Raw genomic sequence first — 115343 nt, forward strand, 5'->3', positions numbered from 1 at the left:
TGGGATTCCTCAGGTGCCGTTTGTTCCGGTACTGGAAAATCAATGGAAAGAAAATCCAAAGCATATCTTTGAGCAATGTGAAGGCTCTTTGATTTATCCAATGTATATCAAGCCGGCGAACATGGGCTCAAGTGTTGGAATCAGTAAAGCGGAAAACAGAGCAGAGCTTCAGTATGGATTGAAGGAAGCCTATAAATACGATTCAAGAGTAATCGTTGAGCAAGGCATCGAGGCAAGAGAAATTGAGGTAGCGATCCTTGGGAATGAAGATGTTCGAACGACTTCAGCAGGTGAAATCGTCAAGGATGTTGAATTCTATGACTATAATTCGAAATATATCGACAACAAAATCACAATGCAGATTCCTGCGGAAATTCCTGCAGAGGTACATCAAGAGGCACAACGCTATGCGAAAAAGGCCTATATGGTTTTAGACGGCAGCGGATTGAGCCGTTGTGATTTCTTCTTAACAAGTAAAAACGAACTGTTTCTTAATGAGTTGAATACAATGCCTGGCTTCACACAGTTCAGTATGTACCCATTACTTTGGGAGAACATGGGACTGAAGTACAGTGATCTGATCGAGGAATTGATCCAACTGGCTTTGAACCGATACAAGCAGCGTCGACATATGACAGAGGATTGACTGAGTCCGTCGATCGGTTGGCATAAATTTTAAAATACTGTTGATTAGGAAATGACGGCCGGGACATTTTTTCGTAGATAGATGTCTCGGCTTTTTGCTGTTTTATACGCAATGATGAGGAAAAAGCAATAATCTGAGTCAATAGACAATTGGAGGAAGAACGCAGTGAAATTAAGTTTTTGGGAAATCGCTGAAGCGGTACAAGCTGAAAATAACTGGAAACAGTGGGAAGATTTTTTTGTGACAGGAGTAGAGTTCGACAGTCGAATCATTAAATCGGGCAACCTATTTGTTCCTTTGGCTGGGAATGCTGACGGACACCGATTTGTAAGGAAAGCGCAGGAAAATGGCGCAGCCGCTGCTTTTTGGGGCAGCATAGAAGAAGCACCAAAGGACTTGCCGATTTTGCAGGTAAAAGACACGTTGACAGCGATGCAGCAGCTTTCTGTCTATTATCTGAAAAAGATGGCACCCTCTGTTATCGGCATCACCGGAAGTAACGGAAAAACGACAACGAAGGACATGGTGGATGCTGTTTTAGCACAAAAGTTTCGAACATATAAAACACAAGGAAACTATAACAATGACATCGGCTTGCCGTATACGATCCTACATATGCCGGAGGATACAGAAAAAGTCATCCTTGAAATGGGGATGGACCATGCCGGAGAGATTTCTTTCCTATCTAAGTTAGCCCAACCGGATGTAGCTGCTATCACAATGATTGGTGAGGCACATATTGAATATCTGGGATCAAGGCAAGGGATTGCGGCTGCAAAGATGGAGATCGTTGATGGACTGAAATCAGATGGTCTGTTGCTGGTTCCCAACGAAGAACCATTGCTGGAACCGATGATAAAAGAACGAAGCCAGACAATCAAAACCTTTGGCTGGAATTCAGACGCTGTCTATCAGGGAACAGTCAGCGAAGCTGGAAAAGAGTATACAGATTTCACGATTACCGGATTTAAGGAACCGTTTCGAATCCCTGTGCCAGGATCATATAATGTGACAAATGCACTGGTTGCTGTCGGGATTGGTCAATGGTTTGGTCTCTCTGAAAAGGAGATTGCCAAAGGGCTGGCTGAGCTGGTGGTAACAAAGAATCGTACGGAATGGCTGAAGGCTGCCAATGGAGCGGATATCCTAAGTGATGTCTATAATGCCAATCCAACGGCTATGAAACTGGTTTTGGATAACTTTAGAGTGATGGCAGGCAATGGAAAACGTCTTGCTGTTTTAGGCGATATGCTAGAGCTTGGACCAGAATCAAAAGACATGCATCGCTCTGTAGGGGAATTTTTGAATCCACAGGAAATTTCAGAGGTTTTCCTGTATGGTGAAGAAATGCGCAGTCTGTATGATGACCTGAAGGAAAGGTATAAAGAGCATGCCCATCATTATAAAAAAGAGGAAAAAGCTCAGCTGATTCAGGCCTTGCAGGAAGAGTTTGCACCTCAGGATATGGTTGTATTGAAAGGGAGCAATGGGATGGGCTTAGCCGAAGTTGTTGCCGCTCTGCAAACTGAAAGTTGATTTTCATAAAACTTGCTGAAAAGCTCAATTCGTGCTAAAATGAGCTGTTGTCAGAAGATTTGAATAAAAATAGGTGGCGGGAAATACCCCCCAAGTATTTATATAAAACTTGAACAGCTGAACGATTCCGTTTGGCTTTTCTGTTGTCAATCTTCATACGATTGGATTTTTCGATAGAGTTGATAAGATAGTTTGATAAAAGAGTATATCTCTATTTCACATAGAGTGAAGCAGACCCTCAAGGTTCGGTGGTCCGTTTCATTCAACGGAACAAACTCCGCGGCTGGATTTATTGACTTGTTGAAATGTTTAGAAATTGGGGCAGAAGCTCCCGAACAATAAGATATTAGGAGGATCACATTGAAATTTAGCGAACTTGGATTATCATCAACATTACTATCTGCTATTGAACGATCAGGCTTTGAAGAAGCAACACCGATTCAGGGAGAAACAATCCCTTTGGCTTTAGAGGGAAAAGACGTTATTGGACAAGCACAAACAGGAACAGGTAAAACAGCAGCATTCGGTCTGCCGATGCTGGAAAAAATCGATACTGCTAATCGTGTACTGCAAGGCTTGGTCATTGCACCAACAAGAGAACTTGCTATTCAAACACAAGAAGAACTTTACCGTCTTGGTAAAGATAAAAAAATTCGTGTACAAGCTGTATACGGAGGCGCGGATATTGGTCGCCAAATCAGAGGCTTGAAGGACCATCCACATATCGTCGTGGGAACACCGGGTCGACTGTTGGATCATATCAACCGCCGTACATTGAAATTGGGTACTGTGGAAACATTAGTATTAGATGAAGCAGACGAAATGCTGAACATGGGCTTCCTGGAGGATATTGAAAAAATTATTTCTCAAGTTCCTTCTGAGCGTCAAACATTACTGTTCTCAGCAACAATGCCTCCGGCAATCAAGAACATCGGTGTTAAGTTCATGAAAGACCCGCAACACGTTAAAATCAAAGCAAAAGAAATGACTGCTGACTTGATCGACCAGTATTACGTTCGTTCAAAGGACTATGAAAAATTCGATATCATGACTCGATTATTGGATTTCCAGACGCCTGAATTGACGATTGTTTTCGGTCGTACAAAGCGTAGAGTAGACGAGCTTGCACGTGGACTAGAAGCGCGCGGCTATAAAGCTGAAGGAATCCATGGTGATTTGTCTCAGCAAAAACGAATGAGCGTTCTGCGTTCATTCAAAAATGGGAATCTGGATATTTTAGTAGCGACAGACGTTGCTGCCAGAGGACTGGATATTTCCGGTGTTACCCATGTGTACAACTATGATATTCCTCAAGATCCTGAAAGCTATGTTCACCGTATCGGTAGAACCGGCCGTGCAGGTAAAGGCGGTATGTCTGTTACTTTTGTTACACCAAGCGAAATGGGTTACCTTCACGTGATTGAATCACTGACTAAGAAAAGAATGTCTCCATTGAAGCCGCCAACCGCAAAAGAAGCATTCCATGGAAAATTGGGTGCTGCATTAGAATCAGTTGGCGATAAACTGGCAGAAAATGGTTTGGATAAATATCTTGATTCAGCTGATGCGTTACTTGAGAAGTATTCTTCTCAAGATCTGGCTGCTTTGCTTCTTAAGACGATCTCAAATGATCCGGAAGATGCAGTACCAGTAAAAATCACGCCTGAACGTCCATTGCCTTCACCGAAAAGCGGCGGCTTCAATAAGAACAAGCGTCACAGCGGAGGCGGCGGAAACCGTCAACGTAAAGACGGTCGTTCATACCGAGGTAAAAATAATAAGAGCAATAACGGTAACGGCAATAGCAATGGCGGCGGCAACGGCGGCAGCTATAACAAAGGGAAGAAGAACTACTCTTCCAAACGTGGAAATGATAAGGGTCGTGGCTTTGTCATTCGCGAAAAAGGAAACAACTAAACAACATCTACTATTTCAGACTGCGGGTATAGCCTTAACTGGCTGCTATCGGCAGTCTGATTTTTTTATTCCTTCTTTTCTGATTTTTCTTAAGGGTTCTTGTAGGAAAAATGCTTTTTTTTTGATAGAATGTAGTTAATTTATTGATTTGGAGTGCAGGACAGATTATGATTAAAGGGATTGGCATAGATATTGTTGAGCTTTCAAGAATTGAAAAAATCATTCAGAACCGTTCTTCTTTTGTTAAAAGAGTTCTGACAGAAAATGAATTGGAGATTTTCAATCAACTTTCCCTGCGCCGACAGATCGAGTTTCTTGGCGGACGTTTCTGCTGCAAAGAAGCTTTTTCAAAAGCATGGGGCACAGGTATTTCCGGTGTTGGTTTTCAGGAAATAGAGATTTTACGAGATGAGAACGGCGCACCTGTCGTTACAAAATCTCCGCATCCGGGGAAAGTGTTTGTTTCGATCTCCCACACAGATACATTGGCGATCGCGCAGATTACTTTAGAGGAATAGGAATACAGATTAAGCACGGGATGGGGGATATATGATGGTCAGCGGCATTCACCGGCCTACAAAAATAATCGTTGATACACAGGCAATTACAGAAAATGTATCTCAAGAAGTTGCAAGGCTTCCAAAAGATAGAGAACTTTTCGCTGTAGTTAAAGCGAATGGGTACGGGCATGGAGCTGTTGAGGCAGCATACAGTGCACGTAGAGGAGGCGCAACGGGGTTCTGTGTCGCTTTATTGGATGAAGGCATAGAATTAAGAGAAGCCGGTATTACGGAGCCTATTTTGATTTTAGGTGTAGTAGAAGCAATGTACATAGAGTTATTGTTGGAATATGAGTTATCAGTAACAGCAGCGACACAAGAATGGCTTGAGGAAGCACAGGAGATATTAATGGGGATATCTGCTGAAAAGCAGTTGAAAATACATATAAAAGTAGATACCGGAATGGGACGCATTGGTTTTCTCTCTATTGAAGAAACGCTTATTGCTGTAAAAACGGTTCAAGAAGCTCCCATGATGGTATTCGAAGGAATATTCACACATTTCTCAACAGCGGATGAAATCGATCCAGCTTATTTTATGAAGCAGGAAACTTTTTTCAACGAGATCATCGAACGTTTGCCGCAGCGGCCGCGCTATATTCACAGTGAGAACAGCGCTGCAGCATTGTGGCATCCGGAAAGTCCCGGGAATATGATTCGCTTTGGTATAGCGATGTATGGTTTGAATCCTTCCGGAAGGACGATTTCTGAGACCTATCCATTGAAACCTGCATTGGAGCTGAAAACAGCGTTGATCCAAGTGAAGGAGCTTCCTCAAGGCTCAGGGATAGGCTATGGCAAGACATATGTCGTTGCTTCACCGAAGGAATGGATAGGAACATTGCCGATCGGCTACGCTGACGGCTGGCTGAGACATATGCAGGGGTTTTATGTTTTAGTTAATGGTGAGAAATGTGAAATTATCGGAAGAGTCTGCATGGATCAGTGTATGATTCGATTGCCGGGATATGTACCCAACGGCACAGAGGTTACCTTGGTTGGAAAAAACGGTGGAGAAGTGATCACCCTGCAGATGGTGGCGGATCAACTTTCGACGATTCATTATGAAGTAGCCTGCACATTTTCACAACGGATACACAGAGAATATAAATAGGGAGGATTACCATGGTCAAACGCGGAGATATCTATTTTGCAGACCTCTCTCCTGTTGTTGGTTCAGAGCAAGGCGGTATTCGACCGGTCTTGGTTATACAGAATAATTTGGGGAATCATTTCAGCCCGACAATCATTGTTGCGGCTGTCACAGCTAAGATGGCTAAACCGAAATTACCTACACATATCGGAATCAATTCAGGGGAGACGGGAATCGAAAGAGACTCAGTGATTTTATTGGAACAGATACGAACAATTGACAAAGCCAGGCTGAAAGAAAAAGTTTGTCACCTGGGAATGGATGTAATGACAGATGTAGACCGAGCTTTAGGAATCAGCATAGGGATACTTGAAGCGGAAGAAGCAGTGGATACATATCAGATATAATGGTTTTGACATTTAAGAAATGGATCGACCAATGGCTATACATAGTGAGGAACGCTGAAGGACAATTTTTCTAAAATTATCCTCTTCGGGAATCTTGATAACGCGGCTTTTTTGAACAGTTACTAGCGAATAGAAAAAAAAGTTGGCAAGAATAAAGTGTAATGTTACAATGGATTATGTATAATTGGGTAGAAAATAGATAACTTCACACAAATGATTAGTGTTTTTATTATGTTATAAAGGGGTTTTTTATTTGGTCATAATCATTATAGGCATCTTAGTCATCGCCATGCTGGCCTTTTTCAGCTACGAACTGGTTAAAAGAATTAACCTTGATCGGCTGCCGGCAGACAACACAAAGATGCAGAGAAAAATCAATGTATACAGGCAGCAGGAAAATAGCCGCCTGATCGTTTCCATCATCGTTGCACTAATTCTCATTTCATTGTTTTTATTAGGGATTCTTTATCAACAGTACACATTGGATCAAGATAATGAATCATTGAAAGCGGAAGTGGAAACGCTTGGAGGCAGCAAGAGTGCTACAGTTGAAGAATACACGGAAAACAGCTTGAAATTAGCTGATTTTTCGTGGGGAAAAATCGTGGAAAGTCAAGATGCTGCAGCTTTAAAGAATTATGAGCTGCAGCTTTCCAGAGAATGGCAGCCTTTTTTTGGTGAAGTAAGTGTGACGATCGTCAGAAGTCAGAACACGAATTCACTGACGATTTCTGTATTTTCTTCTTCTCTGGCTTATTCCGGGTTTACTACAGCGGAAAAAAATGTAGAGAAATTTGTGACAGAGTTGAGCAGTGTGCCGGAAGTCGCTGTGCTGGATTTCAATTTTACATATCGTGATAAGACAAACACGTTGACGAAAGAGTCAATGGTTTACTCGAAGGACGCTCAAGATGAAGGGCTAAAAAAAGTAGAACTTAAGTAAGTGATCGAAATAATAAATTTTTTAGAGAATTTTAAGATGGGGTGTAGAACAAATGGCAAAGAGACGGTTAATTAAAAAGATTAACGAAGTTTCTGATGAAGAATTGGCACAGGATGTGTTGAATTCGGAAAGCAGTACAGAGACTGTTGGAAGTTCTGCTGTTTTGAATGAACAGCTTGAAAAACAGGAGCAGGAGATTAGACATCTAAGAGAACTGCTTGAAGAGTACCGTCTGCAGGAAGAAGATTATGAGAAAGAAAGAGATGAAAATTTCAAACTATCTCAGCAAAATAAGCAGCTGGCACTTAAGGTTGAAAGCCATCAGGATGAGATGGAAGCCTTGGCAGACAAGAACGATGAGCTGGAAACACTATTGAATCAGCGTGAAGCTGAAATCGATGAACTGAAGAGCGAACAAAGCGTATCTTCTTCAGCGGAAGCTGAAACCCTGAAACAGCAAATTCAAGAGTTGCAGGAAGAAAATTCTGAAGCACAAAGACAAATCAGTAATCTGGAAGCTGAGCTTTTAGTGAAAAACCAAGAGCTGACAACGAAGATTTCAGAAAAAGAGCAGGAAATTTCACAACTGCAAACGCAACTATCATCTCGTGGGGCAGTGACGGAAAAACAAGAAGCATTGGAGACGGTGAAAATGGAATTAGAAGAATTAAATAGAAAACTTCAAACTCGTGAAGAAGAAAATCAGGCTCTTACCCAAAAAATTGCCGATCTTCAACAGAAACTGACTCAATTGGAAGATGAAAATAAACAACTGGGCAACAGAGCTGCATCTCTGACAACAGACACATCTGTTGCTGGTGCAAGCGAACATGTACAAGAATTGAAGAAAGAATTGGAATCTGTTATTAGAGAAAAGAGTGAAGTTGAAAGCACTCTTGGACGAATTCAAGCAGTAAACGATAAGCTTTCTGTTCAGAAGGATGTTTTTGAAGCTGAGCTTGCAACATTAAGAGACAGCTATAAACTGAAAGAAGCTGAGCTGGAATCAGTTAAATCTGATCTGGGCGCACTGCAAAGCGGATCTGCAACTGGTGAAGTGAAGGGCGAACAGCTGGCTGAACTTTTACAAGCGAAACAGCAAATCAACGATTTACTGTTGAAGAACCAATCATTACAGGAAGATGCACTTAAATCTCAACAAGAGATCGGTGAAGTAATGGTTTCTGCTAAGAAGGAAGCAAATAGAATCATCAGCGAAGCACAGGTAGAAGCGAAGCATATGATCAACTCGGCTGAGTTGGAAATGCTGAATATCGGTAATCGTGCGAAAAACATTTCAAATGAAGTGGAAGAATCTAAGAATGAAGTTATGACTATCTATCGTGAATTGGAAGAAAGATTGAACAAGCTTTCTCGATTAGATAAAAATGGAAACTAAGAGCCAGTGAGGAGTGATTCGATATGAAAAAGAATAAACTGAAGATAACTGCTGCATTGTTCTTTTTTAGTGGAATCCTTGGACTGTCTACTTACTTGATGAATACGACGGCAATTGAAGGGTCGACACCTGAAACAAGTGCTGTATCCAGTGAAGAAAATAAGGATGCAGTAGTTACTACAAGCAGTACAAGTGTTGAGTCAACTACAGACGCTGCTGCGGAGAGCACTCCGCCAGTAGAGGAGCAGCCGGCTGCATCAGAAGAACAGCAGCCTGTTTCGGAAGAGGAACGGCCAACAGAAATCTATACTGTTCAGCAGGGTCAGAACCTTTGGGAAATTGCTCAGACAACAGAGATGTCTCTACAGGATTTGATGAATATCAATCAGTTAAGCAATAGCGCCGTCTTTACTGGGCAGGAATTGCTTGTAGAAAAATAGACACGAGTTACACAAAAGTATAAAAGAGTTTTCAGTTTGGTCAACAAAAGCTGAAAACTCTTTTAGTTTTTAGCTGTTTATATGGTAAATTAGACAGCATTTTGTTATCCTTAAAAAGATAAGAGTGTAAATTGAGGTGCAACATGGATGAGTTTGTAGAAAACCTGAAAAGAATGAAACGTGAAGGGGATTCCCAAGCAGGAAAACGCCCAATGACGAATAAAAGAAAAAAAATAGATCTCGCTGGTCAAACTAAAAAGACTGAAGAGAAGAGAAAACTAAAAAGAAAACCTGAGAGTGAGCTTAAACAGCGTCCAGAGGCTCAGGAAGCACCTGAAAGACCTCGGGTGATCGAGAATAAGGTTAAGAAGAAAAAGCCTGTAGAAAGAAAAACAGGGCCTAAAAAGAAAAGACGAAAATTGAGCCCCGAGGAAATCGAGCGTCGCAGAAAGAAGAGACAAAAGGAACAGATACTGGAAATCATAAAATTTGTTCTGCCGGTTGTTATCATGGCTGCGATAGTCTTTGTTTTCATTTTCAAAACATCTCCCCACATGGTCGATGGAGATTCAATGAATCCGACTTTGATCAATGGCGACAAAGTGATCGTAACACGTACTAAGCAGCCTGAACGCTATGACATCATTACGTTCGATCCTCCTGTTGACAGCGACTTTCAATATGTGAAGCGTGTAATCGGGATGCCAGGGGATGCGGTGTGGGTCAACGGTACAGATCTTTTCATCAATGAGGGCGGAAATATGCCTGAGAATATTGAAGAAACTGCAGCTAATAATCTGCCTGACGGTACAATCAAGGTGACGCTCTCCTCCAAAGCGCTAGAGCAGATGGAGCAGATTGATAAGATTCCTGAAAACTGCTACTTTGTTTTAGGGGACAATCGGACGAATTCAACAGACAGCCGTGACTTTGGACTTGTCGGGAGCAGTTCGATCGAAGGGATCGTTTCTTTCCGTTACGGCCCATTAAGTTCTATTGGTTGGATCAGCTAAAAATAATTTTTTGAAACAGAAATAATTTATAGTTGTGTTAACTCCTTCGATAGAATTTTAATAAAAATTGTAAAAAACAAAAAACATTGTATAAAGGACAGTGACTTAAGGCCTTTATACAATGTTTTTTTATTTTTTTGTGATTTCTTTCAATTAGTAAAAATAAGATAAAGACGCTATTTCTGGCAACAATTCTCAGTAAATTACGATTTCACTTAGAAAATAGAGAACTTTAAGAAGTTTTCTTTGCTATAATGAATTTGTCAAGATAGATGCCTAAATTATTTATTGAGCAGCTGTAAAATCAATTGCTCAACTTCATTCATATCATAATTATTACCAATATCAGAAAATACATAAGTGATTTTCTGCTTTTCAGAGATATGCTCACTATAAATGTTGGACAGTAATATATCATAGTAGCTATCCTCTTGGTACAGCTCTGCTTTGATTGGGTATTTATGCCCCAACACGTTATCCAGATGTTGAATAACCAGTTCACCGATAAAAGGATTCAGGGAATGATAGACACCAATCACGATTTTTTCCTCATTCAATTCGGCGATATGATTCAGGATGATCGTGTAGTTGATTTCTGTGAATCTGTTTTCAAAACGATCCTTGTCTTCACTGGAATCGAATTTTTCGGAAGCGAGTTCCATGATTTCGTGCACTTCATTTCCGGAAAACGGATGACGCTGTGCATGGATGATCGATTCAATGGTCCAGTTGTCAAAAGGCAGGATGAATCCGTCGAAATAGTAGAGTCTTGAGTGAAGCTGGAAAAGCAAGTTCTCAATATAAGCTAGTCTTGAAGAAGAAGCGTAGCTGGATAAATATCCTTGCTGCTTCAAATATTTTAAGATTACTTTGTTCATATAATTAAGATATGAACTATTTTCTCTCTGTGCTTCAGCTAAGCGGAAAGCAAAAGCTGAGTTAGGAGAAAAATTATTCATTGAACAAAAGAAGTCATAAAACATATATGCTTCATAAATAGAGTATGGACGATCGATTTTTTTCATATATGTATGGAAAGATAGATTGATTTCTTCAAATAAAGGACGATCCGGATAATCATAATTCGGACTGATAACTGGATTGAACTCTGTAGTCATTCGACGTAAAGATATTTTCATCCATAGCTTTATTTGAAAGACTTCAGTAGGATCAAAGGTCACACTTAATGATTCCTTCAATGTATCTACGAATCCAAGATATTGATTTGAAGTCTCTTTTTCCAACTCTGCCTTGTCTTCAAAAAGGAACCAGAAAAAGTTAAAGAAGAAATAACGAATCTGTTTCTCCTCACCAACCAGTTTTCCTCTCTTGATTTGTAAGCGAAATTCCTTCAACAGCTCGTTCAGTTCAGTTACCTTTCTATAATAGGTTGCAGAGCTGATGGCATAGGTTAGTTGGAAATAATCGCAGCTTACTTCATTTTTTTGGAAAAGCTGATTGACCATCTGAAATTTTATGGATTTATCAAGAAAAAGAAGGACTACTTTCTTCAAAGGAAATCCGAGTTCTTTTCTTAAATAAAGATTATCCCCTTCAGCTGTGATCTTTACTTTGTCAGCAATGCCGTTTTCATCAAGAAATTGGCGCAAAAAAGAAAGATACTCATTTAGAGTAGGTAAGCTTATTTGGAACGCTTCAATTAGTTTACTTTTAGTTGACTGACCTTGATTGTTATATAAGAACAATAGAATATCATTCATATAGTCATAGGGCTTTTCTAAAAAATCTCGTTTTAGCATGATAGACACCTCACTTTAAGGATACTTGATTCATGATAAAATGGCAATATTAATCTGAGAAAAGAATATTATTTAAAACTGCCGATTTCCTTTTTCATAGAAGTTATATATAATAGAACCAATGGGTGTTTCAGACTCTGGTATTAATGGAGTTTACCTGAAGGGAGAATGGAATTTTGAAAGTAATAATAATTGGAGCTTCTCATGGCGGTCTTCAGGCGGCCTTGACTATAAAGAGATTAGACCCGAAAATCAAAATAGTCCTGATAGAGAAAAGAGATAATATCAGCTTTGTCTCTAGTGGTATTATTATAAAACTGAATGAGATGGTGGACGAACTGGATGACGTTCGCTATACGTCTGCAGAAGAGCTGCAGAGTCTTGGAATAGATATTTATTTAGAAACTGCAGTGACAGCAATTGACCCGGAACGTAGGGAAGTAAGCTATGAGTTGTCGACAGGAGAGCGATCTGTCGAAGGTTATGATAAGTTGATCCTCGCAACCGGCTCCAATCAATTCTCTTTGAACCTAACTTTACCAAATAATGATCGAATTTCCTATTTTAAGAGTTATACAAGCTCTTTAGAAGCGTTACATAAGTTAGAAGAAGCAAAAAGCATATCGATCGTAGGCGGAGGATACATTGGCGTGGAGCTTTGTGATGCGCTGAAGGACAAAGGAAAAGAGATTCATTTGATTGAAAGTGCGGATACGATATTATTCCGCTATATAGATAAGGAGCTTTCAGAAATCCTCGAAAAAGAGATGATGGAAGCTGGTATCCAGCTTCATCTGAATGAGACGGTATTGAATTTCAAAAATACAGAAGAGCTTCCTTTTGTAAGTGAAACTACAACAGAAGAAATCGAGAATGAGTATGTCGTGATTGCGGTCAATGCCCGTCCTGATACCAAGCTTGTTCAGGATTTTCTGGATTTGAATTCTAATGGTACGATTCGTGTGAATGAGCATATGCAGACCAGTGATCCAAATATCTATGCATTGGGTGATGTTGTGTCTTATCCAGTTCATAACAGCTTCCGTCATTCATTTATTCCATTAGTGAATAATGTTGTCCGGAGTGCTACTGTGGCGGCGATGAACGTCGTAGGTAATCCGATGAGCTATACAACGACACAAAAAACAACAGCAACGCATGTTTTCGGCCACTACATTGTCAGTACCGGACTAACGGAAGCAGAAGCGGTTTTTGAGGGAATTGATGTAGAAAGTATCTTTTTGAAAATACCTTATCAACTTCCATATTTGAAATTACAGGAAGATGTCTATATTAAGCTGGTGTTTTCTAAAGGAGAGAATTATCTGATTGGTGGTCAAATCATGTCTACCAAAGATGTTACTCAGATCATCAATACGTTATCGTTGGCGATCGAGAAGGAAGTAACCTTGAATGAGCTGGTAACAATGGATTTCTACTTCAATCCAACGCTGAATAAGCCAATGGGAATCATTAGCCAGGCTGCCTATGAATTTATGATCAGAAAGTACAAGAAATAATAAATAGAGATACAAAAAACTTGAAGCATCCTTCCAGAATAGGAAGGATGCTTCAAGTTTTTTTATGTTTTTTTTAAAAGCTTTCGGTATTGGTCAGGAATAAATCAAATTATTATCACTTATGGCTGATTCATCTTATAATAAGGAAAATGTTACAAGGAGGAATTACTTATGAAAAAACAGGAACAGCTTTTCACTGATTATATGATGGATGAAACTTTGGAAGAGCATAAAGAGGAAATGAAAACAGTTCTTCAGGAAATGACTCAAAGAAAGCATAGAGGCGAGCTGGATAAAGCATATTTAGCCGGAATCATGCCGCGACTTTTTTCGTATTTAAATCCCGATAAGGTGGCAGAAGCAAAAGGAGTCATTGAGACATTCTCAAAATAACGGCAGTTGTCCATGTGGAGAAATAGAAGAGAACCATCTTAAGAAGAAACAGCTGTATAAGATAGCATCTCTTGCGTCGTCGTGAGGGACAGCGGTACTTTGGTGGAAAGAACTGTCATTGTCTGGCTTGTGGTGCAGCAATAGCTCCCTGAGTAAACAAACAGTCAAAAAAGCCGGAGCTGTCTGCCCCTCAGTTTTTTCATGTAGATAAAACTTTAGAGATTCTTTAAAACAACAGGTCTGATTTACGACAAATCAAAAAGGTTGTCTAAAAATCAGGTTATCGACGAGCATTCAAGCTGTTGCAGTAAAAGAAGATGTGCTAAAGTAAGTCCGTTATAAGGAGCAGGTGAGAATATGAGACATTTGAAAAACACGTTTACATTATTTATTTTGGACTGGAAACGAATTTGGAAGAATCCGATTGCGGCGTTATTGATTGTAGCATTGATGATTATTCCTTCTTTATATGCATGGTTCAACATCAAGGCATTATGGGACCCCTATGCCAATACAGGCGAGCTGCCGATTGCAGTCTATAGCGATGATCAGTCTGTATCTTTTCAAGGGAAAACAATCAGTATCGGTGATGAGGTTCTGACGAACCTTCATGAGAACAAGCAGCTTGGCTGGAAATTCGTTGATTCGAAAAAGGAATTGGATGAAGGCGTGAAATCCGGGAAATATTATGCAGGTATTTATTTGCCTAAAAATTTTTCAAAGGACTTATTGAGCTTTACTACCGGAGAGATAAAAAAGCCGGAAATCATCTATTCTGTCAATGAAAAAATCAATGCAATTGCACCGAAAATTACAGATAAGGGTGCTACCTCCTTGCAGTCAGAGATTTCCTCTCAGTTTATCAGTACAGCCAGCAGTACCTTGATCAAGGTGTTCAACGAAATTGGCTATGACATCGATTCTAACCTAGTCAGTATCAACAAGGTCAAAAATCTGATCCTGTCAACAGATGAAAATATAGATACGATCGATTCCTATGTGCAAGAGGTCGTTGAGCTGCATGACAAGATGCCGGAGATCAAAAGCAAGCTGGCAAAGGCTGACGAATTTGTCGATTATATTCCTCAAATCGATGCGTTGGCTGGAAAAGTCACTGAGCTGAATGATAAGATGCCGACAATCAAGGAACAGGCAAAGGTCATCCTGACTTTGCAGGAAAAAATACCGGAAATTCAAAGTGCCGGGGATCAGCTGGCGATGATCGATGAGGATTTTGCGTCTGTGGAACAGGTAATGAATGATGGAATCGAGGAAGCTAAGCAAGGACTGACGATCATTCAGACTGTTCAGAAATCATTGCCGGATATTCAAAAGCTGGGCGAACAAGCTGATCAGTTGGGGACTCTTACTTTGGATGGGGCAACGAAGCTTCAAACAGCGCTGCCGAGCATCTCCAGCAGCGTCAAGGTTACATTAGAGTCAGTTAAAACAATCAGCTCGAATGTTTCAGCGATCACCAGCCAAATAGAACAGATGCTGGTCGACAATGAGTTGACGCCGGAGGAACGAACATCACTGAAGCAGCTGCTTACACAATTTTCAACAAGCCTGGGTGGTCAAACAACGGCTATCCAACAGTTGACAGAGCTGCTGACCAATATTCAGCAATCTGCCGGTAATCAGAATCTTCAAGGAATCATTGATCAGTTAAACAGTATCAGTACACTGATTCAAGGGATAAAGAGTCGAGTAGATGCGATAGATGTAGATACGATTTCTACGACGGAGCTTCAGACGATCTTAAGTGAAATCACTACTACAGCGAATAGCATAGCTGCAACAGCGGAAAGCATCGATACTGATCAGATCACAGCGACAGTCAATAGCTTGCTGACAAGCGTGATCGATACGATCACAACGGCAAAAGGTGTGTTGTCACAAGCACAGCAGATCGATTTTACCTCACTGTTAGCTAAAACTGAAAATACCGTTTCAACGGCAATCGGCATTCTTGAAAAATATCAGGGGCAAATGCCGGCGATCAAGCAGGAGGTTCATGATGCTAATATATTGTTGAATGACAACATGGACACCATCGTAAATGGCATCAATAAAGGTGCAGATCTGTACAACAACGATCTGCCTGTTGTAGAAGAGAAGCTGGGACTGGCGGCAGATTTCATCAAAAATGATTACCCCGGCATAAAATCAGATATTACCGATACCTTGTCCATGGTCGATCAAAAGCTTCCTCAGGTAGAAGCGGTTCTGAATCAAGCGAACGATCTGATCAAGAATGACTGGCCGAATATCAAAGCAGGCCTTCATAAAGCGGCTGATGCGATTCGAAAAGGAGAAAGTGAAGTCGATCTGGGTGAGGTCATCAAGCTGTTGAAGCTGGATGCCACATCAGAGAGTGAATTCTTCACTGAACCTGTAGAGGTAAAAGAAAATCAAATTTATCCAATCGCTAATAATGGTTCTGCCAGCACGCCGTTCTATACAGCATTATGTCTGTGGGTTGGAGCAGTTCTATTTTCAAGTATTGCGACAACGGATTATTACTTGGAAGGAAAAGACAAGAAGCGTTATTCTAAGAGAGAAACGTTTTCTGCACGTATGCTTACCTTTATCGTTATGGGGTTGGCACAAGCATTGATTGTTACACTGGGAAATTACTTTTTGCTTGGTGTGGATGTTAAAGACCCCGTATTCAGTGTCTTATTCGCCTTGCTGATTGCATTGAGCTTTATGACACTGGTCTATGTCCTTGTGGCACTCTTTGGAAATGTCGGGAAAGGGATCGCCATCATTATCCTCGTTCTGTCCATTTCAGGAGGTGGCGGGAATTATCCAATTCAAGTTTCCGGAAAGTTCTTCCAATTGATCAACCCCTTCCTGCCGTTTACACATGCAGTTAATCTATTGAGGGAGTCAGCAGGCGGGATCTACTGGCCGAATGCTTGGAAGGCAATCATCATTCTGACAGTCTTAATGATTGTTGTCGGGATTTTAGGTACGATATTCTATCCGATTCTTGAACCTAAAATGAAGAAGCTTGCGGAAATATCCCATAAGAGCCATATTTTCCATTAGAATAATGAAGCAGACAGTGTACCGAAGTCGAAGGACCGGTGCACTGTTTTTTTATAGTAAAAAAACTAGGCAGTCCTAAGATTAATGAAATGGTAGACTAAGACTAAAGCATTCGGTTTTTCTAAACAGTAAGAAGATGGTAAAAAAAGCAGAATATCGTGTGCAAATCGAAGGGAATTGCGGTATATTTTTAAAATACTCTAAAAAAAGTTGGGATGGCTATGATAAAAGGAATGCTTGATAAAGTTGAAAAAAAATACGGAGGAGGAAAAGATCCTCGAACGAGTTTTGGGATATTTGCCGGTGTTATGGGGCTTGTCTCAAACCTTCTTTTAGTAATTGGGAAATTCTCTATCGGTTTTCTCTCTGGAAGTGTGTCGATCATGGCCGATGCAATCAATAACCTGTCGGATACGATTTCTTCTGTGTTGACCTTGGTGGGTTTCTATATTGCCGGGAAGCCAGCAGACAGAGAACACCCTTATGGACATGAACGTTTTGAATATATCAGCGGGATGTTTGTTTCCTTGATGATCACATTTGTCGGTTTCCAATTTCTCCTTACCTCTATCGATCGTATTAGGCAACCGCAAAGCATCAGTTTTTCTTGGGTCACATTGATTGTGTTGCTTCTGTCAGTCTTTTTGAAGATATGGCAAGGAGGTGTCTATCGTGATATTGCGAAGAAAATTGATTCTGATACACTTGTCGCGGCTTCAAAGGACAGCTTGAATGATGTGTATACAACGATTGCTGTTCTGGTATCGACTGCTATTGAAGGGATTACAGGCCTTCGTCTGGATGGGTATATCGGCGGAGCGATTGCGGTATACATTATTTATAGTGGGATTCAGCTGCTTTGGGGCTTTATCAATGAACTGATGGGAATCCGACCGGATCAGGAAGAAATCGATAAGATGAAAGAGTTTCTCTCTTCCTTTGATGAAATCGTTGGCTACCATGATCTTTTGATCCATCAATATGGACCGAATAAGATTTTTGCTTCTGTGCATATTGAGGTAGATGATCGCTGGGACTTGAACAAAGCTCATCAGGTAATCGATCAAATCGAGGAAGTATTCAAAAATAGACTGGGTGTAGAGCTGGTTTGTCACGTCGATCCGGTAAATCTGCACGATGAGCAGCAGCAGTTTGTCTATCTACAGCTCAAAAAGATCATCACTGCAATTGACCCGATTTTGAAAGCACATGATATTCGTTTTGTGTCGCATAATGAAGAAAATGTGTTATATTTTGATTTAGTAGTGCCAAGTAAATATAAAATGACTGATGAAGACATATTGAAAGTTATACAAGAAAATATAAATAAATCCGTTGGTTCATGCCTTTTAAACGTTACATTTGACCATAATTATTTATTGTAAAAGAACGGTAGTTCTCTTTTTCTCAAATAATTTCTTTTTCTTAAAAAAATCTGATAAATAAATAAGATATTTCCATGTTATTCTTAACGTTAAGGAGTTGAGAGAGATGGATTTAGCATTTTTAGCAATCATGTATTTTTTTGTCGTTGTTATCATCGTGTTGAGTTTTCTATTGGTGAAGGAAAAGCAATTGATGTATCGACTATTGGACGAACGGGATATCTTACAGGAAGACCTTCAAGCATTGAGGATAGAGAAAGTTCGTTTGAACCATGACCCATACATGGAGGAAGAGGAAATGGATCATCTGACGGATGATGAACCAGAGTACGAAGTAGAATTCCAGCAGGAAATCGAGGAAAGACCACAAACTAGAAAGCATCTTGAATCAGTTTTTGCTGAGAATGGCTCTGTAGAGCGGAGACAATCTAAAGAGCGAATGATTGATAAAGAGAATTTAGATAGAACACCAGTAAGAGAGAAACAGCCTAGAGACATGGAAGAGGAAGAGCCTTTTATTGTCTTGAATAATCGAACACTGTCACGATATGAAGATGAACTGTTTCGAAGAGAAGAGTAGCAAATGATTCAACAATGAAAAGAACCTTTATAAGAGTAAATTACTCTTATAAAGGTTCTTTTGTTTTTTTTCTTTGAATTTATTCAATGCCATACCATTTTAGGAAAAAAGAATTGATCTTTTCATCAGTTAATTGATGTGTCGCTGAAAGTGAAGCTGCTTTAGCTGTATGGTAGTCGATTTGCTCTGTTATGAATCGATCGATTGCCGGTATTTTCGGCTCAAGATCCATTTCTTCCCCTGATCGTTTCTTTTTCAGCAGCTTGGCTATTTCCATGAGAAATTCCTCGGATAATTGAGGCTGCTTCAGTAGTGTGTCAAAATCGACTGGCGGTACTTGGTCATAATAACCGATCCAGCGACAAGCTAACAGCGGGCGTAAAACATAGAAGTATTTTTTTATCTTGACCTGATCCCCTTGCAGGTACTCTCTGTAGTTTCCTGTTGCCATATGCAGGTAGTGATAAACTAAGCTTTTGCTGTTATGCGCCTGTTCCGAAAGTTTTTTAAGCTCCTGTAGAAAATCTTCATCCGCATAATAGATAATTGGTGAGTGAAGCCATTCCAGCAAGGAAGGATTGCATTTTTTCAGAAGGAGTAAGGTTTTATCCAAATCCCAGCCACTGATATCCAGCTGATCTGAAATTGGATATTCTAAGGTATCTTTTGTTTTTTGCAGTTGTAAGTACCAGTTCTTCGGACGTGTATAAATAAAACGAACATCATAATCGCTGTCCTTGGAGGGAAAGCCCCATGCCCGACTGCCGGATTCTACTGCATAAAGGATACGAATGTTTTCCATTTTTTCGATCCGTAGTAGTTCTTGAACGATTGTTTCCTTCATGATGCTGCCTCCTTCATAAGAGTAATTGATTTGCAAGACTGTGATGCGGTCCTTCAGGTGTGCATCACAGCCTCAAAATGCTTGTGTCACTTATGTTACAGTGTTCGAAAGACCTCTGACTGCTATTGAATTTTAGTAGACAGTCAATAGGTATCTATATAATAAAACGTATTTTTGTATGATTGTTTATAAACGTGGGTCCAAATCCTTTTCTTTTTCGAATTCATAGATCATACCAGCAAGAATATCCATATACTCAGAATTTTCTTCGGAAATATCTGTACTCGAAATTTTTAACAGTTCATCAGCCAGTTTAGCTTCTTTGATGGAAGCAGCCAGCTTTCCTTTGATTTTTTTGTCTGAAATCAGCTTGTTATAGCGTTTTTCAGACAAATAATCATAGCCATAGATCAGCGTCAGGTAATCTTTGTTTCGAACCTTCATAAATGGAGCGATTTTGCTGTTATCAATAGTCTCCGGTTTGATGACGATTCCTTCCATTTGATTTTCCACAGTGATCGTTTTGAAATAGCTGTTGGCTCTCTCTAATGCATCTTTTTGTGTCAAATCCAATAATAGATACGGATCATCTGATAAGAAGGGATATAATGCGGATGTTTTCATTTCAGGGATTTCCTGATGGCCATCCTTATACGAGATTTTAAGCAAGTTGAAGGGCTTGTAAGTCAGCTCTCCTTCATAACCATAAAGCTCGATCTGCTTGTTATAAACAGCTAGATATTCTGCTTGATCACTTAATTTGACCTGATGCTTTTCTGTTTCTGTCAATAATGAAAATTGTCTTGCCGGATAGCTTCCATAAGTAGCTGACAAGGTCTTCTTATCCTTATGATGACGATCCTGTTGATAATTCGTTTGTGTCATTTTTTGAAGAGCTTCTTGATAGACTCGTTCAAATCCGCTGCTGTTAAGAAGCGCTAACTCTTTTTCAATACCTAAAGCGATTGGCTGGTATTCTTTTTCAATCAAACCTTGTCCCAATGCACTCCACGGCATCAGTTCTCCGTCCAGCATCAACATATCAATTGCTTGTTCGCTCATGTAGGATTCAAACTTGTGCAGCAGTTGTTGGTAAACAGGCTGCAGGTCCAAGCGTTGGATGATATACCCGTTTCTGGAAACTGCAAAGCATTGTTCCAAATCAGAAAACAGGTAGATGTTACAACGAGAGCCCATATATTTAGGCTGTAGAACAACACTGTTCACACCGTTCTCTTTAAAATAGGAGAGTCCCTTTTCCAAGGATTCCAGATCATGGGTCTCATTGTCTGCAGCAGAAGGTGACATTGTTCCGGATAAATATTGAATCCGATGTCTGGCCATGTAACGTAGGCGACGTTGTTTATCTTCAGGCAGTGACTGCCAAGAAGGCTTTTTGGGAGCTGAAAATAATAAGGGCAGCTTCTCTGTTTGACCTTCTCCATCTGACGTTGGAACAGAATAAAGCATGGTTTTATATGGTAGGACTTTGACTGCAGTCAGTCTGTTACCGGAAGCAGCCCCTGTATCGATACTGCGCTTGTTCTTGATACGGAATGGTTCTTCACAAGCAACGTGTCCGAAGATATGAAGGGGAAGATTGAAGTAGCTTTCCTCTTCTAAAAATGCCAGCTGCGGCTCGATCTCTGCTTCCCGGTTCAACCTGAAGTTCCGTTGTCTTCTTTTAGACGCAGTATCTAATTTTCCCAGATATTTTTGTTTACATGGTGCATGAGTCACGATAAAAGATTGCTGATCTCCTCCGATCCTACGATAAAAGGGCTTCGATTGTTCTACCAATGTGAAAAACTTTTGCTTTAGCTCTTCGTCTGCTTGGAGGACTGGAACAGAATCGAAATAGTTGTTCAATGTGTGCGAATCAACGCCTTTGATTTCTCCCTTTAAATAATGATAAACAAAATGCTCGTGGTTACCGGTCGTCAGCAGGAAGTGGTCTTGATTCGTATAGAGAAATTCGATGATCGCTCTGGTTTGTTTTCCTTTATCGATCCAGTCTCCATTTAAAATCAACTTACCCACGTACTCGTTGATAGTCATTTGTCCATCAGTAACCGTATGCCCCAAACGTGTTAATAGTGCTTGAAGAGTATGCAGACACTCATGAATATCTCCGACAACCGTATAATCGTTTTCCGGAGGAAGGATGCAAGAAAGGTATTCTTCTTTATCTGTGACCTCGATTTCAATGTCGGAAAAATCCTTTTTGGGAATCCGGTGAATGGCGCGATAGTTCTCTTTTGATAAGGCAGGAAGAACCTCTCGTTTCAAACGCTGGATATGATTGCTGATCAAACGGCGTGAACGCTCACTGGCATAATAGTCATCGCGGTCTTTGTAATCAAAAACGACTGCTTCGATCCCATAATTCTGAACTTTAGCGATTTCAAGGATTTCTTGTCGAAATTCCGGAGCTAAGCCTGTTGTATCCACAATCACAAATTCTGCTGATACAGGATAGGTTGTGACAAATTCCAGCTTTTTGCGTAAGTAAGGGAAGGCAACATTACTGGCTTCCAGCATGACTTGATCGTATTTATCGTAAGCATGCCCCAAGATTTCCTGACGAAGATCATCAGAGGAAATGTATTGAACATTGCTGTAAAAGTTGTTTTTTTGATCTTGAAAGCCCAACTGTTTCATCAAGATATCTTTGGAAAATGTGGTTTTCCCACATTCTGTTGGACCAATCAATAGAAAAATCGTATGTGTTTTCGTTTGAATAAGCATGAATCATGCCTCCGTTTCTTTTCTAATAATGCGAGCACCTTGAGTAGTAGGAATCCCGTCAACCTTGTCGCCGATTGCCAGAAACTCAAGAGAATACAGTTCTTGATCAACGATAGCTGACAGCCACTCTTGAAATTCCGATTGGGTCATTTCCCAACAATGATCTTCATGGCGCTTCTTATCGTCAGTCAAGCTATAGTATGGGTTGAACTCTTTGTTTGGTGTTGAAAGGACAACTTGATGAACCGTCTTTTCTAGTACAGCTTGGATCAATACTGCTGCTTCTTCTTTTGGCATATGCTCAATCACTTCCATCAGGAGTACATCGATCGGTTCAGTGATGTTCAATTTCTCCCAGTTTGCGATCGATGGATAGAAGGAAACATTTTCCAGTTCACGTTTCTCTGCTTTTTTCTGTGCAATCTCGAGAACCTCAGGATCGATATCTACTGCATAATAAGGCAGAGCACCTAGCTGCTTACTGAAGGATGCGATATAGAAGCCTTCTCCACAACCGATATCTAAAATCGGATAATTGAAATCCAAAAGAGACTCTGCCAGATTTCTTCGCTGCAAGCCTGTTCCGCCAAAGCTGAACTCGATGGTGTAGCGATCTGTCGCAGCAGCTTCTTCAATAAATTGCTTAAAATAATTTCTGCGACTCAAAAAATTACGTACAAACAGATTTCTGATGTAAAATGGTGCGTCTACTGCATTCAAGGACTGTACATATTTCTGGATCAGTGTTTCAGATTCATCCAAAAACTCTTTCGCAAACAAGGCTTGAAAAAGCAGGAACAGCTGTGCTGCGTGAAACAGATCATGAAGTGTACGTGTCGTTTGAATTACAAGACGACCGTGACCAGGAGTCAGCTCTTCATAATCGAATTGGATATCTGGAAACTGCCGCTGAAAGAATACCAGAAAATGCTCTCGCTTGATTGCAATGAAGGGCAGCTCCAATGTGTGCTCAAACCCTTCCTTGTCCTGCTCTTGAGGTTTCAATGGATGACCGTAAAACTCTGTGATCAGTGAAAGGTAGACTAATGGTGCCTGATACTGAGAAGCGTTCAGATAGTGAAATTCTTCTTCTCTATTTGGTCGAAAGGACAATGAGGTCGTCCCTTGATCTGTAAAATAAGCTAGATAGCTCTGAGCTCCGTCATACCAGCCGTAGCCCATCCCTTTTCTGATTCGTCTCAATTGGATACCGCTGGCTGGGTTTTTATAAAGTATATAAGACAGCTCCGGATTCGCTGATGTTAGTTTGATAATTGCCATGATAGGACCTCCTGTAAGTTTGTACCTTAATCATAACGGAGTTGGGAGGAACTATCTTTTAAAAAAGGTTGCGCAGTAGCAGTCCACTTGTTTAAAATAGATGAAAAGGAGCGGGTTGAAGGATGGCGAAGAAATTTCAGGAGTTGGTCAAGAAATTTGATACAATTCGTAAATATACAAGGGATTTTTATGTGTATGGCTTTAAAGAACGAGATGAATTTTCCTATGGCAGTCAGAGGGGATACGACAACGAGCGTCGGAGGATCGAAAGCTATCTGTCTGAATGGATCGAAACCGATATCGTCTATGGAAAGAAAAGAGTCCGATTGGAAATCGATCCTCATAAAAACAGCAGTAATCCATTAGCGCAGGTCTGGCATTCAAAGTCGTTCACAAAAAACGACGTGTTCCTGCATTTTGTCCTTCTGGATATCTTTGCAGATGGAGAACAGCGAACCATACAAGAGGTGGTGGACGTCATTGATGAGGTCTATTTGATTCATTTTTTAGATGGTTATCTTCTGGACTCCTTAACGGTTAGAAAAAAAATCAAGGAATACACAGAGTTGGGGATTTTTAATGAAACCAAGAACGGCAGAGAATGTCTATACGCTCAAGTTCCGGCTTTGGAGCTTGAAGAAGATGTTTATCAGGCAATCGATTTTTATAAAGAGATATTTCCGGTAGGTATTCTAGGTGAATACTTGCTGAGAGGGCAAGAAAAACAAGAATCCCTATTCCAGTTCAAGCATGTTTTTCCAGTTCAGGTATTAGATAGTCAGGTAGTTTTGGAGCTGTTGGAGGCTATTCGAACACGTAAAGAAGTTTCATTTGAAACGGACAGGCATCAGTTTGAGCGATTTATCCCAGTGAAGATCTGCTCCAGCTGTGAATCCGGACGCCAGTACCTAATTGGTCAAGTGGCAGGCAAGCGGCACCTTTATTCGATTCGAATCAATTTCATCACGAAGGTGCAAATTGGGGAAGCAACAGCACAGTTTGAAGTAGTCAATGAAAAATTTTTGAAACAAAAGCGACTGACCTGGAATGCGGCATTTACTTCTAGAAAGACACAGAAGCTGAAGGTCTATCTGGCAATTGATGAGAAAAAGGAACGCTATTTGATTCGCAGACTGGAGAAGGAGAAGCGGATGGGAACGGTTGAGCACACGGGAGAGAATGAGTATTCATTTTCGATTGCTGTGGTGGATATGGTTGCTTTGAATCCATTCTTACGTACCTTTTTTGGGCGTATCAAGCGTATCCAATGCAGCAACCGCAACTGGGAACAGCAATTTTGGAAAGATTATCAGCAGATGTATCAGCTGTACGATGGAGGTGAGCAGAATGAATCCACTCTTTCATGAGATTTATGGAAAATATTTTCGACTGATTTCAACATTGATGCATTCTGACAGCCACAGTGAGGAAGCAATCAGAATGATACTGGAAAAGGAGGGCTATGGAGAAACAGCCTTCAGTCTTTTGCCTTCTCTGGTGTCGGAAGAGGAGAATTGGCATCTATTCACGAAAGCAGATGGGGACTATCATCGAATCCTTCAGCATGCATCAAAGCAGCCAATCACACAAATAGAAAAGCGCTGGTTGAAAACGATGTTAGAGGATCAGCGTATTCATAATTTTCTGGAACCGGATCGTGTTTCAGCGCTTCAAGAAGCATTAGTCGATGTGGAAAGCTTGTTTTCTTCTGAAATGATTGATTATTTTGATCAGTTTCAGGAAGGCGATCCTTATGAGGAACCAATTTATACAGAAAATGCGAAGTGCTTATTGCAGGCGATTCAATCTATGGAATTGGTCACGATCCAGTACCAGACTTTGGATCGTCAGGAAGGGTCACAGCATATTGTATTCCCTGAAAAGTTGGAATACTCTCAGAAAAATGATAAGTTCCGACTGAGAGGGAAGAGAAAAACACGCTCTGAAAGTTGGGAATCAGTGGTTTTTAACCTTTCTGAAATCAAAGGCGTGGAGCGGATGGGCATAATCGAACCAATGCAGAAAGCGACGAAAGCGAAGGACAAGCAGATCGTCTGTCTGTTGAAGGATGACCGAGATACGTTGGAAAGAGCAATGTTTCACTTTTCCAACTACCGTAAAATCACACAGAAGACGGAGCAGGAGAGAGAATATCAGCTGACGATTTATTATCCTTCACAGGATGAAACCGAGCTGCTGATCAACATTCTATCGTTTGGGCCCTTTCTGCAGGTGATTGAGCCGGATTCGTTTATTCGGCAGATCAAGTATCGATTAAAACGCCAGAAAGAATTGTATTTTCCAACAGAGCTGGAAGCGAAGAAATCCACTGAGTAAATCAATAGTTAAAAAGTGTAGACTTTCTAAGGCAAGAACTCACACAGATTTCTCCTATGTCTATTACTGTGGAGCATGGATGAGCGCTCATCATCATGCTTCTTTTTTGTTTTTAAAAGATAGAAAATAGGAGATAAAAAAGTCCTGTTTTATCTAAATGCGAACATATCCGACTTAATGCGACACAAAATGTCGGAAGTTTTATTTTGTTTTGGATTACACTAATGATGGTGGTGAAGAAATGAGTTGGATAGAAAAGTTGAATCAGGCAATCGATTATATCGAAGTAAACCTGGACAGTGAAATATCTTATCAGGAGATTTCAAGAATCGTCGGATGTTCGATCTATAACTTTCAACGAATTTTTTCATATGTGGCCGGCCGCCCATTATCTGAATATATTAGAAACCGACGCTTGACGATGGCTGCTTATGAAGTAATGAATACAAAATGTCGACTGATCGATATTGCGATGAAATACGGATATGTTTCACAGGATTCTTTTGCCAGGGCATTCAAAAACTTTCATGGAATTGTGCCTTCCAAGGTAAGAAGGCATACTGTACAGCTTAGGTCCTGTCCGAAACTTCGTTTTCAGATCAAGATCAACGGGGAGAAGTATATGAATTATAAAATCGAACACTGGCCGGCATTTAAAATCATGGGCTATCGTTATGCTATATGGGAACAGGAGTCGGTTCAAACGATTTCGGATGTTTGGGAGAATATCTGGGAAAGTGGGCAGATCGACCAGCTGATGGAATTGATTCAGAATCTGGAGCATCGGCCGGCAGGACTTCTCGGGGTAACGACAGATTTGTCAAAAGGAGCATTTGAATACATGGTAGGTGTCATGAAGCACGTGGCAGTTGAGCCGACAGATTTTCTTGATGTAAAGGAAATCGAAATTCCTGCTGCAACCTGGGCAGTTTTTGATGGAAATGAAAAAATCCCCGGGACGACCGAACACATATACCAACGGACCTACTCAGAATGGTTGCTGGGTTCAGGCTATCAGCTGAATCCGCTGCCGGTCATCGAATGTTATCTACAGGATAACAGGAAAGAAATCTGGATAGCTGTAAAGACGGGAAACACAGAGATGAAGGAGTGACCGTTGGACACCGCAATGGGGAAGGATATAACTTTGTGCTTAAATCTGCCCAGAATAAAATACCCGTGTTTTGGCATCATTTCTGATGATCGCCAAAACACGGGTATTTAGGTTTCTAGTTTATCATGAAGAATGTTTACTTGCCGGATCAAGTCGATGTTCGATCATCCCTAATATCCAGTCAGTGAAGATGGCCATCAGGGCTGTCGGCAAAGCGCCAACCAAAATGATCGAGGTTCCGTCTGTTGCGTTGGTTCCCCGTATGATGATATCCCCTAAACCACCAGCACCAACGAAGGCACCGATCGCAGTGATCCCGATAGCAACTACTAAGGCGTTACGAATACCAGCCATGATAACAGAGACGGATAATGGAAGCTCGACCATATAGAGTCGTTGAAGCTTGGTCATTCCCATCCCTTTGCCGACATCCAGAATGTTATTATCTACCTGACGCATTCCTGTGTAGGTATTTTTAATAATTGGAAGCAGTGAATAGAGAAAAACTGTAACGATAACCGTGTTGACTCCTAAGCCGAGACCAAGCATCAAGATGGACAGCATAGCCAATGATGGAACAGTTTGGATCAGATTGGCAATACTGATGACCCAGCCCGCCAACTTATAGCGACGAGAGATGAAGATTCCGATAGGGATACCAATGATAGCTGCAAAAAGTACACCATAAACGGAGATCAGGAAGTGTCGAACTACTTGACTGAAGACATAACTGCCGTTTTGGCTAAAGTAGTAAAAGAACTGCTCAATAAGGTTCATGTTCTGCAGATTTTCCATTAGTTGTCACCTCCGTCAGCTTCAAAATAGTGATTATCCTTCAAGAATTTTTCAGCAACGATTGCCGGTTCCATCAAATCATTATCTGCTTGATAGTTTAATTCCTGCATTTTTTCTGTAGTTATTTTTCCAGATAGTTTGCTCAGGATATCTTTTAAGTCGGGATTCTCCTTCAAAATGGCGTCTGTTGCTACGATGCTGGCGTCATAGGGCGGGAAGAATTTGCGGTCATCTTCCAGCATGACCAGATCATAACTGCCAATTCGTCCATCTGTAGAATAGCCAAGCACGACATCCATTTTCCCGGCAGCTACAGCATCATAAACCAGACCGATCTGCATAGGAAAGACTCGTTTGAAGTCAAAGCCATATTCTTCAGTAAAACCTTTATATCCGTCACCCTGACGGTCGATCCAAGAAGTATCTGCACCGGCAGTCAGCTGATCTGCAACATCTTTCAAGTCGCTGATGGTTTTCAGGTTGTACTTTTCAGCAGTTTCCTTTGTGACCATGAAAGCGTATGTGTTAGCGAAGCCGTAAGAAGGGAACCAGGTTTGCTGAAAGCGAGTCTGAAATTCCTTTTCGACGATATCGAATGCTTTGGCAGGGTCCTTTTCAGGTGGAAGCTGCAGTGTTCCTGTTAAGTCTGTTCCTGTATAACGAGCGGCTGAAATACTGGTGTCGCCATTGATCATAGACTGATGAATGACAGTTGTCGTTGCTAGATTATTGATGATAACAGCATCTTTATCTGTGTAATGCTCGATCATTCCTTTTACAACATTTGCAAGGATCTGGATCTCGGAGGTTGAACCTCCGGCAATACTGATTGTATTTTTATCATTTCCGCTTGCAAGTCCCGGTAACGAGCAGCTGCTCAGCAAGACTGTTGCCGCAAGAAGAGATACGCTTAATAAAATTGTTTTTAATTTTTTCATTCTGATTCACCTCGTAAAGCTATTGGAGTCAACTTTTTCTCCAGTAGTCCCAGCAGCAGATCAGCAGATAATGCAATCAATGCTACCGGAATCGTTCCGCCGAAAATCAAGTCGGCACGATAGAGATTCAATCCGCTGAAAATGAAATCTCCTAAACCGCCGGCACCAATGTAAGAAGCTAAGGTAGCCCAAGCAACAACATAAACTGCTGCGAGACGAATACCGGACATGATCGTAGGAATCGCAATTGGCAGCTCAACCATGAAAATCGATTGTGTATTTGTCATGCCCATCCCTTTGGCTGCATCCTTATAATCCGGATCAACACCCTTTATACCGATATAGGTATTCCGTAAAATCGGCAGGAGAGAATAGATGAACAGTGCGACGATGGCAGGAAATCTGCCGACACCAAAAATTGGGATCATCAAAGCCAGTAACGCTAAGGATGGAACGGTTTGTAAAGCGCTTGTCAGGCCAATAACGATTGAAGCAGTTCGCTTAGTTCGAGTCAATAGGATACCTAGAGGCACTGCAAATAGGATACCCAGCCCCAAAGATACCGCAGAGATAAAAATATGTTCACCGGTTCTGGCGATCAACTCGCCGCCCTTTTCCATTAAGAACTGATTCATGCTTCTACACCTCCATTTGAGGTGCGTTGCTGTTTTCCTCAGCTGTATTTTCAGAAGCAATCGTAGCCAGTTCTTCCTCACCCCAGATAACATCATAAACAATGTCAACAAGAGAGGCTCTAGTCAAGATACCGACAACCTTTTGCTTGCTGTCAACAACAGGTACATATTTTAGACCACGCTTCAAAATTCGTTGTAACGTATCTCGTAATAAAGAAGATTCTTTTACGAAAAAGACATCTTTATTTAAGATATCGCTGACGCTGGTTGCTTTTGTTCGCTGTCTATCCAATGTTTCTACATCGATAAAGCCCTTTAGAACACCTAAAGCATCAACAACCAATAAGGTATCGACTCGCTTTTCTCGCATGACTTTGATTGCATCGGATAAAGATTTTTCAGGGGTAATGGTAATGACGTTGCGTGACATCACTTCGCCAACTGTTGTGGTGTTGGATTTTGCTTGAATCAGGCGATCTTCACCAATCAGCTCTTCAACAAAATCATTTGCGGGTGCATTCAGAATGTTGTCAGGTGTATCGAATTGAACAACCTTCCCTTCGCTCATGATGACGATTCGATTGGACAGTTTTAATGCTTCATCCATATCGTGAGTAACGAAAATGATTGTTTTACCCAAGCGTTCCTGCAGATCCTTGATTAGGTCCTGTAACGAATCTCTGGTGATTGGGTCTAAGGCACCAAAAGGCTCATCCATCAAAATGATGTCCTGATCTGCTGCCAACGCACGAACGACACCAATCCGCTGCTGCTGTCCGCCGGATAACTCATGAGGATAACGATCCAGCATTTCTCTTGGCAATTCAACCAAATCGATCATTTTTTCGGCAATTTTATTGCGATGCTCCTGATCGACCTTAAGCAGCTTAGGTACAATAGTAATATTCTCTCTGATGGTCATATGGGGCATCAAGCCGATATTTTGAATCACATAACCGATTTTTCTACGCAGCTCCACCGGATTTATTGTTTGAATATCTTCCCCATTGATCATTATTTTGCCTTTGGTTGGATCAGTCATTCGATTGATCATACGCATGGAAGTAGTTTTTCCACTTCCGCTCGTTCCGATAAAGCAAATGAATTCACCCTTCTCAAAAGATAAATTGATATCTTCGACGGCTACTTTTCCGCCCTTGTAAATCTTGTACACATGTTGAAATTCAATCAATATACTCACCTCTAACTTCTAATAGTCCTCAATAATAGTATGCTTCAAATAAATTGTAAAAACAAATGAGAAGGCTTCAGTTTTGGCGATAATACAGCTTTTTTCAATAAATGAAATAAAAAAATCCGGAGATAAAATTTGCTGGATTCTCTCAAAATTTTCTTCCGTAAATGATTTTCAAATTGATTTTCAGAAAAAATATTTTGACTTAAAAGAATGGAAAAAGAAACCTCCTAGAAAGGCGATAAGCTTGGTGCTTTCAGCGTGTCAGAAAAAGTTTGAAAATACAAAAATTTTTCCTATTTAGATGAGCTTTTTTTTACAGAGAATGAGCAGGGAAGAATCAGGAAAAAAATTCTGGAAAAAAGTATTTTTGCTTAAAAATTGACGATTTTTTGAAAAGTTTTTAAAACGGAGGTTTTTTGTAGGGTCGCTTTTCCTTTGTAAGAGATAAAAAAGCAAACAGCTCCTCATTTTTTGAGCGTCGACTGTTTGCCTTTTGAGAAAAAAATAGTGATACATTTTATGATGTGGATGCAGCATTAAGTGTTAGGCTGATTAGCAGTTATGCGGATACGTTGGAACTGTTTATTTTTCTTCATAGATGTTTTTCTCTATCTCAGCTCGCTGGTTTGCTAAAAATGGTGGTAGGGCAAGTTGTTCGCCGAGTCTTTCCAGTGGTTCGTCGATGGTGAAGCCGGGAGAGACTGTAGCAAATTCCACCCGATTCCCCCCTGGTTCTCGAATATATAGACTTTTGAAATAGCCTCGGTTGACAATTTTCTCGATCTGCCAGTCTTGCATCTTGGCTTTTTCATAGAGGACATCTAATGCCTCATCGTCAGCAATCGCAAACGCAACATGGTCCATACTGCCGCGGCCCATTCGCATGTTCTTCTGGTTTGCTGATGGAAGGATATCAATGAAATCTGTTTGATTCAGAGCAATCCTATGGTTGTGAGCCTTCCAATCAAGTAGGCGCCCAAAGAAATCTATGGTCTGCTGCGGTTCCGATACATGAAACTCAGTCGATAGTAGACCGAGGATTTGCTTACTGCTGGGGATATTGTTGTCAACAGGTTGCTGTTCTTCCGACGGCTCCTGGGCAACTTCAACAAGGTGAATTTCCACTTGATCTTTATCAAAGAAGTGCAGCTCATTTGGCTTTTCTGTGTAGGCAACAGCTGCTTTGGATAATCTATTTTTCCAGAAGGAAAGACTGCCCATTGGGATTTTCAAACCAATCGTGTTTAAAAAATGATCATTATCATATCTGTTCCCCAGTAAAGGAACAATAAAAAAGGTAATTACAGAGCCGGGAGCACCATAGTAGTTGCCGTAGTAATCGTGAATCATGCGATGATTCTCTTGGTTGACGGTGTGCTTTACATGGCGTAGTCCTAAGAGGTCAATATAGAAAGCTCGATTTTCGTCACTGTGACGTGTGAGCAGAGAAACGTGATGGATAAAGGGTGTCATATAAATACCTCCTTAAGATTTTTAACTTACTAAAAATAAGTATAAGCTCTTTTCGATTGATTGCCAAGAAACTTGTTCCATTTTGTACCCTTCGAAGGCTGGATTATTCTCGATAGGTACTTTTCATACGGCGAAAGAATGGGTATAGTTGAATGAGTGCTTTTAGATTAGATGAAAATGAAATGTTTTCAACAAATTATGGAATTGTTGGTTTGTTTGTGTGGATTATTGCATTAGAGATGATGGCTATGAGATTGTCTATAAAAAGACAGGAAACATGAATTGATCATAAGTAGCTATCTACTCTTTTTTGCTTAAGAGAAATTTATATAGAAGAAATTTTATGAGAAGCAGGAATAGGCTATAGATGATCCACTATGAAAGTCATGATGCCGGATCAGCTGACTACAATCTGAACAGGAAGTTTTTGCTTTTGTTTTAGAGGCTTAAAAATGTTAGAATAACCAAGGATAAGAGATAGAGAGTGAGGATAAATATATGTTTAGTACAGAGGATTTTGATTTTGATTTGCCGGAAGAGCTGATTGCTCAGACGCCGCTTGCGGATCGAACAGCATCACGTTTGCTTGTATTGGATCGTGAGACTGGTGAAATAGAGGATAAGCATTTCAGCGAAATCATTGATGAGCTTAATGAAGGAGATGCGTTGGTCATGAACGACACGCGTGTACTTCCTGCACGTTTATATGGAGAGAAGCCTGACACTGGCGGACATTTAGAGGTTCTTCTGCTGACGAATACAGAAGGGGATACATGGGAGACCTTGATCAAACCAGCAAAGCGGGCGAAGGTAGGGACGCAGATCAGCTTTGGAGACGGACGCCTGAGCGCAACTGTTATCAAGGAGCTGGAGCATGGTGGTCGAATCATCACTTTTGATTATGAAGGGATTTTTCTGGAGATCATTGAGTCGCTGGGGGAAATGCCGTTACCACCATATATAAAAGAGCGTCTGGATGATCCTGATCGTTACCAGACTGTGTATGCCAAAGAAAATGGTTCGGCTGCCGCTCCGACAGCAGGACTTCACTTTACACAGGAGCTGTTGGAAAAGATTCAGGCGAAGGGGGTTCAACTGGTTTATTTGACTCTTCACGTCGGGTTAGGGACATTCCGTCCAGTTTCAGTAGAGAATATTGCTGAACACGAGATGCATAGTGAGTTCTATCGATTGACGGAGGAAGCTGCGGAGACGTTGACGAATGTACGAGCAGCCGGTGGAAAGATTGTTGCTGTTGGGACGACATCGATTCGGACCTTGGAGACAATTGGCACGAAATTTGATGGAGAGATCAAGGCAGACAGCGGTTGGACAAATATTTTTATCACACCTGGTTATGAATTCAAAATCGTACAAGCTTTTTCAACGAACTTCCACTTGCCGAAATCTACTTTAGTGATGCTGGTAAGTGCATTTGCAGGTAGAAATTTGACGTTGGCTGCTTATCAGCATGCAATCAATGAAAAGTATCGGTTCTTTAGCTTTGGCGATGCCATGTTTGTTAAATAAGGATAGATAAACGAATAAAAGAAACATCCCCCATTCCATTTCAAAGGATTGCGGCATAGACATGCCGCAGTCCTTTTTTGCCTGTCTTTAATTTTATTTCTAAAGTAAATGAATGGAAATTTAATTTTATTGAAAACGTATATTTAACTTTTGGTATGAAGTATAATAGCATTGGATGGCATTCTATTTTTCTTGTGGAATTACTTGAAATAGAAGCGATGTGATTGAAATTAGGAGTGGGATTTAGTTGGAAAATATTACCTACAGTTATGCTGCGCCGCTGAGAAAGAGGATCGACTGCTGGCAAAAACTATACTCGGCAACTGAGGATCATCATTATTTTGAGCGGCTGAAGGAACGTAAATCTCTATTAACTTTAGACGATTATGGAACATTCCTTGAACTGAGTGGTTTAGATGAAGAACAAATGGATATCGGACTTTCTTCCTTAAATGAAGAAAAGGCAATGCTTCTGCTTGATGGAGTTGAGAAGGAAGCATGGTTTTTGCTGCATAAACAGCTGTTCACTGAAGAACAGCCTATGAAGGATGGCGCCCTCGAGACTGCTCTTCGGTTCCACATCAAGTATTATCATGAGCAGATGGCTCAAAGTGTGGAAAAATATAAAGGACAGCTGTCGATCACAGCCGCCGCTTTATCAGCTGCTGTTGAGCAATTTGAAAAAGAGCTGTTTATGCTGGCGCGTAAGACACTTGCCTGGGATGTCCATCAGGTTGTTGAAGCCTGTCAGTTTACAGGATTGACAAAGGAAGAAGAATTTGAGCATTACATTAATGAGTATTTGGGGACAAAAGAAAGTGTGTATAATTTTTTCAGTGCCTATCCGGTTTTGGCAAAGCTATTAGCCGCTCGTCTGCAGTTTGCTTGTGAGAACTTCGAAGCATTTATTGCTGGCGTCGTGTGCAGTGCTGAATCGCTGGCAAAGCAGTTTAAGATCACTTTACCATTAACGATCGATCAGCTTAACTTCGGGCAAGGGGATAGTCATGCCAAGGGGAAATCAGTGATTCAATTTCGGCTGAATGGTCAGAAGCTGGTCTTTAAATTTAAAAGTCTTGTCATTGGAGATCGCTTCAACCAATTGCTGGATTGTTTAGAGGAAACTATTCCAATCGCTGATTTTTACAAAATCAGACGGATATCTAAGGAATCTTACGCCATTGAGGAGCATATTAACTATACTGCCTGTGTGGATGAGAAAGAAATTGAGGTCTTCTATTCACGATATGGACAGCTTCTGGCAGTTGCTTATTGGCTGGGAGCAACCGATCTGCATATGGAAAATATCATTGCCTGCGGGGCTTATCCAGTACTGATCGATGTTGAAACAATCATTCGCCCGACATTTTTGTTTGAGGGAAGAAAGAAAACAGATCAGCAAATGATTGAAAATGCCTCTATATTAGTCAGTGGTTTGGTGCCGCAAAAATATAGTAGTAGTCAATCAGTCAATATTGATGCTTTATCAGGACAAAGACAAAAATTACCTTATAAAATCCGGCAGCTTCAGCAGACCAGTTCCAGTGATATTGCCTTTGAATGGGTGGATGGGCATATGGAAGGTGCTCAGAACATTCCTCTTTTAAACGATGAGGTGGTTGATTATAGGAACTATCGTCAGCAAATCATTGATGGGTTCAATAGGCTAAACAGTGAAATGCTGGCACAAAAAGAGCTGACTGTCAGACATGCAGAGATGCTGTTTTCCGACATTGAGGTACGAGTGATTTATCGAGATACGCAGGATTATGCTGATTATCTTATGTTTGCGTCGCATCCTGAATGTATGTCTAATTATGTTGAACGGGAGCGTGTGATCGCCAATTTGTGGCGAACCGATGTTGTACCGAAGAAGCTGATTACTGAAGAAATCGATGCAATGCTAGTAAATGATATTCCATTTTTTACCATCAATTCTTCTGAAACCGTAATCCGCACTGAAGCTGGCTTGAGGATCGAAGGAGCTGCAAAAAGTCCTCTTGAAACAATGCTTCAACATATGAATGCAATCAATGAGAATTCGATTCGATATTCTCTGCTTCTGCTGAAGGAGAGTCTTCAACTGCTAAGCTACAAAGTCCGACCATTTTTCATTACAGAAAGAAACCATCACATTCAGTCAGGGGTTCTGCAAAAAGCCGCTGATATTGGAGATTTGGTGGTGGAAAAGCTTTTATGGGGGGAAGAAGAGCAGCGTGTTTTGTGGATGAAGGTGAGCTTGAAGGATGAAGCAGTACCTGCAGCTTGTTATCCGGGTACTAATTTGTATGATGGACTTGGCGGTATCTATCTGTTCTTGATGACACTCAATCATTTTGTACCGAAACAAGCCTACCAATGTATGATCGATCAGCTGGAAAAGCAGATTTTCAATAGTAGAGAAGATGCGAAGGTTCAAGGTCTCTTTACAGGGCTGGGCATGAGACTATTGCTGGATTTTTTTGCTGCAGAACTGCTTAACGATAAGAAGTATGAAGGTCGCTTGTATGGAAATCTGTTGACGCTTGCTGAAAGAGAGCTGCCCGAAAATGGTGAATGGATTTATGGTAGTGCAGGTATATGTGCTCTTTTATGTGAAATCTATCGTGTCTATTCTTATCCGATTGCCAAAGAGCTTGTAACACGCTATGCGGATGAATTTGTTCTTGAAAAGGATTTAGACAGCAGCTTTGCTCATGGGTATGCCGGCATATTATATAGTATGGAAAGGGCAAATGAGCTTCTGAAAGATGACCGTTTGCTTAATAAAATAGGTCAATGCAAATTTATGCTGTTGAGCAGCTATACAAATGAAGTAATGCACAATCATTCTTGGTGTAGAGGGATAACGGGGTTGAAGAGTGTTATGACTATAGACGGCAAACAAAGTGATTTAGCGGCACCTGAAAATCCTGATTCGGATGACTGTATCTGCCATGGACGCTCAAGTGTACTGCTGGGAGAAAAGCTGTTAAACAGCGTACTTCAGCAAAATAACACTGTATTTCTAAGCTCGGATGAGGAGCAGCTGCCATTGGATCTCTTTACTGGCATCTCTGGAATCGGCTATCAATTACTGATTGATAGCCTTGACTTAAAGGTTAGATCAATTTTATTTTTGAGTAAATCTATAACAAGATGAAAAAACTACTTTACTTTCGATGAGGAAAGAATTATAATCTACTTGTGAACTACCGAATAAGGGAACAAGAGGAGGAGTTTTTTAGAATGAGAGAACTATCGATTGAAAAAATGGAAGCGAAAACAGACGAAAAGAGAATGGATAGAGTAGTGGGGGCAGGGTTTGAAAGAGATACTGTGCAGGAGTCAAAAAGAGCAGATGAAACCAAATCTGATTTCTTTTATGGTTGGTCAAGAATTATTTGTTTATTCTAGTAAAGCGATAATATAACATCATATGAGCCGAAGTCTATAGACTTCGGCTTTTTCTATAGCATTTAAAGATTGGAAGGAACGCCTAGACAATCAAAAGCTCAACTGCGAGCTCTTTCTTTCTCCGTGTACGAAAGCTGGAGCAGGAGCTGAGTTTTTCCGGTGACACTTCTGGTTATTTTTTAACATGTTTTTATATGGGACATTTGCAGCAAGGCTTCTTATGACAACTAAAAACCCCGAAGTCGGGGAGACTTCGGGGTTAAACTTTTTAAATTACTTTTTTTAATGAAGTAATCATTAAAGCTTCTGTAGCAGAGACAATCAACATGATAAAGTTCATCATCCAAGAATAAGCAGTAGAGCTATGAGTAGCTACCTCATAGAACACGATATTGAATGTGAACAGTGCAACGACAGTTACGATAAAAGCCGTAAAGCTGGCAGTTGCTAAAATTTTTCTGCCGCGTTCATCTTTGCCTTCTTTACTGAAAAAGAAGTAGATGGAGTAGACGAAAAATACAAGTGATAGCGCTCCTACTAATAAGCTAGACCAATGATTCACAGGTAGGTTATCGAAAAAATTTGTTAAAGAATCTGTCATGAATGTTTTTTCCTTCCGCTAGTTTGGATATTTATTCTGATTCTTCTTGTGGTTGGTCTGTCAATCTTTTGAAAGTAAAAATCTTTTCAATTGGAACTTCAAAGACCTCAGCGATATCGTGAGCAAGTAATAGAGAAGGGTTGTATCTATTACGCTCAAGCTGGATAATTGTCTGTCTTGATACGCCTACTTTATCAGCTAATTCCTGTTGGGTCATACGCTTCATAGCTCTGTAGACGTGGATGGAACTCTCAAAAGATGAGTTCTTCTTTTTAGGCAATGCAAATCCCTCCAATGCTCGAATTTGTGGTCAAATAATAGAAAGTGCATAGTCAATATACCATATCTTTGTTTTTCTTACAAATAAAACATAGCAAAAAGCCAAGCTTCTCGAATAGCTTGGCTTAAATAAATGGAAGGTTTCAGTTATATTGATTTTTTATCCCTAAAATGTGTTGATCGTTTCTTTAGTTTAACACAAATCTGTTTCTTTTCTAGTTAAATGTTCGTGAGGTACTCGAACACCAAGTTCATTTTGATAAATAGACATACTTTTTCGTGTAATGCACATGTTCTCTTTTTTACTTCAATATCTGTAAATGTAATAAAGTTGAATAGTTTACTTCCAACAAACTTAACTTGATTGTACTGTATTTATTGAAACTCGAGAATATTGTTCAATATAACTGAGTTGCCACCTTCCTTTCATCTATATAATAGCATAAAAAGAAAGCGTTTTCAACGTTGCTGCCAAAAAGAATCCATACTTATTTTGAATAGTAAAAGTTGAAAAACTTCGTTCAGGCATAGATGATTCGTCAAGCATTATTATTGAAGGAATAAAAAAATTCATGTTATAGTGAATGTAAAGCACATCTATTTAAATAGGAAGAAACTAATGGGAGGGATAGGATGGATAGTTATCGAAAATCCATAAAAGAAGTTTTTAAAGAGACTGCCGCTGATGAAAACAACGGCTTGTCACAAAAAGAAGTACAGGAGCGTCTGGCAAAATACGGGGCGAACAAATTTAAGGAAATAAAAAAGGAATCGACCCTGAAAAAATTTATTTATAGTCTAAAAGATTTTACTACAATCATCTTATTGATTGCTGCAGCAATCTCATTTTATACTGCTGTAGTCACAGAACATGGAGACTATTTCGAAGGAATTCTGATCATTGCAATTGTTATCATCAATTCTGTATTAACGATTGTTCAAGAAGGCAACGCTGAAAAATCATTGGATGCGTTAAAGGATATGAACAAGCAGACAAGCTCAGTATTGAGAGATGGAAAAATTGAAGAAGTCGATGCGGAGGAAGTTGTTGTTGGCGATATTCTGGTGTTGGAATCAGGATCAATGATCACAGCTGATGCTCGATTGATTGAAACTTCTCAGATGAGAGTGGAGGAATCTGCGTTAACAGGAGAAAGTGAGCCTGTAGAGAAGGATGCGGCATACATAGCTGACGATGAAGAGGCGCTTGGAGATCAAATCAATATGGTCTTTAAGGGATGTACTGTCTCAAATGGTCGGGGAAGAGCAATTGTCACTGCAACTGGAATGGATACAGAAATGGGGAAAATAGCCGGTCTTTTGGGTGATCATGAGGCTGGAAAAACACCGTTACAGATACGCTTGAATCAGTTAGGAAAACGTATCAGTATCCTTGCTCTGGTGGCAGCTGCTCTAGTCTTTATTATTGGTGAACTGCAAGGGGAGCCGATGCTTGATATGTTCATGACGGCGGTCTCGCTGGCTGTAGCCGCAGTTCCTGAAACATTGACAGTGATTGTTACATTGACTCTGGCATACGGCGTACAAAAAATGGCGAAGAAGCATGCAATCATCCGCCAACTGCCTGCAGTGGAAACGTTGGGAACAGCAAATGTCATCTGTTCTGATAAGACAGGGACTTTAACACAAAACAAGATGAGAGTCCGTCGTGTCTGGTCTCGCGGAGACGAGGTCACAGATACGGAGGATGCAATGACAGACGAAGCCATGGAAGTATTGAAGATGGCAACGCTGTGTACTGATGTCACTGTTGAGAAAGAAAACGATGAGCTGATCATCAAAGGGAACCCTACTGAGGCGGCAATCGTTCGTGCAGTGGAGGAAAATTACCATACAAAAGAGGAGCTGGAAGAAAAATACCCTCGAATTGCTGAGCTGCCTTTTGATTCTGATCGAAAAATGATGACAACTGTTCATCAAATGGGGAAGAAGTATATTTCCATTACAAAAGGCGCCTTCGATGTTTTGTATCCAAAATTCCGATATGGAGATGTCGATCAGGCAGCGATCGTCAACGATCGTTTTGGTAAACGTGCGCTTCGTGTTATTGCTGTAGGGTTTGCGGTGTATGATGAGGAGCCGCAGGATATTTCTTCTGAAGCATTGGAGAAAAATCTACGTTTGTCCGGCTTAGTCGGAATGATCGATCCCCCTAGACCGGAAAGTAAAGGGGCTATCGAAAAAGCCCGAAAAGCAGGAATCAAAACAGTTATGATCACAGGGGACCATGTTGTGACTGCTGGAGCAATCGCTAAGGAGCTGGGAATCCTAACCAGTAAGGATGAAGCGATGACTGGCGGAGAGCTGCGCAAGCTGAGTGATGAAGAGCTTGATGCTCGTGTGAAGGATCTGTCGGTCTATGCTCGTGTAACACCTGAAGACAAAATCCGGATCGTCAAATCGTGGCAGCGTACAGGTGCTGTCGTGGCCATGACCGGAGACGGTGTGAACGATGCACCTGCATTAAAGGCCAGCGATGTTGGCTGTGCCATGGGAATCACAGGAACAGACGTTGCACAGGGCGCCTCTGATATGATTTTGACAGATGACAACTTTGCGACAATCGTTGATGCGGTGGCGCAAGGGCGGACAGTTTATAGAAACATTCGAAAGGCAATCAATTTTCTTCTGAGCTGTAACGTATCTGAGATTTTCATCGTAGTCATTGCGATGCTTCTTGGTTGGGGCGCACCATTTACTGCGGTTCAGCTGTTGTTTGTCAATGTTGTGGCTGATGGGCTTCCAGGTTTTGCATTAGGAAGAGAACCAGCTGAAAAGGACATCATGAGTGAAGCGCCAATCCCAAGAAACGAAGGGATCTTTGCAAGAGGTCTTTGGAAAAAGATTGGGATCAACGCATTTGTATTTACAATCGTTACCTTGCTGGGCTTCTACCTAGGTGCCTATGTTGATGGTGTTTCTCATTGGGTCAGTGCCAGCCTTGATGTTGGTCAAACTGTCGCATTTTTAGTTCTGGCATATTCTTCAATCCTGCATGTGTTCAATGTCAGAAGTACTCAATCTATTTTTAGAGTTCGATTATCATCTAACAAGTCGCTGTTTGAAATGGCGATACTCGCTATTGTGATCACAACCGTGATTGCTTTGGTTCCCTTCACTCAGGAGCTGTTCTATCTGGTTCCTATTGGTCTGACACATTGGGCATTGGCAATAGGTCTGTCGATCGTTCCTATTTTTGTCAATGAAATGATCAAGTTCCATTATTCGGATGATGAGGAAGAAGAGGCATAAACGAATAATCGATGCTAAGCGTTAGATAAAACGTATCAACAAAAGAAAAACTTAAGATCAGACTTTTCGACGAGACTCGAGAAAGTCTGATCTTTTTTGATAGAAACGAAAGAGAAAAAGACCATTCTGAGTGTCTGTTTTTACTTGAAAGCCTGATTTTTCATGAAAATTGAAAATAAGTCATGAAAATTCTATTTTTTAAAGATATAAGTTGCCAAATACAGGGAAGAGTATTATAGTGGGTAGCAAATGATTCTACACCGTTTTTCAACCAATAATCAATGGGAAGAAAAAAGTAGGATCAAGTACTGCCAAGACGGCAACAGCCAGTCAACTGAAGCAATGATCGAGGCGTACGCAACAAGCTGAAGCATAGATGGATACAGCAATTATTTTCAGCTTGAAACATGGATAAATATCGAGACAGAAACCTTGTGTAGACTTGAAGCAAAAGAGAGACTTAAATGAAAATCGTACTTTTTGTTCATTCGTGGAATGTGGAAGCAATGCATCCCGGTATTCCTGTCCTAGCGTTGAAGACTGTAGGGAAGAAGGCAGTTTGATACCCATAGGTGCAGTGAGTGAAGGGTGTATGTTTTGTTTCCCATTCATTGTTTTTGAGAAAAGATAAAGCAAGGGAATATCCGTTTCGACAGGTTTGATTTTGTTGTAGGAGGAGAGTATAGTGACAAAGCAGTTTAAAGCGTCACAGAATCACCGTAAGTTGACTGCTGCGGGTGTATTGGTGGCTATGGGGGTTGTTTACGGGGATATCGGAACAAGTCCATTGTATGTAATGAAGGCCATTGTTGGTGATAATGGCGGTATTTCACAAGTGTCTGAGAATTTTATCATCGGGGCGGTGTCCCTGATTTTCTGGACGTTGACGATTCTGACAACTGTAAAATATGTAATGATCGCATTAAATGCGGATAACCATGGTGAAGGCGGGATTTTCTCACTTTATACATTGGTAAGGAAAAGCGGGAAGTACCTGATCATCCCGGCAATGATCGGAGGCGCGGCATTACTGGCCGATGGTGTGCTTACACCTGCCGTAACTGTTACGACAGCGATTGAAGGACTTAGGGGAATCCCATTATTTTTCGATAAATTTGGGATGGATCAAAATATTATTGTCTGGATCACATTGTTCATTATCCTGATCCTGTTTTCTGTGCAGCGATTTGGGACGGATGCGGTTGGGAAAGCCTTTGGACCTATAATGTTCCTTTGGTTCAGCTTCTTGGGGCTCATGGGCCTGATCAATTTCAGTCAGGATTGGACAGTGATTCGTGCGTTGAATCCATATTATGCAATTGAGCTGTTGTTCAGCTCTGAGAATCATCTGGGGATATTTATTCTGGGGAATGTTTTTCTGGCAACGACTGGTGCAGAGGCGTTGTACTCAGACTTAGGGCATGTCGGGAAGAAAAATATTCGATTCAGCTGGCCATATGTAAAAATCTGTCTATTACTGAATTATCTTGGACAAGCTGCCTGGATATTGAAGTCACAGGGAGATCCTGCAATTGCTAAAATAGAATCGTTGAATCCGTTCTTTCAAATGATTCCGGAATCATTCACACTGTTTAGTGTTGTTTTCGCAACGTTAGCAGCTGTGATTGCTTCTCAGGCATTGATTTCCGGTTCATTCACACTTGTTTCAGAGGCAATCAAGCTGAAGCTTTTACCTAGAATGAAAATCATTTATCCTGGAACGAATATCGGGCAGATGTATATTCCGACGTTGAATCTGATACTATGGTTAGCTTGCTCTGCAGTGGTTATCGGCTTTAGGACATCAACACATATGGAGGCTGCATATGGGCTGTCTATTACTGTTACGATGCTGATGACAACGATCCTGCTGATGTTCTTCTTGAAGCAGCGAGGATTACCGAATGCGTTTGTATACTTGATCACACTGTTTTTTGCAAGTATCGAAACGATTTTCTTTATTTCAAGTATTGCGAAATTCTTCCACGGAGGCTATGTGGCAGTTGGGATCGCATTGGCAATTTTAGCGATCATGACGATTTGGGAATGGGGTAATATCATCAAAGAGAAGACGTCAGATACAGTGCCAATTCGAAATTACATCGACCAGCTGCGAATGCTTCGTGAGGATCAGGGGATTTCCTACTATCAGACAAATGTTGTCTTTATGACACCTGATTTGATCAGTGATGAGATTGGGCGAGCCGTGATGTATTCGATTTTGGACAAGCGCCCGAAACGAGCGAAGGTTTATTGGTTCGTCAATGTAGAGGTAACAGATGAGCCGTTTACAAAGGAATATTCCGTAGATATGCTGGGGACTGATTTTGTGGTACAGGTACAGCTGTATCTGGGCTTCCGGGTAGCTCAGGAAGTAAATGTTTACCTGCGTCAGATTGTCCATGACCTAATGAAGCAAGGGCGATTGCCGAAACAGCCGCAGAAATACACAATCACACCGGGACGTGAAGTCGGTGATTTCCAATTTATCCTGATTCGTGAGGAATTGTCAAAGGTGACGGAGCTGAGGAAATGGGACCGCCAGATCATGCAGCTGAAGCTTGCTATCAAGAAGCTGACGATTTTGCCGGAAAACTGGTTTGGTCTGGAATACAGTGATGTAAAATATGAGTCTGTACCATTGATCATCGGGAATACAAGAAAGACACACTTGATCGAACGTAATCGAGAAGAACTCGAATAACGGTAGCCTATTTATCGCTAAATAATAGAACTGAACTATATAATCAAAAGGGGAACTTAAGAAGGGCATCAATTCTTAAGTTCTTTTTGTGTTTTTTGTTTTGAGTCGCCAGAACAGGTTTTTATCAGTATAATAGAAAAAGAATATTAGGAAACGATTTATTTTATACAGGACAGGCGGGACAAAGATGGGTAGAAGAAACAACAGATATTTGAAATTCAGTGTAGCAGCTATTATTGTACTGTTGTTGTCTTTTTTCTATTATGAGAATAATCAGAGAAGGCTTGCAAAAACGATGGAGGATAATGCATATCCGGAAACTAGCGAGACAAGGATCATTGCTACTGCTGATACACAGGAAAATGAATCAACGACCGCTGTGACAGAATCAACTGAGGCAACAGCAGAATCAACAACACCTTCTACGAAAGATGCGACAAAGAATGCTGCGGAGAATTTATCTCCTCAAACAATGAAGGAACCTATGAAAGTCAATGGAATTATTATTGTAAACAAACGATACCCGCTGCCGGAATCTTACGCACCGGGAGAGAATAAGGAAGCACTGAGTGCATTTAAAAAAATGAATGAAGAAATGAGAGCTTTAGGTCTGGATATTACTTCAGAATACAGCGGTTATCGAAGCTATGAGGATCAAGCAGCACTGTACCAAAACTATGTGGCAGATGATGGGAAATCTGAAGCAGAGCAGTATTCATCACGTCCGGGGTATTCAGAGCATCAGACTGGGCTGGCTTTTGACTTTATCAATACAGCAGGAGAACTTGTCAGCTCAAAGACAGAGGCTGACTGGATTGCAGCAAATGCTCATAGGTACGGCTTTATCGTTCGCTACAAAGAAGGGCAAGAAGCAATCACAGGATATATGGCTGAGACGTGGCATGTTCGGTATGTAGGAAAAACGGATGCTGAAAAAATCTATAAGCAAAAGGTCACGCTGGAGGAATACTTAGGTGTTGAAGGTGGAGATTATAGTAGTGAGGAACAATAGGTATGTATGATATAACTGAAATTACCGATAAAATGGCTGGCAACCAAAAGGTCAATTACGATCGTGTGCTAAAGAAGATGATTGATGAGTGGATGCGGATAGAGATTCGGCCAACGATCCTACTCCATAGCTGCTGCGCTCCTTGCAGTACCTACACATTAGAGTATTTGACCGAGTATGCAGAGGTCACGATTTATTTCGCTAATTCCAACATTCATCCACGGACGGAATATGAACGAAGAGCTTGGGCTCAGAAAAAATTTGTAGAGGATTTTAATGAGAAAACCGGCAAGCAGGTTGGTTTTCTGGAGGCTCCCTATGAACCAAATGAATTTATTCGAGTTGTTCGAGAGGATGGTTTAACGGAGGAACCGGAAGGTGGGAAACGCTGCAGCTCCTGCTTTCAGATGAGACTGGATATTGTTGCGGAAAAGGCTCAGGAGCTAGGGTACGATTATTTTGGCAGTGCATTGACCTTATCACCGAAGAAAAACAGTCAGCTAATCAATGAGATTGGCATTGATATCCAAAAATTTTACAAGACGAATTATCTCCCAGGGGATTTTAAGAAGAATAATGGATACAAGCGTTCAATCGAGATGTGCAGAGAATACGATGTCTATCGTCAATGCTATTGCGGCTGTTTGTTTGCTGCACAAAAGCAAGGGATCGATTTGAAGCAAGTCAATAAGGAAGCTGAGAGCTTTTTAGCGAATAGAGTAAAGTAGCCCTTCATGTGCTGACTAAAGAGGGAATACCCTCTTGTGCCGGTAAAAGGAATCCAGATACAGGGTTCATGAATCGGAACAGGTTTGTTTGTTGAAACGGCTTCAAAATGGTCAGGTGCGAAGAGCGATTGTCCTTCTCTTGACTAGAGCATAGCTGGAAAAAAGGAAGGATGTTAGAAAATGAAAATTGCTTTGATTGCCCATGACCGAAAAAAGGACTTAATGGTAAAAATGACTTTGGCGTATCTGCCGATTTTAGAAAAGCATGAGCTGTTCGCAACAGGAACGACAGGCTTAAGGGTTGCTGAAGCAACAGGGCTTTCTGTCCATCGTTTTAAATCAGGTCCGCTTGGTGGGGACCAACAGATCGGTGCGATGATCTCAGAGGATAAGATAGATATGGTGATTTTTCTGCGTGATCCCTTGGCTTCACAGCCTCATGAGCCGGATGTGAATGCATTGATTCGTCTTAGCGATGTCTATGAGATTCCCTTGGCAACGAACATTGGTACCGCAGAGATTCTTCTGCGTGGGCTAGAAGCTGGTTTTGCTGATTTTAGACAGGTTGTGCATGAAACAGATAACCGCCCGATTTCTCTATAGAGAAATCGGTTTTTTCGTTTCAGGGGGTGAAAAAGAGAGAATTGTCAGAATAAAGTGCTTATTGCAGTCACAAGCTGATTGCCTTTGAGGAAAGTCTATGCTATAGTCCTTTTAGGCTTTGTCGCCTAAAAATAAATACAGAGTAGAAAATAAAGCGTTAAGTGCTGTGGGGATGGGATGTCGCCCTGTGGACGAAGGATAAAATCCGCGGTTTTATTTTCGCATTCGCTGCATTGACTTGTAGCAGCTCTTAAAGGAGATGCTAGGAATGAAAAAAAGAGTTTTAGAAACACGGAAGCTGACTGTATTGGCATTACTGATCGCAGTGATCGTTGTCTTTACACGTTTCTTTTCTTACGAAACACAGTTTCTCAGAATCAGCTTTACTTTTATACCGGAATCCTTGATGGGACTCCTATTTGGTCCTTTTTGGACAGGGATCGGAAGCGCCATTGCAGATGGTGTCGGGGTGATTCTCTTTCCGAAAACCGGTGCCTACTTCCCGGGATTTACGCTTAATGCGTTTATTACCGGTGCGATCTATGGCTTTTTCTATTATAAGAAGGAGCTGACATGGTTCAGAGTCATTATGGCGACGTTCCTTGTTACCGTTATCGTTCATCTGTTCCTGACACCATTATGGTTGGGCTTGATGTACGGTGTGGATCTGAAGATTGTTGCATGGTGGATACCACGTATCGTTAAAAGTGCAATATTCTTCCCAATTCAGGTAGTGGTTACCTACTATATGGGAACGAAGCTGCCGTACAAGCAATTGTTGAGTAAATTAACACCACTTCATAATAAATAGAAAAAGGAACCTTCCGCCATCCCCGGAAGGTTCCTTTTTTTTCGCGGCAGCCGTATGCGCCACAAGAAGGATTACATGCTTACTGTTGAAACTGAGCTTCGTAGAGCGTCCGATAATAGCCGTTTGGAATGGCAAGCAGTGACTGATGACTACCGATTTCTACGATCTTTCCTTGCTCCATTACCAGGATTTTATCCGCATTTTTGATTGTTGATAACCGATGAGCAATAACAAAGCTGGTGCGCCCTTTCATGATCTCTAAAAAGGCAGATTGGATATGCTTTTCAGTTAACGTATCAACTGAGCTGGTTGCTTCATCAAGGATCAACATGGGCGGATTACTGATCATGGTTCGAGCGATGGTCAGCAGCTGCCGTTGTCCTTCGGATATTTTGATCCCCTGACTGCCAATCTCAGTGTCCAATCCTTTAGGCAAACGCTGGATGAATTCCGCAGTGTGGGTTTTTCTCAATGCTTCATAGATTTCTGTGTCTGCTGCTTCGCTGTTTCCATAGACTAAATTCTCTCGGATCGTTCCATCGAATAGCCAAGTATCTTGAAGCACCATTCCAAAGCTTTTTCTGAGACTATCTCTTGTGATTTCATTGATGGGATGTTCATCAACATAGATTACACCCTTATCCACATCATAGAAGCGCATCAGCAGATTGACCAGAGTTGATTTTCCAGCACCAGTTTTCCCAACGATAGCAATCGTCTCACCGGCATTGACTTTCAGTGTAAAGTCCTCAATCAACGGCTTTGTAGAAACATAGGAAAAGGAAACCCGATCAAAGGTCACTTCGCCTGAAATCTCGTTGAGGATCAATGCATGTTCTGCATCCGGTGTTTCAGGCTGCTGTTCAAGGATTTCAAAGGTTCTGTCAATCCCAGCCAATGCTGTCTGAATTTGAGTGATCATTCCAGATAGCTCAATAAAGGGCTTCGTAAACTGAGCGGAATAGATGGTGAAGCTGGAGATGACCCCAACTGTCACAGCCGTGTTGCCATTTAAGATCAATAGCCCACCGACCAACCCAATCGCAACATAAGATAGATGATCGATAAATCGTGACAAAGGATTTGTCAAAGAGGAAGAAAACTGAGCTTTCTGCCCCTCTACATATAATTCGTGATTCATTGTTTCGAATTGCTGTTGAACAACATGTTCCCGTTGGAAAGCCTTGACGATTTTTTGATTGCCGATCATCTCTGAAACAAAGCCCGAAATTGTTCCGACGATTTTCTGCTGTGCTGCAAAGTTTTTCTGCGAGGCAGAAGCCACCAGCCAGTTAACAAGAAAGATGATCGGTGTAGTGATCAAGACCACGATAGTCAAGGTAAAGCTGAGGCGAATCATGAATATGAAAGCAATGATCACTACCGCAGCTCCTGCAAACAGTTGGTTGAATACAACCGTTCCGGCACTGGATATATTATCCATATCGTTTGTAAAACGACTGATGATGTCTCCGTGAGAATGACGATCATAATAATTTAGCGACAGCTGATTCAGCTTGGCGAAGGTATCCTTTCGCAGCTGTGCGACAGAAAGATAGGAGATCCTATTTCCCAGCAGCTGAAGCAGCCATTGACTGATGACAGTTATAAGCAGAATACCTGCAAGAAGACCGAGAATGCCATAGAGACGTGTGAAATCTACCTGATCTGCTTGAACCATCGTATCGACTGCTTTTCCCATCGCATAGGTCATCCAAACAGTAGCCAGACCGCTAGTGACACCCAGCAGCAGGGACAAGATCAATTCCAACCGATAATGCAGCAGGTAAGGAAGGAATTTCTTAAATGAACGAGTCGTTGGTTTATTCATCATTGTCAGCCTCCTGTGAGAGAACAATTTCTTGATACTGTGGAGAGCTCTTCAATAACTGTTCATGTGTACCTAAACCAACAGTTTTTCCTTCATCCAGAACAAGTATTTGCTGGGCATGACGGATGGAGCTGATTCGTTGTGAGATAACGATCAGGGTTGTTTTTTCCAAGCGTGTATTCAGTGCTGCTCGCAAATTCAAATCTGTTTGATAATCAAGAGCACTTAATGAATCGTCTAAAACCAGGATATCCGGCTTAGCAATCAATGCACGTGCGATCGTCAGACGTTGTTTTTGTCCGCCTGAAAAGTTTTTCCCACCTTCATAGATTGGTGTGTCCAAGCCTTGTTCCAGCTGTTCCACAAATTCTCTACACTGGGCAATGTCTAAGGCTTCCCAACAATCCTTGTCCTTCGCATCTTCTTTCCCCCACTGAAGGTTCTCACGAATCGTACCAGTAAAAAGTATCGGAGTTTGAGGTACCATAGCGATTTTTCGACGCAGCTGATCCAACGGCCAGTTGCGAACATCTTGACCATCAATAGTGATGATGCCTTCTGAGGTATCATAGAATCGAGGTATCAGTTGTGTTAAGGTACTTTTTCCACTGCCTGTAGCTCCCGTGATTCCCAGCATGGTACCATTGGGGATTTGCAGCGTGATATTCTTTAAAGCAAGTCCGGCATCTGGTTGATACCGAAATGAGACGGCATCAAAAAGGACGCCTGTATGCTCAACAGCAGCAGAGTCGAAGGCAGCATCACTTTTCGTGTCGATACTTGGCGTAACAGCCAAAACCTCGTTGACCCTTGAAGCGGAAGCTGATGCGCGAGTAAAAATCAGTACGAGATTGGAAACGACGATCAGTGCCAGCAGCATCTGATTCATATAATTGATCAGTGCCAACACTTCTCCCTGTTGTAGAGACCCCAGAGAAACCTTCCAGCCGCTGATATAGAGTAGGAAGATGATTCCGGCGTTCATGATCAATGTCGTTGCCGGTGTCAGAAAAGCGGAAATTCTTGAAACACGCAAGTAAACATCTGCTAAGTCATCTGTTGTTTTGTCCACTTGTTTGATTTCTGTTTCTTTTCTGGCAAATGCCCGAATCACCCGAACCCCACTCAAATTCTGACTTAGTTGTAAGTTCAGCTTGTCGATCATTCCTTGAATTTTTTTATATAGCGGAACAGTGATTTTGATGATGATGAATAAAATCAGACAAAATACAGGCAGCAGTAAGAGAAACAAGAGTCCTGCCTGAGTATCGATATAAAAGGCCATGAACACTGAACCAATGCTCAAGAAGGGTGCCCGAATCACTAAACGAATCAGCATCGCCAGTGCGAGCTGCAGCTGGTTGATGTCGTTTGTTGTTCGTGTGATCAATGTATCTGTACCGAAATCGTTCAGTTCGGCGTGAGACAGTGAATTGATCTTTTTGATCAGCTGATTTCTCAGCTCAGTACCGAAGCCTTGAGAAGCGATCGAAGAATAGTATTGGCAGATCATCACGCAAATCAGACCGATCACAGACATAAGAACCATCAAGCCTGCCATCTTTATGACATAGTCCTTGTCGTTTTCTTGAATGCCGTTATCTACCAGTCGAGCCATCATTAAAGGAAGAACTAGTTCGAAGCAAGCCTCTAAGAATTTAAAGAATGGACCAAGAATGATTTGTTTTTTGTATTTTTTTGCATAGATCAATAAATGAAACATCTTTTTCCCCCTTATCTGTTCTATTGTATCTCAATCCCTCCGGCAATTAAAGTTGCTCGCTTTTTTCGTCACTTATTTGCTACAATGGATAGGAGTCTTAAGAAAGGAATAGCCTGCCTTTATAAAAAATTGAAGGACAGCAGATCATGTTTGAAGAGAGAAAATCAAAATAAATATCAGGTACCGCAGTGTAAAGAAGGGATCGTGGAAAGTGTGGATCAATTATCAGAACTTATTTTGCTATTTTTTATTTATTCGTTCATCGGGTGGGTATGGGAAACGATATATTGCTCAATCAAAGCTGGAAGGTTTGTATACAGAGGATTTTTAACAGGCCCCTATTGTCCGATTTATGGATTCGGTATTCTGGGTGTACTGTATTTCTTAGAGCCTTTCAAAAATAATCTGGTTTTACTCTATCTGTTTTCAGCTGTTTTGGTCAGCGTATTGGAATATGTAACCAGCTATATATTGGAAAAGCTGTTTCATGCCTCGTGGTGGGACTACAAGGATGTGCCGTTGAATTTGAATGGTCGAATCGCATTGCCGATTTCAGCATTCTGGGGAATTGCCTGTGTGTTGATCGTCCGAGTGATCCATCCGCGGATACAACTGCTTTCAGATTATTTAATTGCCCAATTCCATTGGGTACTGCCCGCTTTATTTACAGGGATACTTTTAGTGGACCTAGTTTATACTGTGACTAATATGCAGGCATTCAAACGTATGACAGAGGAAGTCAACGAGCTGTTCGAAACACGAGCAAAGGAATTGTCGGAAAGTGTTGCTGAAAAAGGCGAATCTCTGAAGGCAGAATGGGCGGAGTGGAAGCAGACGCTGGAGCAGGAAATCGGAGAGCGAACAGCCAAGCAGCAGGCTTTTATTGACGAGCTCAAAGAGAACAGCGCAGTCAGCCAACGACTTCAACGCTTGAATTTCAGCCAACGACGCTGGATCAAAAACTATCCTAAGCTGACACTTAGAGGGATGGAAAATCCGGAAACAGTCAAACGCCTGTTTACTTCCTTTAAAAAGAAAAAGTAATAAACTGTAACAGTTACAAAAATGTGTGTTATTACGCATAAAGCACCAGATGACCGAATAAATTCTTCCTATATGATCTGGATTTTTTTCAAATAGATACAGATCAATATTACAGCTATTCTTAAGTTTTCTTTAAATTGTAATAATTTGTAACGTGACTGAAACAAAATAAACTCTTAAGATTAGTATAATAAATAGAGTTAGGATTTATTATAGGAAAGGTGTTGGATTCAGTGGGAATTAAAAAGCTGATGCCTGTATTATCGGCAATCATCTTATTAAATCTGGCCTTCCCTTCTGTTATTGCTCATGCAGAATCATTGGATTCTCTGGAAAGTGAAGAACAACAAGCGACAGAAATGGGACAAATTCTTAATCAAAATATTGATACAGCATTGACTGAAGTAAATGAAAAATATGCTGAGATTGAAAAGTTAAAGGAAGAGATTGCCAGTGCAGAAGAGACGATTGAAAGCTCTGAAGCTGAGATTATCGTAACAGAGGAAAATATCGATCGTCGTAAAAATGCGATTGGTGATCGAATGAAATCGATCCAATTGAATGGGGAAACTCGTACGTGGCAGGTTCTGCTTGAAGCTGAGAGCTTATCAGACTTCTTCAACAGAGCATATGCAATGACAGTATTGCAAAATGCCGAGAAAGAAAAGATCGAAAGCCTTGCTGCTGAGAAGGAAAAACTGAACGAGCTTCAGGAAACCGTACAAACAAAGCAGGCAGAGCTTCAAGTAAATCAGGAAAAATTGCAGGAAGAAGCACAATCTATGGATATCGAAGTCGCTTCTTTGAAACAGGAGCTTGCGAACAACGAAGAATCACTGCAGCTGATTGCGAATAAAAAAATTGCTGAACAAGATCGTTTAGAAGAAGAAGCACAGGCCGCTGCAAAAGCAGAGCAAGAGCGCCTGAGCTCGGAAGTTGCACAAGCAGCAGAAGGTTCTTCTGAATCACAGACATCAGAACCGGCTGTTGAGCCATCTGATCCTGGTACTGCTGAAAACAATGGAGGCAGTGCAGAGGCTGGTCAAGTGATGTATATGGAATCTACCGCTTATTCACTGAATGAGCCTGGTTCAGGATATATCACAGCGATTGGAATCGACCTGCGTGTTCAAAGCAACGTGATAGCCGTTGACCCAAGTGTTATCCCTCTAGGTAAACTAGTAGAAGTAGAAGGATATGGATATGCAGTAGCCGGAGATACTGGTGGTGCAATCAAAGGGCACATCATTGATGTTCATTTCAATTCAGTTGAACAGTGTCGTCAATGGGGACGCCGTCACAACGTAAGAGTCGTTGTACAATAATATGAAAAGTCGAGACAGGATTTCCTGTCTCGTTTTTTATTCTCTGGTTTATTGTTGTTTGAAACATGGAGAAAGTTTCCTAATTAAAAAAACATTTAAAGAATTGCTTTATTGGCATAAAATGGAAGAAAGTAAATAAATGAGGCGATAGATGTGATCATTGGTATAGAAGTTGTTCTTTTATTGATAATTGTGACATACGGTGGTAATTTCCTTCTCTACACTTTCTTTAAAAAGAAGCGGGAGATTCAAGGGATGGAGAAGCTGGCTATTATTTTTGGCATCAATATGCTCATTTTACTGTTGGATAGCGCACTCATCGTTATGGCTGTTTTGATTGAAAAAGGTGCCGCGTCTTAAGGCGAATTAAAATTAGTAAGTGGAGCTGGAAAAATGTTTAAAATAGGTGAATTTTCAAAATTATCTCAAGTATCCGTTCGAATGCTCAGATATTATGATGAGCAGGGGTTATTGCTGCCGGCAGCAGTAGATCGAGAAAGCGGCTATCGCTTTTATCATGTCAGTCAGCTGGCAAAGCTGCAAAAAATCATTTTATTGAAGAATTTGAAATTTTCTACAGTAGAAATCAAGGAACTGGTTGAGGAAGAGCTGACAGAGGAGTACTTTCAGCAGCAGCTTAAAAAGAAGTATCGACAAATTGAGCAGGAAATCATGGAGGAGCAGCAACGCTTGCTGCAGCTGGCGAAAACAATCGAACAAATAGAGAAACCGATGGAAGCAAATCATCAGGTCATTTTTCGCGCATTGCCGAAAGAAGCAATCGTCAGTCTGCGAAAGGTGATCCCTTCCTACTATCATGAAGGCCCGTTATGGCAGGAGTTCATGGAGCTTCTGGAACAGGAGGAGCTGGACTATCTTAAGCAGGCACCAGATAACTTTACTGTATTTCATGATGAATGTTATCTGGAAGAAGGCGTGGATATTGAAATTTGTTTAAAATTGAAAGCAGCAACACAGGTACAGGAACCGCTGACTAGTTATGAGATGGAGCGAATCCCTCTAGTTGCATCAATATTTGTTGTGGGATCATATGACAATATTCAAGGTGCTTACCATTATTTCGCTGAATGGCTGGCAGAGAATGAAGAATATGAGATGGAGAAACCGACAAGACAAGTGAGTCATCGCGGACCGGACACAGAAACAGATCCGGAAAACTATTTAACAGAAATTCAGATACCAATCAAAAAAATATCCTGATTCGTTCATTATATTCGTGTATATTTTGCTATCAGAAGAAGGATGGCACGAAAAACACTTTTACTGGTATTCGAATAAGTAGAGAAAATAAGATGTCTACAAACAAAAGATAATCATCAAACGATATGTTTCATCAATTTCAAAATAAAGCTGTCACAAAAATTTTTCGTCGATTTTTGTGACAGCCTTGTTTTATTTCAGCATTTTAAGCAGGAATTATCTACCAATGATTTCTTGCTTTTCATAAAATCGATTTCTAGAGCATTCAGTGTTAGCAAATTATTTCCAATACCCCAGATTTTTAGAGGATTCCTTTGCTGCTTGCTTCAGTAACGGTATCAGCTCATTGATTCTCTTCGTAGTAAAACGAGTGGTGGCACCGACTAAGGAAAGTGAGGCAACAACTGTTCCTGTATAATCCCGAACTGGTACAGCAATCGAAGAAACGTTTTCTGTTAGCTCATCTTTACTATAGGAGAACCCTGATGCACGAATCGCTTCCAGTTCTTCCTTCAGTTTAAATGGGTTAGTGATTGTATCTGCTGTATAGGCGGTTAAGTTATTTTCAATGATCTTATCCCAAAAAGAGGTTTCCTGATAAGCCAGAAGCAGTTTGCCGGAACTGGTTGCATGGGCCGGATTGCGTCTGCCTAAATGTGTTTTCATTTTCGTATGGATGGCGGATTCATCTTTTTGAATATATACGATTTCCATTCCATCGAGAATAGCGATATGCCCACTTTCATTGGTTCGAACAACGAGCTGACTCAAGGCAGGAGCTAACTCTTGCTGAATATGCATAGCGCTTAATGTAATTCCTGCAAGGCTGAGTATGGCTAAGCCGAGCATATATGATTGATCGTCGCTGCTCTTGCGGACAAAGCCTTCACTTGCAAGTGTAGCAAGGGTTCGACTAACAGTGCTTTTAGACAGTTCTGTCATTTTACTGATCTCAGTAACACGAAGCTTATTTTTTTCAGGAGAAAAGCATTTCAGTATGGTTAAAGCATTTTTCACGGATTGCAACTCTTGGGACATGATTCCAACCTCCTTGTTCCTCTATGCGGAACATTATAGTGAATAAACAATAAATGAAAGCGCTAACTATATTGGTATTATAAAACAATTTTGAGGAAAATCAAGAACTGTTCCGTATACAGGGAAAGTTGAATTGTTGTTTTATTCAGGAGATCCTATAATGAAAAAAAAGAAGAGCTGAAATAAAAAGCTCTTTATTCAACAAATGCTATCACTGACTATTTAACAGCAAAATGAAGGGAGGAGATTCAATGACAGCAGAGGCGTATAGATTAGCTGAACACTTATCTCAAGCTTTTAATAACAATGGTAGTGTTCCACTGACCGAGCTTGTTCCGGATTTGACCGTACAGCAAGCCTATCAAGTTCAGCTTGCAACGATCGAGAATGAGTTGAAGAAGGGAAAAGTGATCACAGGGAAAAAAATTGGTCTGACTTCAGCAGCTATGCAGCAATCGTTAGGTGTTGATGAACCGGATTACGGTCATTTACTTGATTCAATGGAAATTCCAAATAATGGAAAAGTTCCCAAAGAACTGGTTTTGCAGCCGCGAGTGGAGGGAGAGATTGCCTTTATATTGAAGGATGATCTAAAAGGACCGAATGTTACAAGCTTTGATGTAATTCAGGCAACAGATTATATTGTTCCAGCTATTGAAATCGTAGACAGCAGGATCAAAAACTGGAAGCTGACACTACCGGATACAGTAGGAGACAATGCTTCATCCGGACTGTATGTATTAGGAGATAAAAAATTTTCTTTGACAGATATAGACTTGAGATTGATTGGAATGGCACTTTATAAGAATAGTGATCTTCAAAATACAGGGACAGGAGCAGCTTGTCTGGATAATCCGATAAATGCAGTTGTCTGGCTGGCAAACAAATTATCCGACTATGGCATTTCACTTAAGAAGGGCGAAGTTATCCTATCTGGGGCGTTGTCGGCAGCTATTCCAGCGGAACAGGGAGATTCTTTTGAGATGAAGCTTAATCAAATGGGGAGTGTAAAGGTCAGCTTTTAAAAAGGAGGAAGCTACGTGGCAAAATTGAAAGCAGGAATTATTGGTTCGGGAAATATTGGAAGCGATCTCATGATGAAACTGCTTCGTTCTGAGATGCTCGAACCAACTGTCATGATTGGCATAGATGACCAATCAGAAGGAATGAAGCGGGCAAGAGAGAAAGGGTTAAGAACTTTTTCCAGAGGAATTGACCAATGGGCGCAGGAAGCACCGGAAACAGCAGATATCCTATTCGATGCAACTTCAGCAAACGCTCATCTTCATAACGATCAGGTAGCAAAAGAGCTTGGGAAAATCATGCTGGATTTAACGCCGGCAGCCATAGGTCCCTTTGTGATCCCACCTGTGAATTTGACAGAACATATCAATGAAAGAAATGTCAATATGGTCACTTGCGGTGGACAGGCGACCGTTCCAATCGTAGCAGTGATCAATCGTGTGCAGCAGGTTGAGTATGGAGAAATCATTGCAACGATTTCAAGTAAAAGTGCCGGTCCCGGAACCAGAGCGAATATCGATGAATTCACTGAAACAACCAGTAAAGCAATCGAAACAATCGGCGGTGCCGAAAAAGGACGAGCAATCATTATTTTGAATCCAGCTGATCCACCTATCCTGATGCGTGATACAGTTCGTGTGCTAGTCAAGGAAGAGGCAAAACAGAAAGAAATACTCACAGCTATTCAAGAAATGGTTCGTTCCGTACAGGAGTATGTACCAGGCTACCATTTAAGAACAGAGCCAATCATTGAAGGTCATGAAATCACTGTTTTTATTGAAGTTGAAGGAGCTGGAGATTTTCTTCCTAATTATGCTGGGAATCTTGATATCATGACGTCGGCAGCTACTCGGGTAGCGGAAGAAATCGCGCGAAATAGCCGATAGGAGGAGGGGAAAACATGTTTGATGATTTAGATGTTGTAATCACTGAAGTCGCCTTACGTGATGGTAGTCATGCGGTTAGTCATAGTTTTACTGAAGAACAGGTTCGTAATGTAGTTGGCGCGCTGGATAAGGCAAGAGTTCCTTATATCGAGGTTTCCCATGGTGACGGACTTGGGGGAAGTACTTTGCAGTATGGTCTTTCAAAGGTTGATGAATTCAAATTGATTCAAGCAGCTGTTGAAACAGCGGAGTTTTCAAAAATTGCTGTTTTACTATTACCGGGGATTGGTACTGTTCATGAATTGAGGAGAGCTAGGGAGCTAGGGGCATCTCTCGTAAGAGTGGCGACTCATGTAACCGAGGCAGATGTTTCTGCTCAACATATTCACGAAGCAAGGAAAATGGGCTTAACCACTTTTGGTTTCTTAATGATGTCTCATATGGCACCAATCGAAAAATTAGTTGAACAAGCTAAGTTGATGGAAAGCTATGGTGCAGAAGCTGTATATATGACTGATTCTGCAGGTGCTTTGTTACCTGATCAGGTTTACGAACGAATCACTGCGTTAAAAGAAGCATTGAATGTCGAAGTGGGCTTCCATGCACACAATAATTTGGGATTGGCGATGGGGAATACACTGGAAGCAATCCGAGCAGGTGCGACTCGTATCGATGGAAGCATTCGATCATTAGGTGCCGGAGCAGGCAATACTCAGACAGAGGTCTTGGCTGCTGTATTGGAAAAGAAAGGGATTCGTACAGGGATCGATCTATATAATATTATGGATGCGGCAGAAGATGTTGTGGCACCATTATTGAAGAGCCCGCAAGAGATCACCAAAGATAGTCTAACAATGGGGTATGCAGGTGTTTATTCCAGTTTTCAGCTTCATGCAAAACGAGCAGGAGAAAAATATGACGTTGATCCACGAGACATCCTGATCGAGCTAGGAAAACAAAAGGTAGTTGGCGGACAGGAGGATATGATCCTTGATGTCGCAAAAAGGATGGCTGAATAAATAATAGAGAAAGAAGGGACACTCTTGGAGGAAAAGAAACGGAAAGAACTGGCTGTTTATGTACTAAACGCACAGGATGAGCATACGGAAATCAGGAAAATAACTGAGCAGCTATGTCCGGAGTTAACCATGAGTGAAGCATACAGGGTTCAGGAAGTTTTGATCAGTCAACGACTGAAGCGAGGCGAGCGAATCATTGGTCCGAAGATGGGACTGACCAGTAAAGCAAAACTTCAGCAGATGGCTGTTACTGAGCCCATCTATGGGTATGTTTTTGATACGATGCTGATTGAAGATGGCGGAGCGATGAAGATGGATAGCTATATTCATCCGAAGGTCGAGCCTGAAATTGGTTTTGTTTTGAAAAAGGAACTAAGGGGACCCGGCATAACAAAAGAAGCTGTTTTAGAAGCAACTGACTATCTATTTCCTGCAATTGAAGTGATTGACAGCCGCTATATGGACTTTCGATTTACGATGCCTGATGTTGTTGCGGATAACTGTTCTGCTGCAGGGGCTGTTCTGGGAACACATACTACAAAAGTCGGCAGTATGGATCTAGAAACGATTGGTGTAGTTTTGGAAATCAATGGAGAGGTACAGGCAGTTGGTGCTGGTGCAGCGGTTCTTGAGCATCCGGCAGAAGCAGTCGCTCGACTGGCCAATATGCTGGCAGAAAAAGGAACATCCGTAAAACCGGGACAAGCAATACTGACAGGGGCGTTGACAGCCGCTGTCAGTATCAAAGCCGGGGATTACGTTGAAGTAAAATTTGGTGAAAAGTTGGGAGTGGTTCGTCTTTTTGTAAAGTAGGAGGAAAGAAAGATGCCGTTTGTTCACATTGAAATACTTGAAGGACGCTCTGAGGAAAAAATCGAGGAATTGATCGCTGAGGTAACAGGTACAATTGAAAATGTACTGGGTTCACCACAGCAAAGTATTCGTGTAATTGTTAATGAAGTACCGAAATCCCGTTGGGGAATCGGTGGAGTTTCTGCTAAAAAATTAGGAAGATAAAAGGAGAAAAAAATGATGACAACTAGAAATTTAGAACCTTTATTCGAAGTCGCTCAGTTAGCAATGGTCAACCTTTATACACCAAAGTTGGAAGAGTCAATCAAGTTTTTTGAAGTGATGGGCATGCTTGTTGTTCATACCGACGAAGAAGGCAGTGTCTATATGCGTGCCTATGAGGACCCATATAAATACAGCATGAAGCTGACACCCCATCATGAAGCTGGCTTAGTAAAAGCCAGCTGGCGGGCAACCAGTCAGGCGGCGATGGATCGACGTGTTGAAGTACTGTCAAGCCTGCCTCAAGGAAAAGGCTGGGTAGAACCGGCATACGGTCGAGGAAAAGCATATGAGTTTACGAGTCCTGATAACCATCTGTTCGAAATCTTCTTTGATGTCGAATATTATGAAGCACCTGAAGAGCTGAAGTCCAAATTGAACAATCGTCCACAACGTCGTCCGCTGACGGGTGTACCTGTTCGTCGTCTGGATCATATGAACTGTCTGGCAAAGGATGTAGATAAAAATGTGGCATTCTTTACAGAGCATCTTGGCTTCAATGTGCGGGAGTATCTGGCGAAAGAAGATGGAACAAAAGGTGCAGCTTGGCTATCTGTTTCCCCGTTAGTTCATGAAATCGCCTTTATGACTGATGGTATGATGGAAAAAGCAGCACCAGGACGCTTGCACCACGTAGCTTACTGGTTTGGTGATCCTCAGGATTTAGAATACCTTTCAGATGCATTGACTGAACTGGGGATTCCAGTTGAAGCGGGACCATTGAAGCATGGTGTTTCTCAGGCAAAATGTATGTACGCGATCGAGCCTGGCGGAAACCGTATCGAGCTCTTTGGCGACACAGGCTATCTCATTTTCGATCCAACGTGGGAACCGGTGGAGTGGAATATCCACGATGCTGAAAAAGCAATCATCTGGTATGGTGCAGGCTTACCGCACAGCTACTTTCGTTACGGTACACCAGTGATTGAGGATCAAGAAATCACCCCATTTTATTGATGAGGAAAACTAAATAAATGCGGCTGGGACAAAAGCAAATACCTCTTTGGGATTTAGTCAAACGACACCAAAGCAGCGGCTTGCGTCCTGCCGCTTATATGAGTTTAGAAAAAATGGAACGAAGAGAAGTTCCATTGACTATTACATTTGTAGGGAGAGAGAAGAATGGAAAAAAGACCGGAAATTGCGAAGTCTATTCAAACAGGAAATTTTAAAACAAACTACCATGATGTTGGTAATCAAGACGGGGAGAAAATCGTGCTTCTTCACGGATCAGGCCCCGGCGTGACCGCATGGGCGAACTGGAACAAGCTCTTTACATTATGGGACAAGGAGTATCATATGTATGCTCCTGATATGGTTGGATTTGGCTATACAGAAAGACCGGAAGATATCAGCTATAACATGAATGTCTGGGTTCAACAGACGATTGATTTTTTTGATGCAGTCGGTATTGAAAAGGCGAATTTGGTTGGCAATTCCTTTGGCGGAGCATTAGCTCTTTCTATGGCAATCAATCATCCGGAGCGAGTAAATAAATTGATTTTGATGGGAAGTATGGGTGTCAGCTTCCCAATCACCTACGGATTGGATCGTGTATGGGGCTATCAGCCGTCATTAGCAAACATGGAAGAGTTACTTGAGATATTTACCTATGATCATTCTTTTGTTACAGCTGACTTGATCAAAACACGCTATGAATCCAGCAAAAAAGCAGAATTTCATGAAAGCTTTTCTTCGATGTTTCCTGAGCCGCGTCAAAACAGTGTGGAAGCTATGGCTGGAAACAAGGATTATATACGAGATATTCCTCATGATACATTGATTGTGCATGGACGTGAGGATCGAGTGATCCCTGTGCAGACATCATTGGAGCTGTCGCAAACAATTAAAAATTCTGAGCTGCATATCTTTGGCAAGTGCGGACATTGGACACAGATTGAACAGACACAACGTTTCGCGGATACAGTAAAAAGCTTTATTGAAAAATAATTGTGATTTAAAATCGCTGTACGTATAAAATGGGGAAGTTTTCAATAGGAGCCGATGTCACTGTTAGGCTCCTATTTTCTATGTCCCTTTGAACTAAAGCTGATTTCTTCGTCGAAATTGATTTACGTGAGTCCCTATGTTATATTGTAGTGGCAATTATTTTGAGTAGAGTAAGTGAAAATACTAATTGAGGTGTGCTTTTTGAGCAGTGTAGTGGTATCTATCTAGATTAATTTAATGACCAATTAAACGAATGTTTCTTTGGTGTGTCTATAGATATCTTTGCATCCTTAAAATAATTCAAGCACACTTACTTATATGTAATGACTGTTGACTTGATTAAAAGGCTGGGAGATTCCCAGCCTTTTTTATTTTCATATCAACAAGTGAGAGAATCATAGAGACAATGTTAGGTTAGTGTAGATAGTCATTTCGTCGAAAGTAAAAAGCGAAGGGATGGACTGGTTCAACGCACAATGATACCGAACCGAAAAAATATGAACATAGCAAAAACAATCAAAACACAAACAAACTTGAGAGAACCCGAAGCGGTCATCAATTTACTATTGATCGAACTGTATTTACGAAAACAACTTTCAACAAAAAAGCTGGCTCATAAAGTAAAGCTGCCGCTGCCAATCGTTTCAGCAATCAAAAAGGAATTGATCAAGCTCGATTTTGCTTCTGAAGAACAGGGGACGAGGCTGACCAGAAAAGGTGTTCTCTATGTTGAACAGCATTTAGGCTGGGCATCAGTTAACAAGACTGAATATCTTAAAATAGTAGATTCAAAAGAAGAGCAAGAGCATTTAAAAAAGGAAATGGTTCGTGAGTTAAGAACAGGAATCAGTGACCGTCCTGTTGTAGCAGTGGCTTATGATCAGGCATTTGCAACGATTGAAACAATTGTAGAACGAGCCTTTTTATTATTGGAAAGACCTGATTTTATCAATAAACGTATTTTGTTTTTAGGAGATGACGATCTATCTTCACTTGCAGTAGGCTTATTATTGAAGAAGTTTCAGCGGACGTCTACTGAGCGAAAAGATATTCTAACAGTTTATGAGCTGTCTGAGGCAATCATTCACTGCATAGAAACAACAGCAAACAAGCTAGGCTTGACAATCAACTGTCAGCAAATCGATTTTCGTCGTGGCTCTCAGGAAAGATATGATCATCAATTTGATTACATTTATGTCGATCCTCCCTATACACTTTCAGGGCTCAAGCTTTTTCTATCAAGAGCAGTCTCTTGCAGTAAGCTGGGGGACAGTAGGATATTTCTTTCGTTTGGCGAAAAGGACCCGGCGAATCAACTGGCCATTCAGAAGCTGTTCTGCCTGCAAAATCTTGTGCTTGTTCAGCTGAGACCAGCCTTTAACCAATATTCTGGTGCTTCAGTTATTGGCGGATTGAGTACGCTTTATGAACTGTCAACACAGACCGACAGCTATGCAACGATTCTGGCAGACCAGCCTTATTATGAGCGGATCTATACTGCTGAGTTGAATCCTCGACAGTCGATTTATCAATGCCAAAATTGCCGGGAAACATACGTAATAGGAGCTCAAGAACCAATCAAGACAATTGAGGAGCTAAAAAGGGAAACGTGTTCTGTTTGTAAAAACGATACCTTTTTGCGATCAGCACGCAGAAAGCAACCGGAGCTAAAAACAAAACAATATTTAGGCAATCATTACTTGATCGAATTAAAAGGAGGAGCTGAAGAAAAACTGACGTCTGTCTCGGCTGTGGAAGAGATCATGTTGGAAATTGTGAGGGAGTGTGAGCTGACAGCGGTAACGCATTATTTTCATCAGTTTGATCCGTGGGGTGTGAGTGGTGTGGTCATTCTTTCTGAATCCCATTTCACGATCCACACTTGGCCGGAAGAGAGTTACGCAGCAGTCGATCTATTCGTTTGCTGTGAGCTACCTTCGCAAGCGCATTTTCTGTCCTTGTTAGTGAGTATGTTCGAGCTTAAAGCAATCGAATACCAGAAAATAAATCGTGGGGAATTATCGGTGGAAATCAAATAATCTGAGTTCGACTGCATGAAGGAAGATGCGCTGAAACAGTTGTTTCTTTAACAATAAGTTAGTTGGCAAGTTATTCAATGTTCGACTCTATTTCAAAATTGATTAGCTTTTGAATAGGCAAGCTCATCAGGAGTAATAAAGTTATTTCTGATGAGCTTTATTGATACTATAAGTGATGATGAACTTATTTCATCAGCCGATGCTTAGAAGAAAATCGGCTGAAAGACCTATATTAATGACGAGAAAATTTTGATAATGTAAAATAGAATGTAGAAGAATAATGGAGGAGATCACATGGCGAAAATCATGATTGTTGAAGATGAGGCGACTATACGCAGCTTGATCATGAAGGAACTGGAAAAATGGGAGCTGTCAGTAGTTGGAACAACAGACTTTCATCAAGTATTGGAGGATTTTCAAAATGAAGAGCCTCAGCTGGTTCTGTTGGATATCAATCTGCCGGTATATGACGGCTATTATTGGTGTCAGAAAATCAGAGAGATATCTAAGGTGCCGATCATCTTTATTTCCAGTAGAAACACAAATATGGATATGATCATGGCGATGAACATGGGTGCAGACGACTTTGTCACAAAACCCTTTCAGTTAGATGTATTGGTTGCGAAAATCAATGCATTGCTGCGTCGTTCTTACAATTATTCTGAGCCGGGCAATGAAGTGATGGAACATAACGGCATCACCTTGAACTTAGATAACGGCAATATGGAGATTGCAGGTCAGACAATCGATTTGAGTAAAAACGAATACCGACTCTTGTATTTATTGATGAAAAAGCACGGCAAGATTTTAACCCGAGAAAAACTGCTTCGTTCTTTATGGGAGGATGAACGGTTTGTGGACGACAATACGTTGACCGTGAATATCAATCGCTTGAGGAAAAAAATCGAGCAGGCCGGCATCAATGGGTATATTGAAACCAAGGTAGGTCAGGGATATATTGTTCCTTAGACTGGTTAGGAGAAGAATATGGCATTTTGGAAATATATAAAAGATCAGTGGCTTCTTGTTATTGGCTGGCTGTTTTTTATGGGACTCACTAGTCTGATTCTGTGGCTGTCGCCAACGCTGCACCTTAGCTTTTCCTCAATCAGTTATCTTATGCTTTTAGGGTTGTTGGTTCTGACAGCTGTTTTGCTAATCGATTTTCAATTAAAAAAGAGATGGTGGCGGGCTTTGTATACTCCGGATCATCCGCCGATGCTGGATCAATATTTGAAGAATGCCGGGAGAGCAGATGAACAGCTTGTGCAGGAGTATGTTAATGGACTGCTGATTGAGCATAATAAGGTAATGGAGCAGGTGATCGATAATCAGCAGGCGTACAAGGATTATATTGACTCATGGGTGCATGAAATCAAGGTTCCCTTGGCAGCACTACATTTGCTTCTTGATTCGATGGAAGATGATATCGAGGACGAAGCGTATTATCAGACCGAGAATGAGCTGATTAAAATCGATGAATATGTGGAACAGGTTCTTTATTATTCAAGGCTGGACAGCTTTTCCAGAGACTATCTTATTCGAGAATACTCATTGAAAAAGCTTGTTCAATCTGTAGTAAAGACACAAGCAAATTACTTCATTCAGAAAAATATTCACTTTTCCTTAGTCGGAGAGGATCAGTTGGTTTTGACCGATGGCAAGTGGCTGGAGTTTATCTTCAAACAGCTTTTAAGTAACGCCCTGAAATACACACCAAATGGCGGTGAAATCGAGGTTGATATTTCTAAAGATAAAACAGGCGTCATGCTGTCATTAAAGGACTCAGGCATTGGTATTCCTGAAGCGGATCGTCATAGGATTTTCGATAAAGGCTTCACGGGGGAAAACGGGCGATTGAACGAACAGCATTCTACAGGCTTGGGACTCTATCTGGCAAAAAGCCTGTCTGATAAGCTTGGGCATCAGTTAACTGTCGCATCTGATGAAGGAAAGGGAACCACTCTACAGCTCTTTTTCCCGGTAATCAGCTATTATCATGAAACCCGCTAACAATAAAATAAAAAATGCAGAACAGGAACAGGTAGCCATCCAATTGAAGGCTGTCTGTTTTTTGATTCTGCAAATTGCCAAGTTTTGTTGTCGAAAAAATATTGACAACAAAACTTGGCATGTTATACTTGTTTTGACAAGTAAACTTGGCGCTTGAAGATAAGAGCTTATCAACTCATGAGTAAAATTAAGGGAGGAACTAAAATGAATAAGGAAGAGTTATTGCAGCGGGCACGAAATTCGAAAGAAAATCAAAAGGAGGGGATCGAGCAGCAGCAAATGCTGGAAGGCGCAAGATATGGCGCTCTTGTTTTTTGTATCCTTATGGTTGTATTGATGATTTATACGTTCCTTAAAGGGCGGTTTATGGAAAGCCGCTTAGTCTTAGCAGTCGTCTGGCTATACATCCCAGCTGCTTTGTATGGAATGGGGAAAATGGATGAAAAAGGGAACAGGCAAACAAAAACAATTATCTTCTGTTCGCTTGTAGGGCTGGGTTTCTTGATTTCCTACTTCATCAAAAGCTGGTGATTCGATGAATGAAGAGCTGGTACTTAAAAATCATCTGAAGGAAGCACGCAAGGCACAACATCTTTCGCAGGCTCAATTGGCAGAGCTGGTAGGTGTTTCAAGAAATACCATCAGTTCCATAGAAACTGGTCAGTTCAATCCTACTGCCAAGCTGGCGCTTATACTCTGCATTGCCTTGGAAAAGAAATTCGAAGAGCTGTTTTACTTTTGATCATGGGTGCAAATAAGTGTGATAAAAAGAAAAAATAGAATAGTAGGATTGCCGGAGCCGCTCTCAACTATGAGATTACTCCGGCTTTTTTCTGAAATCAGGAAAGTTGATTTTCAATTTTCATGGGGATAGCCTGAATGTTCCAGTCCGTCTTATTTAGACCAGTAGCACCATCTTACAACAATAACAGGAAGGCAGGATTATTCATCATATTTTTATTGTACATCATGCTGGTTTATTGTTAGACTGTTGGAGGAATGTTTTTGACGAGCATTTTCGTCGGCAATTATTCTGGAAGTGGTTCAAAACGTCGGTAAATGAATGTTTTCCGGCATTTTTGTGGCGTTCATCAAGTGGAGAAGAACAAGGGGATTGAGTAGACTGCTGATGCTGTTGTCTTCATGGAAGCGTCGATTCTAATTACAAGTACTTTATGGGATAAATAGGGGCATAAAATTATTATTTGGAGGATACCATGTCGATTTTTAGAAGAAAGGCGCTGACGGCGCCTGCTGCTGAAAGCAGTGGAATGAAAAAGGAGTTAAAAACCAGCGATTTGATCATGTTAGGGATCGGTGCAATCGTCGGTACAGGGATATTCGTTATTACCGGCGTAGCCGCAAAGGAAAATGCAGGACCTGCGCTGACACTATCATTTTTAGTAGCTGCCGGTGCAATTATCCTTTCCGGCCTGTGTTATGCGGAATTTGCTTCACGAATCCCTGTTTTGGGTGGACCTTATGCGTATATGTATGTCGTGTTCGGTGAAGTTGTTGCCTGGATGACAGGCTGGTTGGTTATTTGTGAGTTCTTTCTGGCAGTATCATCCGTTGCTTCCGGCTGGTCAGGGTATGTTCAAGGATTTTTGAGTAGCTTAGGTGTTGAGCTGCCGCAGGCCTTAAGTGGTGCGTACAATGCTTCGGAAGGAACCGTGGTGGATTTGATTGCGGTACTGGTCTTGATATTCGTGACTTTCTGGGTGTCATTGGAAGCAAAAACAGCGTTGCGTTTGAATAACTTGATGGTGTATGTAAAATTCGGTATTATTTTATTATTTATCGTTGTTGGTATTTTCTATGTGAAGCCTGCAAACTGGCAGCCTTTTATGCCCTTTGGGTTTTCCGGTGTAATCAGTGGTGCGGCGATCGTGTTCTTTGCTTTTCTTGGCTTTGATGCTGTAAGTATGGCAGCAGAGGAAGTGAAGAATCCTCAGAGGGATATTCCCAGAGGGATCATCGGTTCGATTTTAGTAGCTACGATCCTTTATATAATTGTAACGCTGATTTTGACAGGAATTGTTCCTTATACTTCCTTAGGGGTTAAAGATCCTGTAGCGTTTGCAATGCGATTTGTTGAAAAGGATGCTGTTGCGGGGATCATTTCTGTTGGTGCTATTTTAACTCTGCTGACAGTAACGATTGCCATGATGTACAGCTTGGCTCGAATTATTTATGCCATCAGTAAAGATGGTCTGTTGCCTAAATTCATGAGTAAAATCGATCCAAAAAGACGAACACCGAAAAATGCGACATATGTTGCCGGGGTGGCCTCCATGTTATTTGCCGGTTTCTTCCCGTTGAACTTGCTGGCAGAGCTGACAAATATTGTGACATTGATGTATTTGATTTTCATGGGCTTTGGGATCATTCGCTTGAGAAGTATGTTCGGGGAACCAAAAGAGGAGGAGTTTCGCATCCCCTTCGTGCCGATTTTACCGCTTGTATTAGTGGTGGTGAGTATTGCACTTATGCTGCAGCTGCAGGCAGCGACATGGCGTGTTTTTGCCGGTGCATTGGTTGTCGGTTTTATCATTTACTTTGCGTACGGCTATCGTCACAGTAATTTAAACAAATTGGATCAATAAAATGAAAATTGAGACAGAAGCATTCATCTTCGATTTGTCAGCTGGAAAAGTTCTTCAAGAAATTTTGAAGGGGATCGGCTGTTGATCGAAGAATGTGCCTCTGTCTCTTTATTTATAGTCCAGCGATTACCATGAGAAGATGATTGCAAAGCCCAGTGCAAGCACTTCTCTACTGTACATATTTGGTGTGATCGATGTTTGAGAGTGAGCCGGCAGTCCGCTGATTGTTTTGAGCCCCAATCGGCGAGCCAGAAGTTTTGAACGATAGATATGGAAGTCACTGGTGACAATCACGGTTTTGCCAAGATCAGCTTTCTCCATAGCATTTGCAATGTTTTCCTTGGTACTGGTTGATTGATCCTCTTTGATGATTTTCTTGGAATCAATATTATGCTGAATCAGATAGTCTGCCATGACATTGGCCTCTGAATCAGGCTCGTCAGATCCTTGGCCGCCGCAGACAATGACTGTAGCTTGCGGATTTTTTCCAATAAACACAATGGCCTCATTAAGGCGTTCTTTTAAAACACTGCTGGGGTAAGCATTTTCTTTACTTGTTCCACGCACCTGTGCCCCCAAAATAAGGATCGTGTCCGGTTGGTCGACCGGTATGTCCTTTGTTCCCCTAAAAATCAAGAATAGAATTGTACCAGCATATAGAATGCCGACAGCGACCAAAACAACCAATAACCGTATCATTTTCTTCATCGTACCCCTTCTTTCTTACAGTATATAGTTTAGAGGAATAGAAAGGTGATTTATCTTATCTTCAGGTACTTTAAGCAATTTTTAATTTTCTTTAGCTATTCTTGAATAGTTCTTAATAGAATGAGAAGTACGTAGCTCAACAACAGTGAAGCAGATTACTAGATAAGAAACGGCCATTCCTATATGATTATAAAAAGGATATTTATTTTGTTTCTAGCTTATATGTCCATTTTTCAGTAATTATTAAAAAAATTCATAAATAAAGTCTACGATATTCAGATCATTTATGGTAAAATAGGAAAATGTCTAGTTATATGAACTATCTATTTTGTAGAGTGGAATAATTAGTGCAGATGTTGGTTGAAAATAGTATAAAAATAAAAAGGAAGATCGATGAAATGGAAGAAAAAGATTTAGAAACCCGGGCTACAAGGAGTAGCCGGACAAGCAATAATCAAACTGGGAAAAAGCCCAAAAATAAAAAGAATCGTCCAATCATGGTACCTATGGTAGCAGCAATTATGATATTTACGTTATTTCTACTCATTGGGTATGCATTTTTTCAATCACATTTCTTACCGATGGCTGAGGCCAATGGAACAAAAATCGGGTGGATGAACGTGGATGCAGCGCAGAAAAAATTGGAAGAGCTTAATGGCGCACAACAGGTAGTCATTGAATCGGCCGAAGGCGAGCAGCAAGTCATTGATTTACCGGAAAAATACAATGTGACGAAGGAATTTTTGGATGAGAATATCAGTCAGTCTTCTATCAAACTGCCGATCAACGAGACGTTTAAAGCAGAACTGGAAGCAAAGCTGAATGAATTGACCTTTGCTGAAGGAGCACCTAGTCAGGATGCTTACATTGAACGTGGTGAAGCAGGTTTTCAAATTGTTCCTGAACAATACGGAACAGTGGTTGATAAAGCTGGTCTGATGGAGAAAGTCCTTGCTGACGTGGAACAAAATACAGGCGAATACACATATAATGTGGCTGATTTCTATCAAAAGCCTGCTGTTCTTAAAGACAGCGAAGAGTTGACAAATCAGATGGCAGCACTGACACAAAAAGAAAATAAAACGATCACTGTAGCTATTAGTGATAAATCTGTACAAATACCTAAAGAAACGTTGCAGACTTTCCTTAATGGAGAAGGAAATGCAGATCAAGCAGCTGTTGAAGCGTGGGTGACACAAATCAGTCCGGAGTATTCTTCAATCAGTCAGCCGATCACCTTCACGAACATCCATGGAGAGACAAGACGTTACCTAAACAACGGCAGCTACGGTTGGTCGATCAATATTGCTGAGACAGCAGCTTTGATTACACAGGCGGTGGACAGTGCCAATGGGGAAGAAACAGTGACTGCGGTAATCGACGGGGATGTGAATCAATCATCCGTTGTTAACCAGACATATGTTGAAATTGATTTGAATAATCAGATGATGTACTTTTTCCAAAATGGGGTCAAAACGATTGAGACACCTGTGATTACTGGACGTTATAACAAAGGAACAGCAACAGTACCGGGCTTCCATACAATTCTTTATAAAGATACGGACACGAATTTGGAAGGAAGCATGCTGGACGGTTCAAAATATAGTGTACCTGTAAAATACTGGATGCCGCTATTAAGCTATGGCCAAGTAGTTACCCAAATCGGTATCCATGATGCTGATTACAAGCTTGAGCACTTTGGGAACAAGGAAGCTTATATGACAAATCTTGGAAGTAACGGCTGTATCAATACACCAGGAGATGCAATGTCTCAACTATTTGCGGCTTCTTATCCTGGAATGCCGGTCATTATCTATGGAACAATTTACGATGATGCGCCAAGTGAATTTGATAAGCCAGTCGATCACGGCGAACCTGTATAATTGAATAAAATCAAGCAGATTGGAAATTTTTTCAATCTGCTTTTTTGTGGTTTACTAGAGTGAAAAAGCAGAGGATAGCCCTGTTCATCAGCAAGAAGAACGTTTTTAAAAAAATGTATTTATAGTTAGGATCGAAGAGACTATACTGAGGATAAGTGAATTGTCAGAATGAGGATTTAGGAGGGGAATAGAATCAAACGAATTTATAGAGCACTCGAGGAAATCGATGATAAGGAAATTTTGAGAATAATGGCATCTGGAAGTAAGGAAGAACGAATGCTGCTGCCTCTTAGAGTTGGGGAGTACTGTCATGATTGGAAGAAATCACAGGATATCTGTTTGTCGCTGATTGATGATGATGAGGAAGCTGTGCGAGCAAATGCGGCTCTTGGGCTTGCCTATGTTGCTCGGACTAAAGGCAGACTTGAAAAACATCAGGTCAAGCCGGCATTGCTTATGCTTTTGAAAACCAGTCAGGAATACCGTTGGCGAATCATTGATGCGATAGAGGATATCAATATGTTTTTGGACTGGAAAATTGGACAAAAGGCAGTTGAAAGGTTCAAGAATGAGAGTGATCAATAAATGTATCCATGTTCATCTCACTGGTTTTTTTGACAGCCGGTCGAAAATGCAGAAGCAGATTTTGTAGAATCGTCGCCTGTTACTTGAAGGAAATTATTGTAAAAGTTGAATGAATATAGTGTATACTGATTGTTGAAACACTGTCGATACTGGGAAGAAAGGACTGGGGAAAAGATGCCATTTGTACATATTGAGTTGGTAGAAGGCCGCAGCGAAGAGCAGCTGACAAACATGGTCAAGGAGGTCACACAAGTCATTTCTAAAAATACCGGAGCGCCGGAACAGAATATCCATGTCATTGTGAATGAAATGAAAAAAGACCGATACGCACAAGGCGGAGAGTGGAAGAAATAACTTAGGACGATCCTATCGCTTGCATACAGCTGACAAAAGAAAGGGCTGTGAGACAAGGTAGTGTTAGTCATGTATTTCTGTACAGGGATAACAAAACGAGCGTCGGAAGATATGAAAAGCTTCCGACGCTCGTTGTATTTTTTTACTCGGCACTTGGCTCTGTATCAGAAACCAAGTATTGTTCGATCATTGCTTTAGTCATTTCTTTCCCGTGGTGGCAAATCGGACAAAGCATATAGTAGGCAGAGGATGTAGTGAAGAGCGGTATCCAGAAAAGTGTAAACTTCCTGCCGACTTGCTTTGCTTCCATGACTACATCATTATTACAGTTTCCGCAAGTACAGCGGACAACAGTCTCTCCTAAATCCTTTTCAAAGCCTCGTGATCCCCAAACAATAAACATAGTTATTCTCCTTTTTCCTTTTATAAGGTTTAGCATAGCAAACTTCATAGAGGCAATCAATACACCAAGAGCAATTCGTAAAAACAGCAAGTGGATCAGTCAAAGGTCAAAATATTTGAGAAGGGCTTGCTTTTTTTCAAAAGAAGTGATTAAATTAGAACATAATTGATTGATGAGAAAGACAACTGAACCTGAAGGCGATCTTTTAGAGAGAAAAACCACGGCTGAAAGTTTTTCAGATACTGCGCAGGGGATGACCACTTTCAAAACCTTTGTTGAAACGAAGGCGGTACTGTACCGTTATCACATTCAAGGAACAAGAGCTATTTGTCTTGTTTAAAATTAGGTGGAACCACGAATCTTCGTCCTAGTATCTAGTCATAGATACTGGGACTTTTTTGTTCTTCTAATAATAGCCGCCTTGAAGCCTGCTGATTTCAATTATTACGTATTCCTGTTATTATTCAGATGGAATCAATGAGGGTTTGATCAGCGGAAATGCACAGTTTTTCAATCAATAAAATTCAGAGGAGGATTACATATTATGTCAATCAACATCACATTTCCTGATGGCGCAGTCAAAGAATATGAGGCGGGTGTCTCTACTTTAGACATCGCCAAAGGCATCAGCAACAGTCTGGCAAAGAAAGCCTTAGCCGGAAAATTCAACGGAGAGCTGATCGATTTGGATCGACCAATCGATATAGACGGTAGTATTGAAATCGTGACACCGGACCATGAAGACGCATTGGGTATTCTACGCCATTCAGCAGCACATTTGATGGCGAACGCATTACGTCGTCTTTTCCCAAATATTAAATTTGGCGTAGGACCTGCTATTGACAGCGGATTTTACTATGATACAGATAATGGTGATGCACCAGTCACAGCGGAAGACCTGCCGGCTATTGAAGCTGAGATGATGAAAATCGTCAAAGAAAATAACCCAATCGTCCGTAAAGTGGTATCAAAGGCAGAAGCTTTGGAGCTGTTTGCAGATGATCCATACAAGGTTGAGCTGATCAGTGAGCTTCCGGAAGACGAAGTGATCACCGTTTACGATCAAGGAGATTTTGTTGATCTATGTCGTGGAGTCCATGTTCCTTCAACTGGCCGCATTCAAATCTTCAAGCTATTGTCAGTAGCTGGGGCATATTGGAGAGGAAATTCCGATAATCATATGATGCAGAGAATTTATGGTACAGCTTTCTTTGATAAGAAGGATTTGAAGGAATTCATCAAGATGCGTGAGGAAGCAAAAGAGAGAGATCATCGTAAATTAGGTAAAGAGTTGGAATTGTTCATGATCTCTCCTGAAGTTGGTTCAGGGTTACCATTCTGGCTGCCAAAGGGAGCAACAATCCGTCGGACGATCGAACGTTACATCACAGATAAAGAAATCAGTCTAGGTTATCAGCACGTGTACACACCAATCATGGCTGATGTCAATCTATACAAGACATCAGGACACTGGGATCATTACCATGAAGACATGTTCCCGCCGATGGATATGGGCGATGGAGAAATGCTGGTGCTTCGTCCTATGAACTGTCCGCACCATATGATGGTTTACAAGAATGATATCCACAGTTACCGTGAACTGCCGATCCGTATTGCTGAATTGGGTATGATGCACCGTTATGAAAAATCGGGTGCTCTTTCAGGTCTGCAGCGTGTGCGTGAAATGACATTGAACGATGGTCATACATTTGTTCGTCCTGATCAAATCAAGGACGAATTCAAACGTACCTTGGAGTTGATGGTTGCTGTTTATGAAGACTTCAATATCACTGACTACCGTTTCCGTTTAAGCTATCGTGATCCGAACAATACAGACAAGTATTTCGACGACGATGCAATGTGGGAAAAAGCACAAACAATGCTGAAGGCAGCAATGGATGAAATGGAGCTGGACTATTTTGAAGCAGACGGTGAGGCAGCCTTCTACGGTCCGAAGCTGGACGTTCAGGTAAAAACAGCTCTTGGTATGGAAGAAACACTATCAACTATTCAGCTGGACTTCCTGCTTCCTGAGCGTTTTGATTTAACTTATGTTGGAGAGGACGGCGAAAATACTCATCGTCCGGTCGTTATCCACAGAGGAATCGTATCAACAATGGAACGCTTTGTCGCTTATTTGACAGAGGTCTATAAGGGCGCATTTCCAACTTGGCTGGCACCGATTCAAGCAACGATCATTCCGGTTTCTGTAGAAGCGCATTCAGAATATGCGTATGAGATCAAGGAACGTCTTCAAGCGCAGGGCTTGAGAGTAGAAGTAGATGATCGCAATGAAAAGATGGGTTACAAGATTCGTGCATCACAAACCCAAAAAGTTCCTTATCAATTAGTTGTAGGGGATAAAGAAGTTGACGATGCGACTGTTAATATTCGCCGCTACGGAAGTAAAGACACCGCTGTAGAAGAGCTGAACATTTTTATCGACAGTATGGCAGCTGAGGTCCATAACTTCAGCCGTTAAAAGACAGAACAAGGAAGTCGAGCAGAGATGCTTTACTTCCTTGTTTTTTACTATAAGTCTGAAAAGCAGTATGTAACAATCGCCTCGTCTCTCTCAATGGGAGAGAGAATGCTTTTTTTGCAGCTGAAAAACGAATCTGTTCCCTCAGAAAAAATGATAAAAGCAGATTTATGGAGAAAATTTTAAATATTTGCTTAGACCTGCTGTTTCCTCTATGATTTTCTGCCATTATTCGTTAAAATAGGAGAGCAGGACTTTTCCTGAGTGAAAGGACACGACTATGAAGAATATGAACTTTTTAGATAAATGGAAAAAAAATCAAGAAGAGCCAAATACATATAAAGCGAGAAAGTCTCACATTCCCTTTCGGTTGAACTTTCTATTTTTTATTATCTTTGGTCTATTTGTTTCGCTGATCGTCCGCCTTGGCTACCTTCAAATCGTAGAAGGTGACAGCTATGTGGAACGAATTGCTCAAGGGTCGAATCTAGTGGTTCAGTCAGGGTCACCGCGTGGGGAGATTTATGATGCGAATGGAAAGGTTTTAGTGAGTAATAAATCGAATCTGGCAATTACCTATACAAGAGGGAAAAATGTTGAAGCAGAGGATCTCATGGAGATTGCGAATCGAGTGAACGAATTGATCCATGTACCGGCGGATGATTTGACTGAACGAGATAAAAAGGATTACTGGCTGGCAAACAAGGACAACTTGAAAGCTGCGCAGGAACGCCTGACCGATGAGGATAAAAAAGACGAGAGCGGCAATACTATTGTGGATCAAAGTACCCTTTATGCATTGACCGTTGATAAGGTGACCGAAGAAGAAATCAACTTCGATGAGCATACGCTTCAGGCTGCAACAATCTATAAGCGAATGAATTCTGTTTCTGAGCTGAATACGACCTTTATCAAGAACGAAGAAGTTTCAGAGGATGAAGTAGCTGTTGTAGGAGAGCATACAGCTGAGATCCCAGGAGTTTCAACAGGCATGGATTGGACACGAGAGTATCCGGAAGGCTCTGTTTTACGAAGCATCCTTGGGACGATTTCTACAGAAAAAACAGGGCTGCCGGCAGAAGAAGTCGATGAGTATCTTGCAAAAGGCTATGCCCGCAATGACCGTGTAGGAACCAGTTATCTAGAGAAGCAATATGAAGAGGTTTTACAGGGAACAAAATCAAAATCTGAGCTTTCTCTTGACAGCACCGGAAAAGTAACGAACCAAACCCTTCTTTCAGAAGGAGAAAAAGGGCTGAATCTGAAGCTGACGATCGATACAGAGTTTCAGAAGAAGCTGGAGGAAGTCGTAGAAGCACAGTATCAACAATTACTGAATAGTGGGAATGCACCTTATTCTGACGGAGTTTATATTGCTGTGACTAATCCAAAAACTGGCGCAATCCTGGCGTTGGTTGCCTATGATCATGATGTTGCAACGAATGAGCTGACCTCTAATCCACTGGCAACTATCAATAAGGCTTTTGTACCGGGATCTGTTGTCAAGGGCGCAACTTTGACAGCCGGGTATGAGAGCGGCGTGATTCAAGGAAACGATGGAATGGTGGATGAACCAATCCAAATTGCCGGAAGTAATGTGAAAGCATCGAACTTTAACCCATATTCGAAGATTCCAATCACTGCCCAACAGGCGTTAGAATATTCATCCAACTCCTACATGATGAAGCTAGTCTTCAAGATGTTGGGAACAGAGTATTCACCTAATATGATGGTTCCTTATACTACAGGAGATTCTCGTGTATTTGAGATTTTAAGGAATGCTTATGCAGAGTACGGGATGGGTGTAACAACTGGGATCGACCTTCCAGGAGAATCGACAGGTATCGTTAATACAGCTTTTGATGATCCAACATTGGCACCAAATGCCGGAAACCTACTTGACCTTTCCTTTGGTCAGTATGATACGTACACAGCTTTACAGTTGGCGCAATATGTTGCAACTGTCGCAAATGACGGCAAGCGGATGGAGAACCATATCGTTGAAGGGATTTATGAAAACAATCCTGACGGAACATTGGGTGCGTTGAAGGAAGCGGCTCAGCCGAAGATATTGAATGAAGTAAATATCTCCACGGATCAAATGAACCTGATCAAACAAGGATTCTATGATGTTGTATACGGAAATCATGTGTATACAACTGGGAAATATATGAGTGACGCATTGATGACTGTAGCAGCTAAAACAGGTACAGCCGAGACGACCTATGTAGATGAGAATGGTACGGCTCATGACACAGTCAACAGTAACGTGATTGCCTATGCTCCGTATGATGATCCGGAAATCGCAGTCAGTGTTATTCTACCTAACTTAAACAACAATAGCGAAAACTTTAAAAACAACCAATACATGGCAAAAGCAGTTATCAATGCTTATGCTGAAATGTACAAGCAGTAATTTTGTAAAGGAGAACTCCTTTACAAAATTACTAAAAAGTCTGGTAATTCATAATTAAACATGATATGATAGCTAAGGCTAAGAATTGTCTTAGGATAAAATGAATTGAGATATAGGAGGGAAAAAAATGCGCGTAAACATTACTTTAGAATGTACTTCTTGTAAAGAACGTAACTACCTTACAAGCAAAAATAAACGTAACAATCCTGATCGTATGGAAAAGCAAAAATATTGCCCACGTGAAAGAAAAGTTACTTTACACCGCGAAACAAAATAATCAGTATATGATTTTGCTGGAATTCTTATTCAATAAGGATTTCAGCTTTTTTTGTTTAGCTGTAATCTAAAGCGGCATGATATAATCTAGTAGAATGAAAGATTCCAGCGGCCTTTTTAAAAGTATAGGGTCAATTATTGACGCATGAGGAATCACAATAGAACTCAGTCGTGGGTCTGTACCTATGACGATCATAGAGCAGGAAAGAAAAATAAACAATCTATTAAAAGAGGTGAACGGCATGAATAGAACACGAAGTAATTCCTCGATATAGCAAAGAGATAGGTAAGCATATCGAGGAAAGATTTTCCTATCAGCCTTTGCTATATCGTATTCCGCAAAAAATAAGTGAAGGAAGGTATAGCAATGAGTGAGAAAAAGTTAAAAAGAATGTGGTTAGGCAGTGAAGAACGGCAAAAGAGGTTTATAGGCTGGGATTTCTCAGAAATTGAGGCTCAGTATTGGCAAGAGAAAAACAGCTGGGATTATTCTGAAATCGTGCATCAGTACCTGAAAGAGGATATGGAACTATTGGATATGGGAACTGGAGGAGGAGAGCTGTTGAAAACCTTTAATCATCCCCTTCACAAGACTTCTGTAACAGAGGGCTGGAAGAAAAATCATGAGCTGCTTTTGCGAACATTAAAACCTAAAGGCATGAATGTTCAATTTGTTGAAGAAAGCGATGAACTACATTTTTCAGACAACAGCTTTGATATCATTCTTAATTCCCACGAATCCTTTTCTATTCCAGAAGTGAAAAGGGTACTTAAGCCGAATGGGATTTTCATCTCTCAACAAGTGGGAGATATGAACGGACTGACACTTGCGTCAAGAGTAGTTCCTCATCTGAAAAAGGACAGATTTCATTGGCACTTATCTTGCGTAGTGGACGATTTGAGCACAGCAAGCTTTGAGGTTTTGTATCAGAATGAGTGTTATCCTGTTCAGAAATTCTATGATATGGACGCCTTAATATACTATGCTCGGACAATTTCATGGGAGTTTCCTGATTTTTCCGTAGAAAATAATTTCCATGAGCTGCTGCATGTAAATGATGGGCTTACAAGAAATGGCTATGTATACAGTCAGCAGCATCGTTTTGTCTTTGTCGCAAGGTTAACCAAATAAATTAAAAAAGAAGGACAGAGGGATACCAGATTTCCCCTGTTCTTCCTTTTTGATTCGTGCAGTTCATTTTGTCTTCAAATAGCCATGATCAGCTCTCTGGATAATTGTCTAACGCCATATTCCAGAATTTCAAAATAGTCCTTTTCCACCAACTCTTCATAGTTTTTGATACTGGATAAATCTTTTTCATCCAGATGGTAGTACAGACTGAGTAATGTATATTCAAAGATATCGATGATCTCACAGATGAGTTCCTTTGCTTGTAGAGAAGAGCCCCCCTCATTGATGAAGCGAATAAGTCCACGGCAATTTGCCAGATATTGCTCGAACAGATCGATGTCAAACTGGTTGTTTTCATGTAGTGCTTCAACAAAAGGTGCGTGCTTTCCGAGCTTCTTGCTATAGTACTCTAAGTTCATAAAACTCCCCCTTTTCATCTGCTTGGATTCAAAAAAGTATACCATGAAAAATTTCATTTAGATATGCAGACTAATGATAGGGGATAGTGCCAATAAGAGCAGTAAGACAGAAAAAGATTTGCTCCTCACATGAAACTGCGGGGAGCAAATCTTTTTTCACGTTACATCGCCATCCAAGTTGGTTCTAAAGTATTGCCGTCTGGGTCCTGTACCTCAAGACCGTACATCTGCTCCTCCGGGATACCCATATCGACGTGGAAGTAATCACCGCCGTTGGCTTTAGCTAATTCTGCAAATTTTTTCACAGCTGCGGCACTGTCCATACTGAAGGCGGTCAATGCGCCACTCGTTGTTTTGACATCTGCGATTTGTTTGTCCTTGATAAATTGTTTGTAAAAATCATGATTCAGCAGCATGATCCAGAAGTTGTCATCCCAGACCATTGAACTCGCTTGTTCTGTAGAAAATTCTTTGTTCTGAACAAAGCCCAGTGCTTGATAAAATTCTGTAGAACGTTGAACATCTGCTACTGGAAAATTAACAAAAACCATTGTTGCCATGGAAATCCCTCCAATGCTCTATTTGATTACGGCACTAGAATCTCACGTACGGCTGATTTTGTCAAAAACTCTGCCCAAATATTTTAGTGACTGAAAGAATTTCTACGCATGTTGAGAAGAGTGTAAGTGATTGAGAGCTGTCATAAGAGAAAAGGCAGGTTTTACACTTCATTTTTGTCGTGATACACTTAGTAGATAATGTGAGGGAGTGGTTGGAAATGAACCAAACGGTATTGATGGTTGTTGGGTTGATTATCTTGGTAGCATTGTTGATTTGGGCTATCGATATTTATTCAGGCTACAAACTGAAAAAACGGATTCAGCTTGAATGGGGAAAGCCTCCGGCATGGATACGCTTGGATAAGGAAGAAAGCCTGAAGCAGGCATGGAAATACGCGCAGACCTATCAGGAATTTGATAGTGAGGTGGATGATGTCACGTGGTATGACCTGGATATGATGGAGGTTTTTGAAGCGGTCAATGGAACGTACTCAAGTGTTGGCTCTGAGGCTTTGTACCAGCAAATGAGAAATTTTGATTTTGATCAGGAGTCGGCAGAGCAAATGGAGAAGCTGATCAGCTTTTATCAGGAAAATCCAACACTACGGGAAGAGGTACAATTTCGTTTTGCTCAGCTTGGAAAGAAGGATAACAACTTCGTTAAGCATTATCTGTCCACAACGAAGGGAAAAGAGCTGACAGGATTTTACCTGCATGTGCTGTTGGGTGCCTTGCCTGTTATTGGCTTGCTGCTTCTCGCTATCGGGCTGACTTGGGGAGCGGTTCTTACTTTAGTGAGTATTTGCTTCAATGTTGTTTATTATTTAAGGAAAAAGGAATTGTTGGAAACAGAGCTGAACAGTATGCGTTACTTTGTTCAAACACTAGGGGCTGCAAATGCAATCAGTAAGGTCGAAACACCCGTGCAATCAGAGTTGAAGCAGCAGCTGGCGCCATTGAAAAACATTTTGAATTTCGGTGCTTCTTTTCGAGTAAAATCGAATTCAGAAGCAGAGCTGATATTTGACTACTTGAACATGGCACTTATGATTCCGTTTATTTCTTATAATTTTGTCTTGAAGCGTTTATCCCACTATCACGAGCAGGCTGTTGCGTTATGGGACATTTTGGGAAGATTAGAGGCTGCCAGCGCCATTTTGAATTTCCGGCTCTATATGTCGGATGTTGCAATTCCTGTGTTTGAAACTGGGGGTGTTGTCGCAAAGGGAAGCTATCACCCGTTACTTCATGAGGATGCTGTCGCAAATCCAATTGACTGGCAGAGAAATACCTTAGTGACCGGATCGAATGCTTCAGGAAAATCGACCTATGTAAAAAGCATTGCTATTAACTGTATATTGGCACAGACAATTCATACTGTTGCAGCAGAAGAATTTGTGATGCAAAGAGGACATGTGCTGACTTCGATGGCGGTAGAAGATGATCTTTTTGAGGGCGACAGCTACTTTGTTGCAGAGATCAAATCCATCAAGCGTGTTATGGATCAAATCCAGCGTAAGGAACGTTGCTATTGTTTCATCGATGAAATCCTTAAGGGAACGAATACGATTGAACGAATCTCGGCTTCCGCCAGCATCATTAACTGGATGAAGCAGTATCCTTCACTGGCATTTGTGGCAACACACGACATTGAGCTGACAGAGATACTAAAAAATTCCTGTGAAAATGTTCATTTTGAAGAACGTGTGGAGGCAGACGGTATTCTGTTTGATTATGAACTGAAAGCCGGAAAAGCATTGACACGTAATGCCCTTCAACTATTGAAAATCATGGATTACCCGCAAGAGGTAGTGACAGAGGCGAAAGCTGAGGCAGCATTCTTTGATGAGCATCGAAGCTGGCAAGTGGTTGATTAGCTGACTAGATAAAGAGACTGATGGACTGCTTTTAAAGCGGTCTTTCATTTTTGTCACGTGTCTTATGATTTTGTTCCTGTATTTCATCGCCTCTCTCCCCTTATAATCAGATGGAGGAGGTAAGATAATTGATGAATACACATATAGAAACTGGCAAAAGAGGCTTAACGACATTCGACTTAAAGGTGTTGGGTATCACCTTTATGTTTATTGATCATATTCACGAAATGTTTGCTCTTATGGGGGCTCCGTCATGGCTGGATTGGTTCGGCCGTCCTGTTGCAACTCTGTTCTTTTTTATCAGTGTTGAAGGATTCACCCATACCCGTAATAAGGAGCGTTATCTGAAACAGCTTTGGCTCGGCTTCATCGTCATGAATATTGGTAATTATTTGGTTCAGCACTTTTTCTCTTTAGGAAACATGGGATTAATGAATAACATTTTTACGGATTTGTTTATTGCCGTATTATCAATGTACGGAATCGAGCTGATCAAGAACGGTCATAAGGAGAAAGCCTTCGGTAAAATCATTCAGGGAATACTTTGTATTGTTTTACCGCTAGTGATGTCAGCGCTGGTATTTATGCTTATGACAAACGGTTCAACGATGACCCCGGCTCTTATATTGGGTTATCTTTTTCCAACAACACTATTGGCTGAAAATTCGATCATGATTTATCTTGCAACGGTGCTGTATCTACTGAGAAACAATCGACTGCTGCAATGTCTGGCAATCGCAATCGTCAGTGCATTGTATGCAGGGCTCGATATTCAAGGAATGTTTACAACAAATATACAGTGGATGATGGTTTTCGCGATTGTGCCGATTCTGTTGTACAACGGTCAAAAGGGAAAGGGAATGAAGCAGTTTTTCTATCTGTTTTATCCGGCACATATCTGGCTGCTGTATATCATTGCTTCCGTCATTTACAATCATCTTTACTAAAAGCAGGCGAGAATATGCCTCTTTTTGAATGGAACAACCTTAGTGTTTTGTCTGTTGAAGTCAAAGCTTTAAGGTTGTTTTTTCGCACCTGTCTGTTTCAGTTTGTTTAGGGGATGATCGATGCTAGAATAGGAAGTGGATGTTTTTAAAAGAATAGGAGAATCATACACTATGAAGCTAAGTATTCGTCATCGTTATATAAAAAAAATTCCGGTACTGGAAGTCACACCGGAAGAAATGAAAAATCAGACCTTGCCTTTGATTGTCTACTACCATGGCTGGCAATCAGCGAAGGAGCTGTCACTGACACAAGCGAGAAAACTGGCTAGTAAAGGGTTTCGAGTGATTTTACCGGATGCTATGAACCATGGCGAGCGTAGGACAGGAGCGATTTCAACGATCCCATCTATGACCTTTTGGTCGAGCATTCAATATAATTTGATTGAGTTTTCGGTGTTAGTCCACTTTTTTCAAGAACTGGAGCTGATTCAGGAGAATAAGATCGGTATCGGCGGTGTCTCGATGGGTGGAATCACGACCTGCGGGCTATTGACTCAGCATCCGGAAATAAAAGCGGGAGCTTGTCTCATGGGAACCCCTTATCCTGTAAGATACATTCAGCGGGTCATGAAAAAAGCAGCAGAAATGTCTGTGTTTGTGCCTAAGGATCTACCGTTACTGCTGAGCTGGGTAGAGCAGTACGACTTGTCGCAAGCACCTGAAAAGCTTCAGGACAGACCCGTACTATTCTGGCATGGAACAGAGGACGAGAAAATTCCTTATGAAGATATGGCAGATTTTGAAAAGCTGGTAATGGGTCAGGAATACAGCGGGAATACACACTTTCTAACAGGTGCGGGGGAAGGACATTTGGTGCAGGGGGAATTAATGGATAAAGTTGCAGCATTTTTTACACAGAAGCTAATAGATGCTTGATGAGTAATTAAAATGATATTAGTAAAAGAAACTATCTGTTATCAGTAGATACTGCTTAAAATAATGTTTATAGATCAGCCTGATGCTGAAAATGTTAGCTTGGTGCCAATAGTCAGATCGTTCCAGTAGTTCACTCGCTTCCTAAGCTTGGTGATGCGGTACACATTGTACAAAGGTCATTGCTCGTGTATAGAATCTTTAAAGGATTCATTTATATAAATCCTATTAAAGGGCTACTATTAGTGATTGATTCCTTTGCTGTATACTGGGTGCAAAGGTCACTACTCGTGTATAGAATCTTTAATAGGATTCATTCATATAAATCCTATTAAAGGGCTACTATTAGTAACTGATTCCTTTGCTGTATACTGAGTGCAAAGGTCACTACTCGTGTATAGAATCTTTAAAGGATTCATTTATATGAATCCTATTAAAGGGACACTATTAGTGATTGATTCCTTTGCTGTATACTGGGTGCAAAGGTCACTACTCGTGTATAGAATCTTTAAAGGATTCATTTATATGAATCCTATTAAAGGGACACTATTAGTCATCGATTCCTTTGCTGTATACTGGGTGCAAAGGTCACTACTCGTGTATAGAATCTTTAATAGGATTCATATAGTTATAATAAAAAGAATTATGGTATACTGTGTAGGAGTGAAAATCTGGAATCACGGAAAATAAAAAAAGGAGGATGTTTCTACATGACACAAAAGGAAACATTTTATATTACCACACCAATATACTATCCAAGTGGGAAATTACATATTGGAAATTCGTATACAACAATTGCTTGTGACGCATTGGCACGTTACAAGCGTTTAATGGGCTTCGACGTCTTTTACCTGACAGGTGTTGATGAGCATGGACAAAAGATTGAACATAAGGCGAAAGAGCTTGACGTAACGCCTAAAGAGTATGTAGACAAAATGGCGGCAGATGTTCAAAAGCTATGGAAAACGTTAGATATCAGCTATGATAAATTTATCCGCACAACAGATGGCTATCATGTAAAAGCTGTTCAAATGATTTTTGATCGCTTGTTGGAGCAAGGCGATATTTATTTGGGTGAATATGAAGGCTGGTACTCTGTTTCCGATGAGGAATACTTTACAGAAACACAATTGGCAGAAGTTTACCGAAATGAAGAAGGCAGAGTGATCGGCGGTAAAGCGCCAAGCGGTCATGAAGTCGAACTAGTTAAAGAAGAATCTTATTTCTTCCGCATGAGCAAGTATGCTGATCGTCTGCTTGAATACTATAATGAGCATCCGGAATTTATTCAGCCGGAATCTCGTAAAAATGAAATGATCAATAATTTCATCAAGCCAGGCTTAGAGGATCTAGCTGTTTCTCGTACAACCTTCTCATGGGGGGTACCATTGACGAAAGATCCAAAGCATGTTGTCTATGTATGGATTGATGCGTTGTCTAACTACATTACGGCGTTGGGTTATGGTTCAGAAGATGATAGCTTGTTCCAAAAATACTGGCCTGCAGATGTTCATATGGTTGGTAAGGAAATCGTACGTTTCCATACAATCTACTGGCCGATCATGCTGATGGCATTGGATTTACCATTGCCTAAGAAGATTTTTGGTCATGGCTGGTTATTGATGAAAGATGGAAAAATGTCTAAGTCTAAAGGGAATGTTGTTTACCCTGAAATGCTCGTAGAACGTTATGGACTTGATGCGTTACGCTATTACTTGCTGCGTTCAATTCCATTTGGAAGCGACGGCGTATTTACACCGGAGGATTTTGTTTCTCGTTTGAACTATGATTTAGCGAATGACTTAGGAAACCTGTTAAACCGTACAATTGCCATGATCAATAAATATTGTGATGGCAATGTGCCAAAATATGCATCGAAAGTGACGCCGTTTGACAGTGAGTTATCAACTACAGCTGCAAATGTGATTGGAAAATACCATGAAGCGATGGAAAAAATGGAGTTCAACACTGCAATTGCAGAGGTTTGGACACTGGTTTCCCGCGCCAATAAATATATCGATGAAACACAGCCTTGGATTTTGGTAAAGGATGAAGAGAAGAAAACTGAGCTGGATAGCGTGATGGTTCACTTGGCAGAAGCCTTGCGTATCGTTGCAATTTTACTACAGCCGGTGATGCCGGAAACACCGAAGCGAATCTTTGAACAGCTGGGGCTTGATCCAAATCAGATGAACATGGGGGCAATTCATTTTGGCGAATTTCCAGAAGGCGTTAAAGTAACGAGTCAGGGAACACCGATTTTCCCTCGTTTGGATATTGAAACAGAAGTTGCCTATATTCAACGGAAGATGGCACAGGGAGCGAAGAAGGAAGCCGAAGAAATCAAATGGGACCCAGAAGAAACGACCCTGCATTCTGTCAAAGAAAAGCAAATCAAGTATGAAGATTTTGATAAGGTAGAAATCAAAGTAGCAGAAGTGATTGACTGTAAAAAAGTAAAGGATGCAGATAAGCTCTTGCAATTCCGATTAGATGCCGGCGATGATCAACATCGTCAGATCCTGTCAGGAATCGCAGAATTTTATCCAGATCCAAGTGCATTGATTGGGAAAAAGGTAGCAATCATCGCTAACCTTAAACCACGAAAAATGCGCGGTCAGATCAGTCAGGGAATGATTCTTTCAGCTGAGGATAAAGAAGGCAGATTGCAGATTATTCAGGCACCAAAAGATATGCCGAATGGATCGATCATTGCGTAGAAAAATTGGAAAGAGAGGCAGCAAAGAAATTTTGCGCTTCTCTTTTTTTATAGAAAAGGAGGAGAAGTATGTTGGCTTGTCTTTTTTGTGACAGAGATGAATTTATTTTTGAAAATGAACTAGCAGGAGCATTTCTCGATAAGTATCCCGTAAGCGAGGGGCACTTACTGATTATACCTAAGCAGCATCGTGTAGACTTCTTTGAGCTGACAATGGCAGAAAAAGCTGCAATCGATAAGTTACTGATAGAGGGAAAAGCCTATTTAGAGAAGCTGTATCAACCAGATGGATTTAATATTGGTTGTAATTGCGGGGTGGTATCTGGGCAAAGTGTGATGCATTGTCATATCCATTTGATTCCGAGATATAAAGGAGATACGGCACAGCCTAAAGGCGGTGTTCGAGGTGTGATTCCTGAAAAGCAACGTTACTGAGTACAAAAAAGAGGCTGAGGCAGAAGTGTTTAGCTACAAGCAATAAGCCGGAATTCACGAAAATTGTTTCACAAATTTTTGTTGAATTCCGGCTTATTGTCGTAGGAGCTACTTCTGACTCGCCGTTTATTCGGATTTAGAGTATGGAAAAGAGTGGCAACAGATTATTGTCCCACTCCCATTTAGTTTAAGCATTGTTAAAAATTCGTTTGTAATTGATGACTAATCTGCTATTATACTTTTCACGACTAGTAATAGCGAGCTCGCTGCAGTCAGAAATATCGATCAGGCAGCTGTTTGTGTATTTTTTCAAAAGAGTTCCTTGAAGGGGCAGGCAAAGCAGTTCAGAATAAAAAGAAACCGCTTGTCCTTCGGAGAATTGTTGGTTGACAGAGGTTTCCTGATAAAGACTAAACGGAGTTCTGCCCTGATTGTTTTTGACAAAATTGGTCATCGCTGTGCTTCCTCCTCTTTTCGCAAAGTAATAATTTGTTGGATTCTGCTTGTATTTATTGAGAACTCATTCTGCATCGCTGTGAATTGCTTACAGTAGCTGCACTCTTCAAGCATTCCAGCTTCATGAGTCAACTGCTCTCGGTGATATAGAATCAAATCGGAGCATTGACGTGCTAAAAGGATCTGCTTGGAGCGAATACTTTGTAATGAGTCTTGCCCCAAAGTTGTAAATGACATATTATCCCTCCTCGTTTGATTCAAAAGACTGACTCGTTCTTTGCAAGTCGATTATTTCTCAACAGAAAAAAGGCAATGAGGCTGTTCTGCTGATACCCTCCCTTCTATTATACGACGGTATAGAGAGTGGTTAGCACAAATCTTAAGGAATTCTTAATAATCGGCAAGTTGTAATTGATACAAAATTAGAGCTTCATCATTAGATTTTGAAGATATGGAGAAATGGTAAGCCGACAAGCAAGGTTCCATTTTTTTGCTTCAAAGAACTAAGAGCATGAATGGATTCCAATGGGTTCATTTGTTTGTTCATTGAAGGAGCGGCTAAATGCATAAACGAATTTGTTTTCACATCATACTACTCGATAATAATGTAAGCGGTTGAAAAACTATTGACATCTCATTTTTTTGAGATTATAATCAAATCACATTAACCGGTTAATATAAAAGTGTTAGGAGGATTTAAAATGAAAAAGATCATTGATTTATTGGATCGAAAGTTTGTCCCGATTGCTTCAAAAATTGGTTCTCAGAGGCATTTGGTTGCAGTCCGAGATGGTTTTGTTGTAATCATGCCGCTGATGATTGTTGGTTCACTTGCTGTCCTGATTAATAATCTGCCGATCGATGCCTATCAAAATTTAATGAATTCGATTTTTGGCGGAGATGGCTGGAAGAATTTTGCCAGCTATATTTCACAAGGGGCATTTAATGTGATGTCACTAATTGTTGTGTATACTGTTTCAGCTGCTTTAGCGAAGTCTTACAGCAAAGATGGTATCACAGCTGGGGCGATTTCATTGGCTTCACTAGTCACTATCATGGCATCATTTTCTACTGAAGACGGTAGTACCTCAGGTTTGCCATTTGCCTGGATGGGGGCACAAGGACTATTCATTGCCATTTTTGTTGCATTGATCGGTACAGAGATTTTCATAAGACTATCCAACAATAAAAAATTGATCATCACAATGCCTGATGGCGTACCGCCAGCTGTAGCTAAATCATTCTCGTCTTTGATGCCGGGAATGCTGACGATCATTTTCTTTGCACTTATTCGTGTATTATTCAATGTTGCAGGTGTAGAAAGCATTCATCAATCGTTTTATGATTTATTGCAGGCACCGATCGTAAAAATGGCCAATACGTTACCTACAGCATTACTGATTGTATTCTTAAATCATCTATTCTGGTTCTTCGGCTTGAACGGCGGCAGTATTCTTGAACCAATCATGCAAAGCGTTTATTTACCAGCTATCGATCAGAATATTGCAGCTTTGGAAAAAGGTCTGGATATTCCAAATATCGTGACAAAACCGTTTTTTGATTCATTTGTTTACTTGGGTGGAACAGGCGCTACATTGGCATTAGTTGTCAGTGTTTTGTTGTTCACTCGTAAAAACAAGCCGTATAAAGTTGTTTCTGAGCTATCTTTAGCACCGAGCTTATTCAATATCAACGAGCCAGTGATGTTTGGTTTCCCAATCGTCTTGAATCCATTGCTGTTTATTCCATTCTTATTGGTTCCAATGATATTGACAGTGATCTCTTATGCTGCGATCAGTACCGGTTTAGTGCCGAAGACGATCGTGCTTGTTCCATGGACAACACCACCGGTCATCGGCGGTTTCCTTGCTACTGGTTCATGGCGTGGCGGAGCATTAGCACTCGTGAACTTTGTTATTGCAGTAGTTCTCTATATGCCTTTCTTGAAAGCTGCTGAAAAACAATTTCTTCAAACAAGTGAGGGGGAAAAATAAATGACAAGAGGGCTTGGATTTTCTATCTATCCTGAAAAAACTCGAGTAGAGGAAGATATGGCTTATATTCGTTTAGCTGCAGCATATGGCTTTAAAAGAATGTTCACCTGCTTCCTGTCTGTAGAGCTTACAAAAAATGAACTCGTAGAAAAATACAAGCCATTGATAGGTCTAGCGAAAACATTAGGAATTGATACCTATGTTGATGTATATCCCTCTTTTTTCGATAATATGGGGATTGCATTAGACGATTTATCCTTCTTTAAAGAACTGGGGGCTGCTGGCTTTCGTCTAGATCGCAGCTTCTCCGGTTCAGAGGAGAGCTTAATGACTTATAATTCAGAAGGAGTGATTATTGAGGTCAACATTAGTAATGATACCAGCTATGTTGAAAATATCTTGGATTTTCAACCGAACAAGGATCAGTTGGTTGGCTGTCATAATTTTTATCCACAACGTTATTCTGGTTTAAAAGAAGAATACTTTGTTCAGGCAACAAAGCGCTATAAGTGCTTAGGTCTTCATACCGCTGCCTTTGTCAGCAGCCAAACTGGAACGGTTGGACCTTGGGATATTTCCGAGGGCCAGCCGACACTGGAAAGAGACCGTCATCTACCGATCGATCTTCAAGCACGAGCGATGTGGGCGTGTGCGGATATTGATGATATTATCATAGGCAACGCTTATGCAACGGAAGCCGAGTTGAAGCAGTTGTCAGAAATACAGCCTTATGTAGTCAATTTTTCAATCAATCAATTAGAAAATATCTCGGAAGTAGAAGCAAAAATTTGTTACGATGAGCTGCATTTTCAACGAGGGGATATTTCCAGTTATATGGTTCGGTCTACAGCATCAAGAGCGAAATACAAAGCACAAACCATTGAAGCTAGACCCGCTGGGGGAACAATCAATGTCGGAGATGTGTTGATTGCTAATGATCGATATGGTATTTATGCGGGAGAGCTGCAGATCGCTTTAGAGGAAAGAGAAAACGATGGTGTTTGGAATATTGTTGGATCGATTCCGAAGGAGGAACACTTCATGCTCCCATATATCACGCCATGGAAAAAATTTATTTTTAGAAAAGAAGGGATATTGTGAGAACACCGACATTGCTCATAGATAAGCAAGTAGCTTTGAAGAATATCCAAGTAATGCAGCAAAAGGTCGATCAGCAAGGACAGGTCTCATTAAGACCACATATCAAAACCCATAAAACGCCCGAATTTGCAGTACAGCAGCATAATTTTGGTAAAGCCGGAATTACGTGTGCGAAGCTAAGCGAAGCACAAGTGATGATGGAACATGGGATTCGGGATATCTTTCTAGCGTATCCCCTCGCTGACAGAGAAAAAATCCGTCATTCACTATCACTAGCTAAACAAATCGATCGTTGGATTTATAGTATCGACACATATGAAGGGGCATGCCTATTATCGGAGGAAGCAGTTGCTGCCGATCAGGAGGTAGAGGTCAGAGTGGAAATAGATACGGGGCTGTTCCGATCTGGATTGGCGCTGGAGGAAGCTGTTGATACGATCCTTCAGTTTGAGAAATTACCAAGACTGAAAATCACCGGTATCTATACGTACCGAGGTTCGAAGGATCGTACAGGAAAGGTAGTCAAGGATACTTTTCGTGCAGGTGTTGAAGAGGCGGAGCTAATGGTTGCTTTAGCTGAACGACTGAGAGGGCAGGGACTGTCAATCACGGATGTCAGCGTAGGCTCTACACCAACTTTAGAGGGAGTATTGGCTGTAAAAGGAATCACTGAAGTTCGACCCGGGACCTATATCTTTAATGATGCTATGCAGGTGGCGTATGAAGTCTGCACATTATCAGAATGCGCCGCTTCCGTTCTTGTGACGGTTGTAAGCGTACATGGGGATCGTGCAGTGGTTGACGGAGGAAGCAAAAGCTTTGCAACGGACGTTCAGCCTACAGCAGATGTCGTTCCAATCAGAGGCTTTGGTATTATCAAAGGACATCCGACAATCGTTTTTGAACGAATGAATGAAGAGCATGGTGTCCTTCAATTACATGGAGATCAGCTGGTGGTTGGAGAAACGATAGAGATCATTCCAAATCATATTTGCAGTACGGTCAATCTATATGATTATTATTATTTCAGAGATGGCGAACAGGTAGCAGTCAGTGCTCGAGGAAAAACGCAATAAAAAGCAGGAGGAATATCATGGGTATTATTGAAGAAAAACTGAAAGCAATGGGGATCGAGCTGGAAACAGTACCGACGCCGGTAGCAGAATATGTACCATCAAAGCGAGTTGGAAAGTTAGTGTATACTTCTGGCTGTGATTGCAGAAAGAATGGACAACTGATACTTAAAGGCAAGCTTGGCAAGGAGTTAGATGTAGCACAAGGCAAAGAAGCTGCCAAACAGGTAGTTGTCAATATCTTAGCGGTCCTTCAAAAAGAGCTGGGGAGTTTGGATGAAGTAAAGCAGGTGGTGAAGATGTTGGCATTCGTCAACTCGACAGATGAGTTTGTTGAACAACCTTATGTGATCAACGGTGCTTCAGAATTTTTAGTCGAGGTTTTTGGAGAAAAAGGACGTCATGCACGCTCTGCTATTGGAACAAATACATTACCCTTTGATACACCAGTGGAAATCGAATTGATTGTTGAAATAAATCAGTAGATACAGCTATTCCTCTTCTCAAGGGATCGTTCCTTCTGTATAATTGACAGGGACATGTAAACGTAGAAGAAGGAGGGGAAACAGATATGAACCGAGTGACAATCAAGGATATTGCAGAGCAGGCAGGTGTCTCTAAGACAATTGTTTCCCATTACTTGAACAATAATTTCAAATTCATGAGTGAAGAAACGAAAAACAGAATAGCTCAAATTGTTAAGGAAACGAACTATATTCCGAGAAACAGTGCCAGAAATTTGAAATTTAAAAAGGTAAAAGTAATCAATATCATTGTTGCAAATATCTCAAGTTCATTCTCCACTAATGTTATCAAATACATTGATCGAAAAATCAGTTCTCCTTCAGTTCAGGTGATCGTATCTTATTCAGATGATGATGGCGAGAAAGAAAAGAACTTGATTGAGCAAGCGATTGCTTCTGATGTAGATGGAATCGTACTCTTTCCTACAGGAGTAAATACAGCGTATTATCGCATGCTTGATGAAAAAAAAGTACCAATTGTCTATGTGGATCGAATTCCGCTAAGTGTTGAAAATTATTTTTGTGTTCTTTTGGATAATCAGGCAGCGATGGAAGAGGCAGTTCGTGTTCTGACAGGTCGTGGGCATAAACAGCTTGCTTATCTTAGTCTGCCTTTTCAAGAAGAAGTGACGCCAAGAACAGAACGTTTGGAAGCTTTTCAGGAATCTGTTTCCAACTTGGAAGGCGTACTGCCAAGTATCCTTTCCGGCTCAGAAGAGAGCCTTGGTGGAAAAATAGAAACAATATTGAAAAGCAGCAGCTTTGCACCCACAGCGTTTATCGCATCTAATGATACCTGTTTGGAAAGTCTGCTGCGTGTATACAAGAAAACAGAGACAAAGAGAAAAATAGATATCGTATCTATTGATGGTTACGAACTATATATGATTTTGGATCAGATTATTTTAACAATCGAACATCCAATTCAGGAAATTTGTGATCGTATCTTAGCTTGTCTGAATATTGAAGCAAGTGATAGAGAGGAACAGCTGGCTCGAGGAAAACAAATTTTCAGATTCGAACCGGTGTTCATTTCTTCGTAATAAAGTTGATTACGTGAAATTTATTTCATGTAACTATATTTTCTCCTATAAACTCCGTTCAAAAAAGAGAGCGAAAGAAACGAAATCGGTTGAGACTGATTTCGTTTCTTTCGTTTTTATGAATAGGAAAGAGGCTACTCTTTTTTGCGTTCCCAACTATTTTAAAGCAATTCTGTATCAGGCGCTCCAGATTTGTCACGTTCTTTTTTGCTGATCATAGCTACTGATAAGGCGGTTTATTTCTTCTCAGTCCTCGAATCTTTTTTGGTAGGAAAAGGATAAACAATGTATGCGGCATACTTACGATTGCCCATGCTAATGGTCTGCTGATAAAGCCTTGCCCATACAGCCTTTTCAGTATGAAATGAAACAAAGTGATACCGACACTTAACAAGATCAATGTCAGCCATTTAGGGTCGATTGTCGAGTGAGACAGCAACAGTCGACCAATAAAAGGATAGGTGTAGAAGAAAATACCAGCTAACGTTACACGCCAGTTTTTCACAGCAGCATCAAGATTAAGAACAAAAAAAATCAATGACAGCAATAGAGCGATTGGTGGGAAAAAGGCGATCATTGCGGAATAAATACTCCCCCAGAGCAGCATCAAAGGTCCTCTTACAATCGCTGTGATTCCTATCAGTAAAACAATCAGTAATAGTTGTTGTGTGATGCCGGCATATGTGAGCATAGAAAAAAGTATCAGTAAGCTCCAATGCCAGATGGTTTGCGTCTGTTCTTTGCGGGCAGCAGATACTTTCCTTTGTATCACTGATTTGAAAAGATCGGAAGAAGAAAAAATTTGTTTCATGAATACCAACTCCTAACGATTAGATGTACGAGCAGTGTAACAGGAAATAGAGTATACGACATCCGTCCAAAGACTGATAACAAAAGAGAGTGAACGATTACGAGAGAGGGAGAATTATGCTGTCTTCAACAATCATCTTGAAGCAATAGAAGATCAAAAAAACAGAAGAATCGAGTGAAAGTATCACAGGATGAAAAAATATAAGAAAGATTCGGAATATCTCTTGTAACATTTCTGTAATAGTATTATAATGTTTTTGTAAACAAAAAGAAATATAAGAGGAGGAAAAGAAAAATGAAAAAGTTGTCGGTTATGGTTTTGGCAGGTGGGTTGATTGTTGGAGGAATGTTTGTAGGGACTGCAGTTTTTGCAGATGCGTGGCGTGCGAATACTCCCGAGAGTATCCAAATCGTGGATGGTCAGAAGAGCTACACAATGAAGTGGGGCGATACGCTCTGGGCAATTGGACAAAAGGTAAATATCAAACATGAAAAATTGGCGGAAATCAATGGTATAAATTTGGCATCAGGAGAACAATATGCGCTGCCTGTGGGAAGAGTTCTTACTTTTGACGGGAGTGTAGTTACTGTGAAGGATACTGATGGTTCTATTTATTCTCAGTCTGTAATTAATGAAGAGGACAAGATCGATCCTCAAAAAGAGGTTGGTGAAGCTGTTGGAGAGGAAACTACGAACCAGTACCCTTATTCAGTATCGAGAGAATCATTAAGCTATCCAATCACTTTTTATTATCAGGGAATCAATATGCCGGACTCAGTGACCTTAGATTTTTCTCAAGGAAATTCAGGGAAAGTCACTTTTTCCAGTAACGGACGAATCAATGAATACAATGCAACTTTCGATGTCACAGCAACAAAAGCTATCAGGATTTATAATGCAAACGGCACAGCGGATAATAGACTTCGAACAGTGAATGTAAATACAGAAATTACGTTGCAGCCAGTGGCAGAAGATACGTACTATTTCGGCAGCGGCAACAATAATTTCTATCTGTTTATCAACAGTAATGGCGGCCTGTCTCTGATTACACCAAATTATGCGGGAAATTATCCAATAGAAGAAGCAGATGTGATGAGCGAAGTGTTGACCACAAGAACGACAAATGAGCAAACACCTACGGAGAATCCTTTAGCCGGCTATTCCGACGAACAGATTGAATACGCACGTGTAACTGAATCTCTTTTACAGTATTATGGCATTGCGGGACAGCCGATTGAAATTTCAGCTATTAGAAATGCGGCTGGTGCTCAAGTTTTGCCATTCAATGGATCACAGACAATGACGGAGCCAAGTGTTACACTCAGCTTCAGCATGGACGGAACGATGGCATCTACAGTGATAGTGACCTATATGTCTAATCACGATGGTTCTATCCGCTTCTATAAAATCCCGAATCACTACCAAGATCCCCGTTATGAAACAGATCCTGATTGGGTGAATACAGAAACTGGAAACTTATTGAATAGTATTCAAACGCTTAGTATTTCAACAGCTTATGATCAACAGGCAGCAGGGATCATTGGATTGATCAGTGTGAACTGAAGGGCTTCATTTTCAATGGCAAACGAATAGTCAACTATTGACGGTATGCTGAGTTCTCATGTGAAGTTACTATAGAAACTTAATGAATAGTTGATGATAGGATTGATCTCTGTGTCATGCAGAGGTCAGTTCTTTTTTGAGTAGAAGAAATACGAAGTTTGGGCGTTAAAGCAGCGGGGAAGAAAAATCAATAAGTTTTCTCTATTCCAAGTGTTTTATTCTTCTTTCTGGTAAAATGGGAAGGAGTATAACTGGCAGGAGGAAGAAAAATGATTTTTGATTCACATACCCATTTGAATGCAGAGCAATTCAATGATGATATACCAGAAACGATTGAACGTGCCAAGGAGCTGGGCGTCACGGAAATGGCGGTAGTCGGTTTTGATACACCAACAATCGATAAATCTCTAGCATTAAGCAAGGAGTATTCAGATATATATAGTATCATCGGCTGGCACCCAACAGAAGCCGGCAGCTACACCAAAGAAATTGAGACAAGACTTCAAGAGCTGCTGACAACACCAGAGGTTGTTGCTCTAGGTGAAATTGGCTTGGATTACTACTGGATGGAGGATCCGAAAGAGGTACAGGATCGCGTCTTTCGGCGCCAGATTGCGATTGCCAAAGAGATGAAGCTGCCAATCAGCATTCATATGCGTGATGCGATCGAGGATACGTATCGTGTCCTTAAAGAAGAAGGTGTTCAAGATATTGGCGGGATCATGCACAGCTACAGCGGCGACAGTGAATGGATGAAGCGATTCCTTGATCTTGGTATGCACATTTCCTTCAGTGGTGTTGTTTCCTTCAAAAAAGCAGTAGAGGTACAGGAAGCGGCACAGACTGCACCGATCGATCGTATGCTAGTGGAAACTGACGCTCCCTATTTGGCACCTGTTCCGTATCGAGGAAAGCGAAATGAACCGGGATATACCCGCTATGTTGTTGAAAAGATTGCAGAATTGAGAAATATGCCATGGGAAGAACTAGCTCAACAAACAACGAAAAACGCCCATCAGCTATTTAGGATAGAGAAATGACAGATAAAATGAAGATAGAAGAAATCATTGTTGTTGAGGGAAAAGATGACACACGTCGTTTGCTGGAGGTCGTTGATGCGGATACTATTGAAACGATTGGCTCTGCCATCAATGAGGATATTCTGGCACAGATCGAGCATGCACAGGAAATGAGAGGAGTCATTATTTTTACTGACCCTGATTACTCTGGAGAAAAGATCCGTAAGACAATTATGGAGGTCGTTCCTGATGCGAAGCATGCATTCTTATCTCGGCGATTGGCGGAACCGAAACGTCGGGGCAGCAGCTTGGGGGTGGAGCATGCCAGTGATGAAGCGATTTTGGAGGCTTTGAGAAAGGTCGTCACACCGGTTTTTGAAGTAGATGATTATACAGAGATACCTAGACAAGTATTACTGGACTATGGTTTAATAGCAGGGGCGCATGCAAAGGAACGTCGGGAAAAACTCGGCGATGAGCTGCGTATCGGCTATACTAACAGCAAACAGCTGATAAAAAGGCTGCAAATGTTCAGAATAACAGAAGAAGAGCTGAAAGAAGCAATGACTAAAGTGGAGGAATCACTGTGACCGAATATAAAGAAATTGCCACACCATCCAGAACGAAAGAAATACTAAAGAAGCACGGCTTTTCCTTTAAGAAAAGCTTAGGACAAAATTTTCTGACGGAACCCAATATTTTGCGAAAGATCGTTGAGACAGCTGGAATCGATCAAGAGACAAACGTGATCGAAGTTGGCCCGGGGATTGGGGCTTTGACAGAGCATCTTGCTCAAAAAGCAGCTCAGGTCCTCGCGTTTGAAATCGATGATCGATTGATACCTGTTTTAGAAGATACACTAAGCCCATATGATAATGTGACGGTTGTTCATCAAGATGTTCTGAAGGCAAATCTGGTCGAAGAAACAAAGCAGGTGTTTAAACAGGAACTGCCGATCAAGGTCGTAGCTAATCTGCCATACTACATCACAACACCGATCATGATGCATTTTTTAGAATCAGAGCTTGAAGTAGCAGAAATGATCGTCATGATGCAGCGGGAAGTTGCAGATCGAATATCTGCGGTTCCTAGTACGAAGGCCTATGGCTCCTTGTCAATTGCCGTGCAGTATTATATGGAAGCATCTGTTGCCTTCATCGTCCCTAAAACGGTCTTTGTGCCTCAGCCAAATGTAGACTCTGCAATCATTACCTTGAAGAGAAGAGAGACACCGGCAGTAGAAGTCAGCAGCGAGAAGGAATTTTTCAAACTGACAAAGGCATCCTTTCAGTTAAGAAGAAAGACGCTTTGGAATAATCTGACACATTTTTATGGGAAAGATGAGCCAACAGCCAACTGGCTGAAAACAAGCCTTGCAGAAGCAAAAATCGATCCTTCACGCCGTGGAGAAACGTTATCATTAGAGGAGTTTGCTCGCTTAAGCAATACGCTAGAAAAGAATAAATAAATGAACCGAAACAGAAAAGATAGACTTCTTCGAAATCTGAGGAAGCTATCTTTTTTGTGATTAGGTGTGGAATCATTGAAAAAATATGGTATTTAAAATTGGAAAGGCTTTCTTGATAGAAGTGTCTTGACACCTCTGTTTATTTTGAATAAAATAGGCTTCATAGATGTGTCAAGACACATTAGGGAGGAAAGAAATGAGAAAAAATTCTGTTAGACAATTAACGATTTCTGCATTATTGATAGCAATGGGGATCATTATTCCAATGGTTATGCCAAGAATCACGATTGGGCCGGCTTCCTTTACACTAGCAAGTCATGTGCCTGTATTTTTGGCCATGTTTATTTCACCGGAAGCAGCAATCGCTGTGTCACTAGGCACAGGCTTTGGGTTCTTTTTATCAGCAACACCGATCATTGCACTAAGAGCTTTATCTCACATGGTCTTTGCTGTAATTGGGGCGATGTACCTGAAGAAGCATCCGGAGGTAGCTTTACGGTCGAAGCAGTTTTCTTTGATGAACGGACGCTTTCAATTGTTCAATTTCGTGATAGCATTGATCCATTCGGCAATTGAACTGGTAGTGATTACTGCATTTTATACAATGGGGAACATGCCTGAGACATACTATACGGATGGTTATATTTATTCGATCCTCTTATTGATGGGGGTTGGCGGTATCATTCACAGTATGGTGGATTTCAATATTGCGTACTTCCTTGCAGGAAGCTTGAGTAAAGCCTTCGACATCCCTGTATTTACAAATGCCAAAAAGCTGTTGCAAAAGCAAGTAGGAGAGAATGCGTAGCTGAATAGATATATTGAAATTTGAACTGGGACAACGGGAAAAAGCCGTTGTTCCAGTTTTTTTGTGAATAAAATGTTAGTAAATACAGATATACAGCCACTTTTTACTTTTACAAAAATTTATATATATCATATGATACACTGAATTTAACAAAACGACGAAATAGAGGAGATGAAGCGAAATGGCTAAGAAAAAATACCCCGAGGCGCAAGGAAAGTATGACCAATACAATAATGTTGCAGCCAAGTTGAAAACTTATAAAAGTACGATACAGACAAATATCAGTCTGAATCTTTCAACAGGGGATATAGGAAGCGATGTTTCTGGTGCCTACTATGACAAATTTGTGGAAAAAGAGCAGGAATGGCGAGATCAAGTAAATCAAGTAGTTACAGATTTTACAAATTTTCAGACTAGTCTGCAAACATGCATTACAGAGGCTGAGACAAAGGCTTCACTTTGGCATGGTAGAATAGGGATGATGGAAGAGGAGGAGTAATTGATCATGAATGATTTTGTTGAAGTAAAGGACGGGTTGACGGATACGATAAGTTCCTATCGGACAATTAGTGAGGGATTAAATAACCTGGGAGATTTGATGAAAGAAATAGATACTTCGCTATCCTCTGACAAATGGCAAGGAGAATCAAAGGATAAGTGCCAGTTCATCCATGATGCAGTGAAGGTTTATTATGTTGCTATACAATCGTTGTGCGAGGGGATGGAGCAGCATAGTCAAAAACTGATCGACAACACAGATAGCTTTGTTGATGATTCGGACAATGTACGGATGCTGAATTCAATTTAAATAGGAGGACATATAAATGTATGATATCTATGAACTGTATATTTTAAATAGTGTGATCGACGGAAAAAATGTTTTTTCCTTACCACTATTTTCAGAGATGGACATTTCAAAATTAGTTGCTGATACAATTAAGGAGCGAATGATTGAAAAAGGTTTTTTGGAAAGCCCTTCTAGTTTGGCAGATAGTAGTGTTAGAACGATACAACGCTTACAGGATTTTAAACATGCAAAGAGCTATTTTCAGATCGATACAGTAACGATGGGAATCATCAATGATCAGGAAGCTATTTTGATTATTGAAAATCCATTTTATAAGAATTATGAGATCAAACGAGTAGATATTTCGAAGGGGTTGCAGCAATTACAGGAAGCGTATACCTTTTTGAAGGACGAAAGCATTTCAGAAAAAATAGAAGAAACTGAGACAAGGTGCTCGGAAAGAAAATTGGAACGACTGGGCTATGATAAAAAGCTGAGTTTGAAGATCCATTCAAAATCAGTGGATGATGAAGCAAAAACTTTATTTTTTAAAAAGGAAGATGGATTCTATGTATATGATTATCTTGACCATATACTGTATAAAAAGAATTATGATACCTTCATCCAAATTTTGAATGAAAGGGTGAAGATACATGACTGATAAACTAAATTTTAGTATAGAGATGATGAATGAAATCAGCGGAAAATACCAGAGCTGTGTCACGGAAACTGAAACGATCCTTGAGAGCTTGAATACGTTGAGAAACCAGTTGAACGACAATTATAAAGGACACGGCAGTGCACTTTCAGATGATGCTGTCTCCAAAATAATTGAACATGTAGAGTTTTTACAGAAATGTTATAGTTGTACAGAGCAGTTTGTAACGCATACGCAGGAAACGATGGCTATGTTGGATGACATGCTTATGAAGCCAAGTGATGTACTCAGCACCACAGCAAGCTCTGGAGGTGGACGGTAATGCCGCAAATAAAGACAAGAAATGAAAATTGGTTGGATCGGTCGAATGTTTTATATCGAGATATAGGTTGGGAAGTAGAAAATTTATATACGGCACAAACAGAATGTCAAAGTGCTGTAGATGCAGTCGTAGCTCAGGGAGACATTGGCTCATTATCGTTGCCGGTTACGGTGGCTCAGCTAGAAGAATTGAATGAAAAACGTCGAACGCTAGTTTCTTTTTGTAATGGTGTACATTATGAAATTGCTGAATTAATTGACAATCCATTTTCAACTGGAGTATCTGAAACGATTCAGGCAGCCTATGAGCTGAACCCGTCTGATATTACAGTCACAACTGGTAAACAGTTTCTTTTCTTTGATAAGAATACTTCTTTGACGGATTTGATCAGTTCGACAATCGTTGATGATGAGTTAAGGGCTGATTTTGAGAAAAAAGCGAAAAATTTAGATCAAGACAAAATATCCGATACACTGGATCAGGATATTCAAGAAGCTCGTTTTTGGAAGGATGAATTTATCAAAGCAGATGAGTGCAAAAAAATAGCAGAAGAGATTTTCACACCGGAAGTTCGAAAAAATTGGGAAAATATGTCTCCAGAGAAACGAAAAAAAATAATTGAAGAATATGCTGACAGAATTGGCTCTGTTTTTGGAAATGGAAATAGTATTTTTGATGATCTCGTTTATTACAAAGGTAATGATGGGGATTATGGATATAATTCTAGCTGGGGTAGTAGAAAATGGTTATTTTGGACAGAAAGAAATCATGAAACTGGAATAAACGATAAATTTGTAGAAAACCCAATAAAGAATTACTCAATCGATAAAATTATTGATACTACAACTCATGAGCTTCGACATGCTTATCAAGATGAAGTAAAAAATGATCCTGATAAATACAACGCCCCGCAGTCAGTGATAGACGATTGGGGTGCGCCTTATATTAAATCAGATACAAAGTTGGGGTATGATAAATATTATAATCAGCCGGTGGAAGAGGATGCGAAGGCATTTGCTGCATTGGCAAAGCCGTCAGGAACTAAATTAAAGGAGTAAACTAATGAAAGGAAAAAAAATCAGAATGATTATAATAATAGTTATAGCTTCTTTACTATCTATAGGCGGATTCCTATTATTTAACAATTATCAAATCAGAAAAGCAGATAAAGAATTGGCAAAAAGAGAAGCAAATCAGAAGAAAATAGAAAATAGAACAATTCAAGAAATAGAAATACTGAAAGCACACAGCTACCTAGGTTTGGATTTTTTTTCACTGAAAGCAGATGAGCAACAAAATGTTAGTGAAGAAGGAAAAGAAAGAGATATGGTTCCAGAGGGAGTTACAGCTGATAATCGGCAGCTATATGGTTATTATTTTACTTATGCTGGCAAATATAGAATGACTAAGTTGGAGATATATTCAGCTGATTATAATGTACTTGAGATAAAAGTAACCGATGATGTGACTTTGGTTGAAGATATTATGAGTAAATATAACTATACAAAGGTTGAAACGCCATCTGTATATGAAGGTACGAAAACAAAGGTGTATCAAAAATATGATATTCATATTGTTTTCGAAACGAAAGAATCAGAAACAGAGATATCCTCTATTTTTCTCTCAGTATCTAGTGAGAAAGAAGACGATGGAAAAATGCATTAAGCAGTATAACTTTTAAAGTTAATGAAGAAGAGACAACAGCCACCGCCATTTCTATTTCCGTATACAATGAAAAGGAGCATGAAGGGATTATCTATTAGTTAATGGGAATGTCAAATAATCTATCTATAAAAAACCTGCTTAAGACTGGATATGGTTCAATCCAATCTCAAGCAGGTTTTCTATTTCTAAAACGTCATTTTTTCGATACGATCAAAGGCTTCCTTAAGCTCCGCTAAATCTTGTGTAGCGGCTAGTCGTACATGATGGTTGCCCGTTGTTTCACCAAAGGCTTTCCCTGGGATTACAAGTACCTTCGTCTCTTGTAACAGCTTTTCCGTAAAGGCAACAGAATCCAAACCTGTTTTTTCGATGTTGATAAAGGCATAGATCGTTCCTTTTACTGGCAGTATAGATAGAAAGGGAATTTCCGCTACGCGCTTTTCTACATATTCCAAGCGCTCCTTGAATACAGAAACGACTTCAGGAATCAGAAAATCTGAATGCTCTAAAGCAAAGATGCCAGCCTGTTGAGAAGGGCTCGGGGCAGAGTAGGTCACGCTTTCGTTGATGAGCTTAGCTGCATTGTTGATATACTCTGGCGCAATCATATAGCCGATTCTCCAGCCAGTCATCGCAAAGGCTTTTGAAAAGCTGCCGAAGGTGATTGTATGCTCAGGAGCGAAGGCTGCCATCGGTGTGAATGTATCATAGAAACAAAAGGCTTCATAAACTTCATCTGACAGGATATAAAAATCATGAGCGATAGCAAGCTCAGCGATTGCTTTAAACGTATCTGCAGAGAAAACGGCACCAGTTGGATTGTTTGGTGAATTGATGATGATAGCTTTTGTTTTATCCGTGATTTTTTCCTTTAACAAATCAATATTGATTTGAAATTCATCCTCTTCAAAGGTTGGTAAAAAGACAGGTACGCCGCCTGCAAAAAGAACCTGATCTTTGTAGGGAGAAAAATATGGTTCATGAATGATGACCTCGTCGCCTGGATCAAGAATAACCTGTAGTGCTAAATACATACCGTGGAGCGCACCAACTGTTGCTCGAATTTGAGAGACATCAAAGGCAAGATCGTATTCTTTTTTGTAGAAACGAATCACAGCCTCTAAAAATTCAGCACTTCCTCCGGAAGCAGTATATTTTGTATGACCAGCTTTCACATCCGTAAAAGCGGCATCGATAATTCGTTCATCTGTAATCAAATCCGGATCGCCAATGGAAAGGTCGATCAGATCAGACATTTGTTTTGCCAGTGTGGCAATATCCATCAAGATATTCTCGGCTGGCTGTTGGTGTCGTTTGGCAATTTTTGATATATCCATATAAAGAAACATCTCCTTCATCCATCAATAAAAGTGTAATTTTTATTAAGACGTGGTTGAAAAGTTCGAACATGTCCCAGTCTTCTAAAAATCTTCTTCTTATATAGTAAAGCATTCGATTGAATATGCAAAGCCATTCTTTTCGACTCTGCCTTTAAAACTGAAGCCGTCCCCTCTGCTTATCATTCAAAGCAGAAAGAACGGCTGTTGCTTCTTTTTAAATTTATAGCACCTTTTTCAGGAAATCCTGTGTTCTCGGATTTTTTGGTTGACCGAAGATTTCTTCTGGAGTGCCCTCTTCCTGAATGATTCCAGCGTCCATAAAGATTACTCGATCGGCAACTTCACGGGCAAAGCCCATTTCGTGGGTAACGACAACCATCGTCATTCCTTTGACAGCTAAGGCTTTCATTACGGATAATACTTCCCCAACCATTTCCGGATCTAATGCAGAGGTTGGTTCGTCGAAGAGCATTACATCAGGGTTCATAGCAAGCGCACGTGCGATTGCCACACGTTGCTGTTGTCCGCCTGATAAACTAGAAGGATAACTGCTGCTTTTTTCTTCAAGTCCAACCTGATCAAGCAGTTCATGCGCTTTTGCTTCTGCTTGTTTTTGATCTTCTTTCTTTACTTTGATTGGGCTGATTGTTAGGTTTTCCAGCACCGTCTTATGAGGGAATAGGTTAAAACTTTGGAATACCATCCCCATTTTTTGACGAAGCTCATCGATATTGGTGTTTTTATCTAATAGATTTTTACCTTCAAATTCGATTTTTCCAGCTGTCGGCTGCTCCAACAGATTCAAACAGCGAAGGAAGGTACTCTTTCCGCTTCCAGAAGGGCCGATGATCACAACCACTTCGCCAGCATTGACGGTCAAATCAATCCCCTTCAATACTTCATTTTTATCAAAAGATTTATGCAAATTTTCAATTTTAATCACTAGTGCTCATTCTCCTTTCAGCAACACCCAAAAGACGGGAAATCGTAAATGTCAGTACAAAGTAGATCAATGATACGACTAGATAAGGAAGGAATGGCTTGAAGCTAGCTCCCTGCACATTTCCTGCTTGGAAAATCAGTTCGGATACACCAATCACAGAAACCACAGAGGATTCCTTGATGACTGTGACAAATTCGTTTCCTAATGCCGGCAGGATATTCTTGATTGCCTGCGGTAGAATAATAAAGCGCATTGCTTGAGATTGGCTCATTCCCAGTGAACGGGAAGCCTCCATCTGTCCTTTATTCACAGCATTGATACCAGCACGAACGATTTCAGCAACATAGGCGCCGCTGTTTAAGGTCAAAGCAATACAGCCTGCAGCGACCTTAGAAAGATCTAAACCTAAAACACCAGTACCAAAGTAAACGATGAAGATTTGAACCAAAAGCGGTGTTCCTCTAACATATTCAATATAGATAATGGCTAGTGCACGTAAGATTTTTGATTTTGACAGCTTCATTAAAGCCAGTAGACCGCCAAAGATGGTTCCGAACAGCACGCCGATAAAGGCAAGAAAAATCGTGTAGCCGGCACCGTTCAAATAGAATTTTCCGTATTTTTGCAGGAAGCCTTCGTTATCATCGAACATCAATTCTGCGGCTTCTTTTTTGTAGCCGTCCAGTAATTTTTCATCATTGATTGTTTGAATAGAAGCATTTACTCTTTCCATCAAAATAGGGGTGTTCTTTGCCATAGCGATCGCTGTCTGTTTTTCTCCTTCGATGAAAGAGACATCAGCAAAAACCAAATCATCATTTCGATCGACATAGGCTTCAGCAACCGGACCTTCAAGAATGATGGCATCAACCTTTTTATTTTTTAGGTTCATAACGATATCCGGTACTTTTTGAAGAGAGGTAGGAATCGAACCAATCAGTTCATTCTTTGCTAAATCTTCTTGTGTTGTTTGTTTTTGCACGCCAACCTTGATGCCTTCGAAGTCACTGGTTGAGTGATACTTGTCTTGATCTTCTTTACGAACGATAACACGCTGCTGTACATTCATGTAAGGATCGGAGAAATCAACTTCCTTCAAGCGCTCAGCAGTGGGGGCCATACCGGAAATGATCAAATCGATCTTATCTGTTTTTAGAGCCCCAAGTAAAGCATCAAAACCGAGTTCTTCGATTTTTAGCTTTACACCCAGATCTTCAGCTATTTTTTCTGCAATCGATACATCGAATCCTACGATTGTATCTTTACCATCTATATCTGTATGGAATTCGTAGGGGGCATAGTCGGCAGAAAGACCAACGATCAGTTCTCCGCGTTTGATGATTCTATCGTAAACCGGATCAGATTCTTCAGCTAAAGCAGTCTGAACAGGAAGCAGTGCCAAAAGCACTAATAAGGCAGATAAAATAAGAGCAGATAGTTTTTTAAAGATTTTCATTTGCGTAACTCCTTTTGAAATTTTATGCAATAAATATTCTAATAAAACAGTGTAAATGTATAAAAATTTATTGTTTTTCGATGTGATTTATCATATCATAGTTTGTATAAAAGGAAAAGGCTAAATTATCACAGATTAACTGTATTGAATAAAAATTATTTGAGGGGTAGAAATGTATGGAACAGTCATTGATCGTCAGAGGTGCACCACAGGAATATGAATGTCGAATCGGCGCGTGGGATGGGTTGGAAACGCACCTGCAGCGCAGACATATTGACCGTGTATTAGTTCTTCACGGGAAGTATTCATGGGAGGCGGCAAAGCCGTTTTTCCCGGCGTTGAAAGATATATACACCTGTTTTATGACCTATAATGGAGAGTGTACAGATAGTGAAGCAGAGACTGTTTCGGCTCTAGTGAAAAGTGAAAAGCTGACAGGGATCGTTGCTGTCGGCGGCGGGAAAATAGCTGATTTAGGGAAAGCAGTTGCCAATACTTGTGGTGTTCCTGTTTTGATCTTACCTACATTAGCAGCAACCTGTGCCGCCTATACACCATTGAGCGTTATATACAACGATGACGGCTCCATGGATCGCTACGATGTTTTTCCGATCAGCAACGCTTTGGTTCTGATCGAACCGGAAGTGTTGCTTCATTCACCGATCGATTTAATGATTGCCGGAATCGGTGATACTTTAGCGAAATGGTACGAAGCGGATGCCATGATTTCTCAGTTGGAAGTTCAGCCAATAGAAATCGGTGTTGCTTCCTTTGCAGCCGGGCAGTGTCGTGAGATTTTACTTAGAGACAGCGAACAAGGCATTCAAGCAATGGAAGACGGTATGATTAATCAGGCATTTCTAAATGTGATTGAAACGAATATCCTGCTTGGCGGGATGGTTGGCGGTTTTGGCGATGACTACGGCCGAACTGCTGGAGCACACTCGATTCATGATGCGTTAACGATCTTATCTGAGAGCCATAATCAGCTCCATGGTAATAAGGTTGCTTATGGTGTATTTGTTCAGTTGGTGATTGAAGATAAATGGACAGAAATAGACAAGCTGCTACCCTTCTATCGTTCTCTCAACTTACCAGCTTCATTGGCTGAGATGGAGATGCGTCTTTCAGAACTGGAATATCAAGCGGTGGCAGAACGAGCTGCGGAGCCTCATGAAACCATTCATTATATGAAGGAAACGATCACACCTGATGTTGTAAAAGACGCCATGAAAGCTCTTGAAGCATATATGGCAGCAAAATAATTACTCATTTCAAAAAAACAGTGTATTGGAAGATAACACTTAAAGGGTCAAACGACCATTTGAGAAAATTTTCCAAGCACTGCTTTTTTCTTGTTTATTTTTACTGGATTAAGTGATTCAATCAGGAAAAGAACAGTTCCTTTCTATAATAAAGGGCTGCTGAAAAATCAGCAAATAATTCGCAGAGGCTTTGAGTGTGCGCAATTGCCTTTTTCAAAAAAACTACTTTTGGGATGGATCACCATTTATCCCGGTGAGCTTTTGGAGAAAAGGCAGCTGATCCACAGCTCTTTGTTGAAAAGCAGTCTTGTGATTTGAAGCATGCAGGTGTTTATAAAATATACCTTAAATAAAGCAATGATTTTATAGAAATCTTGCAAAGCGACAGGAAAAACAGTATGATGGGAAAGGACGAATTTTGAAGAGAAAGTAGGGAAATGAATGACAGAACCAGCCATTCGTTATCGTTTAATAAAGAAAGAAAAACATACAGGTGCCCGCCTTGGGGAACTGATCACACCACATGGAACATTCCCAACGCCAATGTTCATGCCGGTAGGAACTCTTGCGACAGTTAAAACAATGGCACCGGAAGAGCTGAAGCAGATGGGAGCAGGAGTGATCCTGAGTAATACATACCATTTGTGGCTTCGACCTGGAGAAGATTTAGTGGAGGAAGCTGGTGGACTACATAAATTTATGAATTGGGATCAGCCGATCCTAACTGATTCCGGTGGTTTCCAAGTCTTTTCTTTAAGTGATATGCGTAATATCACGGAAGAGGGTGTTCACTTTAAGAATCATTTGAACGGTTCACCGATGTTCCTATCTCCTGAAAAGGCTATTGATATTCAAAACAAGCTTGGTTCAGATATCATGATGAGCTTTGATGAATGTCCGCCATTTGATGAAAGCTATGACTACGTGAAAGATTCGATTGAAAGAACTTCTCGTTGGGCTGAAAGAGGATTGAAGGCACATAGAAATCCAGATCGTCAAGGTTTATTTGGAATTATTCAAGGTGCCGGTTTCGAAGACCTTCGTCGTCAAAGCGCGAAGGATTTGATCAGCATGGATTTTCCAGGATATTCTATCGGTGGTCTTTCTGTAGGAGAACCGAAAGAGGAAATGAATCGAGTACTAGAATTTACTACACCTCTGATACCTGAACACAAACCGCGTTACTTGATGGGCGTAGGAACTGCTGATTCGTTGATTGATGGTGTGATACGTGGTGTTGATATGTTTGACTGCGTGCTGCCAACACGAATTGCCCGCAATGGAACATGCATGACATCTCAAGGAAGATTGGTTGTGAAGAACGCACAGTATGCTCGTGACTTCAGACCGTTAGATGAAAAATGTGACTGCTATACTTGTAAAAATTATACAAGAGCATATATCCGTCACTTGATCAAGTGTGACGAAACCTTTGGGATTCGACTGACGTCATATCATAACCTGTACTTCTTGCTGAATCTAATGAAGCAAGTACGTCAGGCAATCATGGATGATCAGCTTTTGGAATTCAGACAAGCCTTTTTCGAAGAGTACGGCTTTAACAAAGAAAATGCGAAAAGTTTCTAAAAAATATAGTAAAACGCTAGTGTTCTAATGCAATTTTTGTTACAGTTAACACTATATGAATCGCACTAAATAGTTTATTGCATGGAAAAATGTCTATTATCCTTGATACAGGTAATAGAAATCATTTTCGATGTCATTCATTTAGTCGCATTCAATAAAGATTAAATGGTGAGGTGAAAAAAATGGGCGGCGGATTTACAATGATTTTTACATTGGTCCTTTTAGGAGGAATGATGTTCTGGATGTCACGTTCTCAAAAGAAACAGCAAAAGGAACGTCAGTCACTTTTAAATAGTATGAAAGTCGGAGATAAGGTAATAACAATCGGAGGCTTGCATGGTGTTGTTTCTGAAATGGACAATGTCAGCAAAACAGTCTTTATCGATTGCGAAGGAATCCTTCTGGAATTTGATCAAAATGCGATTCGTACTGTAAAACCAAGTACCACAGCAACACAGACAGAAACGAATGCAGTTGAGCAAGAGCCTGTTATTCTGGAAAAACAGGAAACAATTGCTGAACCTGAGGAATCAACAGATTCTGTAGATGAAACGAAGGAATAGGCATCTATTCGACTACGATTGAGAAATTGCGAAGGCTGGGCTGCCGAGATGGAGCTCAGCCTTTAAGTCCGAATGGAATAGAGCTTAAAGCTGGATTGTTTTGCTGTGAACAGCTGGACAGCAGCCTAGCATCCATTGTTTTATCGTTGATAGTTTCTCATTGTGAAGTTAGGGAGGGGATCAAGATTCAAAAGCTATCTTGGCATCAAAAGGTGCTTTTATCGAAAGAAATAAAGCTGAAATGCCGCTCCTTTCAAGAAAACGGCTATCAAGGAGTAAGCGAGACGGAATTGTTGGATTACTTACTTTTATACCGCTGGAAAAATCGACAACGATTATCGATTAAGGAATGCAAAAGTGACATTTTACATATTGAACCTAATGATTTCTTTGATTATCAGCAGCTGGTCGCTCAGACTAGCCCATTCCAGTTGAGGGATTGGACGGATATTAAAGATCTTCTTTAGATAAAAGTTCTAAGAATAGAAATCCTTGGATGGAGGAAAATCCAACATAGGCGGTACTCGGAAAATGGCAGACATTTTTGAGTGCTGTCTTTTACTATAAGGAGGAGAAGAAAATGACAGAAAAAATCATGTTAACTCATCAGCAACCATCTCCGGAAGCCTTTCAAGAGCTGCGTATAAAAGCCGGACTGTCACCAAGAAATCCGGAAGCAATAGCAACAGCTCTTCAAAATAGCTGTTGCTGTGTGACTTTATGGAATGATGGAAATGAATTGATCGGCATGGGAAGAATTATTGGAGATGGCGGAACTGCCTTTCAAGTTGTGGATATCGCTGTTGACCCAATATATCAAGGTCAGGGGTTAGGGAAGAAAATCATGAGTGCACTAAATATGTATATTGAACAGGAAATCCCCGATAGAGCCTATGTCAGTCTGATAGCAGATGGTACAGCAAAAGAACTATATCGCCAATTTGGTTTTGAAGAAACATTGCCGGCATCTACAGGAATGTTTTATAAACGAGGTTGAAGAATGCCTACATTGTGGAATAGTGAACAAAATAAAGCATGTTATTAAATTAATAGGATAACTAATAAAAAATAAAACTAAGACTGACTTCAAAATGAAAGGGCAGTCTTTTTTTGTTACTGTATGAATGTTTATCGATTGAAAACGCTTGAAATAATAAATTTTTATAAACTGTGAAAAAAATCACAAAAAACTATTTACAAGAAAACCAGAATGTTGTATGATGTGAATGTGAAATAGTTAACAAACAAATTTAATGATAAATTTTTTAGGAGGATTACAATGGCAAAAACGAAGAAAAAAGAAGAAACAAAAGCTCTTGACGTTCAAACAATGATCGATGAGCTGGCTGCCAAAGCGAACGTTGCTTTAAAAGAAATGGAAAGCTTCGATCAAGAAAAAGTTGACCACATCGTTCATGAAATGGCAATGGCTGCTTTAGATCAGCATATGCCTCTTGCTAAAATGGCAGTTGAGGAAACTGGTCGTGGAATCGTTGAAGATAAAGCAATCAAGAACATGTACGCTTCTGAATATATCTGGAACAGTATCAAACACAACAAAACAGTTGGCGTAATCAGCAATGATGAGCAAACAGGTTTGATTGAAATCGCTGGACCGGTTGGTGTTGTTTGTGGTGTTACACCAACAACAAACCCAACATCAACAACTATTTTTAAAGCAATGATCGCTTTGAAAACTGGTAACCCAATCGTTTTTGCCTTCCATCCAAGTGCTCAAAAATGTTCTGCTGAAGCAGCTCGTATCGTTCGTGATGCAGCGATTGCAGCAGGCGCTCCTGAAAACTGTGTTCAATGGATCGAACAGCCATCAATCGATGCAACATCTATGTTGATGAATCACCCAGGCGTTGCGATCGTATTGGCAACTGGTGGTCCTGGAATGGTTAAATCAGCTTACTCAACTGGTAAACCAGCTTTAGGTGTTGGTGCCGGTAACGTACCTGCTTACATTGAAAAATCTGCTAAAATCAAGCGTGCAGTAAACGATTTGATCGTTTCTAAATCTTTCGATAACGGTATGATTTGTGCTTCTGAGCAAGCAGTTATCGTAGACAAAGACGTATATGCAGCTGTAAAAGCTGAATTCGAAGCGCATCAAGTATACTTTGTAAAACCAAACGAATTACAAAAACTTGAAGATGCTGTAATGAACGAAGGCAAATATGCAGTAAACCCTGCAATCGTAGGTTACTCTGCTGAACATATCGCAAAATTAGCTGGTATCAAAGTACCTGCTGGAACAAAAATCCTGGTTGCTGAACTTGAAGGTGCCGGACCTGAATATCCACTATCACGTGAAAAACTGTCTCCAGTATTAGCGATGATGAAAGCAAAAGATTCAGCTCATGCATTTGATCTATGTGAAGCAATGCTTGAATTAGGCGGATTAGGACATACTGCTGTTATCCATACAGAAGATGAAGATCTGCAAATCAAATTCGGTATCCGCATGAAAGCTTGTCGTGTGTTGGTTAACTCACCATCAGCAGAAGGCGGTATCGGTAATATCTACAACGAAATGATTCCTTCATTGACATTAGGTTGTGGTTCTTACGGTAAGAACTCTGTATCTAAAAACGTATCTGCAATCAACTTGATCAACATCAAAACTGTAGCGAAACGGAGAAATAATATGCAATGGTTTAAATTACCACCAAAAATTTTCTTTGAAAAGAACTCATTACAGTACCTGCAAAAAATGGAAAATGTTGAACGTGTAATGATCGTTTGTGACCCAGGAATGGTTCAATTCGGTTACGCTGATACAGTTCGTAAAGAATTGCAAAAACGTAAAAATGATGTAAAAATCGAAGTATTCTCTGATGTGGAACCTAACCCATCTACAAATACTGTTTACGCTGGAACAAAAGTAATGGCAGACTTCAAGCCGGATACGATCATCGCTTTAGGTGGGGGATCTGCAATGGATGCTGCGAAGGGCATGTGGATGTTCTATGAACACCCAGATACTTCATTCTTCGGCGCAAAACAAAAATTCCTGGATATCCGTAAACGTACGTACAAGATCGACAAGCCTGAGAAAACTCAGTTTGTATGTATCCCTACAACTTCAGGTACTGGTTCAGAAGTAACACCATTTGCCGTTATCACTGATAGCGATACGCACGTGAAGTATCCATTGGCTGATTACGCTCTGACACCAGATGTAGCAATCGTTGACCCTCAATTCGTTATGTCAGTCCCTGCATCAGTAACAGCTGATACTGGTATGGACGTATTGACACATGCGATCGAGTCTTATGTATCTGTAATGGCATCTGACTACACTCGCGGATTGAGCTTACAAGCAATCAAAATTACGTTTGACTACCTTGAAAAATCAGTGAAAACGCCTGATATGGAATCTCGTGAAAAAATGCATAACGCTTCAACAATGGCTGGTATGGCATTCGCGAATGCATTCTTGGGAATTTGTCACTCAGTAGCGCATAAAATTGGTGGAGAATATGGTATTCCTCACGGACGTACGAACGCAATCCTATTGCCTCATATCATCCGTTACAATGCTAAAGATCCTTCAAAACATGCAATGTTCCCTAAATATGACTACTTCCGTGCAGACACAGATTACGCTGACATTGCGAAATTCTTAGGTCTGAAAGGTAAAAACACAGCGGAATTAGTAGATGCTTTAGTGAAGGCTGTTGCTGACTTAGGTACAGCAGTAGGAATCGATATGAGCTTGAAAGCGCAAGGCGTTACTAAAGAAACATTAGACTCTACGGTTGATCGTATGGCTGAATTGGCTTACGAAGACCAATGTACAACTGCTAACCCTAAAGAACCTTTAATCAGTGAATTGAAACAAATCATCATTGATGCTTATAACGGGTAATCCTGCAATTCAAAGCACACTTGGAATTATTTCCAAGTGTGCTTTTTGTATGTTTGGAGTATGGTATCCATGATCACTTCACTATATTGACAAGAAAGGTAACTGGTTATATAATTAGGTAGCTAGTTATGTTTGTGAAGGAGGAAAGAAAAAATGAACAACATTCCTGAAAGAGAATATATATTTGCCAGTATTTTTGCACTGGCAAATAGGATGCAGAAATTAGGAGATAAGCTTGAGGACTATGTGACAATCAAACAGTGGATGCTGCTGGCTGTGCTTTCTAAAAGTGAAGGGCAGTCATTAACAATCAGCGAAGCGGCTGAAATCATTGGCAGCTCTCATCAAAACATTAAGAAAATGGCGCTGATTTTGGAAAAACAAGGCTTTTTATCACTTACAAAACACCCGAAGGATCGGCGAGCTGTTGTGGTTTCTATCACTGACTACTGCAATACTTATTTTGCTGAACGTGAAGCAAAGGAAGAAGCATTTCTGCAATCCGTGTTTCAAGGGGTAGATAGTCAAATGATGACGGAATTATACAAGGGAATCCTCCAATTGCAGAAAAATATCGAACAAATGGAGCTGCAGACAGATGAAAAATAAACAACGAAAGAAATCGAGGTGGAATGGTATGCTATGGATTGGGATGGTCGTCACAGCTGTAGGGCTGATAGTTATCTATTTGGCGCTTCCTGGCGGGAAGCTCTGGAGGCAATATCAAGAGGATATCAGGGTTTCATTTAAAGCAGCAGGAACTCAGAATCAATCTGAAACCTTTACGAAGGACAGCATAAAAGAATTGCCTGCACTGTTACAGAAACATATTGAAAACGGTGGTTACTTAGGTCAACCGCAGATGAGAAACATGTTGATTCATTTTCACGATACAGAGTTCCGGATGGCTCAGGGAAAAGATCCAATGAAAATCGATTTTCAACAGGTTAATTTTGTTAGTCGACCGGATCGTCATGCATTTTTAACAGGGCGGATGTTTGGTCTGCCGATTCAGGCAAAGGATAGTACCATTGACGGTATAGGATCGATGACTGGCGTGCTTGCAAAACAGATTCCGCTATTTCGTTCGACAGGTGCAGAAATGGATCAAGGACAGCTGATTACAGCACTGGCGGATGCTGTATTTATGCCGAGCCTATTTTTACAAGAATTTGTTTCATGGAAAGTTATTGATGACCGGACTGTAGAGGGGCAGATCTCTTGGAAGCAGGTGTCTGCAAAAGGACGATTCACTTTTGATGAGGAGGGGAATGTCATTCGTTTTGATACAGAGGATCGTTATATGGATGATAACGGCAAGGGGAGTAAGCTAGTTCCGTGGTTTGTCACCTATGAGCAGTACCAACAGCAAGATGATTTTTATCAGCCTGGTCATGTGACGGTCAACTGGGTAACATCTGAAGGAGCATACACTTATTTTGAAAGTGACCGGATCGAGGTTGTATATTCAGTAGATGAAGAGAGTATCTGACGCTTTAGACATTTTTTAGCCTTCTAGAGAACTGAGAGTTTGAGTAGACTTTGGTTTAATGGTCAAATAACTGTTTGACAATCGATAAAGCGTCATGGTAACATGACAAAGTAAATTACTTTACAGCACATTTGTTATTTTTGATTGATTCAAAAAAAACAAATGTTAACTCATTAGAGAAAGGAGAGGCATGATTATGATGAACCAAACAAAACATATCAGTGGAAAAATGAAGAATGATTGTATATTCGGCAATGCTGTTGCTTGGTGCGGAAAAGATTTTCATGTGCTCTCTACAGTATAGATTTTATCTGTGTTCAGATAGAAGGACCCGCGGATCATTTTTCAAGATCAGCGGGTCTTTTTGCGTTTTTTTCTGAAAAATTGTCGGATAGGAAGAAAGACGTATCTATTATCAACGGAGGTGTTACCAATGATTGGAACAAGAAAAGAATTAATAAGTGATACAAAAGTATAGGTCAGAATTATTTTTAATATCTGTCCTCTACTTCAAAAAATAATGCTGTGATAAGAGATAGAATATCGCAGTCGCTGAAAGAGGAAACAGAATGTTAACATTACAAGGAAAATATAACGAAGCAGCAGTTTATACAGATTTAATAGGCGAAGGAACGATTGGCCAAATCATCGGCTTATGTAATCAATCCTTTACAAAAGAAAGCAAAATCCGAATCATGCCGGACACCCATAGCGGTACTGGCTGCGTGATTGGAACAACTATGACGATCGGTGATAAAATCGTCCCAAATTTAGTTGGCGTAGATATCGGCTGCGGCTTGTACGTTATAAAAATGAAAAAAAATATCAAGTTGAATTTCGATAAATTGGATCGAATCATTCGTACAAGAATCCCAAATGGCAGCCAAACCCACAGCAAAGCAGCTGCGGACTTTGAACTGGGAACTATATATGCACCGATCCATAAGGGCTGGGCACTTAGAAGCTTGGGGACACTTGGAGGCGGCAATCATTTCATTGAAGTCAATGAAGGAGAGGATGGCTATTATTTAGTGATTCATAGTGGTAGTCGTGTTCTTGGAAAAGAAATTGCAGAATACCATCAGGAAGTGGCTTATCAAGCTTTATCAGACAGACGAAAAGAGCTGAAGCTTGAAAGAAAACATGCCGAGAAGAAAAATGATTTGAAGCGAGCAGCGGAACTAGAGCAGGAACGAGAAGAAATCAAGATGCCGTATGAGCTGTCTTATCTAACAGAAGAGGCAATGACGCATTATTTGTCAGATATGAAGACCGCTCAAGCCTATGCGGCTGAAAATCGCCGTCTGATGGGGGAGATCATTTTAAAGGGAATGAAGTGGAAGAAATCCATTGTTGACAGCTTTGATTGTCCTCATAACTATATCGACATGGAGCAGGGGATTCTGAGAAAAGGTGCTGTTTCAGCTCAGAAGAATCAACAGCTGATCATACCGTTGAATATGAAGGATGGCAGTATACTTGGAATCGGCAAAGGAAATCCGGAATGGAATTATTCTGGTCCTCATGGTGCTGGTCGACAAATGAGTCGTTCCGAAGCAAAGAAGCAGATCAGCTTGGAAAGCTACCAGCATGTCATGAAAAATATCTGGACAACTTCAGTTTCAAAGAAAACTGTAGATGAGGCACCAAAGGCTTA

107 protein-coding genes and 1 riboswitch (2 of these 108 cut by a window edge) are annotated in these 115343 nt (G+C 40.7%); of the genes, 83 read left to right on the plus strand and 24 right to left on the minus strand.

Annotation, left to right across the window (positions count from 1 at the left end):
• The 10 genes from I6N96_RS11060 to lepB all read left to right on the plus strand — a co-directional run.
• Positions 1 to 646, plus strand: partial view of a D-alanine--D-alanine ligase gene (locus I6N96_RS11060; protein WP_209557604.1) — the 3' portion only. 431 nt of this gene lie to the left of the window's left edge; the window shows 646 of its 1077 coding nt (coding positions 432-1077); its start codon lies off the left edge, out of view; its stop codon occupies positions 644 to 646.
• Between the two features lie 165 nt (positions 647 to 811).
• Positions 812 to 2182, plus strand: coding sequence for a UDP-N-acetylmuramoyl-tripeptide--D-alanyl-D-alanine ligase (locus I6N96_RS11065; protein WP_209557605.1), 1371 nt, complete (start codon positions 812 to 814; stop codon positions 2180 to 2182).
• A 360-nt stretch (positions 2183 to 2542) separates the two neighbouring features.
• Entirely contained in the window at positions 2543 to 4099 is a 1557-nt protein-coding gene (gene cshA, locus I6N96_RS11070; protein ID WP_209557606.1) for a degradosome RNA helicase CshA, read from the plus strand.
• 167 nt (positions 4100 to 4266) lie between these two features.
• Positions 4267 to 4617, plus strand: coding sequence for a holo-ACP synthase (gene acpS, locus I6N96_RS11075; protein ID WP_209557607.1), 351 nt, complete (start codon positions 4267 to 4269; stop codon positions 4615 to 4617).
• 34 nt (positions 4618 to 4651) lie between these two features.
• Positions 4652 to 5773, plus strand: coding sequence for an alanine racemase (gene alr, locus I6N96_RS11080; RefSeq protein ID WP_209557749.1), 1122 nt, complete (start codon positions 4652 to 4654; stop codon positions 5771 to 5773).
• Between the two features lie 11 nt (positions 5774 to 5784).
• Positions 5785 to 6159 carry a type II toxin-antitoxin system PemK/MazF family toxin gene (locus I6N96_RS11085; RefSeq protein ID WP_209557608.1) on the plus strand — a complete coding sequence of 125 codons (375 nt, stop codon included), beginning with the start codon at positions 5785 to 5787 and terminating at the stop codon, positions 6157 to 6159.
• 253 nt (positions 6160 to 6412) lie between these two features.
• Positions 6413 to 7102: a hypothetical protein gene (locus I6N96_RS11090; protein ID WP_245186936.1), complete on the plus strand. Its 690-nt coding sequence runs from the start codon at positions 6413 to 6415 to the stop codon at positions 7100 to 7102.
• A gap of 52 nt (positions 7103 to 7154) precedes the next feature.
• Entirely contained in the window at positions 7155 to 8501 is a 1347-nt protein-coding gene (locus tag I6N96_RS11095; RefSeq protein ID WP_209557609.1) for a coiled-coil domain-containing protein, read from the plus strand.
• A 23-nt stretch (positions 8502 to 8524) separates the two neighbouring features.
• Positions 8525 to 8941 (plus strand): LysM peptidoglycan-binding domain-containing protein, encoded by a 417-nt coding sequence (locus tag I6N96_RS11100; RefSeq protein WP_209557610.1) that lies wholly within the window; start codon positions 8525 to 8527, stop codon positions 8939 to 8941.
• 143 nt (positions 8942 to 9084) lie between these two features.
• Positions 9085 to 9954 carry a signal peptidase I gene (lepB, locus tag I6N96_RS11105; protein WP_209557611.1) on the plus strand — a complete coding sequence of 290 codons (870 nt, stop codon included), beginning with the start codon at positions 9085 to 9087 and terminating at the stop codon, positions 9952 to 9954.
• Between the two features lie 281 nt (positions 9955 to 10235).
• Here lepB and I6N96_RS11110 read toward each other — a convergent pair whose 3' ends face one another.
• Positions 10236 to 11714, minus strand: coding sequence for an AcpB/EbpR/MafR family transcriptional regulator (locus I6N96_RS11110; RefSeq protein WP_209557612.1), 1479 nt, complete (start codon positions 11712 to 11714; stop codon positions 10236 to 10238).
• Between the two features lie 176 nt (positions 11715 to 11890).
• Between I6N96_RS11110 and I6N96_RS11115 the strand changes: the two genes are divergently transcribed.
• The 5 genes from I6N96_RS11115 to I6N96_RS11135 all read left to right on the plus strand — a co-directional run bounded on the left by I6N96_RS11115 (position 11891) and on the right by I6N96_RS11135 (position 18649).
• Positions 11891 to 13234, plus strand: coding sequence for an FAD-dependent oxidoreductase (locus I6N96_RS11115; protein WP_209557613.1), 1344 nt, complete (start codon positions 11891 to 11893; stop codon positions 13232 to 13234).
• A gap of 171 nt (positions 13235 to 13405) precedes the next feature.
• Positions 13406 to 13627 carry a hypothetical protein gene (locus tag I6N96_RS11120; protein WP_209557614.1) on the plus strand — a complete coding sequence of 74 codons (222 nt, stop codon included), beginning with the start codon at positions 13406 to 13408 and terminating at the stop codon, positions 13625 to 13627.
• Between the two features lie 357 nt (positions 13628 to 13984).
• The gene (locus I6N96_RS11125; protein ID WP_209557615.1) at positions 13985 to 16684 is read left to right on the plus strand and encodes a YhgE/Pip domain-containing protein; all 2700 of its coding nucleotides are present in this window, start codon (positions 13985 to 13987) and stop codon (positions 16682 to 16684) included.
• A gap of 221 nt (positions 16685 to 16905) precedes the next feature.
• Positions 16906 to 18069 (plus strand): cation diffusion facilitator family transporter, encoded by a 1164-nt coding sequence (locus I6N96_RS11130; protein WP_209557616.1) that lies wholly within the window; start codon positions 16906 to 16908, stop codon positions 18067 to 18069.
• A gap of 106 nt (positions 18070 to 18175) precedes the next feature.
• Positions 18176 to 18649: a hypothetical protein gene (locus tag I6N96_RS11135; RefSeq protein WP_209557617.1), complete on the plus strand. Its 474-nt coding sequence runs from the start codon at positions 18176 to 18178 to the stop codon at positions 18647 to 18649.
• A 79-nt stretch (positions 18650 to 18728) separates the two neighbouring features.
• Here I6N96_RS11135 and I6N96_RS11140 read toward each other — a convergent pair whose 3' ends face one another.
• The 3 genes from I6N96_RS11140 to I6N96_RS11150 form a co-directional block, all read right to left on the minus strand.
• Complete coding sequence (locus I6N96_RS11140) at positions 18729 to 19493, minus strand: nucleotidyltransferase domain-containing protein (protein WP_209557618.1); 765 nt, start codon at positions 19491 to 19493, stop codon at positions 18729 to 18731.
• 186 nt (positions 19494 to 19679) lie between these two features.
• On the minus strand, positions 19680 to 22241 hold the full coding sequence (locus I6N96_RS11145; RefSeq protein ID WP_209557619.1) for a metallophosphoesterase: 2562 nt from the start codon (positions 22239 to 22241) through the stop codon (positions 19680 to 19682).
• A gap of 3 nt (positions 22242 to 22244) precedes the next feature.
• Positions 22245 to 23522, minus strand: a complete 1278-nt coding sequence (locus I6N96_RS11150) for a class I SAM-dependent methyltransferase (RefSeq protein WP_209557620.1) — start codon at positions 23520 to 23522, stop codon at positions 22245 to 22247.
• Positions 23523 to 23644: 122 nt separating this feature from the next.
• Here I6N96_RS11150 and I6N96_RS11155 point away from each other — a divergent pair, with 122 nt between their 5' ends.
• The 3 genes from I6N96_RS11155 to I6N96_RS11165 all read left to right on the plus strand — a co-directional run bounded on the left by I6N96_RS11155 (position 23645) and on the right by I6N96_RS11165 (position 26973).
• The gene (locus tag I6N96_RS11155) at positions 23645 to 24889 is read left to right on the plus strand and encodes a WYL domain-containing protein (RefSeq protein ID WP_209557621.1); all 1245 of its coding nucleotides are present in this window, start codon (positions 23645 to 23647) and stop codon (positions 24887 to 24889) included.
• The gene (locus tag I6N96_RS11160; protein WP_209557622.1) at positions 24870 to 25859 is read left to right on the plus strand and encodes a WYL domain-containing protein; all 990 of its coding nucleotides are present in this window, start codon (positions 24870 to 24872) and stop codon (positions 25857 to 25859) included. The genes I6N96_RS11155 and I6N96_RS11160 overlap by 20 nt, the downstream gene beginning before the upstream one ends.
• 241 nt (positions 25860 to 26100) lie before the next feature.
• Positions 26101 to 26973, plus strand: a complete 873-nt coding sequence (locus I6N96_RS11165; protein ID WP_209557623.1) for an AraC family transcriptional regulator — start codon at positions 26101 to 26103, stop codon at positions 26971 to 26973.
• A gap of 123 nt (positions 26974 to 27096) precedes the next feature.
• Here I6N96_RS11165 and I6N96_RS11170 read toward each other — a convergent pair whose 3' ends face one another.
• The 4 genes from I6N96_RS11170 to I6N96_RS11185 are packed head-to-tail and all read right to left on the minus strand — an operon-like array spanning position 27097 to position 30533.
• Positions 27097 to 27768 carry an ABC transporter permease gene (locus tag I6N96_RS11170; protein WP_209557624.1) on the minus strand — a complete coding sequence of 224 codons (672 nt, stop codon included), beginning with the start codon at positions 27766 to 27768 and terminating at the stop codon, positions 27097 to 27099.
• Complete coding sequence (locus tag I6N96_RS11175; protein WP_209557625.1) at positions 27768 to 28706, minus strand: osmoprotectant ABC transporter substrate-binding protein; 939 nt, start codon at positions 28704 to 28706, stop codon at positions 27768 to 27770. The genes I6N96_RS11170 and I6N96_RS11175 overlap by 1 nt, the downstream gene beginning before the upstream one ends.
• Complete coding sequence (locus I6N96_RS11180) at positions 28703 to 29341, minus strand: ABC transporter permease (protein WP_209557626.1); 639 nt, start codon at positions 29339 to 29341, stop codon at positions 28703 to 28705. The genes I6N96_RS11175 and I6N96_RS11180 overlap by 4 nt, the downstream gene beginning before the upstream one ends.
• Before the next feature lie 4 nt (positions 29342 to 29345).
• The gene (locus I6N96_RS11185) at positions 29346 to 30533 is read right to left on the minus strand and encodes a betaine/proline/choline family ABC transporter ATP-binding protein (protein WP_209557627.1); all 1188 of its coding nucleotides are present in this window, start codon (positions 30531 to 30533) and stop codon (positions 29346 to 29348) included.
• An 82-nt stretch (positions 30534 to 30615) separates the two neighbouring features.
• Here I6N96_RS11185 and I6N96_RS11190 point away from each other — a divergent pair, with 82 nt between their 5' ends.
• The gene (locus tag I6N96_RS11190; protein WP_209557628.1) at positions 30616 to 30840 is read left to right on the plus strand and encodes a hypothetical protein; all 225 of its coding nucleotides are present in this window, start codon (positions 30616 to 30618) and stop codon (positions 30838 to 30840) included.
• Positions 30841 to 31121: 281 nt separating this feature from the next.
• Here the strand turns inward: I6N96_RS11190 and I6N96_RS11195 are convergent, their stop codons facing one another.
• Positions 31122 to 32012 (minus strand): VOC family protein, encoded by an 891-nt coding sequence (locus I6N96_RS11195; protein WP_209557629.1) that lies wholly within the window; start codon positions 32010 to 32012, stop codon positions 31122 to 31124.
• A 498-nt stretch (positions 32013 to 32510) separates the two neighbouring features.
• Between I6N96_RS11195 and queA the strand changes: the two genes are divergently transcribed.
• From queA to I6N96_RS11210, 3 genes are all read left to right on the plus strand, one after another.
• Positions 32511 to 33542, plus strand: a complete 1032-nt coding sequence (queA, locus tag I6N96_RS11200; RefSeq protein WP_209557630.1) for a tRNA preQ1(34) S-adenosylmethionine ribosyltransferase-isomerase QueA — start codon at positions 32511 to 32513, stop codon at positions 33540 to 33542.
• Positions 33543 to 33789: 247 nt separating this feature from the next.
• On the plus strand, positions 33790 to 36684 hold the full coding sequence (gene lanM, locus I6N96_RS11205; protein ID WP_209557631.1) for a type 2 lanthipeptide synthetase LanM: 2895 nt from the start codon (positions 33790 to 33792) through the stop codon (positions 36682 to 36684).
• Positions 36685 to 36770: 86 nt separating this feature from the next.
• Positions 36771 to 36938 carry a hypothetical protein gene (locus I6N96_RS11210; protein ID WP_209557632.1) on the plus strand — a complete coding sequence of 56 codons (168 nt, stop codon included), beginning with the start codon at positions 36771 to 36773 and terminating at the stop codon, positions 36936 to 36938.
• Between the two features lie 268 nt (positions 36939 to 37206).
• On the opposite strand, the gene I6N96_RS11215 is transcribed toward I6N96_RS11210, so the two are convergent.
• Entirely contained in the window at positions 37207 to 37539 is a 333-nt protein-coding gene (locus tag I6N96_RS11215) for a hypothetical protein (protein WP_209557633.1), read from the minus strand.
• Positions 37540 to 37570: 31 nt separating this feature from the next.
• Positions 37571 to 37819 (minus strand): helix-turn-helix transcriptional regulator, encoded by a 249-nt coding sequence (locus tag I6N96_RS11220; protein WP_086350045.1) that lies wholly within the window; start codon positions 37817 to 37819, stop codon positions 37571 to 37573.
• A 632-nt stretch (positions 37820 to 38451) separates the two neighbouring features.
• On the opposite strand from I6N96_RS11220, the gene I6N96_RS11225 reads away from it, so the two are divergent.
• The 6 genes from I6N96_RS11225 (at position 38452) to I6N96_RS11250 (ending at position 46949) form a co-directional block, all read left to right on the plus strand.
• Complete coding sequence (locus I6N96_RS11225) at positions 38452 to 41091, plus strand: calcium-translocating P-type ATPase, PMCA-type (protein WP_209557634.1); 2640 nt, start codon at positions 38452 to 38454, stop codon at positions 41089 to 41091.
• 685 nt (positions 41092 to 41776) lie between these two features.
• On the plus strand, positions 41777 to 43795 hold the full coding sequence (locus I6N96_RS11230; RefSeq protein WP_488225881.1) for a KUP/HAK/KT family potassium transporter: 2019 nt from the start codon (positions 41777 to 41779) through the stop codon (positions 43793 to 43795).
• A gap of 187 nt (positions 43796 to 43982) precedes the next feature.
• Positions 43983 to 44807, plus strand: a complete 825-nt coding sequence (locus I6N96_RS11235; protein ID WP_209557635.1) for a M15 family metallopeptidase — start codon at positions 43983 to 43985, stop codon at positions 44805 to 44807.
• A 2-nt stretch (positions 44808 to 44809) separates the two neighbouring features.
• Positions 44810 to 45535 (plus strand): epoxyqueuosine reductase QueH, encoded by a 726-nt coding sequence (locus I6N96_RS11240; protein ID WP_209557636.1) that lies wholly within the window; start codon positions 44810 to 44812, stop codon positions 45533 to 45535.
• 180 nt (positions 45536 to 45715) lie between these two features.
• Positions 45716 to 46138: a methylglyoxal synthase gene (gene mgsA, locus I6N96_RS11245; RefSeq protein WP_209557637.1), complete on the plus strand. Its 423-nt coding sequence runs from the start codon at positions 45716 to 45718 to the stop codon at positions 46136 to 46138.
• A 136-nt stretch (positions 46139 to 46274) separates the two neighbouring features.
• Positions 46275 to 46371: riboswitch (THF riboswitch) on the plus strand.
• Positions 46372 to 46397: 26 nt separating this feature from the next.
• Positions 46398 to 46949, plus strand: coding sequence for a folate family ECF transporter S component (locus I6N96_RS11250; RefSeq protein WP_209557638.1), 552 nt, complete (start codon positions 46398 to 46400; stop codon positions 46947 to 46949).
• A gap of 79 nt (positions 46950 to 47028) precedes the next feature.
• Here I6N96_RS11250 and I6N96_RS11255 read toward each other — a convergent pair whose 3' ends face one another.
• Positions 47029 to 48783 carry an ABC transporter ATP-binding protein gene (locus I6N96_RS11255; protein WP_209557639.1) on the minus strand — a complete coding sequence of 585 codons (1755 nt, stop codon included), beginning with the start codon at positions 48781 to 48783 and terminating at the stop codon, positions 47029 to 47031.
• Positions 48773 to 50503 carry an ABC transporter ATP-binding protein gene (locus I6N96_RS11260; RefSeq protein WP_209557640.1) on the minus strand — a complete coding sequence of 577 codons (1731 nt, stop codon included), beginning with the start codon at positions 50501 to 50503 and terminating at the stop codon, positions 48773 to 48775. The genes I6N96_RS11255 and I6N96_RS11260 overlap by 11 nt, the downstream gene beginning before the upstream one ends.
• A gap of 213 nt (positions 50504 to 50716) precedes the next feature.
• Here I6N96_RS11260 and I6N96_RS11265 point away from each other — a divergent pair, with 213 nt between their 5' ends.
• From I6N96_RS11265 to I6N96_RS11280, 4 genes are all read left to right on the plus strand, one after another.
• A complete protein-coding gene (locus I6N96_RS11265) occupies positions 50717 to 51547 on the plus strand; it encodes a putative ABC transporter permease (protein WP_209557752.1) in 831 nt (276 codons plus the stop codon).
• A gap of 221 nt (positions 51548 to 51768) precedes the next feature.
• On the plus strand, positions 51769 to 52872 hold the full coding sequence (locus I6N96_RS11270; RefSeq protein ID WP_430650146.1) for a 3D domain-containing protein: 1104 nt from the start codon (positions 51769 to 51771) through the stop codon (positions 52870 to 52872).
• Positions 52873 to 53025: 153 nt separating this feature from the next.
• Positions 53026 to 53232, plus strand: coding sequence for a hypothetical protein (locus I6N96_RS11275; protein WP_245186952.1), 207 nt, complete (start codon positions 53026 to 53028; stop codon positions 53230 to 53232).
• 33 nt (positions 53233 to 53265) lie between these two features.
• Positions 53266 to 54093, plus strand: a complete 828-nt coding sequence (locus I6N96_RS11280) for a MerR family transcriptional regulator (RefSeq protein WP_209557641.1) — start codon at positions 53266 to 53268, stop codon at positions 54091 to 54093.
• A gap of 279 nt (positions 54094 to 54372) precedes the next feature.
• Here I6N96_RS11280 and I6N96_RS11285 read toward each other — a convergent pair whose 3' ends face one another.
• Positions 54373 to 55131 (minus strand): IclR family transcriptional regulator, encoded by a 759-nt coding sequence (locus tag I6N96_RS11285; RefSeq protein WP_209557642.1) that lies wholly within the window; start codon positions 55129 to 55131, stop codon positions 54373 to 54375.
• A 251-nt stretch (positions 55132 to 55382) separates the two neighbouring features.
• Between I6N96_RS11285 and I6N96_RS11290 the strand changes: the two genes are divergently transcribed.
• From I6N96_RS11290 to I6N96_RS11350, 13 genes are all read left to right on the plus strand, one after another.
• Positions 55383 to 56156 carry a 2-keto-4-pentenoate hydratase gene (locus I6N96_RS11290; RefSeq protein WP_209557643.1) on the plus strand — a complete coding sequence of 258 codons (774 nt, stop codon included), beginning with the start codon at positions 55383 to 55385 and terminating at the stop codon, positions 56154 to 56156.
• A gap of 15 nt (positions 56157 to 56171) precedes the next feature.
• On the plus strand, positions 56172 to 57041 hold the full coding sequence (locus I6N96_RS11295) for an acetaldehyde dehydrogenase (acetylating) (protein ID WP_209557644.1): 870 nt from the start codon (positions 56172 to 56174) through the stop codon (positions 57039 to 57041).
• A 14-nt stretch (positions 57042 to 57055) separates the two neighbouring features.
• Positions 57056 to 58060, plus strand: a complete 1005-nt coding sequence (gene dmpG / locus I6N96_RS11300) for a 4-hydroxy-2-oxovalerate aldolase (RefSeq protein WP_209557645.1) — start codon at positions 57056 to 57058, stop codon at positions 58058 to 58060.
• A gap of 24 nt (positions 58061 to 58084) precedes the next feature.
• Positions 58085 to 58873: a 2-keto-4-pentenoate hydratase gene (locus tag I6N96_RS11305; RefSeq protein WP_209557646.1), complete on the plus strand. Its 789-nt coding sequence runs from the start codon at positions 58085 to 58087 to the stop codon at positions 58871 to 58873.
• Between the two features lie 12 nt (positions 58874 to 58885).
• Positions 58886 to 59077, plus strand: coding sequence for a 4-oxalocrotonate tautomerase (locus tag I6N96_RS11310; RefSeq protein ID WP_209557647.1), 192 nt, complete (start codon positions 58886 to 58888; stop codon positions 59075 to 59077).
• A 12-nt stretch (positions 59078 to 59089) separates the two neighbouring features.
• Positions 59090 to 60091, plus strand: a complete 1002-nt coding sequence (locus I6N96_RS11315) for a VOC family protein (protein ID WP_209557648.1) — start codon at positions 59090 to 59092, stop codon at positions 60089 to 60091.
• Positions 60092 to 60256: 165 nt separating this feature from the next.
• Positions 60257 to 61084, plus strand: coding sequence for an alpha/beta fold hydrolase (locus tag I6N96_RS11320; RefSeq protein ID WP_209557649.1), 828 nt, complete (start codon positions 60257 to 60259; stop codon positions 61082 to 61084).
• 497 nt (positions 61085 to 61581) lie between these two features.
• Positions 61582 to 63123: an adenosylmethionine decarboxylase gene (gene speD / locus I6N96_RS11325; RefSeq protein WP_209557650.1), complete on the plus strand. Its 1542-nt coding sequence runs from the start codon at positions 61582 to 61584 to the stop codon at positions 63121 to 63123.
• 294 nt (positions 63124 to 63417) lie between these two features.
• Positions 63418 to 64092: a two-component system response regulator SapR gene (gene sapR / locus I6N96_RS11330; protein WP_209557651.1), complete on the plus strand. Its 675-nt coding sequence runs from the start codon at positions 63418 to 63420 to the stop codon at positions 64090 to 64092.
• An 18-nt stretch (positions 64093 to 64110) separates the two neighbouring features.
• Complete coding sequence (gene sapS / locus I6N96_RS11335) at positions 64111 to 65136, plus strand: two-component system sensor histidine kinase SapS (RefSeq protein WP_209557652.1); 1026 nt, start codon at positions 64111 to 64113, stop codon at positions 65134 to 65136.
• Positions 65137 to 65340: 204 nt separating this feature from the next.
• Positions 65341 to 65667 carry a DUF6442 family protein gene (locus I6N96_RS11340; RefSeq protein WP_209557653.1) on the plus strand — a complete coding sequence of 109 codons (327 nt, stop codon included), beginning with the start codon at positions 65341 to 65343 and terminating at the stop codon, positions 65665 to 65667.
• Positions 65668 to 65671: 4 nt separating this feature from the next.
• Complete coding sequence (locus tag I6N96_RS11345) at positions 65672 to 65878, plus strand: helix-turn-helix transcriptional regulator (protein ID WP_209557654.1); 207 nt, start codon at positions 65672 to 65674, stop codon at positions 65876 to 65878.
• A 475-nt stretch (positions 65879 to 66353) separates the two neighbouring features.
• Complete coding sequence (locus I6N96_RS11350; protein ID WP_209557655.1) at positions 66354 to 67742, plus strand: amino acid permease; 1389 nt, start codon at positions 66354 to 66356, stop codon at positions 67740 to 67742.
• A 126-nt stretch (positions 67743 to 67868) separates the two neighbouring features.
• Here I6N96_RS11350 and I6N96_RS11355 read toward each other — a convergent pair whose 3' ends face one another.
• Positions 67869 to 68450 (minus strand): YdcF family protein, encoded by a 582-nt coding sequence (locus I6N96_RS11355; protein ID WP_209557656.1) that lies wholly within the window; start codon positions 68448 to 68450, stop codon positions 67869 to 67871.
• A 398-nt stretch (positions 68451 to 68848) separates the two neighbouring features.
• Here I6N96_RS11355 and I6N96_RS11360 point away from each other — a divergent pair, with 398 nt between their 5' ends.
• From I6N96_RS11360 to thmT, 3 genes are all read left to right on the plus strand, one after another.
• Positions 68849 to 70333, plus strand: coding sequence for a L,D-transpeptidase family protein (locus tag I6N96_RS11360; protein WP_209557657.1), 1485 nt, complete (start codon positions 68849 to 68851; stop codon positions 70331 to 70333).
• A 249-nt stretch (positions 70334 to 70582) separates the two neighbouring features.
• Complete coding sequence (locus I6N96_RS11365) at positions 70583 to 70918, plus strand: hypothetical protein (protein WP_209557658.1); 336 nt, start codon at positions 70583 to 70585, stop codon at positions 70916 to 70918.
• A 174-nt stretch (positions 70919 to 71092) separates the two neighbouring features.
• Positions 71093 to 71272 carry a 2-hydroxymuconate tautomerase gene (gene thmT / locus I6N96_RS11370; protein WP_209557659.1) on the plus strand — a complete coding sequence of 60 codons (180 nt, stop codon included), beginning with the start codon at positions 71093 to 71095 and terminating at the stop codon, positions 71270 to 71272.
• Positions 71273 to 71414: 142 nt separating this feature from the next.
• On the opposite strand, the gene I6N96_RS11375 is transcribed toward thmT, so the two are convergent.
• Positions 71415 to 71675 (minus strand): zinc-ribbon domain-containing protein, encoded by a 261-nt coding sequence (locus I6N96_RS11375; RefSeq protein ID WP_209557660.1) that lies wholly within the window; start codon positions 71673 to 71675, stop codon positions 71415 to 71417.
• A 172-nt stretch (positions 71676 to 71847) separates the two neighbouring features.
• On the opposite strand from I6N96_RS11375, the gene I6N96_RS11380 reads away from it, so the two are divergent.
• The 5 genes from I6N96_RS11380 (at position 71848) to I6N96_RS11400 (ending at position 77981) form a co-directional block, all read left to right on the plus strand.
• Positions 71848 to 72015: a hypothetical protein gene (locus I6N96_RS11380; protein ID WP_209557661.1), complete on the plus strand. Its 168-nt coding sequence runs from the start codon at positions 71848 to 71850 to the stop codon at positions 72013 to 72015.
• 204 nt (positions 72016 to 72219) lie between these two features.
• A complete protein-coding gene (thrS, locus tag I6N96_RS11385; RefSeq protein ID WP_209557662.1) occupies positions 72220 to 74157 on the plus strand; it encodes a threonine--tRNA ligase in 1938 nt (645 codons plus the stop codon).
• A gap of 280 nt (positions 74158 to 74437) precedes the next feature.
• Positions 74438 to 76573 carry a peptidoglycan D,D-transpeptidase FtsI family protein gene (locus tag I6N96_RS11390; protein ID WP_209557663.1) on the plus strand — a complete coding sequence of 712 codons (2136 nt, stop codon included), beginning with the start codon at positions 74438 to 74440 and terminating at the stop codon, positions 76571 to 76573.
• 127 nt (positions 76574 to 76700) lie between these two features.
• Positions 76701 to 76850 (plus strand): 50S ribosomal protein L33, encoded by a 150-nt coding sequence (gene rpmG, locus I6N96_RS11395; RefSeq protein WP_202055787.1) that lies wholly within the window; start codon positions 76701 to 76703, stop codon positions 76848 to 76850.
• 366 nt (positions 76851 to 77216) lie between these two features.
• Positions 77217 to 77981: a class I SAM-dependent methyltransferase gene (locus tag I6N96_RS11400; RefSeq protein ID WP_209557664.1), complete on the plus strand. Its 765-nt coding sequence runs from the start codon at positions 77217 to 77219 to the stop codon at positions 77979 to 77981.
• A 74-nt stretch (positions 77982 to 78055) separates the two neighbouring features.
• Here the strand turns inward: I6N96_RS11400 and I6N96_RS11405 are convergent, their stop codons facing one another.
• Complete coding sequence (locus I6N96_RS11405; RefSeq protein WP_209557665.1) at positions 78056 to 78400, minus strand: hypothetical protein; 345 nt, start codon at positions 78398 to 78400, stop codon at positions 78056 to 78058.
• A gap of 161 nt (positions 78401 to 78561) precedes the next feature.
• On the minus strand, positions 78562 to 78960 hold the full coding sequence (locus I6N96_RS11410; protein ID WP_209557666.1) for a VOC family protein: 399 nt from the start codon (positions 78958 to 78960) through the stop codon (positions 78562 to 78564).
• Between the two features lie 218 nt (positions 78961 to 79178).
• Here I6N96_RS11410 and I6N96_RS11415 point away from each other — a divergent pair, with 218 nt between their 5' ends.
• The 5 genes from I6N96_RS11415 (at position 79179) to I6N96_RS11435 (ending at position 85871) form a co-directional block, all read left to right on the plus strand.
• On the plus strand, positions 79179 to 80837 hold the full coding sequence (locus tag I6N96_RS11415; protein ID WP_209557667.1) for a MutS-related protein: 1659 nt from the start codon (positions 79179 to 79181) through the stop codon (positions 80835 to 80837).
• Positions 80838 to 80968: 131 nt separating this feature from the next.
• Positions 80969 to 81784, plus strand: a complete 816-nt coding sequence (locus I6N96_RS11420; protein ID WP_209557668.1) for a TraX family protein — start codon at positions 80969 to 80971, stop codon at positions 81782 to 81784.
• Positions 81785 to 81955: 171 nt separating this feature from the next.
• Positions 81956 to 82720 carry an alpha/beta fold hydrolase gene (locus I6N96_RS11425; protein WP_209557669.1) on the plus strand — a complete coding sequence of 255 codons (765 nt, stop codon included), beginning with the start codon at positions 81956 to 81958 and terminating at the stop codon, positions 82718 to 82720.
• Between the two features lie 707 nt (positions 82721 to 83427).
• Positions 83428 to 85437: a methionine--tRNA ligase gene (gene metG / locus I6N96_RS11430; RefSeq protein ID WP_209557670.1), complete on the plus strand. Its 2010-nt coding sequence runs from the start codon at positions 83428 to 83430 to the stop codon at positions 85435 to 85437.
• Between the two features lie 68 nt (positions 85438 to 85505).
• On the plus strand, positions 85506 to 85871 hold the full coding sequence (locus tag I6N96_RS11435; RefSeq protein WP_209557671.1) for an HIT family protein: 366 nt from the start codon (positions 85506 to 85508) through the stop codon (positions 85869 to 85871).
• Positions 85872 to 86058: 187 nt separating this feature from the next.
• Here the strand turns inward: I6N96_RS11435 and I6N96_RS11440 are convergent, their stop codons facing one another.
• Positions 86059 to 86325 carry a hypothetical protein gene (locus tag I6N96_RS11440; RefSeq protein WP_209557672.1) on the minus strand — a complete coding sequence of 89 codons (267 nt, stop codon included), beginning with the start codon at positions 86323 to 86325 and terminating at the stop codon, positions 86059 to 86061.
• On the minus strand, positions 86322 to 86564 hold the full coding sequence (locus I6N96_RS11445; protein WP_209557673.1) for a hypothetical protein: 243 nt from the start codon (positions 86562 to 86564) through the stop codon (positions 86322 to 86324). Before I6N96_RS11445 ends, I6N96_RS11440 begins: the two co-directional genes overlap by 4 nt.
• Positions 86565 to 87028: 464 nt before the next feature.
• Between I6N96_RS11445 and I6N96_RS11450 the strand changes: the two genes are divergently transcribed.
• The 5 genes from I6N96_RS11450 (at position 87029) to I6N96_RS11470 (ending at position 92062) form a co-directional block, all read left to right on the plus strand.
• Positions 87029 to 88321: a PTS sugar transporter subunit IIC gene (locus I6N96_RS11450; RefSeq protein ID WP_209557674.1), complete on the plus strand. Its 1293-nt coding sequence runs from the start codon at positions 87029 to 87031 to the stop codon at positions 88319 to 88321.
• Positions 88322 to 89422, plus strand: coding sequence for a DUF871 domain-containing protein (locus I6N96_RS11455; protein ID WP_209557675.1), 1101 nt, complete (start codon positions 88322 to 88324; stop codon positions 89420 to 89422).
• Positions 89419 to 90498, plus strand: a complete 1080-nt coding sequence (locus tag I6N96_RS11460) for an alanine racemase (protein WP_209557676.1) — start codon at positions 89419 to 89421, stop codon at positions 90496 to 90498. The genes I6N96_RS11455 and I6N96_RS11460 overlap by 4 nt, the downstream gene beginning before the upstream one ends.
• Positions 90499 to 90515: 17 nt before the next feature.
• Positions 90516 to 90980 (plus strand): RidA family protein, encoded by a 465-nt coding sequence (locus I6N96_RS11465; protein ID WP_209557677.1) that lies wholly within the window; start codon positions 90516 to 90518, stop codon positions 90978 to 90980.
• 86 nt (positions 90981 to 91066) lie between these two features.
• Positions 91067 to 92062 carry a LacI family DNA-binding transcriptional regulator gene (locus tag I6N96_RS11470; RefSeq protein ID WP_209557678.1) on the plus strand — a complete coding sequence of 332 codons (996 nt, stop codon included), beginning with the start codon at positions 91067 to 91069 and terminating at the stop codon, positions 92060 to 92062.
• A gap of 220 nt (positions 92063 to 92282) precedes the next feature.
• Here the strand turns inward: I6N96_RS11470 and I6N96_RS11475 are convergent, their stop codons facing one another.
• Positions 92283 to 92873, minus strand: coding sequence for a hypothetical protein (locus tag I6N96_RS11475; protein ID WP_209557679.1), 591 nt, complete (start codon positions 92871 to 92873; stop codon positions 92283 to 92285).
• Positions 92874 to 93167: 294 nt separating this feature from the next.
• On the opposite strand from I6N96_RS11475, the gene I6N96_RS19765 reads away from it, so the two are divergent.
• The 11 genes from I6N96_RS19765 (at position 93168) to I6N96_RS11535 (ending at position 101163) form a co-directional block, all read left to right on the plus strand.
• Complete coding sequence (locus I6N96_RS19765) at positions 93168 to 94436, plus strand: LysM peptidoglycan-binding domain-containing protein (RefSeq protein ID WP_245186938.1); 1269 nt, start codon at positions 93168 to 93170, stop codon at positions 94434 to 94436.
• A 269-nt stretch (positions 94437 to 94705) separates the two neighbouring features.
• Positions 94706 to 95476 (plus strand): TatD family hydrolase, encoded by a 771-nt coding sequence (locus tag I6N96_RS11490; RefSeq protein WP_209557680.1) that lies wholly within the window; start codon positions 94706 to 94708, stop codon positions 95474 to 95476.
• The gene (gene rnmV, locus I6N96_RS11495) at positions 95473 to 96045 is read left to right on the plus strand and encodes a ribonuclease M5 (protein WP_209557681.1); all 573 of its coding nucleotides are present in this window, start codon (positions 95473 to 95475) and stop codon (positions 96043 to 96045) included. Before I6N96_RS11490 ends, rnmV begins: the two co-directional genes overlap by 4 nt.
• Positions 96042 to 96923 (plus strand): 16S rRNA (adenine(1518)-N(6)/adenine(1519)-N(6))-dimethyltransferase RsmA, encoded by an 882-nt coding sequence (rsmA, locus tag I6N96_RS11500; protein ID WP_209557682.1) that lies wholly within the window; start codon positions 96042 to 96044, stop codon positions 96921 to 96923. The genes rnmV and rsmA overlap by 4 nt, the downstream gene beginning before the upstream one ends.
• 196 nt (positions 96924 to 97119) lie before the next feature.
• Complete coding sequence (locus I6N96_RS11505) at positions 97120 to 97731, plus strand: hypothetical protein (RefSeq protein ID WP_209557683.1); 612 nt, start codon at positions 97120 to 97122, stop codon at positions 97729 to 97731.
• 181 nt (positions 97732 to 97912) lie between these two features.
• A complete protein-coding gene (locus tag I6N96_RS11510) occupies positions 97913 to 98230 on the plus strand; it encodes a hypothetical protein (RefSeq protein WP_209557684.1) in 318 nt (105 codons plus the stop codon).
• A 6-nt stretch (positions 98231 to 98236) separates the two neighbouring features.
• A complete protein-coding gene (locus I6N96_RS11515; RefSeq protein WP_209557685.1) occupies positions 98237 to 98539 on the plus strand; it encodes a hypothetical protein in 303 nt (100 codons plus the stop codon).
• Positions 98540 to 98555: 16 nt separating this feature from the next.
• Complete coding sequence (locus tag I6N96_RS11520) at positions 98556 to 99179, plus strand: DUF5081 family protein (RefSeq protein ID WP_209557686.1); 624 nt, start codon at positions 98556 to 98558, stop codon at positions 99177 to 99179.
• Positions 99172 to 99498: a hypothetical protein gene (locus tag I6N96_RS11525; protein WP_209557687.1), complete on the plus strand. Its 327-nt coding sequence runs from the start codon at positions 99172 to 99174 to the stop codon at positions 99496 to 99498. Before I6N96_RS11520 ends, I6N96_RS11525 begins: the two co-directional genes overlap by 8 nt.
• Positions 99498 to 100556 carry a hypothetical protein gene (locus I6N96_RS11530; RefSeq protein ID WP_209557688.1) on the plus strand — a complete coding sequence of 353 codons (1059 nt, stop codon included), beginning with the start codon at positions 99498 to 99500 and terminating at the stop codon, positions 100554 to 100556. The genes I6N96_RS11525 and I6N96_RS11530 overlap by 1 nt, the downstream gene beginning before the upstream one ends.
• 4 nt (positions 100557 to 100560) lie before the next feature.
• Positions 100561 to 101163: a hypothetical protein gene (locus I6N96_RS11535; protein WP_209557689.1), complete on the plus strand. Its 603-nt coding sequence runs from the start codon at positions 100561 to 100563 to the stop codon at positions 101161 to 101163.
• A gap of 185 nt (positions 101164 to 101348) precedes the next feature.
• Here the strand turns inward: I6N96_RS11535 and I6N96_RS11540 are convergent, their stop codons facing one another.
• From I6N96_RS11540 to I6N96_RS11550, 3 genes are all read right to left on the minus strand, one after another.
• Positions 101349 to 102500 (minus strand): pyridoxal phosphate-dependent aminotransferase, encoded by a 1152-nt coding sequence (locus I6N96_RS11540; protein WP_209557690.1) that lies wholly within the window; start codon positions 102498 to 102500, stop codon positions 101349 to 101351.
• Between the two features lie 223 nt (positions 102501 to 102723).
• Entirely contained in the window at positions 102724 to 103446 is a 723-nt protein-coding gene (locus tag I6N96_RS11545) for an amino acid ABC transporter ATP-binding protein (protein ID WP_209557691.1), read from the minus strand.
• A complete protein-coding gene (locus I6N96_RS11550) occupies positions 103439 to 104902 on the minus strand; it encodes an ABC transporter substrate-binding protein/permease (RefSeq protein ID WP_209557692.1) in 1464 nt (487 codons plus the stop codon). The genes I6N96_RS11545 and I6N96_RS11550 overlap by 8 nt, the downstream gene beginning before the upstream one ends.
• 176 nt (positions 104903 to 105078) lie before the next feature.
• Here I6N96_RS11550 and I6N96_RS11555 point away from each other — a divergent pair, with 176 nt between their 5' ends.
• The 9 genes from I6N96_RS11555 to I6N96_RS11595 all read left to right on the plus strand — a co-directional run.
• Positions 105079 to 106167, plus strand: a complete 1089-nt coding sequence (locus tag I6N96_RS11555) for an iron-containing alcohol dehydrogenase family protein (RefSeq protein WP_209557693.1) — start codon at positions 105079 to 105081, stop codon at positions 106165 to 106167.
• 441 nt (positions 106168 to 106608) lie between these two features.
• The gene (gene tgt / locus I6N96_RS11560) at positions 106609 to 107754 is read left to right on the plus strand and encodes a tRNA guanosine(34) transglycosylase Tgt (protein WP_209557694.1); all 1146 of its coding nucleotides are present in this window, start codon (positions 106609 to 106611) and stop codon (positions 107752 to 107754) included.
• A gap of 182 nt (positions 107755 to 107936) precedes the next feature.
• The gene (gene yajC / locus I6N96_RS11565) at positions 107937 to 108317 is read left to right on the plus strand and encodes a preprotein translocase subunit YajC (protein ID WP_209557695.1); all 381 of its coding nucleotides are present in this window, start codon (positions 107937 to 107939) and stop codon (positions 108315 to 108317) included.
• 212 nt (positions 108318 to 108529) lie between these two features.
• A complete protein-coding gene (locus tag I6N96_RS11570) occupies positions 108530 to 108784 on the plus strand; it encodes a post-transcriptional regulator (protein ID WP_347339084.1) in 255 nt (84 codons plus the stop codon).
• Positions 108785 to 108897: 113 nt separating this feature from the next.
• Positions 108898 to 109314: a GNAT family N-acetyltransferase gene (locus tag I6N96_RS11575; protein ID WP_245186939.1), complete on the plus strand. Its 417-nt coding sequence runs from the start codon at positions 108898 to 108900 to the stop codon at positions 109312 to 109314.
• A gap of 282 nt (positions 109315 to 109596) precedes the next feature.
• A complete protein-coding gene (gene adhE / locus I6N96_RS11580) occupies positions 109597 to 112194 on the plus strand; it encodes a bifunctional acetaldehyde-CoA/alcohol dehydrogenase (protein WP_209557696.1) in 2598 nt (865 codons plus the stop codon).
• 153 nt (positions 112195 to 112347) lie between these two features.
• Positions 112348 to 112803, plus strand: a complete 456-nt coding sequence (locus I6N96_RS11585) for a MarR family winged helix-turn-helix transcriptional regulator (protein ID WP_209557697.1) — start codon at positions 112348 to 112350, stop codon at positions 112801 to 112803.
• Positions 112793 to 113686, plus strand: a complete 894-nt coding sequence (locus I6N96_RS11590; RefSeq protein WP_245186940.1) for a DUF6544 family protein — start codon at positions 112793 to 112795, stop codon at positions 113684 to 113686. The genes I6N96_RS11585 and I6N96_RS11590 overlap by 11 nt, the downstream gene beginning before the upstream one ends.
• 569 nt (positions 113687 to 114255) lie before the next feature.
• Positions 114256 to 115343 carry the 5' portion of an RtcB family protein gene (locus I6N96_RS11595; RefSeq protein WP_209557698.1) on the plus strand. Its footprint extends 88 nt past the window's final position, so 1088 of the gene's 1176 nt are visible here — the first part of the coding sequence; its start codon is at positions 114256 to 114258; the stop codon falls past the right edge of the window.

The sequence above is a fragment of the Enterococcus larvae genome (assembly GCF_017830045.1).
Taxonomy (GTDB): Bacteria; Bacillota; Bacilli; order Lactobacillales; family Enterococcaceae; genus Enterococcus_L; species Enterococcus_L larvae.

Bases quoted from the DNA above. Each gene is read 5' to 3' on its own strand.
- acpS (WP_209557607.1), top strand. From the start codon at position 4,267: ATGATTAAAGGGATTGGCATAGATATTGTTGAGCTTTCAAGAATTGAA.
- alr (WP_209557749.1), top strand. From the start codon at position 4,652: ATGGTCAGCGGCATTCACCGGCCTACAAAAATAATCGTTGATACACAG.
- I6N96_RS11085 (WP_209557608.1), top strand. From the start codon at position 5,785: ATGGTCAAACGCGGAGATATCTATTTTGCAGACCTCTCTCCTGTTGTT.
- I6N96_RS11095 (WP_209557609.1), top strand. From the start codon at position 7,155: ATGGCAAAGAGACGGTTAATTAAAAAGATTAACGAAGTTTCTGATGAA.
- I6N96_RS11100 (WP_209557610.1), top strand. From the start codon at position 8,525: ATGAAAAAGAATAAACTGAAGATAACTGCTGCATTGTTCTTTTTTAGT.
- lepB (WP_209557611.1), top strand. From the start codon at position 9,085: ATGGATGAGTTTGTAGAAAACCTGAAAAGAATGAAACGTGAAGGGGAT.
- I6N96_RS11110 (WP_209557612.1), bottom strand. From the start codon at position 11,714: ATGCTAAAACGAGATTTTTTAGAAAAGCCCTATGACTATATGAATGAT.
- I6N96_RS11120 (WP_209557614.1), top strand. From the start codon at position 13,406: ATGAAAAAACAGGAACAGCTTTTCACTGATTATATGATGGATGAAACT.
- I6N96_RS11125 (WP_209557615.1), top strand. From the start codon at position 13,985: ATGAGACATTTGAAAAACACGTTTACATTATTTATTTTGGACTGGAAA.
- I6N96_RS11130 (WP_209557616.1), top strand. From the start codon at position 16,906: ATGATAAAAGGAATGCTTGATAAAGTTGAAAAAAAATACGGAGGAGGA.
- I6N96_RS11135 (WP_209557617.1), top strand. From the start codon at position 18,176: ATGGATTTAGCATTTTTAGCAATCATGTATTTTTTTGTCGTTGTTATC.
- I6N96_RS11140 (WP_209557618.1), bottom strand. From the start codon at position 19,493: ATGAAGGAAACAATCGTTCAAGAACTACTACGGATCGAAAAAATGGAA.
- I6N96_RS11145 (WP_209557619.1), bottom strand. From the start codon at position 22,241: ATGCTTATTCAAACGAAAACACATACGATTTTTCTATTGATTGGTCCA.
- I6N96_RS11150 (WP_209557620.1), bottom strand. From the start codon at position 23,522: ATGGCAATTATCAAACTAACATCAGCGAATCCGGAGCTGTCTTATATA.
- I6N96_RS11155 (WP_209557621.1), top strand. From the start codon at position 23,645: ATGGCGAAGAAATTTCAGGAGTTGGTCAAGAAATTTGATACAATTCGT.
- I6N96_RS11160 (WP_209557622.1), top strand. From the start codon at position 24,870: ATGAATCCACTCTTTCATGAGATTTATGGAAAATATTTTCGACTGATT.
- I6N96_RS11165 (WP_209557623.1), top strand. From the start codon at position 26,101: ATGAGTTGGATAGAAAAGTTGAATCAGGCAATCGATTATATCGAAGTA.
- I6N96_RS11170 (WP_209557624.1), bottom strand. From the start codon at position 27,768: ATGGAAAATCTGCAGAACATGAACCTTATTGAGCAGTTCTTTTACTAC.
- I6N96_RS11175 (WP_209557625.1), bottom strand. From the start codon at position 28,706: ATGAAAAAATTAAAAACAATTTTATTAAGCGTATCTCTTCTTGCGGCA.
- I6N96_RS11180 (WP_209557626.1), bottom strand. From the start codon at position 29,341: ATGAATCAGTTCTTAATGGAAAAGGGCGGCGAGTTGATCGCCAGAACC.
- I6N96_RS11195 (WP_209557629.1), bottom strand. From the start codon at position 32,012: ATGACACCCTTTATCCATCACGTTTCTCTGCTCACACGTCACAGTGAC.
- queA (WP_209557630.1), top strand. From the start codon at position 32,511: ATGTTTAGTACAGAGGATTTTGATTTTGATTTGCCGGAAGAGCTGATT.
- I6N96_RS11210 (WP_209557632.1), top strand. From the start codon at position 36,771: ATGAGAGAACTATCGATTGAAAAAATGGAAGCGAAAACAGACGAAAAG.
- I6N96_RS11215 (WP_209557633.1), bottom strand. From the start codon at position 37,539: ATGACAGATTCTTTAACAAATTTTTTCGATAACCTACCTGTGAATCAT.
- I6N96_RS11225 (WP_209557634.1), top strand. From the start codon at position 38,452: ATGGATAGTTATCGAAAATCCATAAAAGAAGTTTTTAAAGAGACTGCC.
- I6N96_RS11235 (WP_209557635.1), top strand. From the start codon at position 43,983: ATGGGTAGAAGAAACAACAGATATTTGAAATTCAGTGTAGCAGCTATT.
- I6N96_RS11240 (WP_209557636.1), top strand. From the start codon at position 44,810: ATGTATGATATAACTGAAATTACCGATAAAATGGCTGGCAACCAAAAG.
- mgsA (WP_209557637.1), top strand. From the start codon at position 45,716: ATGAAAATTGCTTTGATTGCCCATGACCGAAAAAAGGACTTAATGGTA.
- I6N96_RS11250 (WP_209557638.1), top strand. From the start codon at position 46,398: ATGCTAGGAATGAAAAAAAGAGTTTTAGAAACACGGAAGCTGACTGTA.
- I6N96_RS11255 (WP_209557639.1), bottom strand. From the start codon at position 48,783: ATGATGAATAAACCAACGACTCGTTCATTTAAGAAATTCCTTCCTTAC.
- I6N96_RS11260 (WP_209557640.1), bottom strand. From the start codon at position 50,503: ATGTTTCATTTATTGATCTATGCAAAAAAATACAAAAAACAAATCATT.
- I6N96_RS11280 (WP_209557641.1), top strand. From the start codon at position 53,266: ATGTTTAAAATAGGTGAATTTTCAAAATTATCTCAAGTATCCGTTCGA.
- I6N96_RS11285 (WP_209557642.1), bottom strand. From the start codon at position 55,131: ATGTCCCAAGAGTTGCAATCCGTGAAAAATGCTTTAACCATACTGAAA.
- I6N96_RS11290 (WP_209557643.1), top strand. From the start codon at position 55,383: ATGACAGCAGAGGCGTATAGATTAGCTGAACACTTATCTCAAGCTTTT.
- dmpG (WP_209557645.1), top strand. From the start codon at position 57,056: ATGTTTGATGATTTAGATGTTGTAATCACTGAAGTCGCCTTACGTGAT.
- I6N96_RS11310 (WP_209557647.1), top strand. From the start codon at position 58,886: ATGCCGTTTGTTCACATTGAAATACTTGAAGGACGCTCTGAGGAAAAA.
- I6N96_RS11315 (WP_209557648.1), top strand. From the start codon at position 59,090: ATGATGACAACTAGAAATTTAGAACCTTTATTCGAAGTCGCTCAGTTA.
- I6N96_RS11320 (WP_209557649.1), top strand. From the start codon at position 60,257: ATGGAAAAAAGACCGGAAATTGCGAAGTCTATTCAAACAGGAAATTTT.
- speD (WP_209557650.1), top strand. From the start codon at position 61,582: ATGAACATAGCAAAAACAATCAAAACACAAACAAACTTGAGAGAACCC.
- sapR (WP_209557651.1), top strand. From the start codon at position 63,418: ATGGCGAAAATCATGATTGTTGAAGATGAGGCGACTATACGCAGCTTG.
- sapS (WP_209557652.1), top strand. From the start codon at position 64,111: ATGGCATTTTGGAAATATATAAAAGATCAGTGGCTTCTTGTTATTGGC.
- I6N96_RS11340 (WP_209557653.1), top strand. From the start codon at position 65,341: ATGAATAAGGAAGAGTTATTGCAGCGGGCACGAAATTCGAAAGAAAAT.
- I6N96_RS11345 (WP_209557654.1), top strand. From the start codon at position 65,672: ATGAATGAAGAGCTGGTACTTAAAAATCATCTGAAGGAAGCACGCAAG.
- I6N96_RS11350 (WP_209557655.1), top strand. From the start codon at position 66,354: ATGTCGATTTTTAGAAGAAAGGCGCTGACGGCGCCTGCTGCTGAAAGC.
- I6N96_RS11355 (WP_209557656.1), bottom strand. From the start codon at position 68,450: ATGAAGAAAATGATACGGTTATTGGTTGTTTTGGTCGCTGTCGGCATT.
- I6N96_RS11360 (WP_209557657.1), top strand. From the start codon at position 68,849: ATGGAAGAAAAAGATTTAGAAACCCGGGCTACAAGGAGTAGCCGGACA.
- I6N96_RS11365 (WP_209557658.1), top strand. From the start codon at position 70,583: ATGGCATCTGGAAGTAAGGAAGAACGAATGCTGCTGCCTCTTAGAGTT.
- thmT (WP_209557659.1), top strand. From the start codon at position 71,093: ATGCCATTTGTACATATTGAGTTGGTAGAAGGCCGCAGCGAAGAGCAG.
- I6N96_RS11375 (WP_209557660.1), bottom strand. From the start codon at position 71,675: ATGTTTATTGTTTGGGGATCACGAGGCTTTGAAAAGGATTTAGGAGAG.
- I6N96_RS11380 (WP_209557661.1), top strand. From the start codon at position 71,848: ATGAGAAAGACAACTGAACCTGAAGGCGATCTTTTAGAGAGAAAAACC.
- thrS (WP_209557662.1), top strand. From the start codon at position 72,220: ATGTCAATCAACATCACATTTCCTGATGGCGCAGTCAAAGAATATGAG.
- I6N96_RS11390 (WP_209557663.1), top strand. From the start codon at position 74,438: ATGAAGAATATGAACTTTTTAGATAAATGGAAAAAAAATCAAGAAGAG.
- rpmG (WP_202055787.1), top strand. From the start codon at position 76,701: ATGCGCGTAAACATTACTTTAGAATGTACTTCTTGTAAAGAACGTAAC.
- I6N96_RS11400 (WP_209557664.1), top strand. From the start codon at position 77,217: ATGAGTGAGAAAAAGTTAAAAAGAATGTGGTTAGGCAGTGAAGAACGG.
- I6N96_RS11405 (WP_209557665.1), bottom strand. From the start codon at position 78,400: ATGAACTTAGAGTACTATAGCAAGAAGCTCGGAAAGCACGCACCTTTT.
- I6N96_RS11410 (WP_209557666.1), bottom strand. From the start codon at position 78,960: ATGGCAACAATGGTTTTTGTTAATTTTCCAGTAGCAGATGTTCAACGT.
- I6N96_RS11415 (WP_209557667.1), top strand. From the start codon at position 79,179: ATGAACCAAACGGTATTGATGGTTGTTGGGTTGATTATCTTGGTAGCA.
- I6N96_RS11420 (WP_209557668.1), top strand. From the start codon at position 80,969: ATGAATACACATATAGAAACTGGCAAAAGAGGCTTAACGACATTCGAC.
- I6N96_RS11425 (WP_209557669.1), top strand. From the start codon at position 81,956: ATGAAGCTAAGTATTCGTCATCGTTATATAAAAAAAATTCCGGTACTG.
- metG (WP_209557670.1), top strand. From the start codon at position 83,428: ATGACACAAAAGGAAACATTTTATATTACCACACCAATATACTATCCA.
- I6N96_RS11435 (WP_209557671.1), top strand. From the start codon at position 85,506: ATGTTGGCTTGTCTTTTTTGTGACAGAGATGAATTTATTTTTGAAAAT.
- I6N96_RS11440 (WP_209557672.1), bottom strand. From the start codon at position 86,325: ATGACCAATTTTGTCAAAAACAATCAGGGCAGAACTCCGTTTAGTCTT.
- I6N96_RS11445 (WP_209557673.1), bottom strand. From the start codon at position 86,564: ATGTCATTTACAACTTTGGGGCAAGACTCATTACAAAGTATTCGCTCC.
- I6N96_RS11450 (WP_209557674.1), top strand. From the start codon at position 87,029: ATGAAAAAGATCATTGATTTATTGGATCGAAAGTTTGTCCCGATTGCT.
- I6N96_RS11455 (WP_209557675.1), top strand. From the start codon at position 88,322: ATGACAAGAGGGCTTGGATTTTCTATCTATCCTGAAAAAACTCGAGTA.
- I6N96_RS11465 (WP_209557677.1), top strand. From the start codon at position 90,516: ATGGGTATTATTGAAGAAAAACTGAAAGCAATGGGGATCGAGCTGGAA.
- I6N96_RS11470 (WP_209557678.1), top strand. From the start codon at position 91,067: ATGAACCGAGTGACAATCAAGGATATTGCAGAGCAGGCAGGTGTCTCT.
- I6N96_RS11475 (WP_209557679.1), bottom strand. From the start codon at position 92,873: ATGAAACAAATTTTTTCTTCTTCCGATCTTTTCAAATCAGTGATACAA.
- I6N96_RS19765 (WP_245186938.1), top strand. From the start codon at position 93,168: ATGAAAAAGTTGTCGGTTATGGTTTTGGCAGGTGGGTTGATTGTTGGA.
- I6N96_RS11490 (WP_209557680.1), top strand. From the start codon at position 94,706: ATGATTTTTGATTCACATACCCATTTGAATGCAGAGCAATTCAATGAT.
- rnmV (WP_209557681.1), top strand. From the start codon at position 95,473: ATGACAGATAAAATGAAGATAGAAGAAATCATTGTTGTTGAGGGAAAA.
- I6N96_RS11505 (WP_209557683.1), top strand. From the start codon at position 97,120: ATGAGAAAAAATTCTGTTAGACAATTAACGATTTCTGCATTATTGATA.
- I6N96_RS11510 (WP_209557684.1), top strand. From the start codon at position 97,913: ATGGCTAAGAAAAAATACCCCGAGGCGCAAGGAAAGTATGACCAATAC.
- I6N96_RS11515 (WP_209557685.1), top strand. From the start codon at position 98,237: ATGAATGATTTTGTTGAAGTAAAGGACGGGTTGACGGATACGATAAGT.
- I6N96_RS11520 (WP_209557686.1), top strand. From the start codon at position 98,556: ATGTATGATATCTATGAACTGTATATTTTAAATAGTGTGATCGACGGA.
- I6N96_RS11525 (WP_209557687.1), top strand. From the start codon at position 99,172: ATGACTGATAAACTAAATTTTAGTATAGAGATGATGAATGAAATCAGC.
- I6N96_RS11530 (WP_209557688.1), top strand. From the start codon at position 99,498: ATGCCGCAAATAAAGACAAGAAATGAAAATTGGTTGGATCGGTCGAAT.
- I6N96_RS11535 (WP_209557689.1), top strand. From the start codon at position 100,561: ATGAAAGGAAAAAAAATCAGAATGATTATAATAATAGTTATAGCTTCT.
- I6N96_RS11540 (WP_209557690.1), bottom strand. From the start codon at position 102,500: ATGGATATATCAAAAATTGCCAAACGACACCAACAGCCAGCCGAGAAT.
- I6N96_RS11550 (WP_209557692.1), bottom strand. From the start codon at position 104,902: ATGAAAATCTTTAAAAAACTATCTGCTCTTATTTTATCTGCCTTATTA.
- I6N96_RS11555 (WP_209557693.1), top strand. From the start codon at position 105,079: ATGGAACAGTCATTGATCGTCAGAGGTGCACCACAGGAATATGAATGT.
- tgt (WP_209557694.1), top strand. From the start codon at position 106,609: ATGACAGAACCAGCCATTCGTTATCGTTTAATAAAGAAAGAAAAACAT.
- yajC (WP_209557695.1), top strand. From the start codon at position 107,937: ATGGGCGGCGGATTTACAATGATTTTTACATTGGTCCTTTTAGGAGGA.
- I6N96_RS11575 (WP_245186939.1), top strand. From the start codon at position 108,898: ATGACAGAAAAAATCATGTTAACTCATCAGCAACCATCTCCGGAAGCC.
- adhE (WP_209557696.1), top strand. From the start codon at position 109,597: ATGGCAAAAACGAAGAAAAAAGAAGAAACAAAAGCTCTTGACGTTCAA.
- I6N96_RS11585 (WP_209557697.1), top strand. From the start codon at position 112,348: ATGAACAACATTCCTGAAAGAGAATATATATTTGCCAGTATTTTTGCA.
- I6N96_RS11590 (WP_245186940.1), top strand. From the start codon at position 112,793: ATGAAAAATAAACAACGAAAGAAATCGAGGTGGAATGGTATGCTATGG.